Origin of the sequence: Massilia sp. AB1 (genome assembly GCF_018119385.1) — a bacterium.
Lineage (GTDB): Bacteria > Pseudomonadota > Gammaproteobacteria > Burkholderiales > Burkholderiaceae_D > Telluria.
On sequence record NZ_JAGKSG010000013.1, the window covers coordinates 1 to 113,301 of the forward strand.

Sequence of the window (113,301 nt, forward strand, 5' to 3'; positions counted from 1 at the left end):
GCTTTACAACCCCCCAGCTATCGGGGCGCCCCGGGGGGGGCCCCCCCCGCCCCCCCCGGCGCCCGCATCGATCATCTGCCGCGCCGTGCGCACCAGATGGCGGATCGAGGTCGTACCGAAACGCAGGTGGCTCGAGAGCCGCGAAGTCGCATCCTCGGCCGGGAAATCGCGCGCCCGGCCGTAATCGCTGATGCCCTCCAGAAACTCCTCGAACAACTGCTCCGCCCCTTCCATGCCTGCAGGCAACGGCGGCTCCCCATCCTCGAAGCCGATCTGCGCCAGTGAGGGCAGGGCGGACGGCCCTTCCGGCGGCGCAAACGCATGGGCGTGCAGATCGATGGGATAGGCCGCGAGCGTCTCCGGCATGGCCGCCAGCCGCTTGAGCCAGGCGTTCTTGTAGGGCGTGAATACCGAGAACGGCTGCCCCGCCAGGGTCAGCACTTCGTCCTTCTCGAATATCACCTGGTCCTTGAAGGCGAGCAGGCGCTGCGACTGCCGAGCCAGCTGTTCGGCCACCTGTGCGTCACGTTCCACGGCGCTGGGCTCATAATCGGTATTGATGTAGACGGTATCCACGCCCAGCTCGGCGGCAAGTCGCGGAACTTCCTCGACCGCGCGCCCGTGGCGCACGATCAGGTAGCTTCCCAGGCGGCGCAATTCCTGGTCGAGGCTGGCCAGGCTGGCATGGATGAAGCGCAGGCGGGCGTCATCGCGTGGCAGCCCTTGCAGGATGTCGGTGTCGTACACAAAGGCGCAAAACACGCGGCCGGAGCCAGCCAGTGCCTCATACAGGGCGGCCTGGTCGAATGCCCGGAGATCGCGGCGGAACCAGACCAACGAATTGCTTTCGTTCATCTTTATGTGCTCGGTCAAAACAAGGGTGAAAAGCCCGGGCCGGAAACAGCTAACGGGACCCGGCTGGAGACGCTTCAAGGGGTGTCCGGGCAATTCAGTGTAAACTAACGAAAAGCTTAATGTTGTAGTCTGGATACTGAGCGGTCGTTCAACCAGAGTGAGCCCTGTGAGAGTACGCGTATGAAAAAAAGTAAAGTTGTCAAAACTCTACCGATGCCCGGCATGCCGCCGGGACAGGACGATACGCAGCTCCGCCCCGGCCCTGCGCCTTCGGGGCTGAACCTGGCAAATCATTTCCTGATTGCCATGCCGTCGATCCAGGATCCCATTTTCGGCGGCACCGTCGTGTATGTCTGCGAGCACAACGAAAAAGGCGTGCTCGGCGTGGTCATCAACAAGCCCACCGACATGACGATGGACGTGCTGTTCGACCGCATCGACCTCAAGCTGGCCGAGGGCCTGCGCTCGAGCGTGACGGAAGAGCCGATCATGTTCGGCGGACCGGTCCAGGACGACCGCGGCTTCGTGCTGCATTCGCCGGGCGGACGCTACTCGTCCTCGCTCAATGTCACCGACGAAGTCGCCTTCACCACCTCGATCGACGTGCTGGAAGCCGTCGCCAGCGGGGCAGGGCCGAAGCGCATGCTGGTGTCCATCGGCTACGCCGGCTGGAGCCCGGGGCAGCTCGAGGAAGAAATTTCCCGCAACGGCTGGCTGACCGTGGGCGCCGACGCGCGCGTCCTGTTCGACCTGCCGATCGAGGAACGCTATACCGCCGCCATCAAACTGCTGGGAATCGACCCGCTCATGCTCGCCACCGAAGCCGGCCATGCGTAAGAATGGTTGACATCGATGGTTGATATCGTTTTTGGGTTCGACTTCGGCGTCAAGCGGATCGGCATTGCAATGGGAAATACACTGACGGGGCAGGCCCAGCCGCTGACCGTCATCAAGGCGGTCGACAACGCGACCCGCTTCCAGGTCATCGGTGACCTGATCGAACAATGGCGCCCGGCGCGCCTCGTCGTGGGCGAGCCGCGCCATCCGGACGGCGCCGAGCACGAGATGACCGCGCGCAGCCGGCGTTTCGCCAACCAGCTTCACGGCCGCTTCAACCTGCCCGTCGACCTGGTCGACGAGCGCTATTCCTCCGCCGTCATCCAAGCCAAGCGCGGCGAGGTCATCGACGCCAAGGCGGCCGCCATCATTTTGCAACAATACTTTGACGATCATGCCAACATCTAACCACGACCTCGACGCGGAAGCGCTCTACCGCGAGCTGCTGTCCCAGGTCCGGGCCGGCCTGGAAGGCGTAAGCGACGCCGCCATCGTCGGCATCCACTCCGGCGGCGCCTGGCTCGCCGAGCGCCTGGCGCGCGACCTCGACCTGACCAGCCGCCTGGGGTCGATCGACGTCTCGTTCTACCGCGACGACTACGCCAAGAAGGGCCTGCATCCGGACGTGAAGCCGACTCACATCCGCTTCCCGGTCGACGGCGCCACCGTCGTGCTGGTCGACGACGTGCTGCAGACCGGCCGCACCACGCGCGCCGCGATCAACGTGCTGTTCGACTACGGCCGCCCGGCCTGCATCAAGCTCGCGGCCCTGGCCGACCGCGGCGGACGCGAACTGCCGGTCGCCGCCGACTTCGTCGGCACCCGCGCCACGCTCGCGGCCAACCAGTCCCTGTGCCTGCAGCGTGATGCGTCCGGCCAGCTTTCGCTCACCATCGAAGAAGACAATGCTTAATCCGCAACTGAACAAACACGGCGAGCTGCAGCACCTGCTCACCATCGAGGGACTGAAGAAGTCGCACATCGACCACATCCTGGACACCGCATCGAGCTTCGTCGGCATCTCCGACCGCGAAGTGAAGAAGGTCCCGCTCATGCGCGGCAAGAGCGTGTTCAACCTGTTCTTCGAAAACTCGACCCGCACCCGCACCACCTTCGAGATCGCCTCCAAGCGCCTCTCGGCCGACGTCATCAACCTGAACATCCAGGCATCGTCGACCACCAAGGGCGAGTCGCTGCTCGACACCATCGACAACCTGTCTGCCATGCACGCCGACATGTTCGTGGTGCGCCATTCGCAGTCGGGCGCGCCCTACCTGATCGCCAAGCACCTGAACGAGAGCGGCCAGTCGCACGTGCACGTGGTGAACGCCGGCGACGGCCGCCACGCGCACCCGACCCAGGGCCTGCTCGACATGTACACGATCCGCCACTACAAGAAGGACTTCACCAACCTGCGCGTGGCCATCGTGGGCGACATCCTGCACAGCCGCGTGGCGCGCTCGGACATCCACGCGCTGACCACGCTGGGCGTGCCGGAAGTGCGCGCCATCGGCCCGCACACCCTGCTGCCGGGCGGCCTGGAGCAGATGGGCGTGCGCCTGTTCACCAATATGGACGAAGGCCTGAAGGACGTCGACGTCATCATCATGCTGCGCCTGCAGAACGAACGCATGAGCGGCGCGCTGCTGCCTTCGGCGCAGGAATACTTCAAGAGCTATGGCCTGACGCCGGAACGCCTGGCGCTGGCCAAGCCGGACGCCATCGTGATGCACCCGGGCCCGATGAACCGCGGCGTGGAGATCGATTCGGCGGTGGCCGACGGCAGCCAGGCGGTGATCCTCCCGCAGGTCACCTTCGGCATCGCGGTACGCATGGCAGTCATGAGCATTTTGGCAGGAACCCACGGATGAAACTTCATATCAAGAACGGGCGCCTGGTCGACCCGGCGAACGGCATCAACGAAACCAAGGATCTCTTCATTGCGGACGGCAAGATCGCCGGCGTCGGCGCGGCCCCCGCGGGCTTCAGCGCCGACCAGACGATCGATGCCAGCGGCCTGGTGGTCGCGCCCGGCCTGGTCGACCTGTCGGCCCGCCTGCGCGAGCCGGGCTACGAATACAAGGCCACCCTGGAATCGGAAATGCAGGCGGCCATGCAGGGCGGCGTGACCACCCTGGTGTGCCCGCCCGACACCGATCCGGTGCTGGACGAGCCCGGCCTGGTGGAGATGCTCAAGCATCGCGCGCGCATCCTGAACCAGGCCCACGTGCACCCGCTGGGCGCGCTGACCGTCGGCCTGAAAGGCCAGGCACTGACCGAAATGGCCGAGCTGACCGAAGCCGGCTGCATCGGCTTCGCCCAGGCCGAGGAACCGGTCCTCGACACCACTGTCCTGCTGCGCGCCATGCAGTACGCGAAAACCTTCGGCTATACCGTGTGGCTGCGCCCGCAGGACCCGCACATCGGCCGCGGCGGCGTGGCCCACAGCGGCCCGCTGGCCTCGCGCCTGGGCCTGTCGGGCGTGCCGGTGATGTCCGAGACCATCGCCCTGCACACCATCTTCGAACTGATGCGTTCCACCGGCGCCCGCGTGCACCTGTGCCGCATCTCGGCCGCCGCCAGCCTGGAACTGATCAAGGCCGCCAAGAAGGAAGGCTTGCCGGTCACCTGCGACGTCGGCGTGCACCACCTGCACATGACCGACGCCGACATCGGCTTCTTCGATTCCAACGCGCGCTTCACCCCGCCGCTGCGCGCCCAGCGCGACCGCGACGCGATCCAGGCGGGCCTGCTGGACGGCACCGTGGACGCGGTATGCTCCGACCACACCCCGGTCGACGACGACGAGAAGCTGCTGCCCTTCGGCGAAGCCTCGCCGGGCGCCACCGGCCTGGAATTGCTGCTGGCCCTGATGCTCAAGTGGGCGGACGGCCAGCGCGGCGCCGACGGCCTGGCGCGCGCGATCGGCAAGGTCACCCACGAGGCAGCGCGCATCGCCGGGCTGCCGGCGGGCACGCTGTCGGTGGGCGCCTCGGCCGACGTGGTGCTGTTCGACCCGGACCTGCGCTGGAAGGTCGAGCGCTCGGCGCTGGCGAGCCAGGGCAAGCACACGCCTTTCCTCGGTTATGAACTGGCTGGCCAGGTCAAGACCACCATCGTGCGCGGACAGGTCGCTTTCCAGCGCTGATCCGTCCATGACCGCGCGGACCTGGCGTCCGCGTGGTCCTTTTCATCGTTTCCCGTCTTGAAGATCCGCCTTGCCTGGCGCCTCGCGCGCGTCGTCGTCCACCTGCTCGAAGGCCTTGCCACATCCGCGCTGGTGTTTCCGCTGGCATCGAATGGCTTGCGCGAGCGCCTCACGCGCTCGTGGTCGCGCCGCTTACTGAGGCTGTGCCGCATCGACGTCGAGCAGGCGCCCGGCGCGCCGGTGCTGGAGCATGCGCTGATCGTGGCCAACCACGTGTCCTGGCTGGACATCTTCGTGATCAATGCGCTGCATCCCTGCCGCTTCGTGGCCAAGGCCGAGATCCGCGCCTGGCCGGTGCTGGGCTGGCTGGCGGCGGCCGCCGGCACGGTGTTCATCGCGCGCGGCAACCGGCGCGAGCTGCGCCACATCTTCAAGGGGCTGGTCGAGGTGCTGCACAAGGGACAGCGGGTGGCTTTCTTCCCTGAAGGGACCACATCGCGGCAGGGCGAAGTGCTGCCTTTCCATGCCAACCTGTTCGAGGCGGCCATCGACGCCAGGGTGGCGGTGCAGCCGTATGCGCTGGCGTATGTGAACGGGGAGGGGGCGTTTCACCCTTCGGTCGATTACGTGGGCGAGACGACCTTCGTGGACAGCATGTTCAAGGTGCTGGAAGGCCCGCCGATCCGCGCGCGCCTGGCCTGCCTGCCGCCCTTGGAGAGCGCAGGCGCGCACCGTCGCGAGCTGGCGCAGGCCGCGCAGGATGCCATTACCGCAGGTCTAAAAGCCGTCGTTCCGGCGGAGGCCGGAACCTAATAAGCCTGTTACCTCTTCCCACTGTGCTCCTGATACTCGGGGCAATCCACCTGCAGCAGCGCGCGATTATCCAGGCACACCGCGGTAAGCTTCCCGCCCCACACGCAGCCGCTGTCCAGCCCCACCAGGTTAGGCCTGAGCACCAGCCCCAGCGCCGACCAGTGCCCGAACACCACCGTCACGTTCGCCGTCTTGCGCTCGGGCAGGTCGAACCACGGAATCAGCCCCGAGCCTTCCGGCCCGTTCTCGCTTTCCTTGTGCTTGAAGTCCATGCTCCCATCCGGCTCGCACAGCCGCATGCGCGTCAGCGCATTGACGATGCAGCGCAGCCGCGCCATGCCGGTCAGGCTGTCGTCCCAGCGGTTCGGCTCGTTGCCGTACATCTCGCGCAGGAAGTCGATCCACCCGTCGCCGCGCAGCACGGCTTCCACTTCGCCCGCCAGCGCCATGGTCTGGGCGGCGTCCCACTGCGGCGCCACGCCGGCATGCACCAGCAGGTGAGCGTCGACGAACATCGCCAGCGGCCGGCGGCGCAGCCAGTCGATCAGCTCGTCGCGGTCGGGGGCGGCGAGGATGGCGTCGAGGGTGTCGGAACGGCTCACGCGCTGCGCGCCCACCGCCACCGCGATCAGGTGCAGGTCGTGGTTGCCGAGCAGGGCCTCGACCCGGCCGCCGCTGGATTCGGACAGCGCCTTCATGCGCCGCAGCGCGGTGAGGGAATCGGGGCCGCGGTTGATCAGGTCGCCCACGAACAGGATGCGCGCCTCGCCCTGGGCGTCTTCCTTGATATGTTCGAGCAGGAGCTGGGCTTCGTGGGCGCAACCCTGCAGGTCGCCAATGGCATAGGTTTTCATGTTCTTATTATCCAGGATCGGAGCGCCGGGTCCCGCCGCTAGTCGATGGTTGGGGGCGAGTTCACGTAGAATTGCCGGTAAACTTATTGCTTTGGCGGATACTAAATGATTTTAGTCACTGGCGGTGCGGGTTTTATCGGGGCAAATTTTGTCCTCGACTGGCTGGCCCAATCGGATGAGCCGGTCCTGAACCTGGACAAGCTGACCTATGCGGGCAACCTGGAAAACCTGGCCAGCCTGCAGGGCGACCCGCGCCACGTGTTCGTGCGCGGCGACATCGCGGACGGCGAGCTGGTGACGGCGCTGCTGCGCCAGCATCGCCCGCGCGCCATCCTTCACTTCGCGGCGGAGAGCCATGTCGACCGCTCGATCCATGCGCCGGGCCAGTTCGTGCAGACCAATGTGCAGGGCACCTACACCTTGCTGGAAGCCGCGCGCGCCCACCTGGCCACGCTGGATGCCGGCGAGCGCGAGGCCTTCCGCTTCCTGCACGTGTCCACCGACGAGGTCTACGGCACCCTGGCTCCCCAGGATCCGCCGTTCAGCGAAACCACGCCCTACGCGCCCAACAGCCCGTATGCGGCCTCGAAGGCGGCCTCGGACCACCTGGTGCGCGCCTGGCATCACACCTACGGCCTGCCGACCCTGACCACGAATTGCTCGAACAACTACGGTCCCTTCCAGTTCCCCGAAAAGCTGATTCCGCTGATGATCGCCAACGCCCTCGCGGGCAAGCCCTTGCCGGTGTACGGCGATGGCCAGCAGGTGCGCGACTGGCTGTACGTGGGCGACCACTGCGCGGCTATCCGGCGCGTGCTGGAAGCGGGGCGGCCGGGTGAGGTGTACAACGTCGGCGGGTCGAGCGAAATGGCCAACCTCGACGTGGTCGGCTCCCTGTGCGACATCCTCGACCGGCTGGTGCCCGCTGCCGGGAGCCGGCGCATGCAGATCAGCTTCGTGGCGGACCGCCCGGGACACGACCGGCGCTACGCCATCGACGCGCGCAAGATCGAGCGCGAACTGGGCTGGCGTCCGGCGCACAGCTTTGCCGCCGGCCTGGAAGACACCGTGCGCTGGTACCTGGCGCACCAGGACTGGGTCAGCCATGTCCAGAGCGGCGCCTACCTGGAGTGGGTCGAACGCAACTACGGCAAGCGGGGAGACGCATCATGAGAAGGGCACCGATGGCACGTGAGAAGCGGCGCGGGATCATCCTGGCGGGCGGTTCGGGCACCCGGCTGTTTCCGATGACGGTGGCGGTGTCCAAGCAGCTGCTGCCGGTCTACGACAAGCCGATGATCTATTACCCGATCACCACCTTGATGCTGGCGGGAATCCAGGACATCCTGATCATCTCCACCCCGCAAGACCTGCCGCGCTTCCAGCAGCTGCTGGGCGACGGCAGCCAGTGGGGCCTGAATTTTCAATACGCCGAGCAGCCTTCGCCCGAAGGCCTGGCCCAGGCCTACCTGATCGGCCGCCGCTTCGTGAACGGCGAACCTTCGGCCCTGATCCTGGGCGACAACCTGTATTACGGGAATGGCCTGGAGCAATCCCTGGCCACCGCCACCAATCGGACGGAAGGCGCCACCGTGTTCGCCTACCATGTGCAAGATCCGGAGCGCTATGGCGTGGTGGAATTCGACGCGGGATTCAAAGCGCTCTCGATCGAGGAAAAGCCGGCCCAGCCCAAGTCGAATTACGCCGTGACCGGGCTGTATTTCTACGACAGCGACGTGTGCGACATCGCCGCTTCGCTGCGGCCGTCCAGCCGCGGCGAGCTGGAGATCACCGACGTCAACCGCGCCTACCTCGATGCCGGCAAGCTGAAGGTCGCGCTGCTGGGCCGCGGCTTCGCCTGGCTCGATACCGGCACCTGCGATTCGCTGCTTGACGCATCCCAATTCATCGCCACCATCGAGCACCGCCAGGGCTTGAAGATCGGCGTGCCGGAAGAGGTGGCCTACCGGCGCGGCTACATCGATGCGGCGGCCCTGGAGCGGCTGGCCGGGCCGCTCACGAAGAGCGGCTACGGCCAGTACCTGCTGCGCGTGCTGGGCGACAAAGTCCCGCGATGAGAGCCTGGCCATGAAATGCACCCCGACCGCCATCGCGGGCGTGCTGCTGCTCGAACCACAGGTGTTCACGGACGAGCGGGGTTTCTTTTTCGAGAGCTACAACGCGCGCCGCTTCCGCGAGGCCAGCGGCTTCGAGCCGGTGTTTGTCCAGGACAACCATTCCAGGTCGCACCGCAACGTGCTGCGCGGCCTGCATTACCAGGTCGAGGTGCCGCAAGGCAAACTGGTGCGCGTGGTCCAGGGCACCGTGTTCGACGTGGTGGTCGACCTGCGCGCCGGCTCGCCCAGTTTCGGGCGCTGGATCGGCACCGAGCTGTCCGCCGACAACCGGCGCCAGCTGTGGGTGCCGCCGGGCTGCGCGCATGGCTTCCTGACCCTGAGCGAGGAGGCCGATTGCCTGTACAAGACCACCGAATACTGGTCGCCCGCGCACGAGCGCACCCTGCTGTGGAACGATGCGCGCCTCGCCATCGACTGGCCTTTGATGGGCGAGCCCATCCTGTCCGCCAAGGACCGCGAGGGCAGGCCCTTCGCCGAGGCCGAGGTGTTCCGGTGAAGATCCTGCTCACCGGCGCCGACGGACAGGTCGGCTACGAGCTGCTGCGCTGCCTGCAGGGCCTGGGCGAGATCGTCGCCTGCGACCGCAAGCGGCTGGACCTGGCCGACCTCGACCAGGTCCGCGACGCGATACGCAGCGTCCAGCCCGAGCTGATCGTCAACGCGGCCGCCTATACGGCCGTGGACCGCGCCGAGAGCGAGCCCGAGCTGGCCCTGCGCGTCAATGCCCAGGCGCCCGGCGTGATGGCCCTGCAGGCGCGCGAAGTGGGTGCGGCCCTGGTGCATTTCTCGACCGATTACGTGTTCGCCGGCGACAAGGACGAACCCTATACCGAGGGCGACCGCACAGGGCCGCTCAATGTCTACGGCGAAACCAAGTTGCTGGGGGAGCAGGCCATCGTGTCCTCTGGCGCGCCCTACCTGATCCTGCGCACCAGCTGGGTGTACGGCATGCGCGGGAACAATTTCCTGCGCACAATGCTGCGCCTGGCGGCCGAGCGCGAGGAGGTGCGGGTGGTGGACGACCAGGTCGGCGCGCCGACCTGGAGCCGCACCGTGGCCCAGACCGCGGCCCATATCCTGGTCCAGGCCCAGGTGGGCGGGCCCAAATGGTGGCGCGACAACCGCGGCACTTATCATCTGAGCGCCCAGGGCGAAACCAGCTGGGCGGGATTTGCCCAGGCGATCATGGAAGAAAGCGCGCAAGCCTGCCGCGTGGTGCCGATCGCGTCCAGCGATTATCCGACCCCTGCCAGGCGCCCGCGCAATTCGCGCCTGAACTGCGCCAAGCTGACTCACCGTTTCTGCCGCCTTCCCGACTGGCGCGATGCGCTTGCGCTCTGCATGCGCTAGCCAGGCATCGGCCCGGTTTGATCCATTGCCAAACGTCCGAGCACGATTAAGCGTTGTGCCGGGAATGGCCCGGCCATTCCGGTACAATGGCCTGGACTTTCCTCTTTGATAAGAGTGCCGTGGCTGTTCCAATCCTGCGTACAAAAGCAGGTGATTCCACGTTATTGCACCGGAAAACAATAATGTTCTCCTTTTTTGTCAGCTTCCTCTCTTGCGCGTTGCTGACCCTGCTGGTGATTAAGCTCGCCAATAAAAAGGGGATGGCGCTCGATGCCGATCTCGACGGCGTTCAAAAATTCCATGCCCACGAGGTGACGCGCATTGGCGGCGTGCCGATTTTTCTTGCGGTGACGCTTGCCTCCGCTTTTTCCATCGCGCGCGAACCCGGCATTGCGCCCTGGCTGATGGCATTGATCGCTTGTGGCGCCATTGCGCTTTCCGGCGGCATTGCGGAAGACTATACGGGGAAGGTGGCCCCATCGCGCCGGCTGCTGCTGACAATGCTGGCGGCGCTGCTCGCTTATTGGCTGCTCGATGCGCGCCTGGATCGCCTGGATATGCCCTGGGGTGTCGTAAGGCTGCAGGCGGCCTGGATCGTTTTACCGGTGACCATACTCGCGGTGGCGGGAATTGCGAATGCCGTCAATATTATTGACGGGTTTAATGGGCTGGCGAGCATGGTAAGCATTTGCATGCTCATGTCGCTTGCATATGTGGCATTTCAAATAGGGGATATGTTCGTCCTGGTGGCGGCCCTGATTGTGGCGGGCGCGACCGCGGGTTTCCTGATCTGGAATTATCCCATCGGGCTGATCTTCCTTGGCGATGGCGGCGCTTATTTCATTGGTTTCCTGCTGGGAGAGCTGGCCTTGCTGCTGGTGATGCGCAATCCCGAGGTGTCCACCTGGTATGCTGCCTTGCTGCTGATTTATCCCACTTTCGAAACCTTGTTTTCCGCTTACCGCAGAATGTTTGTGCGGGGGAAGTCGCCTGCCATGCCCGATGGAATCCACCTGCATAGCCTCATATTCCGGCGTATCGTGCGCTGGACAGTAGGCAGGCCGGAAGCACGCGCACTGATGAAACGCAATGCACGTACATCGCCTTATTTATGGCTTTTTTCGCTGATGGCGGTGATACCGGCTACCGTGTTCTGGGAAAATACGCTTATGCTAATGTGCTTCTGTGTGTTGTTTATAATCAGTTACCTCTGGTTGTATGCACGTATTGTTCGATTTAAGTCTCCGCGTTGGCTTTTTTTTCACAAGAGGGACTAGATTTTTGTAATTGGTGTTAGTATATTGCGACATTTGGTGAGATTTCACCGCGTGTATTTCAATCTTACGAACGAGGGAACGATGATGGATCTGTCGAATATGTCGGTTGGCGACTTGCGCAACCTGCAGGAGCAAATCAAGCAGGAGATGAAGAAGCGTGAAGTACAAGAAGTTCAAAAGGCACGCGAGCAGATCCTGGCCATTGCCCAAAGCGTCGGCGTTCCGCTGAAAGACCTGATCGCCAGCGGCGGCCGCGGCAGCAGCAAGGGCAATACCGTCGCCGTGCGATATCGTCACCCGGACAACGCATCGCAGCAATGGACCGGCCGCGGCCGCCAGCCGAAATGGGTCAAGGAATGGGTCGAAAGCGGCCAGTCGCTCGACAAGCTGCGTGTTTGATTGAAATCGCCGGCGGAAGCCGGCGATTTATTTTGTGCGGGGCTGCGGAATGAATATGCGGCTATGCATGGTAACTTGGGTTCCGGCCTGCGCCGGAACGACGTGCTGAAGACGCCGGGCAGTGTTAATACGCCAGTCCGCTGCCTCAATACGTCGTTCCGGCGCAGGCCGGAACAATGCCCCCAGCATTGTTCCGCCCAAGTTTATTAAAGGGCCACTCAACCTCTTTAGCACCGCACGCCGCGCACACCACGCCATCCCGCTTGCCGTTACAATAGCGGTCGTTTTGTCATTCCTCCAACACCGGCAGCTGCACGCTCCCCCCGTACTCCAAGGAAGAAAATGCTCGCACTCTCCAAAACGATCTTCAAGGCCTATGACATCCGCGGCGTCATCGGCAAGACGCTGGACGCCGGAGTTGCGCGCCATATCGGGCGCGCATTCGGTGCAGCCGCCCTGGCCAAGGGAGAGCGCAAGGTCGTGATCGGCCGCGACGGCCGCCTGTCCGGCCCCGAGCTGTCCGCCGCCCTGGCCGAAGGCCTGCGCGACGCCGGCGTGGACGTGATCGATCTGGGCATGGTCGCCACCCCGATGGTCTACTTCGGCACCAATGTGCTCGACACCCGCTCGGGCATCATGGTCACCGGCAGCCACAACCCGCCCGACTACAACGGTTTCAAGATGGTGCTGGCCGGCGAAGCGATCCACGGCGAAGCCATCCTGGCCCTGCACGACAGCATTGCAGCCTACGATGGCACGGTCGCCGAACAGCGCGGCGGCTACAGCACCCACGACATCCGCGCCGCCTACATCGAGCGCATCGTCGGCGATGTCAAGCTGGCGCGCCCGATCAAGATCGTGGTCGACTGCGGCAACGGCGTGGCCGGGGCCTTCGCGCCGGAACTGTTCCGCCGCATGGGCGCCGAAGTCATCGAACTGTTCTGCGAGGTGGATGGCACTTTCCCGAACCACCACCCGGATCCGGCGCACCCGGAAAACCTGCAGGACGTGATCAAGGCCCTGCAGGACACCGACGCCGAGCTGGGTCTGGCCTTCGACGGCGACGGCGACCGCCTCGGCATCGTCACCAAGGACGGCCAGATCATCTTCCCGGACCGCCAGATGATGCTGTTCGCGGCCGATGTCCTGTCGCGCAATCCGGGCGCCGAGATCCTCTACGACGTCAAGTGCACCCGCCACCTCGCCCCCTGGATCGAGCAGCACGGCGGCCGTCCGCTGATGTGGAAGACCGGCCACTCGCTGGTCAAGGCCAAGCTGAAGGAAACCGGCTCGCCGCTGGGCGGCGAGATGAGCGGCCACATCTTCTTCAAGGACCGCTGGTACGGCTTCGACGACGGCCTGTACGCCGGCGCGCGCATGCTCGAGATCCTGACCCGCGAAAGCGATCCCTCGAAGCTGCTGAACGGCCTGCCGATCGCCAGCAGCACCCCGGAACTGCACCTGCACCTGCAGGAAGGCGAGAACTTCTCCCTGATCGACTCCCTGCGCAAGCATGCCGTCTTCCCGGGCTCGGAGCGCGTCAATGACATCGACGGCCTGCGCGTCGAGTATCCGGACGGTTTCGGCCTGGCCCGTTCCTCGAACACGACCCCGGTCGTGGTGCTGCGCTTCGAAGCCGAGACGCCGCAAGCCCTGGAACGCATCCAGGCCGATTTCAAGCGCGTGATCCTGGCCGCCAAGCCGGACGCCCACCTCCCGTTCTGAGGAAGCCGGCTTGAAGATCCTGCTGGTGCGTGTGTCGTCGCTGGGCGACGTGCTGCACAACCTGCCGATGGTGGCCGACCTCCTGCGCCATGACCCAAGCGCCACCATCGACTGGGTGGTGGAAGAGGGCTATGTCAGCCTGGTCCGCCTCAACCCGCACGTGCGCAAGATCATTCCCTGGGCGCTGCGCCGCTGGCGCAAGGGCCTGGGCAAGCCGGAGACGCGCGCCGAGATCAAGGCCTTCTTCCGCAGCCTGCGCGAAGAAGAATACGACTATGTGTTCGACACCCAGGGCCTGCTCAAGACCGGCGTGATCATGGGCGCGGCGCGCACGCGCAAGGGCGGCAAGAAGGTCGGCCTGGCCAACGGCAGCGAAGGCTCGGGCTACGAAGGCATCTCGCGCATCTTCCATACCGACAGCATCCCGCTCGACCCGCGCACCCATGCGGTGGCGCGCGGCCGCCTGGTCGCGGGCGCCGCCCTCGGCTACGCGGTCGATTCGGCGCCGGACTTCGGCCTGCCGGCCCCGCAGGCGGCGCAGCGCCCGGCCTTCCTGCCGGCGGAAGATTACGCCGTGTTCTTCCACGGCACCGCGCGCGCCGCCAAGAAGTGGGCGGACGCGAACTGGATCGCCCTGGGCCATGCCCTGGCGCCGATGCCGGTGCTTTTGCCCTGGGGCTCCGAGCAGGAGCTGAAGGACGCGCAGGCGCTGGCCGCCCGGATCCCGAATGCGCGCGTGCTGCCGAAACTGTCGATGATGGATGCGGTGACCCTGGCCCAGCATGCGGCGCTGGCCGTCGGCGTGGATACGGGCCTGACCCACATCGCCGCCGCCTTCGTGCGGCCGACGGTCGAGATCTATTGCGATTCGCCCAAGTGGAAGACCGAGGGCAACTGGTCCGAGCGCATCGTCAACCTGGGCGACCTGGGCGCGCCGCCTTCGAGCGATGACGTGATCGCCGCCGCGCGCCGGCTGCTGGGCCAAGGATGAAACGGCCGCTGTATTCGGCGTTGTGGTGGCTGGCCCTGCCGGCCGTGCTGGGGCGGCTGTGGTGGCGCGGGCGCAAGGAGCCCGGCTACCGCGAGCACTGGGACGAGCGCCTCGGCCTGGCCAGCGGGACGCCTGACGGCCGCATGACGATCATGGTGCATGCGGTCTCGGTGGGCGAGACCCGCGCCGCCGAGCCGCTGGTCGAGGCGCTGCTGGCGCAGTATCCGGATTGCCGCATCCTGCTCACCCACATGACCCCGACCGGCCGCGCCACCGGCCGTTCGCTGTTCGGCCGCCATGGCGAGCGCGTGATCCAGTCCTACCTGCCTTACGACACCGGCTTGATGGTGGCGCGCTTCCTGCGCCGCTACCAGCCGCGCGCCTGCATCCTGATGGAGACCGAAGTCTGGCCGAATCTGATCCATGGCTGCGCCCAGGCGGGCGTGCCGGTGGTGCTGGCCAATGCGCGCCTGTCCGAGCGCTCGTTGCGGCGCGGCCAGAAGATGGGGGCCCTGATGACGGATGCGGCGCGCGCCATTACCCTGGTGGCGGCCCAGACCGAGGCCGACGCGCAGCGTATTTCCTCGCTCGGCGCGCCACAGGTGGCGATTACGGGCAGCATCAAGTTCGACGTGGTGCCCCCGGGCGCGGCCCTGGAAAAGGGCGCCTGGCTGCGCGGCCAGATCGGCCAGCGGCCGGTCTTCCTGTGCGCCAGCACGCGCGAGGGCGAGGAAACCCTGATCCTGGACGCCTGGACACGCCATGCCGGCAAGCCCGGGGACGCCCTCCTGATGATCGTACCGCGCCATCCGCAGCGTTTCGACGAGGTGGCGAAGCTGGTCGAAGCGCAGGGTTTGCGTCTGGTGCGCCGTTCCCAGTTGGAGCAGGGCGTGGGCGATGCCGAAGTGCTGCTGGGCGACTCGATGGGCGAGATGTTCGCGTATTACGCGGCCTGCGACTGCGCCTACATCGGCGGCAGCCTGCTGCCGCTGGGCGGCCAGAACCTGATCGAAGCTTGTGCGCTGGGCAAGCCGGTGCTGGTGGGCGAGCATACCTTCAACTTCGCCGACGCCACGGAAGATGCGGTGGCCAGCGGCGGCGCGCTGCGGGTGCCTGGCGCCGCGGCCCTGGCGGCGGAGGCGGCGCGCCTGCTGCGCGACGACGGCGCGCGCCAGGCGATGGGAGCGGCCGCCCTGGCGTTCGCAGGAAGGCACCGGGGCGCGACCCTGCGCACTGTTGAACTCCTGCGACAGATTATCGGATAGGTTTTGTTACCATTCCGAACTGAGCTCGGTTAAAACAAAAGGGGATGACCATGTTGTCAATTAAACACCCGAGACCGGTCAGCAGTGGCAAGCCCGTTGCCGCGTTCGTGCAGGAGCAGATGCAACAGCAGACGGACGAGCCGAAGGAGACAAACGTGACTGCTGGGCCGGACAAACACTCGGTTCCGCCGCTGGTGGCGGGGGCATTCCCGCTGGGCGAGCTGCATTTCTTCGTGCGCTACACGCTGGGCGAGTACACCAGCTTCATGTGGCAGCACGGCGGCTTCCTGATCCGCCGCCGGCGCATCCGCTGGCCGGCCAGCCTGTTCCTGCGACTGAAAAGCACCCTGAGCGCGGCGCTCAACTTCGTCATGCTCGGGCGCGGACGACGGACCTACGAATTCACCATCGACGAACACGGCATCGTTCGCGCCAGCGGGGGTGTGACCCTGATCGAGTGGGAAGACGTCAGTGCCGTGCGCACGTATTCGCGCGGGTTCATGATGGTGCTCAAGCGGGGGACCTTGCCGATTCCTTATCGCTGCCTGTCGGAGGCGCAGGCGGAGGTGATGCGCAGCCTGGCGGCGGCGCGGCATGAGTTGAGTGTTCGCTAAACGCTGGCTGGTCAGCTAATCATGCAAACTTGGGTCCCCGCCTGCGCGGGGATGACGGGTCGAGGTCGCAGACTGACGGCGATAAACCTGGTCGCTAGCTTAAAAAAGCCGTCATCCCCGCGAAGGCGGGGACCCAAGTTTAGCTGCGCAGCCCGAAACCTCTCACTCCGCAAACAACACCGGCATCTCATGCGACTGCTTCCTTAACGCCAGCCGCGCTCCGTCGTAATCCGGATAAATCTCCCCCACCGCCGCCCAGAACGCCGGGCTGTGGTTCATTTCGCGCAGGTGCGCCAGCTCGTGCGCCACGACGTAGTCGACCAGCGCGAGCGGATAGTGAATCAGCCGCCAGTTCAGGCGAATCGCCCCCTGCACCGTGCACGAGCCCCAGCGCGAACCCGCCGAGGACAGCGCGAACGCGCTATACGACACCCCCAGCAGCGGCGCATAGTGATCCAGGCGCTCCACGAACAGGCGCTTGGCCTCCGCCTGGAACCACAGCTTGATGCGCTCCTTCAGCTGCCACTCCGACAGCCCCGGCACCACGCCGATCCACAGTTCCCGATTGGCCGCGTCGTACTGGCAGTGGCTGCGCGAGGCTTCCTCCAGGCGCAGGGTGATCTCGCCGCCCAGGTAAGGCAGGCGTGCGCCGTCCTTCCATTCGATCGGCGGGCGTTGCTGGCGCTGTTCGCGGCGCTCGCCGCGTTCCAGCAGCTTGGTGACGATCCAGCGCTGCTTGGCGCGGATCGCGTTGTCGATGTCGATCTGGGTCACCCGGCGCGGCGCGGTCACGCGCAGGCCGTCGTCGTCGATCATGAAGCCGATCGAACGGCGCGAGGAACGGCGGAGCAGGTAGTCCACCGTATGGTGGCCAAGCACGATGCGCTTCAGGGGAAGATCAGAAGGGCCTACGGGAGGCGAGGGAAGATTGACGCGGGGCGGCGCGGGCGGCGCCTTGAACAGCGGCTGGCTGGGCGGCGCCGGCTTGTCGGCCGGCTTGAGCGCCGCGAAGAATTCCTGTGCAAAGAGTTCCAGCTGGTGCCCGTCGATCTTGGAGGAGGTCATGGTGTGCTGCGGTTTCGAATTCCTGATCTGGGCGCTGATATCGCTTAGCCACCTTTGTAGACGTGGGGCGAAATGACGCGCATTTCTGATTCTATCCAATTTTCGACCTCTTGCATCAGGCTGTCTGGAGTGTGGTTTTCCGGCGATATCGGCTTGCCAATCGAGACCGTGATCAGGCCGGGGCGCTTGATGAAGGAGTTCTTGGGCCAGCACTCGCCCGAATTATGCGCGATCGGCACAACCACGGTTTGGGCTTCCACAGCCAGGCGCGTACCACCGCTCTTGTACTTGCCTTTCTGTCCCACCGGGATGCGCGTCCCTTCCGGGAACATGATAATCCATTGGCCGTCCGCGAGGCGGCGGCGGCCGTGCTTGACCACCTGCGCGAAGGCGTTCTTGCCTTGCGAGCGGTCGATCGGAATCATGCGCAGCAGCGCCATCCCCCAGCCGAAGAAGGGGATGTACAGGATCTCCTTCTTGAAGACATAGACCAGGGGCCGCGTCAGGTTCGGCAGCAGGAAGATGGTCTCCCAGGCCGACTGGTGCTTCGACAGGATGATCGCCGGGCTGTCCGGCAGGTTCTCGTAGCCCTTGAACTGGTAGCGGATGCCGCAAATGACCTTTGCGCACCAGATGATGAAGACGTTCCAGCGCGAGGTGACCCAGAAGCGCTTGTTGTAGGGCAGGGGCGCGGCCAGGAAGCACACGCAGGCCCAGACGACGGTGGCCACGATCATCACGATCGTGAAGAGCAGGGAACGCAGGAACGGGATGAAGTTACGCAAGGGGTCTCCGGACGATATTCTTGTTATGGCGTTGCGGTGGCGTGAAGATTATTGAGGCGGGGCCTTGAGCAGGGCGTCGACCATCGCGGCCAGGTCGGGGAAGACCTGGGTGCCCGGCGGCAGGCCGCCGGTGGCGTTGGTCTTCTCGCCCTTGCCGGTCAGGACCAGGTAGGGCACGCAGCCCAGGATGAAACCGGCCTGCAGGTCGCGCAGCGAGTCGCCGACGGTCGGCACGCCTTTCAGGCTGAGCTTGTAGCGCTTGGCGATCTCCTCGAACATGCCGGCCTTGGGCTTGCGGCAATCGCAGTTGTCGACCGCCGCGTGCGGGCAGAAGAAGATGGCGTCGATGTCGGCGCCCACCAGCTGGGCGCTGGCATGCAGCTTCTGGTGGATCGCGTTCAGGGTCGTGATGTCGAACAGTTCGCGCGCGATGCCCGACTGGTTCGAGGCGATCACGACCCGGTAGCCCGCCTGGTTCAGGCGGGCGATCGCTTCCAGCGAACCGGGGATCGGAATCCACTCCGCCGGCGACTTGATGAAGTCGGGCGAATCGTGGTTGATGACCCCGTCCCGGTCGAGGATGATGAGCTTCATAACACTACCCTTACAGACTTACGCCGCGAGCTTCGAGATGTCGGCAACGCGGTTCATCATGCCGTGCAGCTGCGACAGCAGCGCGAGGCGGTTGTTGCGCAAGGCCAGGTCCTCGGCCATCACCATCACGTCGTTGAAGAAGGCGTCCACGTCGTCGCGCAGCTGGGCCAGGGTCTTCAGGGTGCCGGTGAAGTCGCCGCTCGCGAACGCCGCGTCCACGCTCGGACGGACACGCTGAATCGCGGCAGCCAGGTTCTTCTCGGCCTGCTCCTGCAGCAGCCCTTCCTGCACCTCGCCAATGGCGGCCTCGGTCTTCTTGAGGATGTTGGTGATGCGCTTGTTGGCGGCGGCCAGCGACTCGGCTTCCGGCAGGGCGGCGAAGGCCTGCACGGCTTCCAGGCGCTGCACCACGTCGTCGACGCGGTCCGGATTCTGGGCCAGCACGGCTTCCACTTCGTTCGGCGAGAAGCCGCGCTCGCGCAGCATGCCGCGCAGGCGGTCCAGCATGAACACCGTCACTTCGGCACGAGGATCCTTGAATGCGGCCTGGCCTTCGAACACGGCCGCGGCGTCGGCCAGCAGGTCCGAGATCGACAGCGGCAGGCGCTTCTCGACCAGCATGCGCATCACGCCCAGGGCGTGGCGGCGCAGCGCGAACGGATCCTTCTCGCCGGTCGGCTGCAGGCCGATGGCCCAGATGCCGACCAGGGTTTCCAGCTTGTCGGCCAGCGCGGCGGTGAGGCCGGTGTTGGTCGAGGGCAGGGCGTCGCCGGCGAAGCGCGGCTGGTAGTGCTCGGAGGCGGCCAGGGCCACTTCCTCGTGCTCGCCGTCGTGGCGCGCGTAATAGGTGCCCATGATGCCTTGCAGCTCGGGGAACTCGCCCACCATGTCGGTCAGCAGGTCGGCCTTGGCCAGGCGTGCGCCGCGTTCCGCCAGCGGCACGTCGTAGCCCAGGCGGCGCGCGATGCTGCTGGCCAGGATGGTGACGCGCTCGGTACGCTCGGCCTGGGTGCCCAGCTTGTTGTGGTAGACCACGCTGGCGAGGTGCGGCAGGCGCGACTCGAGGGTTTTCTTCTTATCTTGTTCGAAGAAGAACTTGGCGTCCGACAGGCGCGGGCGCACTACGCGCTCGTTGCCGCCGATGATGGCCGAAGGATCGTCGGTCTGCAGGTTCGACACGATCAGGAAGCGCGAGCGCAGCTTGCCATTGGCATCGGTCAGCGCGAAGTACTTCTGGTTGGTCTGCATGGTCAGGATCAGGCATTCCTGCGGCACCGCCAGGAATTCCTCCTCGAAGCGGCACTCGTAAACCACCGGCCATTCGACCAGCGCGGCCACTTCATCGAGCAGCGATTCCGGCATCAGGACCTGGTCGGCGCCTGCCTTGTCCAGCAGCTGACGGCGGATGCTTTCCTTGCGCGCTTCCGCGCTCGACAGCACCTTGCCTTCGCTTTCCAGCACGTTCGCGTAATTATCCGCGTGCGGGATGGCGATCTGGCCGCCGTGCGACAGGAAGCGGTGGCCCATGGTGTGGCGGCCGGCTTCGAGGCCGAGCAACGACAGCGGGAGCACTTGTTCGCCGTGCAGGGCGACCAGCAGGTGCACCGGGCGCACGAACTGCACGGTCGCGCCATCCGGGCGCTGGTAGCTCATCACCTTCGGGATCGGCAGCTTGGCGACGGTGTCGGCCAGCACGTCCTGGAGGGCGCCTGCCAGCGCGCTGCCGGCGGCGGTGTAGGTGTAGAAGAAGCTTTCCGCCTTGCCGTCCTGTGCGCGTTCCAGGTCCGACACCTGCAGGTCGGGGAAGCCCAGCGCGGCCAGCTTCTTGGCCAGCGGTGCGCTCGGATTGCCGTCCTTGTCCAGGGCGACGGATACCGGCAGGACTTTTTCGCGGATCGACTTGTCGGGCGAGGTGCCGCGCACATTGGTGATCGTGACCGCCAGGCGGCGCGGGGTGGCGTGGGTGGTGGCGACGCTGTCGGCTTCCAGGAAGTCGCGCGCCTTCAGGCCGTTGGTGATGCCGGCGGCAAAGGCCGCGCCCAGCTTGACGAGGGCCTTCGGCGGCAGTTCTTCGGTCTGGATTTCGACGAGGAGAGTCTGATTCATGGTCTGTTCTTGTCTGTTCAAGCTGCGGCTTTATCAGCGGCGGGCAGCATGGGGAAGCCGAGCTTCTCGCGCGAGTCGTAGTAGGCCTGGGCGACCAGGCGCGACAGGGTGCGCACGCGGCCGATGTAGGCGGCGCGTTCGGTCACCGAGATGGCGCCGCGCGCATCCAGCATGTTGAAGCTGTGCGAGGCCTTCATGATCTGCTCGTAGGCCGGCAGGGTCAGCTGCAGCTCGACCAGGCGCTTGGCCTCGGCTTCGTGGTTGGCGAAGGCCTGGAACAGCAGCTCGGTGTTCGCGTGCTCGAAGTTGTAGGTCGACTGCTCGACTTCGTTCTGGTGGAACACGTCGCCGTACGAAAGCGTCTTTTTGACCCCGTTCTCTTCCCACTCGGTCCACACCAGGTCGTAGACGTTCTCCACGCCCTGCAGGTACATGGCCAGGCGTTCGATGCCGTAGGTGATCTCGCCCAGCACCGGCTTGCAATCCAGGCCGCCGACTTGCTGGAAATAGGTGAACTGGGTGACTTCCATGCCGTTCAGCCAGACTTCCCAGCCCAGGCCCCAGGCGCCCAGGGTCGGGCTTTCCCAGTCGTCCTCGACGAAGCGCACGTCGTTCTTCTTCAGGTCCAGGCCCAGGGCCTCGAGCGAACCGAGATAGAGATCCAGGATGTTCTCAGGGGCCGGCTTGAGGACCACCTGGTACTGGTAGTAGTGCTGCAGGCGGTTCGGGTTCTCGCCGTAGCGGCCATCCTTCGGGCGGCGCGAAGGCTGCACATAGGCGGCGCGCCATGGTTCCGGGCCGATCGCACGCAGGAAGGTGCCGGTGTGGAAGGTGCCCGCGCCGACTTCCATGTCGTAGGGCTGGAGCAGGGCGCAGCCCTGCTTGTCCCAGTAGGACTGCAGGGTCAGGATGATTTGTTGGAATGTGAGCATCTTGGATGGGCGACGCGGGAATCTTGCCGCGCACAGGGTAAGTTTGCCAAATGACCAATTCTACTGAATTTTTCCCAGCCTCTGGGGCAGATTTAACTCAGCAGTTCGAATTGGAGAGGGTTGATTTATGCGCTTTGCTTACTGCGGTAGCGCCGCCCGGCGAACCAGGCGCCGAGGAGCGCCAGCGCGCCCAGGACCAGGAAGGCGGCATTGCCGAAGCGGACATAGGGCGTGAAGCCGGCCGTGCCGCGCAGCGTGGCGGTCAGCATGCCTTCTTCATAGAAGGGCAGCAGCTGGGTGATCGTGCCGCGTCCGTCGATGATCGCCGTGGCGCCGTCGTTGGTCGAGCGCAGCATCGGCCGCCCGGTTTCGAGGGTGCGCATGCGCGAGATCTGCAGGTGCTGCGGGATCGCCACCGACTGGCCGTACCAGGACAGGTTCGACACGTTCAGCAGCAGGGTCGCCGGGCGCGGCGCATTGCGCAGCTGGTAGGCGATCTCCTCGCCGAACACGTCTTCGTAGCAGATATTGGGCAGCACCAGCTGGTCCTTCACCGCGAACGGCGCCTGCAGCGCCTTGCCGCGCGTGGCGTCGTTCAGCGGCAGGTTCAGCATGTCGGTGAACCAGCGGAAGCCCGGCGGGATGAATTCGCCGAAGGGCACCAGGTGCGCCTTGTCGTAACGGTAGGGCTGCGGCTGCGGCGACAGGGCAACCACGCTGTTGGCGTATTGCTGCGGGCCGTCGAGCAGGGGCATGCCGAGCGCCAGCGTGCTGCCGGTGGCGGTCGAGAATTGCTGCAGCCCTTCCAGGTAGCCGTCGGGCAGCTGGTGCGGGAAGACGGGAATCGCGGTCTCCGGCGTGGCCACCAGGTCGGCCGGCGCCTGGGTGATCATGCCGCGGTACTTGTCCAGGATGCTGTTCAGGAAAGCCAGGTCGAACTTGCGGTCTTGCGGGATGTTCCCCTGCAGCAGGCGCACGGTGATCGGCTGGCCGGTTTCCTCGGTCCAGGCGACGGTGCGCAGGCCTGCGCCGGCCGCCAGCACCACCGCCAGCAGGCCGATGGCCGGCCAGCGTGCGCGCTGGGTCAGCATCACGATGCAGCCGGCGCACAGTGCCACCAGCACGCCGATGCCGTACACGCCGACCAGCGGCGCATAGCCAGCGAGCGGCGCGGTGTCGTGGGCGTAGCCGGAGGCCGCCCACGGGAAGCCCGTGAACACCCAGCCGCGCAGCCATTCGGACAGGCCCCAGGTCACCGGCAGCACCAGCAGCAGGAAGGCGCCGACCGGCAGCGACCAGCGGCGGCGCAGCCAGGTGGCCACGCCGGTGGCGAAGGCCCCGTACAAGCCCATGTACAGGCCGAGCAGGATCACGCCGATCGTCGCCAGGAAGATCGGCAGGTGCGCGAAGCGCGTCATGAAGACGTACAGCCAGTGCATGCCGGCCACCGACCAGCCGAAGCCGAAGGCCCAGCCGAGCAGGGTGGCGCGGCGCGTCGAGCTGCCCATGCCCACCTGGTAGAACAGCCAGGCCAGGGCCAGGAACTGCACCGGCCACCAGCCGTAGGGCTGGAAGGACAGCAGGGAGCTCAGGCCGGCCAGGGTGGCGACGGCCAGGCCGAGGGGCGAGGGACGATTGCCGCGCAGGGACGGATCAGGCGCCACCGTGGGCTTGGTACGGCGGCGCAGCATCAGTCGTGGTCGTCTTCAGGCAGCGGAAGCTTCTCGACCAGCAGCACGTGGATCTGGCGGGCGTCGGCGCGCAGGACCTCGAAACGCAGGTTCTCCAGGTCGAACACCTCGCCCTTGTGGGGCATGCGCCCGAGGTGGCTGGCGACCAGGCCGCCGATGGTGTCGACGTCGTCCTCGGGCAGGTCGGCGCCAATCTCTTCGTTGAATTGCTCGATCTCGGTCAGCGCCTTGACGCGCCAGCGCGGGCCCAGCTGGCCCTCCTTGATCGACAGGATGTTGTCTTCTTCCTCGTCGAAGTCGTATTCGTCCTCGATGTCGCCGACGATCTGCTCGAGCACGTCCTCGATGGTGATCAGGCCGGCCACGCCGGAGTACTCGTCGACCACGATGGCCATGTGGTTATGGTTGGCGCGGAAGTCGCGCAGCAGCACGTTCAGGCGCTTCGATTCCGGGATGAAGATGGCCGGGCGCAGCATGTCGCGCACGTCGAATGATTCTTCAGCGTAATAACGCAGCAGGTCCTTGGCCAGCAGGATGCCGACCACCTTGTCGCGCTCGCCTTCGATGGCGGGGAAGCGCGAGTGGGCGGTTTCCAGCACGGTCGGCAGCCATTCCTCGATCGGCTTGGTGATGTCGATCACGTCCATCTGGGAACGGGGCACCATGATGTCGCGCACGGACAGGTCGGAGACCTGGAACACGCCCTCGATCATGGACAGCGCGTCGGCGTCGATCAGGTTGCGTTCGTGGGCTTCGTGCAGGACTTCGAGGAGTTCTGCGCGATTTTCTGGCTCGGGGGAGATGAGTGCGGTCAGCCGTTCGAACAGCGACCGATGGGGTTTGGCGTCCGATCGGACGTCACTGGGATACTCGGGCATAGTTGGCGTGAAGCCGTTGTTACGATGGGCATAGGATACACCAAAAGCCCGATTGCCTGATTTTGATGCAGACGGAAACTGGCTCTTGTGGTCATGCATGGGTGCGCCACGGGGCCCGGGCTTGTCCTATAGTCGGGGTAGTCCCCTACAGGAGCCAGTCATGCCAGTGCTCAATATCAACGGCGCCACGACCACCCTGAATGTTCCCGACGACATGCCCCTGCTGTGGGCGCTGCGCGACGTGGCCGGCCTGACCGGCACCAAGTTCGGCTGCGGCGTCGCCCTGTGCGGAGCCTGCACGGTGCACGTGGACGGCCAGCCGGTGCGTTCCTGCGTCACTCCGGTCGGCAGCGTGGCCGGCAAGCAGATCGTCACCATCGAGGCCATCGGCAAGGATCCGGTCGGGGCGAAAGTCCAGGCGGCCTGGCGCGAAGTCGACGTGGTCCAGTGCGGCTACTGCCAGTCCGGCCAGATCATGGCGGCCACGGCCTTGCTCAAGGCCACGCCCAAGCCGGGCGATGCCGACATCGACAATGCGATGACGGGCAATATCTGCCGCTGTGGGACCTACAACCGCATCCGCAAGGCGATCAAAATCGCCGCGGCCAGCTGAGGAGGGCGTCATGGAAGGGCTCAAGCAAGCGATGACGGAACTGTCGCGTCCCCCGGCCGTGGATGGACTACCGGATTCCGAAGCGCGCCGGCGCTTCATGCGCCTGGGCGCGGCTTCCGGCGGCGGCCTGCTGCTCGGCTTCTCGCTGTTCGGCTGCAAGCGCCAGGAAGAGAACCGGCAGGAGAAACCGTCCGAGAGCGCCGTCGGCCAGGCCACCGACAGGGCCTCGGCCCAGCCGGCCGGGCTGGCCCAGGACGCCTTCATCCGCATCGGGCGCGACGGCATCGTCACCCTGATCGTGCACAAGGTCGAGATGGGGCAGGGCACCTTCACCGCCATGCCGATGCTGCTGGCCGAGGAGCTGGGCGCCGATTTGTCCAAGGTGAAGCTGGAGCAGGCGCCGGCCAACAACAAGCTGTACGCCGACCCGCTGCTGGGCGGCCAGGTGACGGGCGGCTCGACCTCGGTGCGCGGCGCATGGAAGCCGTTGCGCGAGGCCGGCGCCATGGTGCGCGGCGTGCTGGTGGCCGCTGCGGCCAAGCAGTGGAACGTGGACGCGGGCGAATGCGCGGTGGTCGCTGGCACGGTCACCCACGACGCTTCGGGACGCAGCGCCCATTTCGGCGAGCTGGTCGATGCGGCCGCGAAGATGGAGTTGCCCAAGAACCCGGCGCTCAAGGATGCCGCGCAGTTCACCCTGATCGGCAAGCCGCACAAGCGCCTCGATTCGCCCTCCAAGTGCGACGGCACGGCGCTGTTCGGCATCGATGCGCGCCTGCCCGGGATGCTGGTGGCGGCCGTGACAGCCTCGCCCGTGGTGGGCGGCAAGCTGGCCACGGTCGACGAGCAGAAGGCGCTCGCCGTCCCCGGCGTGCGCGAGATCCTGAGAATCGACAACGCGGTGGCCGTGGTGGGCGAGCACATGTGGGCCGCGCGCAAGGGACTGGAAGCGGCGGCGCCCACCTGGAACGACGGCGCAAACGGCAACGTGAGCACGGCCAGCATCGTGGCCGACATGATGAAGGTGTCGAGCGGCGAGGGCGCGGTCGCGCGCGACGTGGGCGGCGCGTTGCGCAAGCTGGACGACAAAGGCGGGCGGCGCATCGACGCGGTCTACGAGGTGCCCTTCCTGGCCCACGCCACCATGGAGCCGATGAACTGCACGGTGGACCTGAAGAACGACGGCTGCGACATCTGGTGCGGCACCCAGGTCCCGGTGCTGGCCCAGGCGGCGGCCGCCAAGCTCACCGGACTGGGCGAAGGGCAGGTGCGGGTGCATAACTTCTACCTGGGCGGCGGTTTCGGGCGCCGGCTCGAGGTCGACTACGTGGCCCAGGCCGTGGCCCTGGCCAAGACCGCCAAGAGCGGCAAGCCGCTCAAGTTCGTGTGGACCCGCGAGGAAGACATCCAGCACGACATGTACCGGCCCTATTACGTGGACCGGCTGTCCGCGCGCCTGGACGACAAGGGCCGGCCGCAAGCCTGGTTCCATCGGGTGACCGGTTCCTCGATCATGGCGCGCTTCGCGCCGCCGGCGGTCAAGGACGGCATCGACCCGGACGCGGTCGAGGGCGCGCGCGACCTGCCGTATGCGATTCCGGACCTGCGGGTCGAATACGTGCGCCACGAGCCGCCGATCCCGACCGCCTTCTGGCGCGGCGTGGGCCCGACCCACAACATCTTCGTGGTCGAGAGCTTCATCGACGAACTGGCGCATGCGGCCAAGCAGGATCCTGTCGCTTATCGCCGAGCGCTGCTGGAAAAGTCGCCGCGTACCCTGGGCGTGCTGAACCTGGCGGCCCAGAAGGCCGGATGGGGCCGGCCCCTGAAGCCGATCGCGGGAAGGCGCGTGGGACGCGGCATCTCCTGCCAGTTCGCCTTCGGCACCTACATGGCGCAGGTGTGCGAAGTCTCGGTGGGGCCGGACGGCGAAGTGAAGGTGCACCGCGTGGTGTGCGCGGTGGACTGCGGGCAGGCGGTGAATCCGGACACCATCACGGCGCAGATGGAAGGCGGCATCGTGTTCGGCCTGAGCGCGGCGCTGTGGGGAGAAATCACCCTGGACAAGGGCAGGGTGCAGCAGTCGAACTTCGGCGACTACCGGGTGATGCGGATGAACGAGTCGCCGACGGTGGAGGTGCACCTGGTGACCAGCCGCGACGATCCGGGCGGGATCGGCGAACCCGGGACCTCGGGAATCGCGCCGGCCCTGGCCAATGCGGTGTTCGCTGCGACCGGGCAGCGGATCAGGAAGCTGCCGATCGGCGGCCAGCTGAAAAAGGCGTGAACCGGTAAATGCCGGCGGCCCCGCCGCCGGCGCGTGGCATCAATCCGAGTACGGATCCGGGTAGCCCAGCGCTTCCATGATGTCGCGCTCGAGCTGTTCCATTTCCTCGGCTTCCTCGTCGTGCTCGTGGTCGAAGCCCTGCGCATGCAGCACCCCGTGCACCACCAGGTGGGCGACATGCTCCTCGACCGTCTTCTTCTGCTCGTCCGCCTCGCGCTGCAGCACGTCGGTGCACAGCACGATGTCGGCTTGCACCGGCTCCTCGTCGCCCAGCTCCTCGCCCTCGTTATAGGCGAAGGTCAGCACATTGGTGGCGTAGTCCTTGCCGCGGTATTCGCGGTTCAGGGCCTTGCCCTCTTCGGCGTCGACGAAGCGGATGGTCAGTTCGGCGGGACCGAGCAGCGAGGACTCGACCCAGCGCCGCAGGTCGGCTTCGGTGATCTCGCTTTCCAGGCGCGGATCGGCGAACTGGACTTCCAGTTCAAGAGGATGTTTTTTTTCTTGCATTTTTCACCGGGGCGGGTTTGGGAAGGGCGGCCAGTTCCTGGATCGAGGTGTTCTTTTCGTACGCATCGATAATACGCGCAACCAGCGGATGGCGCACCACGTCCGCGCTCGAGAAGTGGGTGAAGGCGATCCCGCGCACGTCCTTCAGCACGTGCATGGCGTCGACCAGGCCCGAGCGCTGGGTCTTGTGCAGGTCGACCTGGGTCACGTCGCCCGTGACCACGGCCTTGCTGCCGAAGCCGATACGGGTCAGGAACATCTTCATCTGCTCCACCGTCGTGTTCTGCGCCTCGTCCAGGATGACGAAGGCGTGGTTCAGGGTGCGGCCGCGCATGTAGGCCAGCGGGGCGATCTCGATCACCTGCTTCTCGAACAGCTTCTGGGTGCGGTCGAACCCGAGCAGGTCGTAGAGCGCGTCGTACAGCGGGCGCAGGTAGGGATCGACTTTCTGGGTCAGGTCGCCGGGCAGGAAGCCCAGGCGCTCGCCCGCTTCCACGGCCGGACGGGTCAGGATGATGCGCTTGACGGCGTCGCGTTCGAGCGCGTCGACGGCGCAGGCCACCGCCAGGTAGGTCTTGCCGGTGCCGGCCGGGCCGATGCCGAAGCTGATGTCGTGCTCGAGCACCGCGCGCAGGTACTGGATCTGGTGCGGGGTGCGGCCGCGCAGGTCGCTGCGGCGGGTCTTGAGGGTGGGGCTGGTGGTCTCGGGCGATTCCCCGGCCTCTTCTCCTTCCTCTTCGGTCTTGGCCTCGGCAGGCGCAGAGGATGTCGATGCGCCCTCGATCTTTGGCTTGAGCCCGGCGCGCTGCTCCACCAGCGCCAGCTGCACTTCCTCGATCGGCACGACCTTGTTGGCGACGGCGTAGAAACGCTCGAGCAGTTCGACCGCGCGCTCGGCATTGCTGCCGCTGACGATGAACTTCTCGCCGCGCCGGAAGATGGTCACGTCCAGGGCAGCCGAGATCTGGCGCAAATTCTCGTCAAGCGGGCCGCACAGGTGGGCGAGCCGCGTGTTGTCGAGCGGCTCGGGGATGAAGTACGAGGGCTGGGTGGCTTGTGTTTTCAACTGGCTTTGGCAATCGTATCAAGGTTAGCGACGAGTTCGCCGCGCAGGTAGTAGTCGTGACTGGCGACGATGCGCACGTCGACCAGCTGGCCGACCAGGCTGGCTCCGGCCTGGCCAGGCTCGAAGTTGACCACGCGGTTGCCGTCGGTGCGGCCGGCCAGGTGGCCGGCGTCGCGCTTGGCCGGTCCTTCGACCAGCACGCGCTGCACCGTGCCGACCATGGCCGCGCTGTGCTTGCGGGTGTTGGCGTCGATCAGGGCCTGCAGGCGCTGCAGGCGCGCCAGCTTGACCTCGTGCGGGGTGTCGTCCTCGAGGTTGGCGGCTGGGGTGCCCGGACGCTTGCTGAAGATGAAGCTGAAGCTGTTGTCGAAGCCGACGTCCTCCACCAGCTTCATCATGGCCTCGAAATCGGCATCGGTCTCGCCGGGGAAGCCGACGATGAAATCCGAGGAAATCGTGATGTCGGGCCGCACTGCGCGCACGCGGCGGATGATCGACTTGTATTCGAGCGCCGTGTAGCCGCGCTTCATGGCGCCGAGGATGCGGTCGGAACCATGCTGCACCGGCAAATACAGGTTGTTGGCCAGCTGCGGAATCTTCGCGTAGGCGTCGATCAGGCGCTGGTTGAATTCCTTCGGGTGGCTGGTGACGAAGCGCATGCGCTCGATGCCGGGAATCTCGGCGATGTATTCGAGCAGCAGGGCGAAGTCGGCAACCTCGCCGTTTTCCATCGTGCCGCGGAAGGCGTTCACGTTCTGGCCCAGCAGCATGATTTCCTTCACACCCTGGGCGGCGAGGCCGGCGACCTCGGTCAGCACGTCTTCGAAGGGGCGCGAGACTTCCTCGCCGCGGGTATAGGGCACCACGCAGTAACTGCAGTACTTGCTGCAGCCTTCCATGATCGAGACATAGGCGACCGGGCCGTCGACCTTGGCCGGCGGCAGGTGGTCGAATTTCTCGATCTCGGGGAAGGAGATGTCGACCTGGGCCGCGCCGGTCTGGCGGCGGTTCTGGATCAGCTGGGGCAGGCGGTGCAGGGTCTGCGGGCCGAAGACCACGTCGACGTGGGGCGCGCGCTTGACGATGGCTTCGCCTTCCTGCGAAGCCACGCAGCCGCCCACGCCGATCACGAGCTCGGGCTTGTTGCGCTTGAGCTCCTTCAGGCGGCCCAGGTCGGAAAAGACTTTTTCCTGGGCCTTCTCACGGATCGAGCAGGTATTGAACAGGATCACGTCGGCATCCTCGGGCGTGTCGGTGCGCACCAGTCCGTCGGACGAGCCGAGCACATCCACCATCTTGTCCGAGTCGTACTCGTTCATCTGGCAACCGAAGGTCTTGATAAATACTTTTTTCTGCATGGAATGCTGTCGTGAAAGGAGAGCTGCTGCTTTGGCAACCCGTGGGCCCAGTTTACCTTATATCGCCTGAAGCCCCGGAAAGCGGCGCGTGCGCACCCGCTTTTTTATGCCGCTAGGAATGATTTATTTCTTAACCTAAAGTTATTGCAAAGCTGCTCAGATTGTTAAATGTTGGCTGCCGAACAAAGTGCGTTTGCATGCAGCGATTAAAATTTGTTTCGAGATATTTCTTTTTGTAAATCAATGGCTTCCGTGCGAGTTCCCATTTACAAAATATGTGAAGGAAATCTCTTGCGTGCGCCACACTTTGGCCCCATGTGCTGAAATGCCTATGTGACAAGCTTTCCGCACGATAGCTTGATTTCTGACAATGACTCACATGCGCCGTTTCGATATCGGACCGACGTGTAACACTGATAATTTGTTCGAAAGACAAGTACGCATGTGGGGAGCAAGACGTGGGAGCGCATGCACTCCGGGTCGTTTCAAAGGGTTTTCCTTAAGGGGATTTTCAGACTTGCGCTGTGTAATCCCTGAAACGGTTCCGGGAACTTATGTTGACGAAAGATAGTCTTTAACAAAAGTTCGCAAGGGAACTATTTTAACCAAACTCGTGAGGTAAACATCATGGCACAACAGCATCATGCTCTGTCTTCGCAGGAAAGTTATAACCCGAACCACCTGCTGGACATCCTGCTCGGGAAAATGCAGCTGAAGAATGACGCCGCGCTGTCGCGCATGCTCGAGGTGGCCCCTCCGGTCATCAGCAAGATCCGCCACCACCGTCTGCCGGTCGGCGCCTCGCTCCTGATCCGCATGCACGAAGTCACCGGTATGAGCATCCGCGACCTGCGCGACCTGATGGGCGACCGCCGCACCAAATATCGCCTGTCGGACGCACAAGGCCGTCCGAAGCCAGAAGAGAAGGCAGCCCAGGCCGCCGCGGCCGCAGCTGCGCAACAACAGCAAGGCCAGCAACAGCAGGGCCAGGGCCAGCAGTCCAACGAAGCTACGTCGTCAGGCAGCGGCACCTCGTCGACCGGCAACTATGCGCACTGATGCCGGGGGCATGACAGCCGCGACTGTCATGCCTTCGGTGTCGCAAGGTAGCGGCGCCGCTGCCTGACCGGGCGGCGCCGCACCGTTTTTCAGTACTTTTTCTTCCGCTAATGTCCGCCCTGAGGCTTCAGGCCATCAGGATCGCGGCCATTTCTTCGAACTGCAGTTCCGTTTCGTGGAACACGTGCAGCCACGCTTCTTCCGACAGGCCAAGGGCCGCCCATGCCACGCTGGACACGGCCGGCGCCAGTTCATCCGGCTCGCCGGCCAGGTCGAGCGCATGCGCCACGGCGTTGGCCACGTGCACGATGGTGGCCAGGAATCCCGCGCCCGCTTGCTCGGGCGCGTGATGCCATTCGATGGCCTGGCGCATCGTGTCCGAGAAATTCCAGTGCTCCGCCAGGGCCACCCCGGCCGCCACGTGGTCGATGCCGATCACGGCGCGTTCGAGCGCCAGCAATTCGCCGTCGTCCAGGCTGCGGCGCGCCAGCACGGCCTGGTAGTGTTCCGGATAGCGGGTCACCAGCACCAGGCGCCCGATGTCGTGCAGCAGGCCGGCGGTGAAGGCATAGTCCTGGTTGAAGCGTACGCGCCGCGCCAGCACCCGTGCACAGGCCGCCGTCGCCACCGAATGGCGCCAGAAGGCCTTGTCGCTGAAGCCCGGGCAGCGCCCGGTCGGGAAGCAGCCGGTCATGGCCGCCGCCGTGATCAGGTTGCGCGTGGTCTGGAAGCCCAGGAAGGTCATCGCCTGCTGGATGGTGGTGACCTTGACCTGCAGCCCAAAGCTCGACGAGTTGGCCAGGCGCAGGGTCTTTGCCGTCAGGGCCTGGTCCAGGGCCACTTTTTTCGCCAGCACCGAGATGTCGAGGTCTTCCTGTTCGATGGCGCCGAGCAGCTCCATCACGACGGCGGGCAGCGAGGGCAGGTCTTCCAGGCCGTCGGCCAGGTCGCTCGGTTCCAGCATCATGGCGCCACCCCGCGCTGGAGGCGGTAGTCCTCGACGTAGCGGCGCAGCAGGCCGGTGGCCCAGTCGTCGTGGTTGTCGCGGTCGTTGTTGCGGAAGACGTGGTCCAGCCTGGCCTGGACGGCTGCCGGATCGGGCGCTTCGGCTTGTTCGGACCGCGCCACCGGCACGGTGTCGATACCGTGCCGCGCGAGCGAGGCGATGATGGCTTCGCTCAGGACCGCACCCTTGGCCAGCAGCACCAGGCCGTTCAGGTCCAGCAATTCATGCGACAGCACCATGCCGGGTGTCGCATGGTTCAGGGCGACCAGCTGATAGGCTTCGCTCATTGTCTTCTCCTGCCATTTCTTTCTATTAATTCCTCATCGATCTTAACATTGGGAACTAGCTTGTCGGCCGACCATCGCAAAGACTGTCGTGTTCTTGCCGCAAGTCGATACCCTCGTCGAATGAATAGGTCACCAGACCTATTAAAGTGGAAATGTTGTACTCTTTGCCACCGGCCGGATCGGTTCCGGCCGCACCAACGTAGAGGAGACGTATGAAACTGTATTTCGCCCCGGGCGCCTGCTCGCTCGCGCCGCACCTGGTCCTGCTGCAGCTTGGCCTGCCTTTCACCGCCGAGCGCGTCAGCCTGCGCACCAAGCTGACCAAGGACGGCGTCGATTACCGCAGCATCAATCCGAAGGGCCAGCTGCCGGCCCTGGAGCTGGACGACGGCAAGCTGCTGACCGAGAACGCCGCCGTGCTGCAATACATCGCCGACCAGGCGCCGGAGAGCGGCCTGGCGCCGGCCCCGGGCAGCTTCGCGCGCTACCAGCTGATGGAGTGGCTGAGCTACCTGTCGACCGAGGTGCACAAGCGCTTCTCGCCGATGTTCTCGCCAGGCTGCACCGACGAGATCCGCCAGGCCGCGTGGGTGAGCCTGGCCGCTCCGCTGACCTACCTGGCGGGCAAGGTCGACGGCGGGCGCTACCTGATGGGCGAGCAGTTCACCGTCGCCGACGCCTACCTGTTCGCGATCCTGAACTGGATCGGCTTCGCCAAGTTCACGATGAACGACTGGCCGACCCTGCAGGATTATCACGCCCGTGTGGCGGCCCTGCCGGCGGTGCAGGAGGCGATGAAGCGCGAAGGCCTGGCGTGAGCCTGGTGCGCCGCGCCTGGCCGTCACGGGGTACCATGCGCGCATGAATCGTTATATTGCTTTGCTGCGCGGCATTAACGTAGGCCGCGCAAAGCGCATCGCCATGGCCGACCTGTGCAGGATGTTCAGCGAGCTCGGCTATACCAGCGTGAAGAGTGTGCTCAACAGTGGCAACGTGGTCTTCGACGCCGGCGGCATGAAGACCGCGGACGCCGCCGTGGCCATCGAGGAAGCGCTGGTACTGCGCCTGGGGGTGGGGGCGAAAGTCTTCGTGCTCGACCATCTGGAACTGGCGGACATCGTCGCCGACAATCCGCTGCTGGATCAGGCTGCCGATCCGGCGCGTTTGTACACCTTCCTGCTGACGGGGGAGGAGCAGCGCGCGCTGGTGACGGAGCTGTGCGCACGCGAATGGGGTGTGGAATCGCTGGCCCTGGGCCGGCGTGCCGCCTATGTGTGGTGTCCGGAAGGAATGCTCGACAGCGCCGCTGCGACAGCGCTGGGCAAGCAACTGGGAGACGGGACCACGTCCCGCAACTGGAATACGATCATGCGGCTGCACGGCCTGTGCAGCAACGGCGCCTGCCTGTCCTAGTCAAGACGCACCCAGGACGCGCCCGCGTCCTGGTTTCCTCATGCATTCAAGCTTGGTGGACGTCCTCCTTCACTTGAACTTTTCGCTGCTATCCCGGCTTGCCCGGTAGCCGATCAGGATCAGCCCCACCAGCATCATCGCGAATACCTCGGGTTCGGGCAATTCCGACATATTCGCAGGCGGCATGACGATGGTATTGCGGCTGGTAACGGACAGGTTGCGTACCGGTTGGGCCTGCTGCCCTGCATTACTGGAAACAAGTTCGATGGCGGCCGCTTGCGCCGTGCTGCCCAGGCAGAGCGCGAGTGCCGCGGCGAGTGCATATCTTTTCATAAGCGTTCCTTTTCCTGACTGAATCCACGCACCACAGGTCGCGTCATGCGCCTTGCGGGCTTCGAATTCCGACATCAGGATAGCAAAATTCGCAGCAATGGCTGCGTTCAATTGGAACTGATGAGTTGCAGAAAGAAGTCATCAGTTTCGCGCCAGATGACTACACGTTGCCTACATGGCGGCGTCTATATCACGCAACAAAAATGGTTTTTGGAATTAATGAAAGGATGATAACGATTGGTCAGCTCTTCAATGTGATTTGTGCAATAACTCGTCAATTCTTTGGTATCTTCATAATAAATGCTATCAGTTGGATAAGATTTTTCGTTATCGAACTCATCATAATCGCGCCGATTAAAACTTTTTTCTCCACACGGTATACACCTCTGTTTTCTTTGGGGGTATAGTCTCCATATCCCTATTGCCTTCGGGCATCAAAGCAATACCAAACGAACACGTTTGGAGCAGGCGCCGCCGCGCATTTTGGCGATCAGCAATTCGCGATCGCAACGGTGGCCAGCCTAGGCCACCGCCGTCTCCACGAGCAGCATGCCGGAGCGGCAAGCAGTACCACAGCACCGACGCACCCACACACGTAGAGTACCGAGATGCCCAACTTTGCACGAATTCAGATTGCCTTCAAGAACATTTACGTCCGTATCGCGACCGCCATGCTGCTCGGCCTGGTCGTGGCGCTGGCAATCTATAAAGCCGATGTACCGCAAGACACCAGCCCCGTGATCCATTCGCAGAACATTGCCGAAATCACCCAGCTGGCCGAGCAGAAGGGCCGCCTCGAGTATTTGCTGATCGCCAAGCCGCTGTCGGACTCGCCGCGCTACGTCTATAAGTTCAAGGACGCGGCCCAGCTGCACGTGGTGAAGGTGCCCAGCACCTCGCACCTGTCGCTCGAGCGCGAAGTGCTGCTCAAGAATGCGATTCCGTACTCGATCGCCAAGGACGAGTTCCTGTCGACCCACAAGGCCGTCATGGACGAGGGCGAGACCGCGCTCGACAAGACCGGCAGCTTCCTCAAGCGCCACGCCTTCGACATCGCGGTGGTCGTGCTGGTCCTGTACCTGATCAAGTTCGGCATCCCGGGCATGGGCATGAGCGCTTCGGTCATCACCCCGGACAAGCTCAAGGGCAGCATGGACGACCTGATCGGCATGGACGACATCAAGCAGGAAGTCCTGCACCTGGAAGACATGATCCGCAACCGCGACGAATACCAGTCGCACAACATCGACAAGCCGTTCAACGTCATGCTGACCGGCCCGGCGGGCACCGGCAAGACCAAGCTGGTCGGCTACCTGGCCAAGCGCCTGAACATGCCGATGATCTCGGCCTCGGGCTCGGCGCTGGAATCGGGCTACGTCGGCGGCGGCTCCAAGGCCCTGAACGCCCTGTACCGCAAGGCTTGCGCCAAGGGCAAGTGCATCATCTTCCTGGATGAGGCGCAGAGCCTGTTCATGCCGCGCGGCCGCAGCGAAAAGAAGTGGGAAGACGACACCGCCAACACCATGCTGGGCCTGCTGGACGGCGTGAAGAGCGACAAGGGCCAGGGCGTGATCTGGGTCGTCGCCTCGAACTTCGACGATTCCTCGACCGAGATGGACGAAGCGATGCTGCGCCGCTTCTCGGTGAAGATCAATTTCCGCCTGCCGAACAAGCTGGAGCGCAAGGAATTGCTGCGCAGCTTCCTGGCGCGCAAGAAAGAGGGCCTGGTCGACTGGAGCGACCTCGACCTGGACCAGGTGGCCGAGATCACCCAGAACCTGAGCCCGGCGCTGCTGGAAACCGTGGTCGAGCGCGCCAGCATGATCTCGATCCAGGAAAAGGCGATCATCAACACCGACCTGCTGTTCCGTGCCTATGAGCGTGCGACCATCGGCCTGACCGACCGCGCCACGACCGCCGAGAAGACCCTGCAGCGCGAGCGTATCGCCCTGCACGAGCTGGGCCACTTCTTCATGCAGATCGACCCGTACCTGCGCCAGGGCATGAGTCTGGCCGAAGTGAAGGAAAAGTCGCACCTGCTGAAGATCAGCACCGAGGCGGTCTCGAAGATCGGCGCGCTGGGCTATGTGCTGCAGTCGGGCGAGGACATGTCGCTGCGCACCCTGGAAGAGCTGGAGCGCGACGTGGTCGGCCTGTACGGCGGTGTCGCGGCCGAAGAGCTGTTCTACGGCGCCCGCGGCATCTCGGTGGGCAGCCAGAACGACATCGAGAAGATCACCAAGATGCTGAACCTGATGGTCAACCGCCTGTCGATGTATTCGCGCTCGAAGATCGACTACAGCCAGCTGTCCAAGGAAACCACCGGCGAGCACACCCTGCGCCTGGTGGAACAGAAGGCCGACGAGCTGTACACCTATACCCTGGGCGCGATCCGCGACTACAAGCAGGTGATGGAATCGCTGAAGGGCACCCTGATGGAGCAGTACGTGCTGTCCAAGGACGCCGTGTTCGAGCTGCTGGAAGAGCGCAGCGAGCTGTTCATGGCCGCGCTGCACGGCCAGCGCCACGCCAACCTCAAGCTGTGCGCCGAAGAAGCGGCCGCCTGATTACCAGTTCCTTTGCGCGTTTCCGCGGCCCGCCCTGTGCAAGCAGGGCGGGTTTTTTTCTTTGGCGCCGGCTCCAGGCCGTTCAGTGCGCCGGACGCTCGCGCAGCGTGTCGACGACATGCCGGATCATGCTGCCCGCCAGCTCTTCCTCGCCCACGAACACCTTGCCGCCGGTATCCTCGCGCAGCAGTTCCGCCTCGTGTTCGTTATGGGTGCGCACCACGCACTGCACCGAGGGATTGAGCGCCTTTGCGATCTCGACCATCTTGCGCACGTGGAAGGTATCCGGCGTCGCGATCACCAGCATGGCCGCGCGCGCGATATGGGCCTGGATCAGCACGGCCGGCTCGGCCGCATTGCCGACCACCGCCGGAATCCCGCGCCCGCGCAGCTGCTCGACGATCTCGCGGTTCTGCTCGGCCACCACGAAGTGCACGCCGCGCGCGACCAGGTCGTCGGCGATGCGGCGGCCGACGCGGCCGAAGCCCACCAGCACCACCTGGCCGCTGAGCTTTTCGTGCGCCGTTTCCATCGGCAGTTCGGCCAGCGGGTCGCTCGAGCGCTCCAGCTTGCGCGCCAGGGGCGAATTGGAACGCAGCCAGTTGTCGAGCGGGGCGACCGCCTTGAACAGCAGCGGATTGACCGCGATCGAGATGATGGCGCCGGCCAGGATCAGGTTCTGTCCCAGCTGGGGCAGCAGATCGAGCTGCATGCCCAGGGCGGCCAGGATGAAGGAGAACTCGCCGATCTGGGCCAGGCTGGCCGAGACCGTGATCGCGGTATTCAGCGGATAGCGCAGCGCCAGCACCAGGATGAAGGCGGCCAGCGACTTGCCGAACAGAACGATGGCAACCACGGCCAGCACTTGCAGCGGGTACTCGACCAGCACCATCGGGTCGAACAGCATGCCGACCGAGACGAAGAACAGCACCGAGAACGCGTCGCGCAGCGGCAGCGATTCCTCGGCCGCGCGGTGGCTTAGCTCCGACTCGCGCAGCACCATGCCCGCGAAGAAGGCGCCCAGTGCGAAGGACACGCCGAACAGGTGCGAGGAGGCATAAGCGATACCGACCGCGGCCGCGATCACGGCCAAGGTGAACAGTTCGCGCGAATTGGTCTTGGCCACGCGCCACAGGAACCAGGGGAAGACCTTGCGGCCCACGATCAGCATGAAGGCGACGAAGGCGCCGACCTGGAGCAGGGTCTTGCCCAGCGCCGGCCACAGCTCGGCGCCGGCTTCGCCCTTGCCGCCCAGCGGACCGGCCAGCGCCGGCAGCATCACCAGCACCAGCACCGTCACAAGGTCCTCGACCACCAGCCAGCCGACGGCGATGCGCCCGTTCATCGAATCGAGGATGCCGCGCGACTCCAGCGCCCGCAGCAGCACCACGGTGCTGGCCACCGACAGGGCCAGGCCGAACACCAGGCCCGCGCCCAGGCTCCAGCCCCACCAATACGCCATGCCGATGCCCATGGCGGTGGCGACCCCGATCTGCAGCAGCGCGCCGGGCAGGGCGATGCCCTTGACCTCGAGCAGGTCGCGCATCGAGAAATGCAGGCCGACCCCGAACATCAGCAGCATCACACCAATTTCGGCAAGCTGGGAGGCGAGGGCGACGTCGGCGACGAAGCCCGGCGTGGCCGGGCCTATGAATACGCCGGCGGCAAGATAGCCGACCAGGGCCGGAAGCTTGAGGCGCACGGCCAGCATGCCGAAGAGCAAGCCGAAGCCGAGTGCGGCGGCAATGGTGGTGATCAGGCTGAGTTCATGATGCATCCGAGGGGGCTCCTTATCAGGTTGAGAACCCTGAGAGTATAAGCGACTGGCTCGGATGCGCTGTTTTTTAGAACATTGTTTAAGACACCGTCGCCAGGTCCAGGATCGCCTTTTGCATCGACTCGCGCACGGTTTCGTAGTGCTGCGGCTGGGCCTTGCGATCCAGCCTGAACAGCATCAGCCCCTGGATCTGCGCCACGATCAGGATCGAGCGCTGCATGGTTTCCTCGTCCGAGAGCGCCGGATTCAGCCCGTGGATCAGCCCGTAGATCGCCTTGCGCTCGCGCGCCATCATCTTGCCCATCAGGCTGGAGGCGAAGGGATGGCGCGAGGCCAGCGCCCAGATCTCGAAGAACACCGCATGCATGACCGGGTCGGTGATCTCTTCCAGGAACATGTCCACGGTGGTCTGGAAACGCTCGACCTGGGGCCGGCCGGTCATGCTGACCCCGATCGAATCCATCTTGGCCTGGAAGACATCCATGATGTACAGCAGCAGCGCCTCGACCAGCACATCCTTGCTGCCGTAATAATGCTGTACGTTGGACAGGCTCATGCCCGCTTCCTGCGCCACCCGCCGCATCGACAGCCCGGCATAGCCTTCTCCCGCCAGCAGGCGGCGGGCGGCAAGCAGGATGTCCTGGGCCCTTTCCAGGCCTTTTTCGGTGGTGCTGGACAGCTTGGCGCGCAGGGCGCCGTCGAGAGTATTCATGCTGGGATTATCGCATGGGACTCGCAAAAAACAGGTCGCCTGACCTATAATCAGCACATAATAGGTCGAGCGACCTAGTCTATAACAGGGAGACAAGGATGAGCCGGAAAGTATATGTGACGGGTGTGGGCATGATCCCCTTCGCCAAGCCGGGCGCCAGCAGCCCTTACCATGCGATGGGCTACCGCGCCGCGCGCGCCGCGCTGGACGATGCGGGCCTGGCCTATGACGAGGTGGAGCAGGCCTACGTCGGCTATGTCTACGGCGATTCGACCAGCGGCCAGAAAGCCCTGTACCAGCTCGGCATGACCGGCATCCCCATCGTCAACGTCAACAACAACTGCTCGACCGGCTCGACCGCGCTGTACCTGGCGCGCCAGGCCATCGAGAGCGGCGCCGCCGAGTGCGTGCTGGCGCTGGGCTTCGAGCAGATGAACCCGGGCGCCCTGGGCTCGGTCTTCACCGACCGCCCGACGCCGTTCGACGCCTTCGACGAGGTGACCGACCGCCTGGTCGGCAAGCCCGAGATCCCGTTGGCGCTGCGCTACTTCGGCGGCGCGGGCCTGGCCCACATGCGCAAGTACGGCACGCCGCTCGAGGCCTTCGCCCGCATCCGCGCCAAGGCCAGCCGCCATGCCGTGAACAACCCGCTGGCGCTGTTCCGCAAGGAAGTCAGCACCCAGGACGTGCTGGACGCGCCCGAGATCTGGCCGGGCGTGATGACCCGCCTGATGGCTTGCCCGCCGACCTGCGGCGCGGCCGCCGCGCTGCTGGTGTCGGAAGACTTCGCGCGCCGCCACAAGCTGCGCGCCGACGTCCACATCGCCGGCCAGGCGATGACCACCGACCGTCCCAGCACCTTCGAGGCCGACGACATGATGCGGGTGGTCGGCTACGACATGAGCCGCGCCGCCGCGCGCAAGGTCTACGAGCAGGCCGGCGTCGCACCGGAAGACCTGGACGTGGTCGAGCTGCACGACTGCTTCGCGCACAACGAACTGATCACCTACGAAGCCCTGGGCCTGTGCCCCGAAGGCGGCGCGGACAAATTCATCCGCGAAGGCGGCAACACCTACGGCGGCCAGGTGGTCACCAACCCGTCCGGCGGCCTGCTGTCCAAAGGGCACCCGCTGGGCGCCACCGGACTGGCGCAGTGCTTCGAGCTGACCCACCAGCTGCGCGGCAGCGCCGGCGCGCGCCAGGTCGAGGGCGCGCGCGTGGCCCTGCAGCACAACCTGGGCCTGGGCGGCGCCTGCGTCGTCACCCTCTACCGTAATTGAAGGGACGGGCATGGAACAGCTTTCCCCATGGATGAATGAAGAACTGCAGGCCTTCCGCGACGCCGTGCGGCGTTTCGTGGAGGGCGAGGTCGTGCCGCACCAGGACGCCTGGCGCAAGCAGCAGCACGTCGACCGCACGCTGTGGCGCAAGGCCGGCGAGATGGGCCTGCTGGCGGCCGATATCCCCGAAGAGTACGGCGGCGCGGGCGGCAGCTTCGCCCACATGGCGGTGGTGTTCGAGGAGCTGTCCTACGGCGGCGACACCGCCTTCGGCATCCACGTGCACGCCATCGTCGAGCACTACCTGCTCAACCAGGGCACCGAAGAACAGAAGCGACGTTATCTCCCGCGCCTGGCCGGCGGCGAGATGATCGCCGCCATCGCCATGTCGGAGCCGGGCGCGGGCTCGGACCTGAAGGGCATCCGCACGGTCGCGCGCAAGACCGCCGACGGCTACCGCGTCACCGGCTCCAAGACCTTCATCTCGAACGGCTACCTGGCCGACCTGGTGCTGGTGGTGGCCAAGACCGACCCGGCGGCCGGCGCCAAGGGCGTGTCGCTGATGCTGCTGGAGACCAGGGACAACGAGGGCTTCCGCGTCGGCCGCATCCTCGACAAGGTGGGGCAGAAAGGCCAGGACACCTGCGAGCTGTTCTTCGACGAGGCCTACGTCCCGCTGGAAAACGTGCTGGGCGGCGAGGAGGGCAGGGGCTTCGCCCAGCTGATGACCGAGCTGCCCTATGAGCGCACCATCCTGGGCGTGTGCGGCGTGGCCGCGATCGAGCGCGCGCTGCGGCTGACGATCGAGCACACGCGCGAGCGCAAGGCCTTCGGCCAGCTGCTCATCGAGATGCAGAACACCCGCTTCGTGCTGGCCGAGATCAAGACCGAGGCCACCATCGCGCGCGTGTTCATCGACCGCTGCATCGAAGACATGCTGGCCGGGCGCATGGACACGGTCCAGGCCTCGATGGCCAAGTGGTGGATCTCTGACCTGCAGTGCAAGGTGGTCGACCAGTGCGTGCAGCTGTTCGGCGGCTACGGCTACATGCTGGAGTACCCGATCGCCCAGATGTACGTGGACGCGCGCGTGCAGCGCATCTATGGCGGCGCGAACGAGATCATGAAAGAAATCATCGCCCGTTCGCTCTAAGGAGAAAAGGCATGCCCGGACCGCTGCAGGGAGTCAAAGTCATTGAAATGGTCGGGATCGGACCTTGTCCCTTCGCCGCCATGATGCTGGCCGACATGGGGGCGGAAGTCCTGCGCATCGAGCGCAAGAGCGCACCGGGCGACGGCAATCCCTACCCGACCTTGGGGACGAAATACGACGTGATGGCGCGCGGCCGGCGCACCCTGGCCCTGGACCTGAAGCAGGCCGCGGGCCGCGAGACCCTGCTGCAGCTGGCGGAACAGGCCGACGTGCTGCTGGAAGGCTTCCGTCCCGGCGTCATGGAGCGCCTGGGCCTGGGGCCGGACATCCTGCTGGGGCGTAACCCCGGGATGGTGATGGGCCGCGTCACCGGCTGGGGCCAGTACGGCCCGCTGGCCTATGCGGCGGGACACGACATCAACTACGTGGCGCTGTCCGGCATGCTGCACGCCATGGGACGCAAGGACGGGCCGCCGGCGCCGCCCCTGAACCTGGTGGGCGACTTCGGCGGCGGCGGCATGCTGCTGGCCTTCGGCGTGTTGTGCGCGGTGCTGGAAGCGCGCCAGTCGGGCCAGGGCCAGGTGGTCGACGCCGCCATGACCGATGGCGCGGCCCTGCTGGGCTCCATGGTCTATGGCCTGCGCGCCCACGAGATGTGGAGCGACCGGCGCGAAGCCAACCTGCTCGACGGCGGCGCGCCCTTCTACGATACCTATGCCTGCAGCGACGGCAAGTTCGTCGCCATCGGGGCGATCGAGCCGCAGTTCTATTCCCAGCTGCTGGTGCTGGCCGGCGTCGACGATCCCGCCTTCGAGAAGCAGTGGCGCGAGAGCCGCTGGCCGGAACTCAAGGAGAAATTCGCCGCCCTGTTCGCGACCAGGACGCGCGACGAATGGTGCAGCCTGCTGGAAGGCAGCGACGCCTGCTTCGCGCCGGTGCTCGACATGGCCGAGGCGCCGCGCCACCCGCACAATGCGGCGCGCGGCACCTTCGTGGAAGTCGACGGCGTGACCCAGCCGGCCCCGGCGCCGCGTTTCAGCCGCACGCCGGCCGCCGTGCCCGAAGCGGTCGTTCCCGCGGAGGATGGCGCCGCCATCCTGGCCGACTGGGGGCTGGGCCGGGCGGCAATCGAAGCGCTGCGCGAGGGGCAAGTCATATAGCATAGGCGGCGTCAGCTCAACAACAGTAGCGGATGCCGGCCATGCAAGCGACCACCAAGCAAGACGAACTGCGCCAGTCCAAGATGCTCGCCCTGGGATTTTTCCTGGGCGCGGCCGCGCTGTTCGTCCTGACCCTGTTCCTGCCGGCGAACTGGTGGACCGGCCTGCTGCGCGCGTTTTCCGAGGCCGCCATGGTGGGCGCCCTGGCCGACTGGTTCGCGGTGGTGGCGCTGTTCAAGCCGGTGCCGATTCCCTTCGTGTCGCGCCACACGGCCATCATCCCCAACAACAAGGCGCGCATCGCCGACAACCTGGCCGTGTTCGTGCGCGAGAAATTCCTCGACACCGACTCCATCGTCGGCCTGATCCAGCGCCACGATCCGGTGCGCAAGGTGGCCGAGTGGCTGGCCAAGCCGGCCAACACGGAACTGATGGGCGGCTACCTGGTGCGCGCCGCCACCTGGATGCTCGACTTCATCGAGGACGCGGCGGTGCAGGGCTTCATCAGCCGCGCCGTGCATTCCATGGTGCGCAGCGTCGATCTGTCGAAGTCCGCCGGCGCGATCCTGGAAAGCCTGACGCGCGGCCGGCGCCACCAGGAACTGCTCGACGAAGGCATCCGCCAGCTGGCGCGCCTGCTCGACAACCCCAAGACCCAGGCCACCATCTCGGACGGCATCGTCGAATGGCTGAAGGAGGAGTACGCCTTCATCGAGCGCATGCTGCCCTCGGACCTGATCGGCCGCAAGGGCGCCGACATCGCGGTGCGGCTGGCGGCCGGCATCCTGGGCAAGGTCGCGGCCGACCCCCAGCATCCGCTGCGCCAGCGCTTCGACGACTACGTGGCGGAGTTCATCGAACGCCTCAAGGACGATCCGGACTTCCTCGACAAGGCCGAGGAGATCAAGCGCTACCTGCTGGAAGACGAAAAGCTCAACGGCTATCTGAAGGAGTTGTGGGACGAGCTGAAGGACTGGCTCAAGCGCGACCTGCACAGCGAGGATTCCAGCCTGCGGCGGCGCGTCGTGGCCATGGGCGCCTGGGTCGGCAAGGTGCTGAGCGAAGACCCGCAGCTGCGCCAGTCGCTGCACGAGAACCTGGAATCGGCCGCGCGCGGCGCGGCGCCCGAATTCGCGGGCTATCTGACCCGGCACATCGCCGACACCGTCAAGAACTGGCCGGACGAAGAGATGTCGCAGCAGATCGAACTCAATATCGGCAAGGACCTGCAGTACATCCGCATCAACGGCACCATCGTGGGCGGGCTGATCGGCGTGACGCTCTACCTGCTGTCCCAATTGCCGGCCCTGTTGGGATAAGATGAATTCAAACCACTCCTGGAGCGCATCATGGAACAGCTGGCATTGAACGCCTGGCTTGCGGCCCATCCCGAGGTCGAGCAGATTCCGGGGCGCGACCTGTTCATCGTCGCGCGCTACATGGTGCCGCTGGACGCCAACCTGGCCCAGGGCTGCCTGGTGGCCGCCGGCGTGCCCGCCGTGCTGGCCGACGCCCACCTGATGCAGACCGACTTGCTGCTGGCGCCGGCGCTGGGCGGGGTGAGGGTGCTGGTGCCGGCCGAACACCTCCAGCAGGCGCACGCGGTGCTGGCGGGGCTGGCGCGCGGTGATTATGCGTTGGACGACGACTGCACTTACGGCTGAGCAGATCGGCCGTATAAGTGGGATGGCGCACAAAAAAGAGGCAACGGGCGCGCTAAGCTGGGCTCATCGTTCGTATGAAAGGAGAGCCATCATGCCTCAAGGTGATAAATCGTCGTACACCGACAAGCAGAAGCGCCAGGTCAAGCACATCGAGGAAGGCTACGAGAAGAAGGGCGTCGGCAAGAAGGAAGCCGAGCGCCGTGCCTGGGCCACCGAGAACAAGGTCTCGGGCGGCGGCAAGAAGCACTGACCTGCATTTCCCTCGTGGACGGCCTGCCGTCCACGCGCCTCAGTCCGCCGCCAGCGGGCACACCAGCCGTAGCCTCTCCAGCAATCCCGTCTTCAAGGCCTGCAGTTCGGCGATCCGCAGATCGATCGCGACCACTTTTTCTTCCAGCAGCCTCGCAACCGCTTGATCGGGCTTGTCCGCCTCCCACAGCGCAGGCAGGTTCTCGCCGATCTCCGCCAGGCTGAAGCCCAGCTTCTGCGCCATCCGGATATACCCGACCAGCTGCGCCGTCTCCGGTGCATACTGCCGGTAGCCGTTGCCGCCGCGCCCCGCGCGGATCAGTCCGCGCTTCTCGTAGAAACGCAAGGTGTCGCAGCTGACGCCGGTCGCCCCGGCAAGCTCCCCGATCTTCATCACACTTCTCCCATCACTGCTTGACCCTGAAGTGTACTCCAGGCTTTACGCTGCGGCTTTCAGTCAAAGGAGATCTCCATGCTGTCACTGTCCCTGGCCTTGCCCCGCTACCTGCGCATCGTCCGCCTGAGCGCCTGGTACGACCTGATCGTCACCGCAGGCTTCGCCACACCCTGGACCTTCGCCCTGATCCACCAGGGCCTGTCGCTGCTGGCGCAGCGGTCCGGCATGCCCGGCAGTTTTCCTTCGTTCGAGCCCGCCCACATGCTGATGGCCAACCTGCTCGGCTCGGTGGTCGTGGTGTGGTCGCTGGTGCGTTTGCGCGATACGCAGCCCGTCTACGGCCGCTACGACGCGCTCGGCCGCTTCCTGTTCGCCGCCTGGCAGCTCTATGCGGTCGCGCAGGGCGCAAGCTGGCTGATCCTCGGATTCACGGCGGTCGAGCTGGCCTTCGGCGCCGCCCAGCTGCTGCCGGTGCGGAACCAACTGCCGCGTTTTCATGTCGATCCCATTCCTAACAAGAGATAAGAATCGGAGGTCGTCATGGCAACAACTGCTGAAGGTGGTGCAGGGGAGGCTGAAGAGCGGCGCCTCTGTTCCTTGCATGCGTTGCCGAAGCGGATCCTGCCACTACGTGCTGCGGGTATGGATGGTTCACAGCGACCGCCGCGACCAGACCTCGGTCATGATGTGGTGACGGGCCCGCAAAAACAAAAAAGCCGTTGATCGCGGGATCAACGGCTTCCTGTCGAACTGGTGGTGATAGGTGGACTTGAACCACCGACCCCAGCATTATGAGTGCTGTGCTCTAACCAGCTGAGCTATATCACCAAAATCATGAAAGCAAAAATGGCTCGACTCGAGGAGTCAAGCCATTCGCTTGGAATTCTGTGGTGGTGATAGGTGGACTTGAACCACCGACCCCAGCATTATGAGTGCTGTGCTCTAACCAGCTGAGCTATATCACCGCAACGGCAGGCATTATCGCGGCTGCCTCTTACCCTGTCAAGCTTGGATCTTGTGCCGTCGTGCAAAAAAGCGTCGCATCAGGCACGAGGGACCCAGCATACCCGAAATTCAGGGAAGCAGGAGCTCGACTTCCAGGTCCGCGCTGCCCTTGCCGGCGTAGCCGAGCCGCATCGCCGCCGCATAGGACAAGTCGATGATGCGGTCGTGCAGGAAGGGACCGCGGTCGTTCAGGCGCACCACCACGCTCTTGCCGTTCTCCAGGTTGGTAACGCGGGCGTAGGAGGGCAGCGGCAGGGTCGGATGCGCGGCGGTCAGCTGCAGCATGTCGTAGGGCTCGCCGATCGATCCCTTCTTGCCGTGGTAGCGCGTCCCGTACCAGGAACCCTTGCCGCGCTGCTTGAAGGGCGCCAGCTCGGTCATCGGCGTGAACTTCTTGCCAAGCACCTCGTAGGGCCGCTTGGCCCACTTATTGATGGGTTCGCGTTTCGGCACCGGTTCGGGGAGGGCGTCGACCATCTCCTGGGTGATGCCTTTCATGGGGCCGTCGTTCAGGTAATACTTGGACGGGACGGCGCCTGGAATGGTTTTCGACGGTGCAACGGTCGGGGTGCTGGAACAGGCTGCGAGCAGGGCGGAGATTGCGGCGATGAAGCCATAGCGGAAAAATGAAGTCGTCATGCGGGAGGGCGGTGGCGCGCCACCGTATTGCTGATCAGCGGGAATGCTAACGGACTGATACACATTACCACAGGAAATTTACATTTGGAAAAAACCTGTGGCGTGGATTCCACGCCGGCAAACGCCATGGACTTGCTATTTTTGCAAATTCGCCAGGTGGGCCAGCATCGCCGGCGCCGGGTCCGGCCCCAGGCAGTCGAGCACGATCCGCTGCGGCATCGCGCGCAGCCAGGTGAGCTGGCGCTTGGCCAGCTGGCGCGTGGCGACGATGCCCGCTTCGCGCAAGCCAGCACGGTCGACGCGGCCGTCGAGGTATTCCCAGGCCTGGCGGTAGCCGACGCAGCGCATCGAGGGCAGGGATGGGTTCAGGTCGCCGCGGGCGCGCAGGCGCTTCACTTCTTCCACCAGGCCGGCATCGTCGCTCGCGCCCAGCATCTGGTCGAAGCGCAGCGCGATGCGCTGGTGCAGGACGCTGCGGTCCGAGGGTTCCAGGGCGAAGGACAGCAGCTCGAAAGGCAGCTCGGGCTTGGCGCGGCGCGCCAGCAGTTCCGACATCGGCTTGCCGCTCAGCTCGATGATTTCCAGCGCGCGGTTGATGCGCTGGGCGTCGTTCGGCGCCAGGCGGTCGGCCGTGGCCGGGTCCAGGGTGCGCAGCCTGGCGTGCATCCCGGGCCAGCCGATGCGCGCGGCTTCTTCCTCGATGGCGGCGCGCACCTGCGGGTCGGCGGTCGGCAGGTCGTCCAGGCCGTCGGTCAGGCCCTTGAAGTACATCATGGTGCCGCCCACCAGCAGCGGCAACCTGCCGCGCGCCTGGATCTCGGCCACCAGGCGGATGGTGTCGGCGCTGAACTGCGCCACCGAATACGACTCGAGCGGATCGAGGATGTCGATCAGGTGGTGCGGCGCGCTGGCCAGTTCTACCGGCGTCGGCTTGGCGGTGCCGATGTCCATCTCGCGGTAGATCAGGGCCGAGTCGACCGAGATGATCTCCACCGGGTGTTCGCGCGCGATCGCCAGCGCCGCCGCCGTTTTGCCGGACGCGGTCGGGCCCATGATGGCCACCGCCATCGGTTTCTTCATCGTCGCCATCATTGACCGCGCAGGAAAAGCTTGTCGAGAGCGGCGATCTCGAGCTGGACCCAGGTCGGGCGGCCGTGGTTGCACTGGTCGGCGCGCTCGGTGCTTTCCATCTGGCGCAGCAGCGCGTTCATCTCGGGCGTGGACAGGATGCGGTTGGCGCGCACCGCCGTGTGGCAGGCGAGGGTGCCCAGCAGTTCGTTGCGGCGCTCGACCAGCACGCGCGAGCCGCCGAATTCGCGCACGTCGCGCAGCACGTCGCGCGCCAGGGTCTGGGCGTCGGCGTTCTTCAGCAGCGAGGGCACCGAGCGTACCGCCAGGGTGGTGGGCGAGAGCGCGGCGATGTCGAAGCCGAGCGCCTTGAGCGTGTCCTGGTGGTCCTGGGCGGTCGCCACTTCCACCGCATCGGCGTAGAAGGTCACGGGGATCAGGAGCGACTGCACCTGCATTTCTTCCTGGCCGTCCAGACGCGCGTCCAGCGCATGCTTGAGCTGCTCGTAGAGGATGCGCTCGTGCGCCGCGTGCATGTCGACCAGCACCAGGCCCTTGGTGTTCTGGGCCAGGATGTAGATGCCGTGCAGCTGGGCCAGTGCGAAGCCGAGCGGGAAGTCCTCGTTCGACAGCGGGCGGTCCGAGGCCGACAGCGGCACATTCGCGGGCGAAGGCGCCGGGGCCTCCGGACGCGAGGATTCGTTCGCGGCGAACAGCGCGCCGTAGGCGGCGGTGCTTTGCGCTACGCCCGCGCGCGGCTCGTCCCAGCGGCTGCCGGCCGGGAAGGGAGAGGGCGAGAAGGTCGGGGACAGCTGGGCGCCGAACGAGGTCTGCTCGTGCGGGCGCGGCTGCCAGACCGGCGTGCCGGTCGGCCTGATCTCGGCCGCGCTGATCGGCGCCGGCGCGCTGCCGTGCGCGGTGGCCGAGGTCTGGGCCAGGGTGCGCTGCACCGCGTGGAACACGAACTGGTGCACGGCGCGGCTGTCGCGGAAGCGCACTTCGATCTTGGACGGGTGGACGTTGACGTCCACCAGCGCCGGGTCGAGTTCGAGCGCCAGCACATAGGACGGGAAGCGGTCGCCGTGCAGCACGTCCTGGTAGGCCGCGCGTACCGCGTGCACCAGCAGCTTGTCGCGCACGAAGCGCCCGTTCACATAGAAGAACTGGCCGTCGGCGCGCGCCTTGGAGGCCGTCGGCAGGCCGACGTAGCCGTGCAGGCGCAGCGGGCCGGCCGATTCGTCCAGCGCCAGGCGCGCTTCGGCGAAATCGCCGCCGAGGATCTGGGCGCTGCGTTTGGCCGGTTCGCTCACGTTCCAGTGGTCGATGGTGCGGCCGTTGTGCGTCAGGCTGAAGGACACGTCCGGCCGCGCCAGCGCGATGCGGCGTACGACTTCGGCGCAGTGGGCGTATTCGGTCTGTTCCGACTTGAGGAACTTGCGCCGCGCGGGCGTATTGAAGTACAGGTCCTGGACGTCGATGGTGGTGCCGAAGGCGCCGGACGAGGGTGCCACGGTGCCGTGGTGCGAACCGACGATTTCGTAGGCGTGGGGCGAGCCGGCGGTGCGCGAGGTGATGCGCACGGCGGACACCGCCGCGATCGAGGCCAGGGCCTCGCCGCGGAAGCCCAGGGTGGACACGTTCTCGAGATCGGTCAGCGAGGCGATCTTCGAGGTGGCGTGGCGCGACAGGGCGAGCGGCAATTCCTCGGGCGGGATGCCGCGGCCGTTGTCGGTGATCGCGATGCGCTTGACGCCGCCTTCCTCCAGGCGCACGGTGATCTGGGTCGAGCCCGCATCGAGCGCGTTTTCCAGCAGTTCCTTGACCACGGCCGATGGCCGCTCGACCACTTCGCCGGCGGCGATCTGGGAGATGAGCTGGTCGGGGAGTTGCTGGATGGGACGGTAGGTGAGGACGGGCGCGTTCATGCCGGGATTATATCGCGGCGGGGTTGAGGCGGATCAGGCTCGGCGGGAATTCGGAAGCGATTGTGGTCTGCTTGCAAACTTGGGTTCCCGCCTTCGCGGGAATGACGTTTTGAGGGGGCAGGCCACAACAGCTGTTATGGAACGCTACTTCAGCACGTCATTCCCGCGAAGGCGGGAACCCAAGTTTTCGTGCAGACCGCTTACTTCTGCTCCCTCACCGGAATCGGCGCATTGCACAAATCAATCCGCCCCGCCGGCACCTTGGTCCACGGACCACCCCGATTGCGCTGCGCCTCCACGACAGCCTGGAAGGCCGCGCTATCCGTCCGCATCACCTCGAACTTGCTGCGCTCCGCCTCCGGCACATCCGCCGCCATGCGCACGCTGGCGATCGGCGTACGCTGCTCGGCCTTTTCATAGAAGCCCGCCGCCGCCGTCCCGCGCGGCATGACGGTCAGGAGCGGCATGCCGTGCACGACGCGTCCGACCACGGTGATGTTGCGGTCCAGGTGGCGCGGCGCATGGCCGATGACGGTGTACAGCTGCGAGCCGTTGCCGGTATCGGCGCCGTTGTCGCGCGCCACGCCCACCATGCCGTAGCAGTGCGGCAGCCAGGTCTCGCCCGTGGCCGGGTCGCGCGCCACCGGGAAGCCGTTCGCGTGGCCGACCTGCGGCGCATACACGTCCGGCTCCTTGAGGCGGGTAAAGCCGCTGGTGCCCTTGATCGGCACCGTGAACTCGGCCTTCACCGTCTTGGCCGCCTTGAAAGGCTTCGGATTTTCCTCGTCCGGGTCGCCCCACTGCACCACGAAGCCGTCCTGGGCGCGCATGATCCACAGGCCGTCGAAGTAGCGCTCGCGCACCAGGGCGCGGATGTTGGCCGCCGTATTCGGCGCGAAGGCCGGGGCCAGTTCGATGATCACGCGGCCGGCCGGCAGCTCGATGTACATCGTGTTCTCGGGATCGAGCGGGCGCCATTCGGATGGCTTGGACGCCTTGACCACGTCCGCCACCGAGGGCTTGGGCGGCAGCTCCTTGGCCGCCTTGGGTGCCGCTGCGAAGGCGCTGGACGAGGCCAGCAGGGCCAGGCCAAGGGAAGTGGACAGCGTAGTGCGAAGGGTGGTCAAGCTCATGATGCGTGGTCTCCTCGTTGCGGCCGCGCCGCCTTGTTGTCGGGTATCGCGGGATTGTAATCCGGAATGCTGTCAAAGCATCAAGTCTGTTGTTTGAGTAGTCCCGGAAACAGGGCGCCGGGCCTCCTTTTCAGAGGGCGACTAATGGTATGATGTAAAGCTACCCTCTAGGAAAATTATGGATCTGATGCAACTCTTCGACATGGTCCTGCATGTCGATAAGACGCTGGGCACCTTGCTGGCCCAGTACGGCACTTACGTCTACATGGTGCTGTTCGCCATCGTGTTCTGCGAGACGGGCCTGGTGGTCCTGTTCTTCTTCCCCGGGGATACCCTGCTGTTCATCGCCGGCGCCTTCTGCGCCACCGGCCAGATGAACTATCCGCTCCTGATGGGCCTGCTGGTGCTGGCGGCCGTGACGGGCAATACCCTGAATTACTACATCGGCGAGGCCGTCGGCCACCGCATGTTTACCCACAATTACCGCTGGATCAACAAGGATGCGCTGACCCGCACCCACGAGTTCTTCGAAAAGCACGGCGGCAAGACCATCGTCCTGGCCCGCTTCGTGCCGGTGGTGCGCACCTTCGCGCCCTTCGTGGCGGGCGTGTCCGACATGACGAGCGCGCGCTTCCAGGTGTACAACATCTCCGGCGCGCTGCTGTGGGTGGCCAGCCTGGTCACCGGCGGCTATTTCTTTGGCAACATCCCGATCATCCGCGACCACCTGACCGAGATCGTGCTGGTGGGCGTGAGCGCCGCCATCGTGCCGCTCGCGATCGGCGGGCTGGTCAAGTTCAGCCGGCGCATGCTCAGCCGCTAATTGCCATCCTGACCAAGGCCGCAGATTCTGCGGCCTTGTTGCTTCAGCGCACTCAAGTTTTGGCGCCTTCGAGCCGATAAGCATGGGGTAAGCCCACTCATCTGGAACCTCATGCGCAACCTCATCGCACTGTTCGCCCTCAGCCTGGTCACGGCGACGGCAAGCGCGAACGATCCCGCTCCCAAGACCGACAAGGCGGCCAAGCCGGAGCTCGCCAAGGCTTCGATTAAGCCCAACCTGAAGGCTTCCGCAGTTTCTGCCCCGCCGGCCCCTGCGGCCGCCCAGAAGTCCGAGGAAGAGGCCGAGGTCGACCTGTCGGTCCGCATCGCCGAGAAGCTGGCCGAGCTGCGCGCCAAGCAGGAAGCGCGCGCCCAGGCCGCGGCCCGCGCCCGCAAGGCGGCGGACGCCAGGCGCAAGCAGGAAGCCCTGGCCGCCGCCGCGGCCGCGGCCAAGGAGCACGCGCCCAAGAACGGCACCCACTGGAGCTACGACGGAGAATTCGGCCCGGCCAACTGGGCCAATATCAATTCAAACTGGGCCAAGTGCTCGACCGGCAACCGCCAGTCGCCGATCGACCTGCGCGACGGCATGAAGGTCGACTTGGAACAGATCGCCTTCGACTACCACCCGAGCTCGTTCAACGAGATCGACAACGGCCACACCATCCAGGTCAACGTCGGCGGCGGCAACTTCCTCACGGTCGGCAACACGACCTATGAACTGCAGGGCTTCCACTTCCACCGCCCGTCGGAAGAGCGCATCAACGGCAAGGGCACGGAGATGGTGGTGCACCTGGTGCACAAGAGCTACGACGGCAAGCTGGCCGTGCTGGCGGTGCTGCTCGAACGCGGCACGGCCAATCCGATGATCCAGACCGTGTGGAACAACCTGCCGCTGGAAAAGCAGACCACGGTGTCGCCGTCGATCGTGCTGGACGTGAACGAGATCCTGCCGGCGAAGCGTGAATACTTCACCTACATGGGTTCGCTGACCACGCCGCCGTGCACCGAGGACGTGCTGTGGCTGGTGATGAAGCAGCCGATGACGGCCTCGCCTCAGCAGATGGCCTTGTTCTCGCGCTTGTATCCGCTGAATTCGCGGCCGGTCCAGGCGAGTAATGGACGGATGATCAAGGAATCGATGTAAGGAAAAGCCCGGCGATGCCGGGTTTTTTGTTTCGGCCATCAGCTCATGCCCCGTCGTACGCGCCACTGGCGCCTACGACTCCCGGCGAAGGCCGGGACCCAAGTTCGTTGCGTACCACTTTCTTCACACGCAGCGGCAACGCGCGCAAACTTGGATTCCGGCCTTCGCCGGAATGACGTTCATAAGCTAACTTAGTTTGTTTACTGCACCGTCAGCGCCACATCATCGATCAGGAAAGTCGTCTGCAGCATCGACCCTTCCGTCCCGCTGAAGTGGATCTGCACCGTCTGCCCCTTGTAGGCCGATAAGTCGAAGCTCTTCTGCGCGTAGCTGCTCCCCTTGTTCAGGTTCGAGTAGGTCGCCAGCGTGGCCAGCACCGTGCCGCTGCTGTTGCGCACCTGGGCCTGCAGCTTGTCGTAGGCGGTCGTGGTGGTGGTCTCCGCCGATTGCACCTGTAGCCAGAACGACAGGCTGGCGCTGGTCGCGGTCGACGGGATCGTCACCTGCTGGGTCAGCGTATCGGTGCGCGCCGTGCCGTAGCCATTGAGCTTGGCCTTGTAGCTGCCGGTGCGCGCCGGCGTGGAGGTGCTGTTGTTGATCACGCCGCTAGTGGCGGTCCACGACGCGGCGCCCGATTCGAAGCCCGGATTGGCGAGCAATTGGGTCGAGGTCGAGCTTCCCTGCGTGACCCAGATCGGCGCCGACCACAGGATATTGCCGTCGCTTTGCGTGAGCTTGGCGTAGTAGAAGTGTTCGCCGTTGCTCGGGGTGATCGTGGTGTTGGCGCTGCTCGAGAGCTGGGTGACGGTGCCGTTGCGCTTGGGGACGCCTTCGAAGATCGCGACCGAGGACACGGTCTTGCCCGAGGTATTGGCGAAGTTGGCCACCAGGTTCAGCGTGCCGCTGTTGGTGAAGCGCTCGCCCATCACCCGGCCGTTCGCGGTCAGCACCAGCTGCGAGGTCTTGTCCATGGTCGCGAACACGCGCCGCGCCTTGAGCGCTTCGACGAAGCTGGCGTTGGTGAGCGCGGTGCCGGTCGGGATCAGGACGCCGGTGCGGTTGGTGTAGGAGGCGCCCCAGTTCGCGCAGTGGTTGTCCTGGTTGGTCGAGAAGGCCACGTGGAAGCCCGCTTCGAGCGCCTTCTTGCACGCGCTCTCGTAGGTGCTGCGGCTGGTTTCGGTCTCGGTGGTGTTGGTCGAAAAGGCCGAAGTGTTCATCACTTCGCACAGCACCATCGCCTGGTCGCCGTCCGCCGTGTACCCGAGCGGCACGCCGTTGACGATGAACTGGCCGGTGGTCTCCGGATGGTTGAACTGGCCGATCCAGCCGCGGTTCTTCATCAGGGTGTAGAGCGCGGCATAGTCGGTCTTGGCGGTGTAGGTGTCGCCCAGCAGCTGGTTGCTGCTGTTGTATTCCCAGTTGGCCAGCTCGAGGCTGTTCAGGATGTTGAGGTGGCCGCCGTTGCTGATCACGCCCCATTCCAAGCCATACACACCCAGGAAGCTCGGATTGGCCGCGTTGAAGTCCGACGCTGCCTTCAGGCCCGCCTGGTACAGCGCCTTGGCGGTCTCCGGGCTGGCCGAGGTGGCGGTCGAGGACGAGCCGTCGTACATGTGGTTGTGCTCGGAGGCCATCAGGATGTCGAGGCCCTTGCCTTTCGCATAGGCGAAGGCGTCGGTCGGGCCGAAGGCGCCGTTCTGCGGGCTCTGCGAGCTGGTGCAGGACGAGAGCGCGCCGCCGCCGTCGCTGTGGTTGGTCTGGCTGTGCAGGTTCGCGTAGTAGACGGTGTAGGGCAGGGAGCCGGTGGCCGGGACCGATGCAGGGGAGACGGTGGAGGGCGCCGGTTTGGCTGGCGCCGTGGCGCTCGAGCTGGTCGGCAGCGCCTGGAAGGCCGGCATCGGTACGGCGCCCGGATCGCCGACGGCGATGTCCCAGGCCTGTTCGATGCGGTGGCCGTCTTCGGCGTTGAGCAGGCTGTCGATCTCCTCGCCGGACAGGGAGGCCTTGCGGCGCGCCTGCGCGTCGTTGGCCACGGCGACCAGGCGCACTTGGTAGACGCCGTCGCGCAGGGCCGGGTCGCCGGCGCGGCCGGTCCAGTGCACCTTGACGTCGACCGGCTTGCTGCTCAGGCGCTCGCTGCCGTGCCAGCGCTCGATGACGCGCTGGGCCGGATCGACCAGCTCGAGGCGCCAGGCGATGTCCTGGGCCTGCTCGACGAAGGGATAGCTGAATTTCAGTTCGAAGGTGCGGCCTTCGTGCGCGGCGGCGGCCTTGAACGGTGCGTGCAGGGTCGCTTCGAATTCGCGGTGATCGGCTTCGGAGGCGAAGCCTGGAGTGCTGATGCCGAGTGCCAGGATCAGTGGTAACAACTTCGTGCTGCGGTGCATGGTATGTCTCCCCTTCTTTAGTTATGGAAACAGCAAATTTGTCAGGTTTGCATGACGTACATATGACTATCAAGCGTGTTTCAAGGGAGAATTAGTCACTGTTGTAAATACGAGAAGTCGATGGGCGGAGGGCAGAATAAAAAACGCCCGATGCGGAGATCGGGCGTTTAAATGCAGTGTTCGGCTGCGCGAAGAACTTGGGTTCCGGCCGAGGGGGACGCCGAGTCCCGGAACGACGGGCTTGGCGTTGAGGGCTAACGGATGTGGTAGTGGCCTTTCCAGGCCGCGCCCGGTGCCAGCGTGTGTGGATCGAGCAGAGCCGGCTCGATGCACACGAAGCGTCGGTACTCCTCGTCTTCCATATCGGCCAGCGCGGCGGCGTCCGCCGCGCCCGGATTCCATACCACCGCGTCCGTAAAGCCTTCCTGCTCCAGCGTCACAGTCCGCGCGCCGGTGGCCATCGTGATCGCGCCAGGGATGGCTTGATAGACCTGATCCAGTTTGTCTTCGATCGCCAGCGTCTGCGCCGCCACGCCGTCGATGCGCACCTCGCGCAGCTCCGGCACCAGGTGATAGGTATGCAGCGCCGCCGCGAACGGGAAGGGCGACTCGCCCGTATTGCGCACCGTGAGCGTCATCGTCAGCTCATTGCCTTGCACGGCCACGCGCAGCGCCAGCGCGAAGCGGTGCGGCCAGGCGGTGGCGAGCTTCTCCGGCAGGTCGGCCTCGTTCAGGCCAAATACCGCCCAGCCCTGGCCGCTGTCTTCCAGGCGCCAGGTGCTGACGCGCGCAAAGCCGTGCCGCATGCCGCTGCCGCGCTCGGCGAATTGCGGGAAGATCACCGGCACGCCGCCGCGGATCGCCTTGGTCCCGTCCAGCGCCGACTTGGCGCTGCAGAACATGCGTTCCGCGCCGTCCGCGCCCTTCCACGAAATCAGGTGCGCGCCGTACAGGGTGACGATGGCCTCGGCCCCATCGTCCGATGCGATGCGGATCGCGGGCAGCTGCCCGAAGGTGGTCTGGTGCATGTCAGGTCTGGCGGCTCTTGGCCATCGGTGGGTTGTCGGCGAAATAGCGGCGGATGCCCTTGGTGATGGCGTCGGCCAGCTTGTCCTGGTAGCCGTCGTCGTTCAGCTTCGCTTCTTCTTCCGGGTTCGAGATGAATGCCGTCTCGACCAGGATCGACGGGATGTCCGGGGCTTTGAGCACGGCGAAGCCGGCCTGCTCGACGGCCGCCTTGTGCAGGCGGTTGATGCCGCCGATCTCGCCCAGCACGGCCTTGCCGAGCTTGAGGCTGTCGTTGATCTGGGCCGTGGTCGAGAGGTCGAACAGCACGCTGGCCAGCTGCTTGTCGGCGGTGGCGTAGCTGGCGCCGCCGATCAGGTCGGCCTTGTTCTGGTCGTTCGCCAGCCAGCGCGCCGCGCTCGAGCTGGCGCCTTTTTCCGACAGCACGAACACCGAGGAGCCGCGCGCCGTCGGCGACACGAAGGCGTCCGCGTGGATCGAGACGAACAGGTCGGCGTCGACCTTGCGCGCCTTTTGCACGCGGGTGCCGAGCGGGACGAAATAATCGCCGTCGCGGGTCAGCATCACGCGCGTGTTGGGCAGCTGTTCCAGCCTGGCCTTGAGGCGCTTGGCCACCGCCAGCACGATGTCCTTCTCGCGGCTGCCGCGCGCGCCGATCGCGCCCGGGTCCTCGCCGCCGTGGCCCGGATCGAGCGCGATGGTGACCATGCGCGTGACCTTCTGGGCCGGGCCCTTGGGCACCGTTTTCGTGGGCGAGGGCGGCGGCTGCACCGCTTGCGCGGGAGGCGTGCCGTTCAGGCCGGACAGCTCGGCTTCCATGCGCGCGATCGCGTCCGGCACCGGGTTCTGCTGCGCGGGCGGCGTCACGGGCGCAGGCGTCGGGATCTGCACCGGCGGCGTGCCGGCGACCGGCTCGCCCAGCGCCTGGTTGCCCGGCGTGCTCGGCGCAGGCACCGTGTTCCATTCGCCCTTTTCGATCATGGCCGCGATCGGGTCGACCGGCTTGAGCGGATACAGGTCGAAGATCAGGCGGTGCTGGTAGCCGGCCACCGGGGCCAGGGTCAGCACTTCCGGCTTGACCTCTTCCTTCAGGTCGAACACCAGGCGCACCACGTTCGGGCGGTTCTGGCCGACGCGCACCTGCTTGATGTAGGGATCGTTCGGCTCGATCTTGGCGACCAGGCTCTTGAGGGTGCTGTTCAGGCCCAGGCCCTCGATGTCGACCACCAGGCGCGGCGGATCGGGCACCATGAAGTGCTCGGTCTTGAGATTGGTGTCGTTTTCCAGGGTCACCCGGGTGTAGTCGGGCGCGGGCCAGACGCGCACCGCCAGGATCTGGGCGGCGCTGGCGGGCAGCGGAGAGATCACGGACAGCAGCAGCGTACCCCCGGCCTTGAGCAGGGTGCGGCGGCGCGGCGATCCGGGAATCAGGGCGGGGGTACGAAGGCGAGACGGTCGAGGCATAGCAGACCCAAGTCGGACAACGCCTGCAATTCTACCTCACGGCCGAGACCGCTGACGTTGAGCAATACCTTGACGTCGGGTGGCGGCAACACCGGATCGCCTTTTTCCGGCCATTCGACGATGCAGATGTTGTGTCCGTCGAAGTCCTCGCGGAAGCCCGCGTCCAGGAATTCCTCGGGACTCGACATGCGGTACAGGTCGTAGTGGATGATGTTGACAGGCTGGCCATCCAGGCTCACCCGGTAGGGTTCCGACAGCGTATAGGTCGGGCTCTTGACCGTGCCCCTGTGGCCGGCGGCCTGGATCAGGGCGCGGGTGAGGGCGGTCTTGCCGGCTCCCAGGTCGCCGTGCAGGTAGATCACCAGTCCGGGACGCAGCGCACGGGCCAGCGCCGCGCCCAGGGCGGCCGTTGCCGATTCGTCGGCCAGGTAAGCTTTGAAGGACTGCATCGAATAAAATAGCTTGTTTGTGCGGTGTTGAGCCGCGTTGTTGTCGATCCCGCCATGCCGAATTCCACTCCCAACCTCGCCGACCTCGCGCGCACCATCAAGCAATGGGGCGCTGAGCTGGGCTTTGCCGACGTGCGCATCGCCGACGTCGACCTGGCGCACCTAGAAGCCGGCCTGCAGGCCTGGCTGGACGCGGGCTGCCATGGCGAGATGGATTATATGGCAAGCCATGGCATGAAGCGTGCGCGTCCGGCCGAACTGGTGCCGGGCACGGTGCGCGCCATCGTCGCACGCATGGATTATCTGCCGCAGCAGCGCGACGAAGACTGGCGCGCCCAGGAGCGCCTGCGCCAGCAGGATCCGGGCGCCGCCGTGGTCTCGGTATATGCACGCGGCCGCGACTACCACAAGGTGCTGCGCAACCGCCTGCAGCAGCTGGCCGAGAAGGTGAAGGCGGCCGTGGGCGAGCTCGGCTACCGCGTGTTCACCGATTCCGCCCCGGTGATGGAATTGCCGCTGGCGGAAAAAGCCGGCCTGGGCTGGCGCGGCAAGCACACCCTGCTGCTGTCGCGCGAGGCCGGTTCCACCTTCTTCATCGGCGAGATCCTGGTCGACCTGCCGCTGCCGGTCGACCCGCCCACCGGCGCCCATTGCGGCCAGTGCCAGGCCTGCATCGACGTGTGCCCGACCCAGGCCATCCTCGGTCCCGGCAAGCTGGACGCGCGGCGCTGCATTTCCTACCTGACCATCGAGCTCAAGGGCAGCATTCCCGAAGAGCTGCGCCCCCTGATCGGCAACCGCATCTACGGCTGCGACGATTGCCAGCTGGCCTGTCCGTGGAACAAGTTTGCCCAGCGCGCGCAGCTGCCGGATTTCGACGAGCGCAATGGCCTCGGCGAATCAAGCATGGTGGAATTGTTCGGATGGGAAGAAGAGGAATTCAACCGCCGCATGGAAGGCAGCCCGATCCGCCGGATCGGCCACGAGCGCTGGCTGCGCAACCTCGCGGTGGGGCTGGGCAATGCGGCCGGACAGCGCCGGGGCGACCCCGCCATCGTGGCGGCCCTGCAGGCGCGCGCCGCACACCCGTCCGACCTGGTGCGCGAACACGTTAGCTGGGCCCTGGCGCGCCACACCTCCTGAACATCAGACTTCGATGCGCTTGGCGCGCAGCGCCGACCAGTCGCCGTCGATCGAGATCATCGCCACGCCCGTGATGCCGTTTTCCTTGGCATAGTCGTTGATCGAGTCGCGGTTGATGTCGGTGGCCTTGGAGGCAGTCTGCTTGAGGTAGGCGATCCACAGCGAGCCCTTGTCGCCCAGCTTTTCTTTCGCCTGGGGCAGGTAGTGTTCGAGGTCCTTGCGGTTCATGCAGAACATCAGGACCACGTCGAAGGGGCCGTCGCCCTCCTTGACCAGCTCGGCAGGCATCTGCGACACCACCCCTGGATTGACTTGGCCGTTGAGGATGAGCATCGACTTCGCCGTCCTCAGGAACATCTTGTCTGCCACTGTCTTTTCGTTCATGGACTGTCCCCAAAAAAGAAGCGCAGCCCGGTCCAGCCCGCGCGCCACGTTCAGATTTATTTTACAAGGCTTCCCCGAAATTTAGAGACGCTTGTTGTGCGGGAAGAATGCTTGGCTTATTTCAGCAAGCCGGCCAGCTCGACCGCGGTCTTGACCTGCATCTTGTCGAAGATGTGGGCGCGGTGCACCTCGACCGTGCGCATGCTGATGCCGAGCTTGTCGGCGACCACCTTGTTCATCATGCCGGCCAGGATCAGGTCCAGCACTTCGCGCTCGCGCGCCGACAGGGTGGCCAGGCGCGCCTGCACCTGGGCCGAGGCGGCGGCCTTGCGCGAGGCCGCCATGGCTTCCTCGACGCGGTCCATCAGCATGTTGTCGTTGAAGGGTTTTTCGAAGAAATCGAAGGCGCCGCGCTTGAGCGAGTCGACCGCCATCGGCACGTCGCCGTGGCCGGTCAGGAAGATCACGGGCAGGCGCGGCAGCAGGCCGCGCTGGATCAGCTGGTCGAACACGGCGATGCCGTTCATGTCCGGCATGCGCACGTCGAGCAGCACGCAGTCGCCTTCGTCGCCGGGCTGCTGCATCTGGTCGAGGAATTCCTGGCCGCCCGCGTAGCCGCGCGCTTCCAGGCCGCGCGATTGCGCCAGCCAGGCGAGGGCGTCACGAATGACCTCTTCGTCATCGACGATGTGCAGCATGCTGTGCGTCTCCGTTTTGTTGTTGGTCGGGATTTTAGCCCAGCGCCGGGGCCGCCGCTTGCGCGGGCAGCGAGAACGTGAAAATCGTGCCGCCTGCCGGGTTCGGCGCATGGGTCAAGGTGCCGCCGTGGAATTCGATCGCCGTGCGGCAGATCGACAAGCCCATGCCCATGCCTTCCGCCTTGGTCGAGTGGAAGGGCGAGAACAGGCGCTCGGCCACTTCGGGCGCGATGCCGTGGCCGCGGTCGATCACCGACACCGACACCTGGCCGCGCCCGTGGGCGCCCTGGATGCGCAGCACCCGGTCTTCGGGCGGCGTGTCCTGCATGGCTTCGATGGCGTTGCGGGTCAGGTTCAGCAGCACCTGTTCGAGCAGGATGCGGTCGGCCAGTACCGGCGGCAGGTCGGGCGGCAGCTCCACGCGCAGCACCACGGCCGCCTGGCGCGCCTGCAGGTCGATCAGGGCGCGCACGCCGTCGACCACGCTGCGGATGCTCACCGTCTCGCGCAGCGGCTCGCGCTTCTTCACGAATTCGTGCACGCTGCGGATGATCTGGCCGGCGCGCTGGGCCTGCTGGCGCGCCTGCTCCAGCGCGCGCTTCAGCAGGCCGGGCTGGACCTCGCCGCCGTCGGCGCGTTCCAGCATGTTGAGCGCGCCCGCCGTGTAGCTGGAGATCGCCGCCAGTGGCTGGTTCAGCTCGTGCGCCAGCATCGACGAGATCTCGCCCATGGTCGCCAGGCGCGCGCTGGCCTGCAGCTTTTCCTCCTGCTGGCGGTTGAGTTCTTCGACGCGCTTGCGGTCGGTGATGTCGAGGACTGAGCTCATCCAGCCGGTCTGCTTGCCGTAGACGTCCACCAGCGGCGCCTCGAACACCAGTACCGGCACCCGCGCCCCGTCCGAGCGCTGGTAGACGGTCTCGAACTGGGGCGTGATGGTCCCGGCCAGGACGCCGCGGAAGCGTTCCTCGTAGTCGCCCATGGCTTCCGGCGCCCAGTAGGGCATGGGCGGCTTCTTGCCCACCAGGGCTTCCTCGGGCAGGCCGACGATCTGGCAGAAGGCGCGGTTGACGTAGGTGACCCGCCCCTCCAGGTCGCGCGCGCGCAGGCCGGTGAGCAGGGAATTCTCCATCGCGGTGCGGAAGGCCATCTGCTGGCGCAGCGCGGCTTCGGCCGCCAGGGTGCGCGAGATGTGGCGCCACAGGGCGACCAGGCTCAGCACCAGGCCCAGGGCCAGCACGATCACCGAGCCCACCAGCAGGTTCGGCAGCAGCTTGGGCGCGCCCTTGACGCTGTCGGTCGACAGGGCCACCAGCGCGCCCGGCAGGTCGAGGTCGCGCCGGTGGGTGTAGACGCCGCGTCCCGGCCCGCCGGCGGCGCGCTGGGCCACCACATGGTCGTCGCGGTCGAGCAGGCTCAGGGCATTGTCCTGGGCGAACCACCAGGGCACGGTTTCGTTCAGCAGCACCTCCAGGCTGTAGGTGGCCACCAGGCTGCCCGCGTACTGGCCCTGGCGGTACAGCGGCAGGTAGAAGTCGATCAGGCCGTGCGTCGAAGGCGTGGCGCCATAGGGTTCGCTGTAGCGGCCGCGCCGGGTGGCGTGCGCCATCTCGGCGGCCTGCCGGGTCGCTTCCGGCAGGCCGGCCGCCGGCATGTCGGCGCCGTGGCTCGCCATCAGCTTGCCGGCCTCGTCCAGCCAGGCCACGCGCACCAGTTCGGGACCGTTCTTGAACATCTGCGCGAAACGCGCCCGCAGCACCGGCGTGGGAGGGGGCGCCACCACCAGGTCGGCGCCGAGGGCGGCCAGGGCTTCTTCGCTGCGCGCCAGCTCGAAGCGCAGGGTCTGCTCCACCCACAGGGTGTCGGCGATCAGCTGCTCCTGGCGCTCGTTGCTTTCCATCTGGCGCGCCTGCCAGGGCAGCCAGATCAGCACCGCGAGGAACAGCAGCACCAGCAGCACCGGCACCAGCCAGCGCAGCGGGCGCGAGCGCTGTTCCGGGGAGGGCTGCGCGAACGGATTTTTCATGCCTTGCCTTGTACTTGGTTACACTGTCGGGCTATTGTGGAAGTCCACGATGGCGGGTCGGGGAGAACGGCTCCAGACTGGCCCACTCGTCATATTAACGTTTCACCAGGAAGAACCGAACCGCCATGCAGATCAAAGCCCTGGTCGGGGCGCTTGCCGCAGCGATGAGCTTCATTGTCAGCTCCAGTGCATGTGCGCAGGGACCGATCGTCATCAAGTTCAGCCACGTGGTCGCGCCCGATACGCCCAAGGGGCAGGCGGCCGAGCGCTTCAAGCAGCTCGCCGAGCAGATGACCAAGGGCCGGGTGCGGGTCGAAGTCTACCCGAACAGCCAGCTCTATAAAGACCGCGAGGAGCTCGAAGCCCTGCAGCTGGGCGCGGTGCAGATGCTGGCCCCCTCGCTGGCCAAGTTCTCGCCCCTGGGCATCAAGGAATTCGAAGCCTTCGACCTGCCTTACATCTTCCCCTCGAAGGCGGCACTGTACGCCGTGACCGAAGGACCGGTCGGCAAGGACTTGCTGCGCAAGCTGGAGCCCAAGGGCATCGTCGGCCTGGCCTACTGGGACAATGGCTTCAAGGTCATGTCGGCCAATAAGCCGCTGCTGGCGCCGGGCGACTTCCGCGGCCTGCGCATGCGCATCCAGGCCTCCAAGGTGCTGGACGCGCAGATGCGCGCGCTCGGGGCCCGGCCCCAGGTGCTGGCCTTCTCGGAAACCGCGCCCGCGCTGCGCGACGGGGTGGTGGAGGGCACCGAGAACACGCCCTCCAATATGTACACCCAGAAGATGCACGAGAGCCAGAAGCACCTGACCGTGTCCAACCACGGCTACCTGGGCTATGCGGTGATCGTCAACAAGAAGTTCTGGGACGGCCTGCCCTCGGACGTACGCACCACCCTCGAGCGCGCCATGCGCGACGCCACCGCCTATGAAAAGACGATCGCCCAGCGCACCAACGACGCCGCGCTGGAATCGATCCGCCGCGCCGGCACCACCACCATCCACACGCTGAACGCCCAGCAGCAGATGGAATGGCGGCGCGCCATGATGCCGGTCTACAACCAGATGGAGACCCGGATCGGCAAGGACATCGTGCGCGCCATCGGCCGCGAAGTGAAGCGCTGAAGGGGGTTTACCCGGGCGCGGGTTGTCTTATGCGAATTCTTTATAACTAAAATAAATTTTTTGACAGTGTGGTCAAAAAGATACGCTTGAGGCAAACACTTGCGATATGATGGGGACTTCTCGCACTGACATGGTGCGAATGCAGCACAGAACACACGAATTTGGGGAGCACATACAAAAGCACGGTAATTCATACCGGAGTAATTCGAGGAGACACCACGTTTGACAGAAGCTGTTAGCACCGCTAAACAGCCGGAACGTGACCCGAATTGAACGCACCTGAGGGTGCGTTTTTTTTTCGTCTGTCATACTGCCTGCATACCCTATCCATCATCCTTTCCACCAGTTAAGATTGCACTACGCGGTAGCCTTTTCCGCGCACCACACGAAGCAATCATGAAGACAGAACAGGGAAGCGAATTGTTCCACGCCATCGTGGCCACGCCCTTTGGCGCGATGGGCATCCGCACGCAGGACGAGCGGGTGCGCGAGCTGGTCTACCTGCCGCCGCACTACGCCGAAAAAGACCCCGACAACGCCGTCGCCGGGCAGGCCGCGCAGCAGATCGCGCGCTACCTGGCCGACCCCGACTTCCGTTTCGAGCTGCCGCTGTTCGAGGCCGGCACCGAGTTCCAGCGCAAGGTCTGGGAAGCGATCGGCGCCATCCCGCGCGGCAGCGTGCGCACCTACGGCCAGCTGGCCAAGCTGATCGGCTCGGCGCCGCGCGCCGTGGGCCAGGCTTGCGGCGCCAACTGGTTCCCCCTGATCATTCCCTGCCACCGCGTCACCGCGTCCGGCGGGCTGGGCGGCTTTTCCAACCAGGACGACGAAAACGGTTTCCACCTGTCCGTGAAGCGCTGGCTGCTGCGCCACGAAGGCGCCACCGCATCCCCATGGCAACAGCAGTCAATCTGGCCCTGATCGACGAGTTCTGCGACACGCTCTGGCTGGAGCAGGGACTGGCGAAGAACTCCCTCGACGCCTACCGGCGCGACCTGCGCCTGTTCGCCGGCTGGCTCGAAGCCAAGCGTGCGCAGCGCGACAGCCTGCTGGCGGTCCAGCCGGAAGACCTGGCCGCGTATTTCGCCGACCGCCATGCCGAATCGCGCCCGAGCTCGGCCAATCGCCGGCTGTCGGTGCTCAAGCGCTTCTACCAGCTGGCCCTGCGCCAGCAAAAGATCCAGCAGGACCCCTGCCTCAAGATGGCATCGGCGCGCCAGCCGACCCGCTTCGTGCACACGCTGACCGAAAGCCAGGTCGAAGCCTTGCTGGCCGCGCCGGACGTGAATACGCCGCTGGGCCTGCGCGAACGCACCATGCTGGAACTGATGTACGCCAGCGGCCTGCGGGTATCGGAACTGGTGGCGCTCAAGCTGGTGGAAGTGAGCATGAACGACGGCGTGCTGCGCATCACCGGCAAGGGCAGCAAGACCCGCCTGGTGCCTTTTGGCCAGGAAGCGCGCGGCTGGCTGGAGCGCTACCTGAAGGACGCGCGCGGCATCATCCTCAATGGCCAGGTCGACGACGCACTGTTCGTGACCGGCCGCGGCGGCCCGATGACGCGCCAGATGTTCTGGATCCTGATCAAGAAGCACGCACAGAAGGCGGGCATCCAGGCCCCGCTGTCGCCGCACACCCTGCGCCACGCCTTCGCCACCCACCTGCTCAACCACGGCGCCGACCTGCGCGTGGTGCAGCTGCTGCTGGGGCACGCCGACATCTCGACCACCCAGATCTACACCCACGTCGCGCGCGAACGCCTCAAGCACCTGCATGCCCAGCACCACCCCCGTGGTTAGTGCAAGCCGCGCCGGCGGGACTAGTCCATAATGGCCGGGCAGCACCCAATCTTCTTTGTACAGGCGAGGTGAAAATGACTCGGAACAATTTCAGTTACGAAAAGCGTCAGCGGGAACTCGAAAAGAAGCGCAAGGCCGAGGAAAAGGCCAAGCGCAAACTGGAGGCTAAAAACGCCCCTGCCGAGCCGGAAGGCGGCGCCACGGAGGCTTCGGAGCAGCCTGGGTTGGATACGGACGCGCCGCAAGAACTGTCCTGAGCCATGCGGGAAAACCGCGTTGCGCCGGCTTGGCAAGCCGGCGCCTGTCGCGGATAAAGGGAGGCGGGCCGTCCGCAAGTGTTCCGGCCCGCGGTGTTCGGTGGCGCGTAGGCTCGATCCGCATCGGGATCGAGCTCAGTGCGCATGGTTGAACTATAAAGATTGCGGTTTGCGTCATCCAGCGGGATGCGACGAGCCGACGTCTGGGCGGCATGAAATGCGTTAGCCGGGGATGAAATGCGTGCCGCCTGCCTGGTTTGCGGGCACGCGAACCGTCAATCCGCCGCCGTCCTGAACTCGCCGCGCGACGGATAGAGGCGCAGGCGCGCCAGCACCTGGCCGTGGTCCGAGGCTTCGGGCAGGCCCAGGTTCAGGTGGTCGTTCAGGTAGACCACGTTGCTCACTTCGCCAATCGCTTCCGGCAGGGCGTGGTTGAACTCGGGCGAAACCAGGATGTGGTCGATGGTGGAGTGGCGCCGGTCGTGCAGGATAGAAAAGCCGACGTCGCGGCCGTTGTCCTGCTGGCGCTGCACGCGGAAGGCGTCGTACATGCGGTCCGCCGGCGGCGTACCTTCGCCCAGCACGATCTCGGTGGTGACCGAATCGGCCACGTCGTTGAAGTCGCCCATCACGATGCGCGGGCGGCGCCGGGCGTGGGCCATGTCGGTGAGCAGCACTCGCAGGGCGGTGGCCTCGGTGCCGCGCCTTATCAGCGAGCGCAGGCAGGCGAGGGCGTACAGGTGCGGGTCGTCGCCGCTGTCGCTGGAGCGGTAGTCGGGACGGCGCGACTTGAGGTGCACCACGATCACGTCCACGACCACGCCGGGCGCGAGCTCGATGGCCGCGTGCAAAGGAGCGCGCGTGAAGCGGTCCGGGTCGCGGCTGCCGGGCGGCATGGCGACATTGTCAGGAAACATGCTCAGGGCCCGGCCCGGTTCGGCCAGCGGCAGGCGCGACACCAGGGCCACGCTGGGCGTCAGGCGCGAAGCGCTGGGATCGGGATCGAAGCCGACGTGGGCGGCATCGCGGTAGCGCCGGGTGCGCGCCAGCACTTCCTTCAGCACGGACTGGGAAAAGATTTCCTGGAAGCCGATCACGTCGGCATCGAGCAGGTCGACCTGGTGCGCGGTCCAGGCGAGCTTGGCCTCGTATTCCTCTGGCGTGAACGGCGCGAGATTGTCGTACAGGTGCGCGCCGGGCGGGGCCAGGTTGAATGTGTTGAAGGTGGCAAAGCGAATTTCTTCCTGCATAATAGAAACCCCTTTATGTTCGTCTTTAGCGTACCACGCATGGCCAAGAAAGAGCACGTGTCAGAGACACCCGCCACACAATTCCTGCGCAAACACCAGGTCGCTTTTTCCGAGCATCCCTACGAGTACGAAGAACATGGCGGCACCGCCGTGTCCTCGCGCGCGCTGGGCGTGCCGGAGCACGACGTGGTCAAGACCCTGGTGATGCAGGACGAGGCGGCCAAGCCGCTGATCGTCCTGATGCATGGCGACTGCAAGGTCTCGACCAAGAACCTGGCGCGCGCCATCCCCTGCAAGTCGGTCGAACCCTGCAAGCCGGACGTGGCCCAGCGCCATTCGGGCTACATGGTGGGCGGCACCTCGCCCTTCGGCATCCGCAAGGCGATGCCGGTCTTCGTCGAGGAGAGCATCCTGGCCCTGGACAAGATATACATCAATGGCGGACGGCGCGGCTACCTGGTCGGCATCGATCCGCGCGTGCTGGTGGACGTGCTGAAAGCACGGCCGGTGCAATGCGCCCTGGCCGAGTGACTATCCCCGAAGCATGGTGTATATTCACGGGCCGGTTTTGCTGGCTTATTAAAAAAGAGACAAGATGAACCCAACGATTGCCACCATCATCGCCACGATTGCCGCCTACCTGATCGGCTCGATTTCCTTCGCCGTGGTCGTGAGCCACGCCTTTGGCCTGGCCGACCCGCGCACCTACGGCTCCAAGAACCCGGGCGCCACCAACGTCCTGCGCAGCGGCAGCAAGAAGGCCGCCATCGCCACCTTGGTGGGCGACTGCCTCAAGGGCTGGCTGGCCGTCTGGCTGGCCGTGCATTTCGGCCCGCAGTACGGACTGGAAGAGGGAAGCATCGCCCTGGTGGCGCTGGCCGTCTTCATCGGCCACCTGTGGCCGGTGTTTTTCAAGTTCGTGGGCGGCAAGGGCGTCGCGACCGCGCTCGGCGTGCTGCTCGGCATTAACCCGTGGCTGGGCCTGGCGACCGCGGCCACCTGGCTGATCGTGGCCTATGCCTTCCGCTATTCCTCGCTGGCGGCGCTGATCGCCTCGGTGTTCGCGCCCTTCTACTACGGCCTGCTGTTCGGCGCCGACGAGATCCTGTTCGCCGTGTTCATCATGAGCGGGCTGCTGCTGTGGCGCCACAGCGCGAACATCGCCAATCTGCTGGCCGGCAAGGAGTCCAGGATCGGCAGCAAGGCGGCGGGCGCCAAGAAGAAATAAGGCCCCGCGCGCCCGAAATCCGGCCAGGCGTTACCATATCCGTTTGGCGGCACGCCCGTGCCGCAACGGACAAGAAAGGTGGTGCGCTGTGACCAAGCAACTCAGGATCGATTTTGTATCGGACGTCTCGTGCCCATGGTGCGCGATCGGTCTGAAGTCGCTGGACACGGCGCTGGGCCGCGTCGGCGCCGAGGTCCAGGCGGACCTGCATTTCCAGCCCTTCGAGCTGAACCCCGACATGGGCCCGGACGGACAGGACATCGTCGAGCACATCACCGAGAAGTACGGCGCCACGGCCGAGCAGCAGGCCCAGACCCGCGAGGCGATCCGCCAGCGCGGCGCTGACGTCGGCTTCGTGTTCGACATGGAGCGGCGCGGCCGCATCTACAACACCTTCGACGCTCACCGCCTGCTGTCCTGGGCGGAGCAGGAAGGGCGCCAGCGCGAGCTCAAGGAAGCGCTGTTCAGCGCTTACTTCACCCATTGCGAGGATCCCAGCAACCACGAGGTGCTGCTGCGCGCGGTGGGGCATGCGGGGCTGGACCGCGAAGTGGCGGCGCGCATCCTGAACTCGAACGAATTCGCGGAGGAGGTGCGTGAGCGCGAGCAGTTCTTCCAGCGGGCGGGGATCCGGTCGGTGCCGGCGATTATCATCAACCAGAAGCACCTGATCTCGGGCGGGCAGCCGCCGGAGGTGTTCGAGAGGGCGTTGAGGGAGATTGCGGCTAAAGAGTAATTGAGGTGGTGCGCCTCAAGCCAGCTCCAGCACCACCGGCTGATGATCCGACGCCGCCGTCTCCGACAGCACATCCAGCACCTTCACCCGCTCCGCCAGATCCTCGGTCACGAAGAAATAGTCATAGCACTCAGGCCGCTCCGGCCACGGATACCCGTGCAGCCCGGCGGTCGGTGCGCGCGCTGTGTCGCCGTGGACGATGCGCCAGGCGTCGCGCAGCGCCAGCTCGCCCTGTGCGGGCGCGGCCAGCATGGCCTCGTAATCGGGTGACGCGGGCGCGAAATTGAAGTCGCCGCACAGGATCGCCGACCCGGGCCGGAAGCCCAGCTGGAAGGGCGCATCCAGGTTCGGATCCGGCTGGAAGATGCGCGCGCGGGCACAGGCTTCCGCATGCAGCTCGCGCACGCGCGCAACCTGCGCCATGCGCTGGCGCGCCGAATAGTATTCCAGGTGGGTGGTCATCAGGCGCAGCTTGCCGCCGGGCGCGTCGATCACGGTTTCCAGCAGGCCGCGCGGCATGCCGGCCGGGCTTTCGGGATCGGCCGGCCAGGGCAGCAGGTGGCGATGCACCTGCGAGATGCGGTATTTCGAGAGGATCAGGTTGCCGAACAGGCGGGGAACGTTGTTCTTGTAGATCTCGCTGGGAGCGTGCTCCATCAGGTGGTAGCCGCCGAAGGCGCCGCCCAGCTGCTTGAACTGGTTCGCGGTCGCGCTGCCTTCCAGCTCCGGGTGGTTCGCCGCCACCTCCTGCAGGCAGACCACATCCGGATTGAGGCGGCGCAGCACGTCGATGATCGCATGAATGCGGATCCTTCCGTCCTTGCCACAACCCCAATGAATATTCCAGCTCACCACGCGCATCACTCACCTCCGTAAAACTTGACCGTCGGATATTGCCACCGTTTGGCGGTCGACGGTCACACCGTAGGATCGATGTCAAGCTTGCAAGTTCAGGCGAAACCCTAGAATTTATGCGGCTTCCAGCTCGTCCAGGGGCCAGCGCGGACGCACGTTGAAGGCGTAATCGCGCTGCGCCAGGTCCGGATTGCGTTCCAGGCGCATGGCGCCCGCGAAGGCGATCATGGCGCCGTTATCGGTGCAGAACTCCAGTTCAGGATAATAGACCTTGAACTTGCGTTTTACAGCAGCCGCGTCCAGCGAGGCGCGCAGCTGGCGGTTGGCGCCCACGCCGCCGGCGATCACCAGGCGCTTCAGGCCCGTGTGGCGCAGCGCGTTCACGCACTTGGCGGTGAGGACGTCGACGATCGCGTCGACGAAGCCGCGCGCGATATTCGCCTTGTCCTGCTCGCAGATATTGGCCACCACCTTTTCCTCGTGGTTCTTCACCACCGTGAGCACGGCCGTCTTCAGGCCCGAGAAGCTGAAGTTGAAGTCCTTCGAGTGCAGCATCGGGCGCGGCAGGGTGTAGGCGTCGGGATCGCCGAATTCCGCCAGGCGCGAGATCGCCGGGCCGCCGGGATAGCCCAGGCCGAGCAGCTTGGCCGACTTGTCGAAGGCTTCGCCGGCCGCGTCGTCCAGGGTCTCGCCCAGCAGGGTGTAGCGGCCGACGCCGTCCACGCGCATCAGCTGGGTGTGGCCGCCCGAGACCAGCAGGGCGATGAAGGGGAACTCCGGACGCTCCGTCGCCAGCAGCGGCGACAGCAAATGGCCTTCGAGGTGGTGCACGCCCAGCACCGGCTTGTCGAGCGCCAGCGCCAGCGAGCAGGCCACCGAGGAACCGACCAGCAGCGCGCCGGCCAGGCCGGGACCCTGGGTGTAGGCGACGGCATCGATGGCGGACATCGGAATGCCGGCGCGCCTGATCGTTTCCTCCAGCAGCGGCAGGGCGCGGCGGATGTGGTCGCGCGAAGCCAGTTCCGGCACCACGCCGCCATACTCCTCGTGCATGGCGACCTGCGAATGCAGGGCATGGGACAGCAGCCCGCGCTCGGTGTCATACAGAGCCAGGCCGGTTTCATCGCAGGAGGATTCGACGCCGAGTACGATCATGGGAAAAAGCCGGTGAGAAAGATGCAGAAGGCGGGATTTTACCGTAGGGTGGACCGGGACGCGTAGTCGGCTCCGCCGTCCACGCGGTGATAGTTAGCAGTGGAACGCGTGGACGGGAGACCCGTCCACCCTACGGGCGCTGCAGCAGCTCGGCATGCGCGCTGCGCAGCATCGCTTCCGTCTCTTCCCAGCCGATGCAGCCGTCGGTCACCGAGCAGCCGTACTTCAGCTGCGACAGGTCTTCCGGAATCGGCTGGCTGCCCGACACGATGTTCGACTCGATCATCACGCCCACCAGCGACTGGTTGCCATGGCGGATCTGCTGGATCACGTCCGACATCACCAGCGGCTGCAGTTCCGGCTTCTTGTAGCTGTTCGCGTGCGAGCAGTCCACCACCAGGTTGGCCGGCAGCCCGGCTTTCTTGAGCGCCTGCTCGGCGATCGCCACCGACACCGAATCGTAATTCGGACGGCCGCCGCCGCCGCGCAGCACCACGTGGCCGTAGGCGTTGCCGCTGGTGCGCACGATCGACACCGTGCCCTGGTCGTTGATGCCGAGGAAGGCGTGCGGATTGGCCGAGGACAGCACGGCGTTGACCGCGATGCTGACGTCGCCGTCGGTGCCGTTCTTGAAGCCGACCGGGGTCGACAGGCCGGAAGACATCTCGCGGTGGGTCTGGGATTCGGTGGTGCGCGCGCCGATCGCGGTCCAGGCGATCAGGTCGCCCAGGTATTGCGGCGAGATCGGGTCCAGCGCCTCGGTCGCGGTCGGCAGGCCGAGCTCGCACACGTCCAGCAGGAAGCGGCGCGCGCGCTCCATGCCCTCGTCAACGCGGAAGGAGTCATCCATGAACGGATCGTTGATATAGCCCTTCCAGCCGGTGGTCGTACGCGGCTTCTCGAAATACACGCGCATCACCAGCACCATGGTGTCCGCGACCTCGGTCTGCAGCGTCTTCAGGCGGCGCGCATAGTCCAGGCCGGCTTCCGGATCGTGGATCGAGCAGGGGCCGACCACGACGAACAGGCGGTGGTCCTTGCGGTCGAGAATATTGCGCAGCGTCTCGCGGCCCTGCATCACGGTGGTGAAGGCGCGGTCGGTCAGCGGCAGCTTGGCGTGCAGCTCGACCGGGGTGGGCATCCGCGCGAAGGAGCTGACGTTGGTGTTTTCGATATCGGGCGTGATGATCATGGTGCTAATCAATGTTTTCTTTAGGGAGTTGACCAGTGTAGACGCAAATTGCTGCACTTGCACACCCGCGCGCAAAATTCGCCGGCGGGCCAAAGGGGAGGGCGCCTGCAGCCGGTCCGCAATCCCGTGTATCCTTTTGCCATGAACACGGACATCGAGAGCTTTGCCGCCGCCCCCTTCATCAAGGAAATCGGCCGCGGCGTGAAGGGTGCGCGCAGCATGTCGCGCGAGGACGCGGGCCGCCTCTACGGCGCCATGCTGGACGGCCGGGTCTCGGACCTGGAACTGGGCGCGATCCTGCTGGCCATGCGCATCAAGGGCGAATCGGTGGAGGAGCTGGCCGGCTTCATGGACGCCGCCGAAGCCTCGTTCGCGCCGCTGTCGGCGCCCGCGGGCCCCTTCGCCCCGGTCCTGATTCCCAGCTATAACGGTGCGCGCAAGCTGGCCAACCTGACGCCGCTGCTGGCCCTGCTGCTGGCGCGCGAAGGCGTGCCGGTGCTGGTGCACGGCGTGCGCCTCGACCCGGGGCGGGTGACGACGGCCGAGATCCTGGCCGAGCTCGGCCTGGCGGAAGCCGGTTCGACGGCCGACATGCAGGATGCCTTCGCGGCGGGCCGGCCGGCCTTCCTGCCGATCGAGCGCCTGGCGCCGAAGCTGGCGCACATGCTTTCGCTGCGCCGCATCCTCGGCGTGCGCAACTCGACCCATACCCTGGTCAAGATCCTGCAGCCTTTCGAGGGGCCGGCGCTGCGCCTGGTTTCCTACACCCACCCCGAGTACCTGGAGACGCTGGGGGAGTACTTCACCGGCGCCGCGCCGGCGGAGCGCGGCGACGCCTTCCTGATGCGCGGGACCGAGGGCGAGACGGTGGCCAATCCGCACCGGGCCCAGCAGATCGACTGGTTCCACGCCGGCAGCCGCACGGTCCTGGTCGAACGCGACGCGCCCGCCGACGAGCTGGCCGAGGTGCCGGACACCCGTGATGCGGCCGCGACCGCCGCCTGGATCGCGCGCGCGCTGGCGGGGGAAGTGCCGGTGCCGCGTCCTATCCTGGCCCAGGTGGCCCAGTGCGTACAGGTGGCGCGCGCGCTGCGGGCCTGATCGCGGCGGGCCGGTTCGCCCTCCATCCTTCAGTTTTGCCTGTTCTTCACTGTTCGCAGCCGGGCCACCCTGGCTGCGTTCGTGTTTAGCGTTGGCTCTAAACAACGTGTTGGACTAGGCAATTTAGAGTCAGGGATCTAAAACCCGGGACGCATTTTCCCTGTCCCGAAGCCTAATTTTTCCCATAAATTTCGGTTATGTTCTGCTAAGTTTAGGTAATTGATGGCCAAATGTTGTATGCTCAAGTAATTAATTAACAATTAATTTTCATAAGAGCAATGGTATTTGAGTAAGTTTGTTGTAAGGAAAGTGATTTTCCTCAAGAAAGCGGCTATTATTTTTGCGCAACATAGCAAAACGATACTGAGCGGCAATATCTGCTGTTATTGAGAAGATATTGCTGGACGGCGTCGTTAGAAAAACGTTCGGCTTTACGCCGGTCCGCCAATTTCTGAAGGATGACCAGAATGACCAAGCAACTCCGCATCACCTCGAACCGTTTCGCTTTCGCCGCCCTGGCGCTGGCTGCCGCCGTTGCCGCCGGCAGCGTGCACGCCGCCGTCGCGACCGCCTCCTCGACCAGCACCGTGATCGCCCCGATCCAGATCTCCAAGGTCACCGACCTGTCCTTCGGCAGCTTCGCACCGGGCGCGACCCCGGGCACGGTCACCATCAGCCCGAACAGCAGCCGCGCCGTCAGCGGCGGCGTGGTGGCTGCAGGCGGCACCAGCACCGCGGCGCAGTTCAACGTGACCGGTGAAACCGGCCTGAACTATTCGATCACCCTGGGCGGCTCGGCCACCCTGGCATCGGGTTCGGACACCATGGCCTTCACCTCGATCAGCGACCTGAGCGCCAGCGCAGCCACTTCGGGTAACGTGACGAGCGGCACCCTGAGCTCCGGCGCGCAGTCGATCTACGTCGGCGGCGTGCTGACCGTTGCCGCCAACCAGGCGGCCGGCACCTACACCGGCAGCGTGACCGCCACCGTCGAGTACAACTAAGCGGCAAGCGGCGTCGGAGCCCGACCGTGTCTGCACGCCGCATGTTTTCCTGCCGTTTGCTCCTTCCGGCGCTGCTGCTCATGCTGTCCCTGGCGCCATCCGGCGCCAGCGCGCAGCAGGTCATGATCTCGAACACCCGCAGCCTGGACTTCGGGCGCTTCGTGGCCGGCAGCGGCGGCACCGTGGTGATCGGCCCCACCGGCCTGCGTTCCCGCACCGGCGCCGTCGTCCTGCTCAATTCCCCGTCCGCCAGCCAGGCGAACTTCACTGTCTCCAAGAGCAGCAACGGCGGCGGCAACAAGGCCGTGATCATTTCGCTGCCCGGCAATGGACAAATCAGGCTTAACAGCGGCAGCAACAGCATGGCCGTGAACAGCTTTACCAGCTCGCCAAGCGGAATGCTTCCCTCTGTACCGGTCAGCGGCACGCCGCTGGCGGTCGGGGCCACCCTCACGGTGGCGCCGAACCAGGCGCCGGGGGTGTACAGCGGTTCGTTTTCGGTGATCGTTAATTTCCAGTAGACCCGTCAAGTAGGACCATATGATGTTTCGCCTGCAGTTTCCCGCCTTTTTCATGCGCCTGATCGGCGCCTTGTCCTTGCTGACCCTGTGCGCTCCCGCACACGCCGAGCTGATGCTGCACCCGACCCGCATCGTATTCGAGCAGAACCAGCGCGCCGCCCAGATCGAGCTGATCAACAATGGAACCAAGCCGGCCAGCTACCGCATCGCACTAGTCAACCGCCGCATGACCGAGGCCGGCCAGTTCGAACCGGCCGACACCCCGGCGCCGGGCGAGCATTTCGCCGACAGCATGCTGCGCTACTCGCCGCGCCAGATCACCCTGCAGCCGGGCACCGCCCAGACCGTGCGCGTCATGCTGCGCAAGCCGGCCGACCTGGCCGAGGGCGAATACCGTTCGCACCTGCTGTTCGACAAGCTGCCGGATGCGGAAGGCGAGAGCAGCATCGAGCAGCGCGGCCAGAACAGCGGTATCGGCGTGGTCATGAACGCCCTGGTGGGCGCGTCGGTGCCGGTGATCGTGCGCCACGGGAAAGTGGACGCCAGCATCAAGCTGGCCGGCCTCGCCCTGCAATACGACGCCACCCGCCGGCCCCTGCTGACCATGCGCCTCGAGCGCGAGGGCAGCGGCTCGGTCTACGGCGACGTGAGCGTCAGCTTCACGCCGCGCGGCGGCAAGACCACCACGGTGGGCCAGGTGGGCGGCATCGCCGTCTACACCCCCAACCGCGTGCGCCAGGCCGCGCTGCCGCTGCAGCTGCCGGCCGGCCTGAACCTGTCCGGCGGCACCCTCGAGGCCGTGTTCCGCGAACGTCCGGAAGCGGGCGGCAAGCCGCTGGCCCAGGCCAGCCTGGCGCTGCCGTGATCCGCCCGGCGAAGCTTCACTAGCCACGCACGTTCATGCGGGTCGTCCGGACGGCTTGTCTGCTCGCAGGCATGGCGCTGCTGCCTGCGCTGCTGTCCGCCTATGCGCCGCCGGCCGCGGCCGCGCCCTTGCGCGCGCCGGAAGCCAATCTGGTCCTGCTGGAAGTCCGGCTCGGCAACCAGCTGCTGTCCGACGCCGTGACCGGCTACGAGATCGGGCGCGACGTCTACCTGCCGCTGGGCGAAATGGCGCGCCTGCTGACCCTGGCCATCCGCGTGACGCCGGGCGAGGGGCGCGCCAGCGGCTATATCCTGAACGAGGAACGGGCCTTCAGCCTCGACGTGCCGGGGCGCGTGGCCGACATCGCCGGCCGCCACGAAGAGCTCGACCGCGCGCAATTCAAGCTGCTCTCCGACGACATCTACGTGGCCAGCAAGCTGATGGCGCGCTGGCTGCCGGTCGACCTCGACCTGGACATGTCCAGCCTGGCGCTCAAGGTGAAGCCGCGCGAGCAGCTGCCGATCCAGGCGCGCCTGGCGCGGCGCGAGCGCGGCAGCCTGCCTGGCATGCCGGGCGGCTATGCCGACCCCGGCTATCCACGCCTGTCCACGCCTTACCGCCTGGTCGACACCCCCTTCATCGACCAGACCATCGGACTGGCGACCACCAGCGTGGGCGGACGGCGCCAGACCGAAGCCGCCTACACGGCCTACCTGACCACCGACCTGGCGGGCATGGAAGCCGCGCTGTACGCGAGCCGCAACCGCCACGACCCCGACGCCGGGCTGCGCCTGACCCTGGGGCGCCACGATCCCGACGCCGGCCTGCTTGGCCCCTTGCGGGCGCGCACCGCCTTGTTCGGCAGCGTGCCGGTGCCGGGCGTGGCGAATGTCTCCGCCAGCAGCCCCACCGGCAATGGCGCCGTCCTCAGCAACCGTCCGCTCAACCAGCCCACCAGCTTCGACCGCCACACCTTGCAGGGCGCGCTGCCGCCGGGCTGGGACGTCGAGCTGTACTACAACGATGCGCTGGTCGGCTTCCAGCAGTCGCGCGGCGACGGCAAGTACAGCTTCGAGGACCAGCCGCTTGCCTACGGTCCCAACGAGTTCCGCCTGGTGTTCCATGGCCCGCTGGGGCAGCTGCGCGTGGAGCGCCAGAGCTTCCTGCTGGAGCAGTCGGCCGTGCCGCGCGGCGCGCTGTACTACGACCTGGCCGCGCACCGCGACCGCTTCGGCCACCAGCGCGCGCTGGCGCAGTTCGAGTGGGGCGCCAGCGACTGGCTCAACGCCACCGGCGGCTGGCAGCGCCTGGCCTTGCCGGACGGCGTGCAGCGCGGCTACGCCAACCTGGGCTTGCGCAGCTACTGGAAGGGCATGATCGCCACCGTCGATGCGGTCCATGGCGACGACGGCGGCAAGCTGGCCCAGCTCGGCCTCAAGACGCGCCTGGGCCAGGTATCCCTGTCGGCCAGCCGGGCGACCCTGGACCGCTTCAGCAGCGAGTTCTTTTCGCCCAGCGCCGACCCGGTGAAGACCAGGGACGAGCTGCGCGCCGAAGGCGTGGTCGCGCCCGGCGGATCCAGTTTCTACCCGCTGGCGCTGCAAGTGCGCCACGACCGGCTGGCCTCGGGCACCCGCAATATCGACCTGCAGGGACGGATCGCGGCCTACCGCGACGGCATCGCCCTCAGCAACACCCTGCGCTGGCAGTCGCTGGGCGGCCACGACATGGCGGACGGCCTGTTCCAGGTGAGCCGCCGGGTGGCCGGCATCGGCCTCACGGGGCAGCTGCAATACCTGATCGCGCCGGACGCGGGGCTGGGGAGCGCCGCGCTCACCGCCGACTACTACCTGAACGACGGCTACATGCTGAACCTGGGCCTGACGCGTGCGTTCCACGAGCGCGAGACGCGCCTGGCCGGCGCGCTCAACAAGAGCCTGGGCACCTATGGGCTGGGCGTGAACGCCTTCTACACGAACCGGCGCGATTACGGCCTGGGCGTGCAGTTCTTCATGGCCATGGGCTGGGAGCCGCGCGCCATGCGCATGACGATGGATGCGCAGCCGATGGCGAACATGGGCGCGGCTTCGGTGCGCGTCTTCCTCGACAAGAACCTGGACGGCGTGATGGACGAGGCCGACGAGCCGATCGGCGGTGCGGGCATCACGGTCAACGGCGCCAGCTACCTGGCGCGCACCAACGCGGCCGGGCTGGCCACCCTGGCGCGCCTGCCGGCGCACCAGCACACCGACATCGCGGTCGACCCGAACTCGCTGGACGACCCGCAATGGCAGCCGCGCACGCCGGGCGTGCGCATCGTGCCGCGCCCGGGCAAGGTCAGCAGCATCGACTTCCCCGTGGGCGTGACCGGGGAGGTGGATGGCACCACCTACCTCTACGCCAACGGCGCGCGGCGCGCGATCGGGGACCTGCGGCTGGAAGTGGTCGACAGCCGCCGCAAGGTGGTGGCGAGCGCGGTCAGCGCGGCGGATGGGTATTACGTGATCACGGGGATTTTCCCGGGAGAGTACTTCCTGCGGGTGCAGCCGGAGCAGCTCAAGCGGCTGGGGCTGACGGATACGGGGATGCACGTCATTACCATCGGGAAGGAGGGGACCGTGCTCAATGGGAGGGATCTGGATGTGCGGGCGGAGGATGGGGCGTGAGTTTTCGTGCGAACCGATAACCGCACCACCTTCCGCACCCCCACCTGAACCGTATACAATGGCCGGTTTGGCGAATCGCACCCCACCCCAAGCATGGCAAAACAATACGACGTAGCAGTAATCGGCGCAGGCGCCGCCGGCATGATGTGCGCGGCGGTCGCCGGCCAGCAGGGCAAGCGCGTGGTGCTGCTCGACCACGCCGCCAAACTGGCCGAGAAGATCCGCATCTCCGGTGGCGGCCGCTGCAATTTCACCAACATCAACGCCGGCCCGGCGAACTTCCTGTCCCAGAACCCGCACTTCTGCCGCAGCGCGCTGTCGCGCTACACCGCGCAGGATTTCCTGGCCCTGGTGAAGAAGCACCGCATCGCTTATCACGAGAAGCACAAGGGCCAGCTGTTCTGCGACGACTCGTCCGAACGCATCATCGCCATGCTGCGCGCCGAATGCGAAGCCGGCGCCGTCCACCTGCGCATGCCCTGCAAGATCGCCGGCGTGCAAAAGACCGAAACCGGCTTCACGGTCGCCACGGACGGCGGCGAGCTGGAAGTGGCTAGCGTGGTGGTCGCCACCGGCGGCCTGTCGATTCCGAAGATCGGCGCCACCGACCTGGGCTATCGCCTCGCCACCCAGTTCGGCCTGAACGTGATCGAGACCCGCCCCGGCCTGGTGCCGCTGACCTTCGACGGTCCTAGCTGGGAGCCCTTCGCCCCGCTGGCCGGCATCGCCCTCGAAGTCGACGTCAGCACTGGCAGCGGCAAAGGGAAGGGCGCCCTCCGCGGCCAGTTCCGCGAAGACCTGCTGTTCACCCATCGCGGCCTGTCGGGCCCGGCGATCCTGCAGATCTCCAGCTACTGGCAGCCCGGCACGCCGATCGTGCTCGACCTGCTGCCCGATATGGACGTGGCCGAGACCCTCATCGGCGCCAAGAAGACGGAAAAGAAGCAGCTGGGCAATGTGCTGGCCCAATGGCTGCCGGCGCGCCTGGCCGACGGCCTGCTGGCCGGGAACGGCTTCGACCCGGGGGCGCGCCTGGCCGATATGCCGGACGCCAGGCTGCGCAAGCTGGGCGACGCCATCAACCGCTGGGCCATCGTGCCGACCGGCTCGGAAGGCTACAGGAAGGCCGAGGTGACCCTGGGCGGCGTCGACACGCGCGAGCTGTCGCAGCAGACCATGATGGCGAACAAGGTGCCGGGCTTGTACTTCATCGGCGAGGCGATGGACGTGACCGGCTGGCTGGGCGGCTACAACTTCCAGTGGGCCTGGGCCTCGGGCGTCGCGGCCGGCCTGGCGCTGGCTTCCCAATGACGTGGTAATTCAGGCACAAGTTGATAAAAGCTTTTACTGATACGGAAAAGCTGCTAGAATTTCGTTCTTCCCTAAATCCAACGGTTTGATTTTTACATGACCACTATCCGCCTTAAAGAAAACGAGCCGTTCGAAGTCGCTATGCGTCGCTTCAAGCGCACTATCGAAAAGACCGGTCTGTTGACGGAACTGCGCGCTCGCGAGTTCTACGAAAAGCCGACTGCTGAGCGCAAGCGCAAGCTGGCAGCTGCCGTGAAGCGCCACTACAAGCGCATCCGCAGCCAGCAACTGCCGAAGAAACTGTACTAAGACCGTCCAGTGGCCTGGACCCGGTGACGGCGAGACCTGTCCCGGCGAGTCGCTGACGTCAGCAAGCCCGCTCCGGTTGTCACCGCGGCGGGTTTTGTCGTTTATACCCATCGAACAGAATACGGAGAATCCATGAGCCTGAAAGCACAACTGACCGACGACATGAAAGCAGCCATGCGCGCCAAGGAAAGCGCCCGCCTGGCCACCGTTCGCCTGATCATCGCCGAGATCAAGCGCAAGGAAGTCGACGAGCAGATCGAGCTGAACGACGACCAGGTCGTGGCCGTGATCGAGAAGATGGTCAAGCAGCGCAAGGATTCCATCTCGCAATTCGAAGCGGGCGGCCGTGCCGACCTGGCCGAGATCGAGAAGAGCGAGCTGGCTATCCTGTCGGCCTACATGCCGGCCGGCCTGTCGGACGAGGAAGTCGCCGCCGAAGTCGCCGCCGCGGTGGCCGCTACCGGCGCCGCCGGTCCGCAGGACATGGGCAAGGTGATGGGCGTGCTCAAGCCGAAGCTGGCTGGCCGCGCGGACATGACCGTGGTGTCGGGTTTGGTCAAGAAGGCATTGACCGGCGCCTAAAAGGCCTGCGCGCGTAATAGTATTTAGTTAGCAGCGAAACCGGCGAAGGCCGGAACCCAAGTTGCATGAGCTATCGAAACGCTTAACTTAGGTTCCGGCCTTCGCCGGAACGACGAGGATGCGCTAACTCGTTGGCAACACGCCCGAGCGTGCTCCGAGCAGGCCCACACCGGCCTGCATCTTGTTGCATGTCAACTTGCGGCGAGCGCTGCGGTATAGTCTGAGGCTAGACAAACACTGAGTAACTAAGTGATTCCGCAATCTTTCATTACCGATTTGCTCAACCGTGTCGACATCGTCGACGTGGTCGGCCGCTACGTCCAGCTCAAGAAGGGCGGGGCCAACTACATGGGCCTGTGCCCATTCCATAACGAAAAATCCCCCAGCTTCACCGTCAGCCCCACCAAGCAGTTCTATCACTGCTTCGGCTGCGGCGCCCACGGCACCGCGATCGGCTTCCTGATCGAATACTCGGGCCTGGGCTTCGTCGACGCCGTCAAGGACCTGGCCCAGAACGTGGGCATGGTCGTCCCGGACGCCGACGACAAGATCCCGCCGGCCCAGCGCGCCGCCCAGCAAGCCCAGTCGCTGGCCATGACCGACGCGCTCAACCAGGCCTGCAGCTACTACCGCGCCCAGCTGCGCGAAGCGCCGCACGCCATCGCCTATTTAAAGAGCCGCGGCCTGACCGGCGAGATCGCCGCCCGCTTCGGCATGGGCTACGCGCCCGGCGGCTGGGACAATCTGCGCTCCGTCTTCCCCGACTACGACGCCCAGGCCCTGGTCGAATCCGGCCTGGTGATCGACAAGGTGGACGAAGAGGGCAACCGCCACAAGCGCTACGACCGTTTCCGCGAGCGCGTGATGTTCCCGATCCGGAACACCAAGGGCCAGGTGATCGGCTTCGGCGGCCGCGTGCTCGACGGCGGCGAACCGAAATACCTGAACTCGCCGGAAACCCCGCTGTTCCAGAAAGGCCTGGAGCTCTACGGCTTGTTCGAGGCGCGCCAGGCGATCCGCGACGCCGGCTACGTGCTGGTGACCGAGGGCTACATGGACGTGGTGGCGCTGGCCCAGCTCGGTTTCCCGCAGGCCGTGGCCACGCTCGGCACCGCCTGCACCAGCACCCACGTGCAAAAGCTGCTGCGCCAGACCGACAACGTCATCTTCAGCTTCGACGGCGACAAGGCCGGCCGCCGCGCCGCCCGCCGCGCGCTGGACGCCTGCCTGCCGCAAGTGTCCGACGACAAGACCATCAAGTTCCTGTTCCTGCCGCAAGAGCACGACCCGGACAGCTTCGTGCGCGAGCGCGGCGCCGAAGCCTTCGAGCAGGAAATCCACGACGCCATGCCGCTGTCGCAGTTTCTGCTGCGCGAAGTGACTCAGGAGCACGACCTCGACACGCCCGAGGGCCGGGCCCACGCCCAGTTCGAGGCCAAGCCGCTGCTGCAGGCCATGAGCCCGTCGGCGCTGCGCCTGCAAATCGTGCGCGGCCTGGCCAGCATGACCCAGTCGACGCCGGCGGAACTCGAAAGCCTGTTCGAGTTGTCCAAGCCAGTGTCGGTCGCGCGCCGTGCGCCGCCGCGCCAGGGCCGCCCGGTGCCGGTGGGGCTGGAGCGCCAGATATTGCGCATCTTGGTTTCCCATCCGCACCTGGCCCTGCTGCTGGACGAGGCGGCCCTGGCTTCCTTCGACCATTTCGGAGAAGAATCGGCCGAGCGCATGCGCCACTTGGTGCTCACGGCCCAGGCGCTGGGCGAGGGCGGCACTTTTGCGGCGCTGTCGCAGCTGTTGACGGAGGAAACCACCGAGTACGACCAGATGATCGCCGAGATCGGCGCGGAGCCGGAATCGGAAGTCGATGCGGACCGCATATGGCTGCTCAGCGCTGTGCGCCAAATCAAGATGGATGCGTTAAAACAGGAACTTAACCAGTTGTTTTCTTCTGGCTTGACCCCAGATCAGGTAAGTACTCGCTATCGCGAGATTACAGCTCAGCAGGACGTCCTGGCCCGTGAAGCGGCCGCTGACATGTCCCCTCGATGAGCCTGGGCAAGCCCCAGTGTTCGCAACTGGAAAAAAGAGGGGTGCGTGCTATAATAAAACGCTAACTATTGCAACTGTTGAAACCATTTTTGGTTCAATCGCGGCGTGGTGTTTCAGTTAGCGAGGCAACGGAAGATTGCCTGCAGGGTGATGTAAGGTAACAAAACTTTATCTTTAACCATCGTAAAGTTAGTGTCGTTGTGACATCGAAAGCGCCTGTGCCAACTAAGAAACCCGAGACCAAAGTGGCTGCGAAAACCACGAGAGCATCCGCCGCCAAGGTGGAAAAATCGCAAGACAAGGCTGAGGTTCGTACGGCGAACCCGGCGCCTGTCAGTCAGACGACCGATGCGGCCGCCCTGGCCGCGATCGATACGTCCGGCTACGTCCTGCCGTCCGTCAAGGTGCCGGGACGCCGTGGCCGCAAGCCCAAAGAATTCACGCCCGAGAACGACGAGATCGCCGCACTGAACGCGGTCGAGCGCGCCGAACTGAAGGCCGCGGACAAGGCCAAGGCCAAGGACCGCAAGGCCAAGGAAAAAGCGCTGCTCAAGGACGCCTTCTCGTCCGACACCGAAGCCAGCGAGGAGGAGCTCGAGCTGCGCCGCAACAAGCTCAAGGCCCTGATCAAGTCGGGCAAGGAGCGCGGCTTCCTCACGTACTCCGAGATCAACGACCACCTGCCGGACAACATTGTCGATCCGGAAGCGATCGAAGGCATCATCGGCACCTTCAACGACATGGGCATTGCCGTCTACGAGCACGCCCCTGACGCCGAGACCCTGCTGCTGTCCGACAATGTCGCCACCGTCACGAGCGATGATGAAGCCGAGGCTGCCGCCGAAGCCGCGCTGTCGACCGTCGACTCCGACTTCGGTCGTACCACCGACCCGGTGCGCATGTACATGCGCGAGATGGGTTCGGTCGAACTGCTGACCCGCGAAGGCGAGATTGAGATCGCCAAGCGCATTGAAGACGGCCTGAAGGACATGATCCAGGCCATCTCCGCCTGCCCGGTCACCATCGCCGAGATCATCGACGCCGCCAGCAAGATCGAGAAGGACGAGATCAAGATCGACGAGATCGTCGACGGCATGGTCGACCCGGACGAAGACGAGCAAACCTCGCCGACCGCCGTCGCCCCGACCTCGACCGATGACGAGGACGAAGACGAAGAGGACGAAGAGGAAGAGGAAGAAGAGGAAGAGGAAGCATCGGGCGCATCCGGCGCGGCCGGCTACTCGGCCGAGCAGCTGGAAGCCCTGAAAGTGTCCGCCCTCGGGAAGTTCGACCAGATTGCCCAGCAATTCGACAAGATGCGCAAGGCTTTCGAGAAGGACGGCTACAACTCCAAGGCCTACGTCAAGGCGCAGGAAGCGATCTCCAACGAACTGCTGGGCATCCGCTTCACCGCCAAGGTCGTCGAAAAGCTGTGCGACACCCTGCGCGGCCAGGTCGACGAAGTGCGCCACATCGAGAAGCAGATCCTGGACGTGGCCGTGAACCGCTGCGGCATGCCGCGCGCTCACTTCATCAAGGTCTTCCCGGGCAACGAAACCAACCTGGAATGGGTGGATGGCGAAGTCAACGCCGGCCACGCCTACAGCGCGATCCTGGGCCGCAACATCCCGACCATCAAGGAACTGCAGCAGCGCCTGATCGACCTGCAAGCGCGCGTCGTGCTGCCGCTGCCGGACCTGCGCAACATCAACCGCCAGATGGCGGCCGGTGAAATGAAGGCGCGCAAGGCCAAGCGCGAGATGACCGAGGCCAACCTGCGCCTGGTGATCTCGATCGCCAAGAAGTACACCAACCGCGGCCTGCAATTCCTCGACCTGATCCAGGAAGGCAATATCGGCCTGATGAAGGCGGTGGACAAGTTCGAATACCGCCGCGGCTACAAGTTCTCGACCTATGCGACGTGGTGGATCCGCCAGGCCATCACCCGTTCGATCGCGGACCAGGCGCGCACGATCCGTATTCCGGTGCACATGATCGAAACGATCAACAAGATGAACCGGATCTCGCGCCAGATCCTGCAGGAGACCGGCGCCGAGCCCGATCCGGCGACCCTCGCGATCAAGATGGAAATGCCGGAAGACAAAATCCGGAAGATCATGAAGATCGCGAAAGAGCCGATTTCGATGGAAACGCCGATCGGCGACGACGACGATTCGCATCTGGGCGACTTCATCGAGGACAACAACACGCTGGCGCCGTCGGATGCGGCCCTGCATGCCTCGATGCGCGGCGTGGTGAAGGATGTGCTGGACTCGCTGACCCCGCGCGAAGCCAAGGTGCTGCGCATGCGCTTCGGTATCGAGATGTCGACCGACCACACCCTGGAAGAGGTGGGCAAGCAGTTCGACGTGACCCGCGAGCGTATTCGCCAGATCGAGGCGAAGGCGCTGCGCAAGCTGCGTCACCCGTCGCGTTCTGACAAGCTGAAGAGCTTCCTGGAGGGTAGCAACTGATTAGAGCAGCTAGACCTTGACGGACCTGCGCTAAAAGCAATATGCTCTCGCCACTTCGCTCATCCGGTTCCGCACCGGTGAGCCGGTGGCGAGTTCTTCTCCACTGTCCCGATTTCTGGGCCTCTAGCTCATGCCTGGTTAGAGCAGCGGACTCATAATCCGTTGGTGCCCGGTTCGACTCCGGGGAGGCCTACCAAGAAAAACAAAAGCTTACGCGAATTTTCCGCGTAAGCTTTTTCCCTTTCTGGTCCATTTCTGGTCCATGGAGTTTTTTTACCTCTTCCAAACCTCTGCTGCCAATGGCAGCTCGTTTAGCTCGCCACGTGCTTCACGCCAGCTGGGGTAATGCTCATCAAGGATTGCGATAAAGCGATCATTGTGGGTTGGCTCAATCAAATGGGCCATTTCATGCACGACGACGTACTCTAGCAAATCCTTCGGCTTTTTCACCAGTTCCGTATTGAGGCGGATGTTTCTCTCTGCGTGATTGCAACTGCCCCATTTGGTTTTCATCCGTTGTAGGAAGTAGCCGGAAACGCTGACCTTGAGCTTTCTTTCCCACTTTTGAATAAGGTGTGGCACGACCTCATGCAGCAGAGACTTGTGCCACTCATGCATCACCTCCGCGCGCTTTTCTGCGCTGCTGCCTGGACGAACAATCAGGGTGAACCGCTTGTTGCTGACGATAACGGTGGGCTTTACATCCTGGTAGCCCACCGTCATCAGGTAGCGCCGCCCCCAAACGTGGTGGCTCTCACGCTCAACGTATTGGCGTGGCGTTTCCCGTGCCTGGCATTCCAGCTTTTTCTGCTGGTCACGAATCCAGACCAACTTGGAGATCGCGTAGGCACGGGCTACTTCTAGGCGAGTGCTGGTTGGGGCGGCAAGGGTCACACGTCCATCAGGCGGATGAACGGTGAGGTGGACATTCTTGATGTCCTTCCTAATTACCGCGATCGAAATCTCGCCCAGTTGGATCGTCTCGTTCATCAGTACCCCGGTTGGTTCTTGATGATCTCAAAAATAGCCTGCGTCGCCATCCGATCCCGCAACATGATGGGGAACAGGGCGTTAAGTACTTGCTTCTCACGCGTGTCATCACCTTTCCAGCCTGCCGGTGCCTGCTCTCGCATCGCCTGATCGAGTTCGAGCGCGAGCTTCGCCTTGCCATCGTCGTTAGTCGGGCAAACGAAAGTTGCGGCCGGAATGCTCGCCAGATTGTTGAATAGCGCGATGGCCTCCGGGTGTCCGTTGAGCACGTGCGGATGGCTGCCCGTATTCTTTGCCACCATCTTTTTCACCAACTCTTCGGCCTTCTGGAGAAATTTCTCGTAGGCAGCGGTGTCGTCGCGCTTTTGCTTGATCAGGTCTTCGAGCAGCTTGGAGATCTCGTCGTAAAACTTCGGATCAGTCAGTTGGTCCCGAATGATCGTCTTGCGGACGTTGTTGATGATGCCTTCAGAAATCGCATTTCTCGACAGCTTGCCCTTCTGGTTGAGCTTCTTGGCAATGGCGTCGTGAATGCCGGTTTCGATAATCAGTTCGGTCAGAGAGAGCGAGCTGAGATTTCCCAAATCGTCAGCTGGGTCTGCTTGGATGTAAGTGTTTATGAGGTGGCGCATATCCGCCTCATAAGGCTTGATGTCCAGCTCTTCGCCTGAATGCTTCTTGATCGCCGTGCGGGTGTCGGCGTAGAACTCGATCTCTGTTTCGAGTGCAGCAATATCGGCCGCTGAATACCCTGCGTCTTCAAGGTTCTGGGCAATTGCTGCATAGGCTCGCAGGAATGCGGCTGCCGACTTATAAAACGAGATGCGCAGCGGTTCGGTGTTCAGTAACGCTTCTGGATCGTTGGCATCACCGCAGAAATAGTGGAGGTACTGCTCCATCTCGCGGGGCATGGCCACCGGCTCACACAAGTAGCGCAGTGCTTCCCGGGAAGCATCGAGCTGCGCCTTGCCTTCCTTCAGCCAGTCTTTCACGGCTACGTTTCCGTCATCGCCACCTTCGTCAATGTCCAGCTCGTCCGAGGTGTAAACGGCGATGGAGTCCTGCACCTTCTCGAACAGCTCTTTGTAGTCGACGATGTGGCCATAGTCCTTGTCGTCGCCGTCGAGCCGGTTTGTGCGGCAGATAGCCTGGAACAGGTTGTGATCGCGCAGATCGTTGTCGAGGTAGATGTAGGTGCAGGAAGGCGCATCAAAACCGGTCAGCAATTTGCTCACCACGATTAGCAGCTTCAGATTGGCAGGCTCCTCGATGAAGCGCTGCTTGGTCTTGTCCTCGTAGTCCTTAGTGGTCTGATCTTTCTGCAGGACGTGCTGGGTGTAGGTGTCGAACTTGTAGCGCTCGTCGCTGTCCTTGGGCTCGCGCGAAATCGCGTTGTGATTGGGCTCGTAGGACGTAATGATTCCGCAGTACTTACCGAACGACGTGTTCTGGAACAAACGGAAGTAGTGGCAGGCGTCGTAGATGGAGGCTGCCACCAGAATAGCCGTTCCCCGGTCATTGTTCAGACGCGGCTGGACACCGAAGTCGTGGATGATGTCGGCAATGATGCGCTGCTTGCGCTCACCAGCACTCATTAGCTCTTCCATCGTTACCCAACGTTTGCGCAGAACCGACCGCTGGAAGTTGTTCAGCCCCTTGGTCTTCTGGTCGAACCAAGCATCGATGGCCTTTTTTGAAGTCAGTCGCTGCGGCACATCACGCGCTTCGTATTTCAGGTCGAGCACCACCTTGTCAGCCACCGCTTCGTCAAACTTGTAAGTATGGATGTAAGTGCCGAAAACCTCGCGGGTGGTTTGCTTGTCTTTGCGCAGCAGAGGCGTGCCGGTGAAACCGATGAAGATGGCGTTCTCCAACCACCGTTTCATCTGCTTGTTCATGTCGCCGCCTTGCGTGCGATGACATTCATCGACGAAGACGTAGATACGGCCGGCAACCTTGGGAGGCTCTCCTTTCAGGTCAGTCGTATCAAACTTGTGGATCAGCGCGCACATCAGCCGCGGCGTGGCCGCCCCTAGCTTTTCAACCAGTTCCGCGCGAGAGGTGATGCGCGGCGATGCCGCATCTTCGCCAATCACGCCTGCATTGCGCATCACACCCACGATTTGCTTGTCCAGCTCATCGCGGTCAGTAATGACCAGGACACGGGCGTGCGGGTCATACTCCAGCAGCCACTTGGCAATCAGCACCATCAGAATGCTCTTGCCGCTGCCTTGGGTGTGCCAGATCACACCACCTTCCTGCTGCTTCACCCGCTCCTGGGCCGCTTTCACGCCGTGGTATTGATGGACGCGAGGTACCTTCTTCTGCCCGCCATCAAAGATGATGAAGTTGCGGATCAGATCCAGCAGGCGCACCTTGTCAAACATTTGCGCCAGCGGCTGATCCAGCAGAGCACCTTCAGCAAGTGGCCCTGATGTGGTGGTGCCTTTATCTTTGCGTTCCTTCCACTCCACAAAGAACTTCTCAGGGGTGCCAGTGGTACCGTAGCGCAAACCCTGCGAGTCGCTGCCCGCCAGCACCAACTGCACCGTGCTGAAGAAGCCCTTGTTGAAAATCTCTTCTTGATTGGTGATGAGCTGGCGAACACCGTCGGCCACCTCCACCGAGCTGCGTTTCAACTCAATGACGGCAATGGCGATGCCATTGATGTAAACCACCAGATCTGGCCGACGCTCATAGCCGCCCCGCAAGGTGACTTCTTCGGCGAGGCCAAAGTCGTTGTTGCTGGGCGTTGCCCAATCGATGAGGTGTACGGTCTCATGCGCCTGCCCGGCTGCAGTCTGCACCGGCACGCCATAGCGCAGCAGTTGGTAGGTGCGCAGATTGGCTTGATACAGGGTGATGCCGGTTGAGTCGGCGGCGGTCAGGAGCTTTTGTAGCGCAGCAGAAATGTGTGTATCGGAATAGCCACGCCTCCCGAGGTTGCTGCGTAGCAAGTCAGCTTCGATAGGTCGGTTTTTGTCGCGTTTACTCCACTCGCCCAAGTGATCGTAGCCAAGGCAGTCAGAGCGACTCACATCTGTAAACAGGGCTGCAACGCGGTTTTGCGTCTTGCGCTCAGAGCGGGCTTGTTCAGACATGGCTTTCCTCCTTGGTATTCAGACGCGTTTTGCCCGTGAGCAGCTCCTGCATCATGGCTTGTTTGATGTTGCGGGTTTTGTCTCGGCGGGCTTCGAAGGTTGAGATCTCGGCATCCATTTCGGCGATGGCTCGCGTGATAGCCGACTGCTCTTCTTTTGTTGGAGGCGCCAGCAACTTCAAAGGCCTGGATCGCCACGACTATCGTAGACACTCCTGAGCCATAATGTCGGGCACAAGGAGAAAATATGAGCGGGAAGCGGTACACAGAGGAATTCAAGATTGCAGCTGTCAAGCAAGTGGCGCAGGGCGGTCACGCGGCGGGCGAAGTGGCAGCACGGCTCGGGATAAGCATCCACAGCCTGTACGCCTGGACGAAGCGCTATAGCGTACCCGAGGCGGAGCGCAAGGTTGCCGATAGCCAGTCCGACGAGATGCGGCGCCTGAGGGCCGAGCTCAAGCGCGTCACCGAGGAGCGTGACATCTTGAAAAAGGCCGCGGTGTACTTTGCCAAGACGTCCGGGTAAGGTACACCTTAATTGCTCAGTTACAGGACCAGTTCCCGGTACGCCGGCTGTGCAAAGTGCTCGAGGTGCATCCGAGCGGCTTCTATGCTTGGCGCCTGAACCCTGAAAGCAAGCGAGCCAGAGAAGACAAGCGCCTACTCGTGCCGATCAAGGAATCGTGGCTGGAAAGCGGCAGCGTGTACGGCTATCGCAAGGTCAGCGACGATCTGCGCGAGCTCGGTGAACAATGCGGTATCAATCGCGTCCACCGTCTTATGAGATCGGCCGGAATTCGTTCGCAAACCGGCTACGCCAAGCGGAAATATAAACGTGGCGGTGCCCCTTCGCTGGTAGCGCCTAATCATCTGCAGCGCCAGTTCGACGTGCAGGAACCCAACCGCGTTTGGGTGACCGATATTACGTACATTCGCACTTACGAAGGCTGGCTTTATCTGGCCGTTGTACTGGACCTGTTTTCGCGTCAGGTGGTTGGCTGGTCGATGAGTTCACGCATCGATCGCGAGCTGGCGATGAATGCGCTCTTGATGGCGGTCTGGCGGCGTCAGCCCAAGAATACGGTAATGGTGCATTCCGATCAGGGCAGTCAGTTCAGCAGCTACGACTGGCGCGACTTCCTGGACCAGCACAATCTGCAGCAAAGCATGAGTCGACGTGGGAACTGCCACGATAACGCCGTGGCCGAAAGCTTCTTCCAGCTCTTAAAAAGGGAACGGATCCGACGCAAAACCTACGGTACCCGGAATGAAGCAAAGCAGGATGTCTTCGATTACATCGAGATGTTTTACAATCCGAAGCGCCGGCACAGCTTCAGCAATGACTTGTCGCCGGTCGAGTATGAAAAGCAGTATTTCAAGCGGCTCGCGAGTGTCTAGGAAACTCGTGGCGATTCAGGTTGTACATTGCAGCGAGCCGTTTAAATTTTTAATTGTGGCAGCGCTAGCCGATGATGCCAGGTGCATGGGACCGTGCCCGCAGCTGCTCGCTGGCGTCTCGTTGTGGAAAGCTTCAAGACCACGAGATGGAGCCTCTGTACTTCAACAACTAAGCGATTCATCGGTGACTAACTGTGCTTTAACTACGATCGCCTGCGAAGCGCTTGCCACCCAAGAGCCCTATGCAAGCGCCGGGGCGAACCAGTTGGCACTTATTGCAGCGGACGGGATTACGCATCGAGGACATCTAAGATTTCGGCTTGCATGTGTTGGAGCGCATGAAGAACGTCTTTCTCCTTTAGCAGTGCTTTGATATCGGCTTCGAAGCGCACCAATAATTCAGAGAGTCCTGGACTGGACGCGGCCTCGTCATGAATCAGTTCCATGTAGATGTCGATAATTTCATCTGTGATCGTCGATAGGTCTGCTTGTGCGTCAATCATCGTATCGACGTGCGATGCCAGAATATCCGACAGTAAACCTGCGTTCGAGATTGTTGAGCAAACGAGTCCTTCACTACTCACTTCATAACCGATGACGTCTCCGCGGTGCGGACCGATCAAGTCAAGCGTGCGCCGCGAAGCCTTTTCGGCAATCTTATCCATGATGACTGACTCAATGGCTTCGACGTAGATGTTGCCCAATGCGTAGTCATCGCCAAAGGAGTCATATTTCGACGCATACGAGGTCAGAAATATCTGCCAATGCCTAGGCAAGAGCTCGATTTCGGAAGAAACGAGACTGCGGACGGTCGAATCCCAGTTGTCAGACAGGGAGCCTAATCCCATAACGTTGTCATCAAAGGGGCCTTCTTGAAGTACCCAACAGTACTCATCCCACATATGGCGTGCTGCAACATCACCGAACATGCCGACCGGCGATCGCGATTGCAGCTGGTTTATCGCAACTTGGACAATCCTGTCTACTTCCGGTTGGGATGCGGAATCTACGGCAGACAAAAGCTGCGAAATGCAATTTGGATCGATCTCGGTGCGATCGTTTTTCATACTTATTCGCTTTTAGTGGAAGGACTTAAGTTGTGTAATACAAAAAGCAAGACATGAGACTGCAAGTCGACATTTGCTAGTAGACTTTTACATCATATCCTAATGCTCGCAAAGCTTTACTTGTCCGACCGTTACGCGGCGGAGCAACCTCAGGGCGAACCCATCCCACTAATTCGGCCATCGTGTTCAAGCCATAATGCGGCAACCGGTATTGTTTGTCGCGTGCGGCTATGTAGAGTCGTTGCCACGTATCGTCCTCCTTTCCACCATATAGAATAAAATTCAGTACTTCCAAGACGCTCCATCCCTTTTCATTCCTTTGCCGGAGTAGCCAGTTAGCGTACAGGAGGATACGCTCTTCGCGGTTCATGTTCCGGACTCCAGGTTTTCCTAGCGTCTCCAGCTTCATTTTGATAACGTGATCCCGCGTAGCGTGCGTTCTGATGCAAACGCCAGCCAACTCGGCTTCGCTCAAATGTAGGATATTTTCGGGACTAAGGTGATGGTGAATGAATGGTGCGTTGGAGTACAGCATCTCGTCCTCTTTTGACGGCGCTGCGGGCGTGTCCTGCCACCAGCGCATTGCGGCATCTACAGCAGCTCTAGGATTGCTGTAGTTGCGTCGGAAGTAATCCTCATAGGGCTTTGAATTGCCTTCGCCGACGTGGTTGTAATAATAGGCATGCAGAAACTGATCGATCTGCCATCCGAGTGGGATATCCTCTGCGATCCAGCATGGCCGGTGCTGCGCAAGACGTTCACCGATTTGCGCGAGATGTGTCAAAGTCGCGTGCCATTCTGTCTTGAACGCCTCACGGCGCCTGTCGAACGCCTTACGTTTTTCATAGAATACCAGCCCACCCCAAACTGGTGTCTTCCGCAATTCCTTGCCAAGGGCCCATGCTTTCCCGCGCTTAGCCTCGATTTTTTCCATCTCTTCGATCAGTTTTGTGCTGAGCGGAATGGCGACCTTCAGGTTACGTAGCTCGTCAAAGAACCCGTCAAGTTCAACGTCCATGCCGTTTGATTGCAAATCCTCTTCGCTGAGAAATACGCCGGCCTCAATGTTGGTGAACCAAGCGCGATCAGTGAGATTGGCTGACCCAATGTAGGCACCGTACCCCTTCCACCAGATCACCTTACTGTGTAGGCAGTCAGGGATGAATTTGCAAAAAATGTTATCCCGCTCATGCCGCAGCAAGCGCTTCAATAGAGGAATGGCGACAGGCACAGTGTGGTCGTAGCGCATCCAAAGATCGAGACGAAAGCGGTACTTAAGGCAATTACCGATGAAATCATCTTTTTCGTTGGTCGAGTTACCTCCATAGGCAATGGCAGCAAGCACTCCATCAACATCGTCTTCGGGACCCGGAAGGACGTCGGCAAGGTGGCATCCGTTGAGAACATTTGCAACGAATTTCATGTGGCTCCTATTGAGTTGGGAACGCGACTATTGCTTTATTTGCAGTTTAGGAAGAACGATAACTGGGAATCGGCAACGTGCCGGAGGTCATTAAGCTTAGGAGTGAGTGACCTGAAGGGGCAGGCAAGCTGTATCCCTTTTTAATATAGATTGCTCGTCTTTTATCTCCCACAGCAAGATCTATACCGTGCTATTAGTTGCGATACATGGGTAATCGTATTGCGCTGAGCCGTTGGTACTCAACCTCGCCCCGGGAACTTGTTTTGTTAGCGTGCTGGCGGCTGGGAGGTTGTTGCAAATCTAATCGGCATCAGTGTTTCTTTCATGACGTCATTAGCTGCGCCGGTCGGGGCGCTACCGTAGAGCTCGTCGTAAAGATTGGGCCGTGCAAGCTGCGCCAGAAAAGCCTCGCTCGCCCGCACATCTCCGTAGTACATCAGCAGATGTCCGTACATTACCGGAAGCACTTCGGTGATGTACCGCATGGTTGTTTCGCCATCTTTTAGAAAACCCAAAACGGTTCCGAGTTGGTCGCCGAACATTAATGAGCGCGGCCGATACTCTCGTCCCGTTCCGGACAGGCTCAGCCCCGTCCCGATTGTGATTACTGCTAAGTATTCGCCAAACTCATGCCAGTCAGCCAGCAGCCCCAAAAATGCGTCGACAGTCTGCGGAAGCGCCTGTCTGTCCCGATAGTACGACAACACCAGTTCGTGCAGCCGAGCTTCAACCTCGAGCGGCTCGAGCAGGTACAGTACGAAGTGATCTTCTCCCTTAGGCGCAGTTAGCAAGCTCGACAGATTCGATTGGCCCTTACTCGGTTTGACCCGATGTCGGTTCTGTAAAAAATGTACATGCTCGTGCGCGAGGATGGCCGCGATTCGGTGGTCATCATCGCCTGCTTTTCCAAGCACCGTTACCTGCTGATCGTCGCCGGTAAGAGGCACAAAGTAGGCAAGCCCCCGCTTGCGTGATTTTTCGAACCTGCGCAATGCCATCATGATGGTCAAGCGGACAACGAACCGAGGAGCAATGTAGGGGTGAGGCAGAGGTTGTGCCGGAAGAGCCGCTTTGAGATCATCAGTACATCTTGACAAGCTGACTAAAACCGGAAGCAGTTCGGTGGCTACCAACGAACGATCCAACTCGAATGCGCCAAGTACCTCAGCGCTGCGGCGCCAGTAGTTGAGCCAACGACCTGGGCCACGGACCTGTACGACAACGAACTCAAGGTTTGCCTCTTGGCATCGCAGCGGAGCGGGAGGGTAGGTGCCGAAATCTTGGCGCAGCTGTTCTTTTGACGACCGGGCGTAACGCCGATATACACCAAACATAACCACTTTCATTTCGGTAATCTTGCAGCATACTGCGCAACGTTTTTCCTTGCAAGGCCCGGCGCAACCATCGCAGCGATCCTCTTAACGACTGCTCAAGTTTAAATTCGTTCAGTGCGGCCACAAGCAGGCCGTTCAATTTGCATGACCGGTGAAAAATCGTTATTCTGAAAGAAATTGCAGACTGTTAATTACAGGATAGCCGTGACCATTCAACGTGTTGTATGCCCCCCTTTGAGTGAACTTGATACGCTTCGCCAGCCACTGACGGAAGGGGAGCGCATCGTCCTTGACTATTTCTTAGCTTCCTTACCGAGCTCGTGGGAAATTTACATCCAGCCTCATTTGAACGGCTTACGTCCCGATTTCATTCTGCTTCACCCTGAGCGTGGGATCGCCGTATATGAAGTAAAGGATTGGAACCTGGATGCGATGGACTACTTTGTCGAGCAAGAGTATCACCGGCCCCCACGTCTGATGGCGCGCCGGGATGGCCGCACATTTTCAATTGAAGAACATAATCCGGTTGCAAAAATCGCCTTGTACAAAGAAGAAATATTTTCTTTGTATTGCCCCCGACTCTCTTCAAAATCCGGGCTCGGCGCCATTGTCGCCGGCGTCATCTTCCCATTTGCGACTGAGGCCCGGGTGAGGCAGCTGATGCTGCCGATTCAGAAACACTATAGACAAGACGAGTTTAAGTCGTTATATCCGATCATTGGTCGGGAAACGCTCGCCACTATCAAGGATGCTACAGTCAAAAAAACCTTGCGCAGTTTGTATACCGTCGACGAGCGCATGAACGGCGATATCGCCGCCGACTTGCGGCACTGGCTGGTAGAAGCAGACGCCGCAGCCGAACAGCGCCGACCACTGATGAATGACCTGTCGTCTTCACAGAAACGGTTGGTGACGACGAGGACGGCGACCGGGTATCGCCGTGTGCGCGGCGCGGCCGGAAGCGGCAAGACGTTCGTACTGGCTGGGCGCGCGGCCATGCTTGCTGCGGAAGGGAAAAGCGTACTCGTCATCACGTTCAACATTACTCTGATTAACTACATCCTAGACATGTCGGTGCGGTTCACCCAATCAGGGAAGGTGCGCAAGCAGATTGTCGCACTCAACTTTCATTCCTGGTGCAGACGGATTGCCGCTGGCACCGGTAACAATGAACAGTACGACGAGTTGTGGACGCAGGGTTTGCCTGTTGAAACGGTGCTGCGCGAATGCTTGCCCGAGTCCACACAGCAATGGCTAGCAGGGCTACGCGAATCAGAAAAATGGGACGCCATCCTGCTCGATGAAGGCCAGGATTTCCAGCTTTCGTGGTGGATCACGCTGCGCAAGGCTCTCAAGCAGGATGGGGAGGCGCTGCTGTGCGCAGACCGGACTCAGAACATATATGGCATCGCTCCCTGGACAGAGGAGGAGATGAGCCATGCAGGCTTTCGCGGTCCGTGGGGCACGATGGAAGAGTCCTTTCGTCTTTCTCCGACCATGTGCCGCTTGGCCAGACTATTTATTGACGAGTTCTTAGGGGACGCCGAAGTCCAGGTGCCTGAGCCTCTCCAGGGGACAATCGAATACAAGACGATCCTAAAATGGTGGCAGGTTCCACAGGGTGCGGCGGCGCGGTACTGCGTCGCTGCCATGGAGCGCATGATCGTCGACTCCGATCCTCCGATCGCCTTCGCCGACCTTACCTGCGTTGTTGAAAACGAGCGAACCGGGCTCGAAATCGTAGCGTTGCTTAAAGAGAAACGCATCGCCGCCGTGCATACCTTTGGCCAGGGGGAGTCGGCGCTTGAAAAGTATTACGATGGCAAGCGCAAGAAGCAGGCTTTCTTCAAGGGAGACGCACGGGTAAAAGTCACAACGCTGCATAGTTATAAGGGCTGGGAGTCGAAAACGCTAGTCGTCCACATCGGCAATGCCAAAACACCTGCGTCTCTTGCCCTTGCCTATGCAGGCATTACGCGGCTCAAGAAAGACGATTTCGGGTGCTATTTAACTGTGGTGTGCGAAGCGGGCGAATTAGCCGAATATGGGCGCAGCTGGCCGGTTCACCAGAGCTTTCCCGACGACGAGATCGTAACGCAATAAGACGTTAAAAAGATCAACGCTCGGCGTCAGCACAGGTTTCCCAAAGCTGCTCTCTCCTCGAAGAGATTTCTCCTGAAGATGCCTCAGCCAGTTCGTTACAAGGCCCGGTGACAGCCAAAGGGGCAGGCGTCCGATGTCCTAAGATCCTAAGCTGGTCGCGTTCTTCACCCAAGCAGTTCTACTGGCGGGCTTGAAGATTTTTGGATAATTACCGGCACGCACAAACCTTTTTTAAGCTAGAGTAGTGTCTGTTTGGAAACAACCTTTACCTTCTACGGGATGAGCATGAAGCGTGTCGCCTTCGCCCTGGTTTTGCTTGCCAGCGGCTATATGATTTCCCATCTGTCGCGGCCCACGGTGCCACCACTATCCCCAACGGTCCTGACAGAGCTACCCGTTACCAGCGGTCCTGACGGAAAGTACAAGGATTTTTTAGAAACTGGTAAACGTGCATTGCAAGAGCAGAGCAAGTTTATGGCTGCTTCAGTTACAAGAAAAGATACGCTCATTCGATCTATCACGAAGGATATGCTTGTATTTTCGGCCGGCACTACAGTAGTTATCCATTACGTAGCCGAATACTCATTTGGTTTCGATCTCAGGCCAGGAAACTTTGACATTAAAAGCAAAGCGGCCGGTATTGAGCTGCACCTTTCTAAGCCAATTCTAATCGGGCAGCCTGGTATCAAGTCGCAGAGCTTCGAGGTGCCTAATTCGAGTGTCTTCATCAGTGCCAAATCAAATGTTTTAGGTTTATATCAGGGTTTGCCAAAACTCGTTCTCAATAATGGTAAGGTGCTTAGCGGAGAAGAAGCAATTGTTGCGTTATGCGAAAAAAAATTGATTGCTTTCCTAAGCGATTTCCTTGCAAAGCAACCAGGTATTAAGATCGTTCCCGCCATTAAAGTGACTTATAAATAACGAAGAAGTATCGCGGCGTACAAAAGAAGAGACAACAAATGACAATTCCATACATGGCAGTGCAAGGTGGCGGTTTTGCTCTCACTGTTATAGGGAAGGCCATCATGGCCCTCTACGGCGTAGCATCAAACATCAATACCTTCGTCGACGAACACATAGAAGCGATGAGGAACTCTGACAACGCGACGGTTGCGCAAAGTGGACGGGTCCTGGAAGGCGCAAAGTATGGTTTCGGAATCGGATATATCGTGCCAGTCGCAATTATTGCGGTTGGCCAACTTCTGCTTGGGAACCACCTCGCAGCCATAGGAACCGTTGCGAGCGCCGCAGTGCTCGCAAATCCAGTTGCCATGACATGCGCTGCAATCGGTGCCATCTACTACGGTTGGAATGCATTATCGGCTACCGAGCAGTCCGCTCTCCTTCAGCGTTTACATGTAGATCTCGAAGTAGGTGTCGAACTCATCAAAGCCATTATCAGCTTTGTCATTGCCAAAACGAAGGAGCTACTAAGCTCAGAAAATTTTAAGGAGCTCAAGCAGTTCATCAGCGAGGCAGCAGCAACATTTGGCAAAACGCTTGGCGACGTAACCCGCGCCATTAAGGATCATGTAGTTGGCGCTGTCGACACGGTCGTGCGAACTACAGTAGAGGCTGGGCAAACGATGGCAAGTGCTGTCGACTCTATCAAGCAATCCACGTCAGCTGCCGGCGAATCCGTTATTAGTACGCTACGGAAGCTACCTCCCAAGCGCTAGGTCGCGCATGCCACCAGGTATGTCCCGTACAGCTGAGAACCAGGCGGGCTGATTCTTTGCCACCGGCCCTTTCAAGTCGATCTTTTAGGTTTAGTAAGCGTGTTTATCTACCGAAGAATGACAAGATCAAATACTAAGCCAATAATTTTAAGAAGCGGTCACGCCGCTATTATGCGCAGCTAAGCGCTTTTTTAAGGGGATGCTAGGTGAAGTCGCCGAAAGAGTTACGAACTGAGATTCAAACGTTGCGCTGGAGCGTTGATTCGCTTCGAGACGCCCTCCTGCGTAAGGTTCCTGGCGTTAAAGAGCCGGGGTGGGGCATACGCAAAGAATGCGAAAAGGCCGCCGATGCATTGGACTCGCTCCTCAAAGGCCAAGTGATTCCAGACTGGTACAAGGTTGCGGTTGTAGGTCGATTTAAGGCAGGGAAATCATCGTTCGTCAACGAATTGCTAGGGGCACGTCTCGCTGGAGAGGACACTAGTCCTGAGACAGCGGCGGTGACGACATTTCGACATGGACCTACGGTCAAGGCAGTTATACGCTTTGTCGGAGCGGAGGCATGGCAAGAACTCCGTAAACTTCATCAAGAAGACCCAAAGCATGTCGACGCTCACCGCATGAAAATGTGGAGCAGTTTTGATGGGAAAGCTCGCAAGAACTCGGATGGCGAGATTCTCGAGACCTTTGATCTTTCAGCGCTCGAAAGATCATATGTGAAGCCAGGGGGAAACAGTTTAGAGATTATTCTGGACAAGCCCGGCGACAAGGCATCTGAGAACAACTTCAGGCGCAAGTTAAAAGATTTTACCTCCGGAACTCGTCCTCATCATTGCCTGGTGGAGGGCATCGAAATATCCTCCCCATCTCCTCTTCTTGAAGAAGGGGTCCTCTTGGTAGACACACCCGGGCTGGACGATACAGAGCGATTTCGCGTGACCTTGACTGAAAAAGCTGTCGAGGACGTCGATGCCGTGCTTTTCTTGACACAGTCTGGGGTCGCATACGGGCAATCAGAAAAAGACTTCATGTTGACTTTGCTCCGTCGGGGCACGGTAAAACAACTCATTTTTGTCATCACACAGGTCGACAAAACTTATGACCAGCATTTATCCGCGGCCAATGACAACGACGAAGATCCAGAGTCTTTGGCTCAACGTATAAGGCGAGAGGAGCGCCGAATTCGTGCTGAGATCGAAGCGACGCTCAACGAGCTTGGAAGCGAAGACTCTCCCGCCCTGCGCAGGTATCGAGAGCAGCTCGGAGTTGTAGGTTTAGTTTTCACGTCAGCTAGAAAGCACCGGGACTGGAAGGATGGAAAAGACGTAACACATCGAATTCTTCCTGAAGATCCGGGTGGAATTGGGCATATAAAGTTGCAGCTGCTTCAACTATTGTCGACAGAGTCGCGACTAGCTCATGTCTCTCACAACATTGCTTCAGGGGCTAAGTCCACCCTGGACGACTTGCTGGGCACAATTGCCAATCGCCGCGCCGCTCTGAATGGGATTAGGGACGGGGAGGTAGCCGAGCAAAGGCTCGCCACGTTTCGTGTGGAGTTTGAGGCTGTTAGGGAAAGGTTTCAAGCAGCAGCAGAGTCCGACGTCAGCATCCTCCGAAAGAATCTTGAGGCCGCGAATAAAAGGAACAATCACCTTATCGAAACGATAGGGCTGATTGCCGATCGGGAGCTTGGTGACTTTGAGACGAATGACGTCGGTAAGCACTGGAAGACCCGCCGCTCAGGTTATTGGGGATACATGCACAACCTGCAAGGGCGAGTAGCGAACAAGATTTTCCCAAGAGTGCAGGAGTTACTATCAGACATGACGGGTCACTTCGCGTCTTTTGTCGAGCATTTCGAAAAGCATCTCTCAGCGCTTTCTTCATCGAGTGGAGAGCTGGCGGAGAAGCTCGAGCTTGGAGCCAGCCTGCCCTTTGATCTTACTAAAACGCTGGTTGGCTCTTTGGACAAGTCCCTCAGCGTCGCGAACGACCTTATCGCAACGGAAGAGCAGCGGATCATCTCCTTTTTAGATGACTTCGTGTCAGATGAAGTATCCGAAAAAATATCCGCAGCGAGAGAAAAGGTCGCCGATGTGTTTGGTAAGGGGACTACCTATCACCAATCAAACGAAGTAAGGGTCTTCTATGCAGAAGTGCGACGCTTGCTTCAGGAAGCGCTGTCGAGCCACCTTGGAGAGCGCGCGGCTGCTTTCGCCGAATTCCTTGCGGTCGAAGCTGACGGCGTTCCTAGAAATGCTATGGCCGAAGTCGACGCGACACTGGCCGGCGCGGAGCAGGACATCAAAGCCGCCGCGACGGCCAAGATAGGAGGCGAGCGTGAAACCTTTGAGCTCCAGTGCGAAATGATGGTTAGCTCGATCCAGCCTGTCATGGCCGCTTGCGCGCCTCTGCTGGAAGTTGCCGAAATGGCGGGTTCGGAAGCTGATTTTGTTGCGACAATTCCCACGATCTTGGAAGCCCAGCCCGATTTGCATCAGGTCGAGCCCAGCGAAGTGGAGTGGGTCGAATCGACTCAAAAGGAAGCGACAGAAATTTTGGATCGATTCAGGCTCAGCGATGGCGAAAGTGGGTGGCCGCTGGAGAAAGTGTTCAGTTCAAAGCTGTTGTCCGGTTGCGTGCGAATTGCTCTGATCGATCCTTACCTCGCCGCGCCACACCAGGTTCGCAATCTGAAGGAGTTTCTTCTGATCACGGCGGAGGCCTCTAAACCAAAAGAGATCGTTGTGGTGACGTCAGGGACGTGGAACGACGGAAATGGTGCGAACGTCCGCATCATGGAGCAGGTTGGGAACGATCTATTCCGCTCCTACGGAACGGTCCTTACAATAAAAATAGACCCGACAATTCATGATCGCTATGTGATTTGCGACCATGGCTTACTTTATAAATTGGGTAGAGGACTCGACATCTACAAGCCGGCTGTCGGGCTGGCATCGCACCGGCCCGCTAGTCGCCGTGTCCGCCGGACAGATATCGACGTATTTGCTACGGAGGCCTTCAAATCACGTTCCGACCCGTCAAGCCTCCGTCAACAGCCCGTCGAGCTAGCGGACGGCTGACGGCTGAGTCTGATGGATCGGCTTTTGAACGTCCGAAAATTACGTGTTTTGCATGACTGAACATTTAGCGCATATGGGTGAGGAGCTCACCCATATGCGCGCTTCCTTGGGAGACTAATAAGACAAATGGATCGTCTGCTTCAAATCGGATTTCGGGACATAGGCCGCTGGACGTTGGCAGGCGATGGCCTACAGTTACAACTTGACACACTACCGACGCACCGTCGGGCGTTATACGCGTTCGCGACGGAATCGACGTTACTGTATGTTGGCAAGACGGTGGGAACGTTACCAGGGCGGCTACAGGCCTATGTTTCGCCCCATCAGAGTCAGCGGACCAACGTGCGAAATCGTGCTGCTCTGCTCGATCTACTGCGCGCAGAGACGAAAGTTCGCATTCTCGGCTGGATTGACCCCGGATTGCACCGCGTCGGCCCGTTTGATCTGAACATGGCAGCGGGTCTGGAAGACAGCATTATTGCTCTGCTAGCGCCCCCATGGAACGGTGCTCGGATGTTAGAAACGCGCAGGGCAGCATCTCCCATCCAACCTCAGGTCCTTATCGAGGTGCCGTCAGAAAACTTGTCGATATCGTCTGCTTCAGATGGGGGAGCACAGCTTTTAGCGGCGGCAACTGCGAAGAAACTTGCTGTACCGCTAACCTCAATCCCGAACACAACTCAATCAAGCGCGCACGGAAGCGTCACCGGCTCTACCTTCACAGTACGACTGGGGAAAACCTACTACGAGCGCGGCTTCTTTAACGTCCCAGTTGCCTTCTCCGAGCTATTTGGTTCCCATGGCGCGACCGTAGATCTGTATTGCGGCACGGAGCGCGCGCTCGTGCGCGCGATCCTCGACAGGAAGGCCAATCAGCAAAGTGGAACCCCACGCATCTATGGCAAGATTGAGCTGGGCTATTGGTTTCAGCGTCGCTTCAAGCTCGACGATGTGCTCAAGGTAACGGTACTGAGCCCGACGGCAGCTGTTCTTATGTGAGCGAAGGCTAGCAGGACATTGGTGTCGTTTGGTTGCCCTTTATCCCCCAACATGTAATGTACACCCAGCATATAGGTCATCCAGGGCGTGGGCTGGTGTTATCTGTTGATCAATGCTATTGAATTCATTTCGGCCGACCCGCTAAAAGATGTTGTAGTTAGCTGAGGCGCTGTACGGTCGTTGTCCGGTCTTTCGCGGTCATCTGGTCCAGTTCTGGTCCACATTAAGGGCTAGTGTTGTAAACTTTCCTTACTGTTCGATCATGGCTAAGTTGTTGATTTCAAAGGAGGAAGGTGTTGGCTGGTGCTGCACGTCGACGTTGTGCTACACGGGCTCATAATCCGTTGGTGCCCGGTTCGACTCCGGGGAGGCCTACCAATTCATTGTGCTGAATTAAGGGCGCCGCTCGCCGTGCTTGAGGCGCTCTGTGCACCTTTTTTGTGCTCGGCAAGCGGCGCGCTCATTGGCTTGCGGTGTTCAGCGGGGCACCGATGACCGCGGCGTTCCGCACCCTCTTCACTGGCGCCAAATTCCCGCCACACGATTCCCCGACGACTTCGCCTCAGGTTGCACCTCCTTGTGGCGTTGGTGCTCCGCCGCGTAAAACCCAGCCGATTGTGTAACGTCAATTGACCAGATCCATCGACCATTAGACTGGTCAATAGGTCCGGCAAGCATGGACGTTTCCATAGGGAGCAGCATGGGCACGAGCAAGGGCACGCCTCGCATGCGTTTTCATCATCGACAGGTTTTCAAGCGCCCGGTTCGAGAAAGCGGTGCCGTGGCAGTCATGGCGATCGGCGCCATCATCATCATCTGCGGTTTCTGCAGCCTGGCCCTGGACCTTTCCCGCGTCTATAACCGCAAGATGGAATTGCAGAGTGCAGCCGATGCCGCCGCAATCAGCGCCGCAATCGAACTCGACGGCACAAAGTCGGGCCTGACAAAGGCGGCGCAGAAGGCGGCCGCCTTGTTCGCGATCCCCGTCGTCTACGGCGGTCCCGGCTACGGCTATGTTCCTGAGGCGATGGACTGGACGGACGACGCCATCAAGTTCGCTGCCTCGCCGGACGGGCCCTGGCTGTCGGCCGGCGAAGCGGCCTCGAAAAGCGTTCCCAACGGTCTCCTCTACGTCCAGATCGATACCAGTCAGCTCGATGCGTCTTACGGACAAGTGCACACGCTGTTCCTGCCTGTTGTCGCCGGAGACGCGGTCATCGCGTCGACAGGCGCACGCGCCGTCGCCGGCCCGACAGCCGTCGCCGTGGTGCCTTTTGGCATCTGTGCGATGCACGAGGATGAAAAGCGCAACCGTAACGGCGAGCTGGAGGAGTTCGGATTCCGGCGCGGCGTGAGCTACGATCTGATGCAGCTGAACCCGGAGGCCACGGGCACAGGGCAGAGCTTCCTGATTCATCCCTACACCGGTCCCGGCGCCACGCCTAGCTTGCCCGACGATTTCGATACGGTCGCCCCTTCCGTTTGTACCGGAATGATGGGGATTGCACGGGTTACGGGAGGACGGATTTCCGTGTCGTCCCCATTTCCCCTCAGCGACTACTACCAGCAATTCAATTCGCGCTTCGATTCCTATACGGCGCCGTGCAGTCCCGATACTGCCCCGCCTGACAGAAACGTGAAGCCGTATAAATTCAATGATGGCAGCGTCTCCTGGATGGACACGGCCCCGAAAGAGCAGGCATCGGTTGTGTACGCGGATCTGGCCAACAGCAAGCGCTGGACGGTGGCTGGGCCTTATCCGTCGCCAGCCGGCACCGCGGCAGAAGATTACGGGCCGCTGTGGTCCTACGCCAAGGCAGTCAGATATGCGGATCCGATGCCCTCTGGCGGCTACGTCGCTTTCACGACGTCGAGCTGGAAGGATTTATATACCCCGGGACAGCCCAAGGCGAAAAACGGCTATCCGGCATCGACGCCTTATCAGAACGGCGGCCCCTCGTATGCCACGGCGCCCAGCCGCGCCGGCGTGCGGGACAGGCGCGTGTTGAATGTGCCTTTGCTCTCCTGCCCGGTGTCCGGCAGCAGCGCGACCGTCAAGGGGATCGGCAGGTTTTTCATGACCGTACTGGCGGACGATACCCATTTATACGCCGAGTTCGCCGGACTGGCGGAAGAACAGACTTTGCGCGCCCGAGTGAGGTTATACCCATGAAGCGATCGTTCAGGCGATGTTTCCGGCGGACGGAACAGGGAAGTGTCGCCGTCGAAACGGCCATCGTCCTGCCGGTACTGATCTTGTTCCTTGCCGTCCCATTTTTTCTGGCCCGCATCTTCTGGTACTACAGCGTGGCGGAAAAGGCGGCGCACGACGGCGCCCGTTTCCTGACCCAGGCCAGCCGGATGGAAATCCAGGCGTCCACGGGCGGCGCGGAACCCGGCGTCGCGGCCCTTGCAAGAGCCATCGCCAATGCTGAACTCGATGAAATCAGGCCCGGACTCGTCGGCGCAGCGGCCGCCGCCCAGTGCGATGGCGTCCCCTGCGACGGACTGAGCATTCCAAGTATGGTGCGGGTCGTGGTGCGGATACGCGTGCGCGACGAGATTTTCGGCTTCATCACCGACCCACTCTTTGGAGAAGACGGACTGCTCCTGACGGCAGACGTCACGATGCGCTATGCGGGCAACTAAACCACCTGTCAGGCTGCGGCCGGGCCGCGGAAAACAGCAAGGCGTTGCTGCCGTGGAGTTTTCGCTCATTGCCCTTGTCTTCTTCCTGCTGTTCTTCGGCATCGTCGAAGTGGCGCGCGCGATGTACGTCATCAATACTCTGCAGGAAGTGACCCGCCGCGCAGCCGCGCTGGCCACCAACACCGACTTCAGCAATGCGGCGGCGATGCAGCGGGTACGGGAACGCGCCATTTTCCGCGACTCGCCGGGATTCCTGACCCTCGCGGAACCGGTGACCGACGGGCACATCGTGATCGACTATATGTGGATTCAGCGGACCGGGACGAGCATGACCATGAAGCCGATTCCCTCGGGCTCCTTGCCTGCCAGCCCGGCCGCCAACTTTGCAAACTGCCTGGGGGATCCGTACAGCGATCGCTGCATCCGCCTGGTGCGCGTCCGCGTGTGCCAGACCGCCGGCGCCGACGACTGCGAGCCGGTGGTCTACCGCACGCTGGTGTCGCTGCTGCCGTTTTCATTCGGATTGCCGGCATCGATGACGATCGTCACTGCCGAGACCTTGGGGATGCCTGCCGGCGTTCCGTGCGCATGCCCGTGATGGGCCTGCGGGATGGCCTTGCGCAAGCCTGGCCATCCCTTGGCTACATGATGCTCATATCGCCGGGTCGCTCTCGGCAAGCGCGGGACGCGGGCGGCGCTTGGCCAGCAGGTCGAAGCGGTCCAGGTTCATGACCTTGCTCCAGGCGGACACGAAGTCGCGCACGAATTTTTCCTTCGCATCGTCGCTTGCGTAGACCTCGGCCAGCGCCCGCAGTTGCGAATGCGCGCCGAAGACGAGGTCCGCGGCCGTCGCCGTCCACTTCGGCGCTCCCGTCGCCCGGTCGCTGCCCTCATAGATGTTCTTGTCCGACGCCGACGGCCGCCACGCCGTGCCGCTGTCGAGCAGGTTGACGAAGAAGTCGTTGGTCAGGACGCCTGGCCGCCCGGTGAACACCCCATGCTTCGATCCTCCATGGTTCGCACCCAGGGCACGCATGCCGCCCACGAGTACCGTCATCTGGGGCGCAGTCAGCTTGAGCAGGTTGGCCCGGTCCAGCAGGCGGGTTTCGGGCGACAGGGGATCGTCGGCCCGGAAATAGTTGCGGAACCCGTCGCCCAGCGGTTCGAGCACGTCGAAGATGTTCACATCGGTCTGCTCCTGCGAGGCATCGGTGCGCCCCGGCGTGAACGGGACCGTCATCTCCACGCCGGCTTGCCTGGCCGCTTCCTCGACCGCGGCGCACCCGGCAAGGACGATAAGGTCGGCCATCGACACCTTCTTGCCGCCGGACTGGGACGCATTGAAGTCGCGCTGCACCTGTTCGAGCGCCGCCAGCACCTTCGTCAGCCGCGCCGGCTCGTTGGATTCCCAATCCTTCTGCGGAGTCAGGCGGATCCGCGCGCCGTTCGCGCCGCCGCGCTTGTCGGTGCCGCGGAAGCTGGCCGCGGCGCCCCATGCAGTGGACACCAGATCCGCAATGCTCAGGCCGGTGCCGAGGATCGTGCGCTTGAGCGCGGCGACATCCTGCTCGTCGGCCAGCGCGTGGTCGACCGGCGGCACCGGGTCCTGCCACAGCTGCGGTTCAGGCACCCAGGGCCCCAGGTAGCGCGAGAGCGGCCCCATGTCCCGGTGCAGCAGCTTGAACCAGGCTTTGGCAAAGGCATCCGCGAGCTGGTCCGGATTCTCGAAGAAGCGCCTGGCAATCGGTGCGTAGACCGGATCCTCGCGCATCGACAAGTCGGTCGTCAGCATCATCGGCGCGTGCCGCCTGGCCTGGTCGTGGGCGTCCGGCACCGTTCCCTTCGCCTCGGGATTTTTCGGCGTCCATTGCTTCGCACCGGCAGGACTGGTCGTCAGTTCCCATTCGTACTTGAACAGGTTTTCCAGGAAGCCGTTGTCCCACTTGACCGGATTGTTGGTCCAGGCGCCTTCGAGGCCGCTGGTGACCGTGTGCGGGCCCTTGCCGGTGCCGAAGCGGTTGTGCCAGCCGAGCCCCTGCTGCTCGATCGGCGCACCCTCGGGTTCGGCGCCGACATTGCCGACCGCCGGGGCCGCACCGTGGGTCTTGCCGAAGGTATGGCCGCCGACGATGAGCGCCACCGTTTCCTCGTCGTTCATCGCCATGCGCGCAAAGGTTTCGCGGATGTCGCGGGCGGCGGCCAGGGGATCGGGCTTGCCGCCGGGGCCTTCGGGATTCACGTAGATCAGGCCCATCTGCACGTTGGCGAGCGGTTTGGCGAGTTCCCTTTCTCCGCTGTAACGCTCGTCTCCCAGCCAGGTGTCTTCGGGGCCCCAGAAAATGTCCTCCGGCTCCCAGACATCCGGCCGGCCGAAGCCGAAGCCCATGGTCTTGAAGCCCATCGATTCCATCGCTACATTGCCGGCCAAGACCACCAGGTCGGCCCAGGAAATCGCCTGTCCATATTTCTTCTTGAGGGGCCAGAGCAGCCGGCGCGCCTTGTCGAGGTTGGCGTTGTCCGGCCAGCTGTTGAGCGGGGCGAAACGCTGCTGGCCTTCGCCGCCGCCGCCGCGGCCATCGGCGATGCGGTAGGTGCCGGCGGCGTGCCAGCTCATGCGGATGAACAGGGGGCCATAGTGGCCATAGTCGGCCGGCCACCAGTCCTGCGAGGTGGTCATGAGGGCGATGAGGTCCTGCCTCAGCGCCTCGACGTCGAGGCGCTTGAACTGCTCGGCATAGTCGAAATCTTCCTCGAGCGGGCAGGACAGGTGGGAATGGGTGTGCAGCACCGACAGGTCGAGCTGGTTCGGCCACCAGTCCTTGTTGCGTCGCGGGCGGCCGGCTTTCGGTGTCGGGGAGGGAATGGCTGGGTTCTCGCTTTCACTGACACTTCGCGTGTTTTCCTTGTCGGACATAACGGTCTCCATCGGCTAGCGACTGCGTTGTAGATGTTTTGTCAAAAGCAGGTCTAGCCTAGGCCAGCATCGGTCGCGGCACAATCAAATTCTATTAATGAAGCCGATAGCATCAGCCATCCCGGGCCGCTTCTTCCCTGTCATCGGCTGCCGGTTCCGGCTATGCTGAAATTCGTCGCCAGGAGGGACAGCATGGACACCAATGCCGGCAGAAACATCGTCGCAATCGACGCCATTCCATTGCGAATTCCGTTTTCGGCAGGCGGGCGTCCCGATGCCGGACCATGGGGCGGGCGAGGGATGAAGGCGGTCGATGCGCTGATCGTCAAGGTGACGACCGAGCAGGGCCTGACCGGATGGGGAGAGAGCTTCGGCTTGACCGCCGTCCCGGCCGTGAAGGCGGCCATCGACCACCTCGTCGCACCGCTGTGCATCGGCCAGGATGCCGCGCTGATCGGCCAGCTGATGCATCGGCTGCAGGTGGCGTTCCATCTGTTCGGGCGCAGCGGACCCATCATGTTCGGCCTGTCGGCGGTCGATATTGCGTTGTGGGATATTGCCGGTAAGGCGGCGGGGCAACCGGTCCATCAGCTGCTCGGAGGCGCCGGGGCCGGCAGCTTGCCCTGTTATGCGAGCCTGATCCGCTACTCGGATCCCGAGCTGGTCAGGCAGAACGTCCGGCGCGCGCTGGATGAGGGCTACCGCCACATCAAGCTGCACGAAGTCCGCGTCGATTGCGTGCGGGCCGCACGCGAGGAAGCCGGAGAGGAAGTGAACATCGCGCTCGACGTGAATTGCCCATGGGATGTGCGCGAAGCACTGGACATGGCGGATCGGCTTCGCCACTACAAGCTTCACTGGCTGGAAGAACCGGTATGGCCGCCCGAAGACTACGATGGCCTGGCACGGGTGCGGAAAGAGGGCGGCATTCCGGTCGCCGCCGGCGAGAACGCATCGACCCTGATGGAGTTCCAACATTTGCTGCAGGCTCAAGCCGTCGATTTCGTTCAGCCGAGTCCGGCAAAAATGGGGGGCATCACCGAGTTGCGCAAGGTATTCGCCCTGGCCAGCGCCCACCATGCCACCGTCATGGTGCACACGTTTTATGATGGCCCGGGCCTGCTCGCCAGCGTCCATTCCAGCGCCGCGCTCGGCAACCGGCATGCACTGGTCGAGTGGCGCTACTTCGACCTGGAAGCGCAGTTGTACGGCGCCGCGGGCATCCCCGTGCAGGGCGCGCTGGCCGTCCCCCCGGGCCCGGGGCTCGGGCTCGAACCGGATGCGGATGTGATTCGCGATTACCGGGTCGCGATATAGCAGGGCGTTGCAGGCGGACTTAGCGATGTTCCGTCACGCCGACCTGCCGGCACATGTCCAGCACTGGGCAGGTCGAGCAGCGCGGCCGGTTCCCGGTGCAGATATGCTTCCCGAAAGGCACCAGCAAGCGGTTGATGTCGATCCAGAATTGCTCGGGCAGTAATGCTTCTAGCGCCAGCAGGGTTTTCTCGGGTGTCGACGCCTTCACATAGCCCCAGCGCCCGGTCACCCGGTGCACATGGATGTCGACGCTGATCACCGGGATGCCGCAGGCGACACCCAGCACCAGGTTGGCGCACTTGGGGCCGACACCGGCAAAGGACAGCAGCACCTCGCGTTCGCCGGGCAATACGCCGCCGAACGCCTCTTCCACCTGGCGCGCGATCACCAGGATCTGCTTGGCCTTGCGCTCATGGAAGGTGCTGGGATTGATCAAGCCGTCCAGCTCTTCCCAGGAGAATGCGGCGATGGCCGCCGGCGTGCGCGCTCGTGCGAACAGCGTGCGCGAGACCGGCAAGGTCACCTCGTCATAGGTGCGGATCGAGATGATGCAAGCCAGTAACTGCTCGAACACCGAGGTATAGCCTTCCTCGGCCAGCTGGAAGAGGGCGGCCTTCGGCCAGGGCTGCACGGCCTGCTCGATGCGCCCGAGCGCCACGCCGATATCGAATGGCTGCTTGTCCATGCGCCTGCCTCCGGTCATCGTGACGGTCCGCCGAGCATACCCAAGGCGGCGATGGCCTTCTGTCCCCGGCCGCACAGGACGAAAAAAAAGCCCGCATCGAGCGGGCTAGGGAAAACGGAAAGAAATTCAAGCCTTGCGACGGCGAGCGATGCCGGCGCCGGCCAGGCCGATACCGATCAGCACCAGGATGCCCGGCTCAGGCACATCGGCGCTCTTTTCGGTGTATGACAGGAAGACGCGGTCGCCGCTGTACATCGACACAATATCGTTGCCCGTCAAGTTGTACGACCAGCCCGAGGTGAGGGAGCCGTTGTAAACGTGGAAGGACAGCCCCTTCGACAGCTCGCCCTCGGCCTTGCCGAACTCCACCTGCACGCCATTGCGCAGGAAGATGTCGGCGCTGTACAGTTCGGTGATCTTGTTGGTGGTGAAGCCCCAGGACCCGTAACCCTCAGTACGGTAGAAATTCAGTCCATTCGACCAGTTATCCAGCTTGGCGCCGTTGTTGTCGGAGGTATGGTCGGCGTAGGTGATCTTGGTCACCGCAGCATAGCTGCCCGCGCCGAGAATGTCGTACTGGCCCGCGGCGCTTGCAAAACCCATCATCAGGTGCGTGCCTTGGCAGGCATCCAGCACGTTGGCGATCGCACTCGACGCATTGACCGCCGAACGGTGGCATTCCTTCCAGCCCCAGCCTGTAACGGTGGCGGCGCTAACGCCGGCTTGGATGCCAGTAGGAACGACGCCGGCCTGTGCCGTCATCGGCAGGGCAAGGCTAGCCAGCAGGGAGAGGGTGGTGACGAACTTGAAGTTGCTCATGGGAATCCCTAATTGTTATTGAGGTAATTGAGGATTCCATTTAGCAATTTGCATGCCAAACAAATAAGTAGTTGATTCTTATAAATACAGCATGCTAAGCGCCAGCAGAGTGTAAAGAAAGTCGACACCACGGGGGCCATCAACTGATCCCGCGCTCCAGGCCGCCCTGGCGGTCGAGCACGTACTGATCCAGGTCACGCGCCAGGAACAGGGGACCGTCATAGGCCGTGCGCGCCTCGGCCTCGATGGCCGACACCGACAGCGGGCCGTCGCCTTCCTGGTAGCGCGGACTGAAGTGGGTGAGCACGAGATTCCCGACCGCCGCCTGGGCCGCGAAGCGCGCCACCTTCAGCGCCGAGCTGTGCTGCGGTCCCAGCCCCACCTTGTCCAGGATCTCCTGGGTGTAGGTCGCCTCGTGTACGAGCACATCGGCCCCATGCGCCTGCGCGGCCAGCAGCTCGGGCGTGTCGTTGTCGCCGGCGATGACGACAGTGCGCGGCCGTCGCCCCGGCAGCAGGTAGTCTTCGGCGGCGAGCCGGCGGCCGTCCGCCAGCGCGACGTCGCGGCCCTGCTGGAGTTCGCCCCACAGCGGCGAAGCCGGAACGCCGTCCGCCTTCAGCCGTTCAAGGTCGAGCTTGCGTTCCACCCGCGCCTCGGTGAAGCCGTAGGCATAGGAGGGCAGGCGGTGCGACAGGGGCGCGGCGCTGACCCTGAACTCCGGCAGCACGGCGGCATCGGGCAGCTCTTCCGGAAGCAGGTAGGAGACCGGATAGGGCAGCCGCAGCTGGGTCGATTCCATGATGCATTCGAGCATGGGACGCAGGGGCGCCGGCCCCACCAGCACCAGCGGCTCGGTCCGGTTGAGCATGCCGGCGCTGGCCAGCAGCCCCGGCAAGCCGTAGCAATGGTCGCCATGCAAATGTGTGATGAACACCGCCTGCAGGTGCACCAGCGACAGCGGTGCGCGCAGCAGGCGGTGCTGGGTGCCTTCGGCGCAATCGACCAGTACCCATGGGCGCGCGCCGCGCATGCGCAGCGCCACCGCCGACATATTGCGCTGCCGGGTCGGCGTGCCCGAGGAAGTGCCGAGAAACAGGAGCTCCATAGCTAGTCTGCCCACTATGTCATGACGATCCATTATCCGGAAAAGATGGGCGTCCCGGCGCGAGCCCGCTCAGCAAAGCCGCCGCCCCGGTTCAGGCGGCGCCCTCGGGACCTTCCATCCACGCGTTGAGCTCGGAATAGCGGGCGGGACCCGCCGGCGGGGCGTCGAGCGTGCCCGTGGCCAGGAAGTGCTCGGTGACTCCCTTGACATAGCCGAACATGCCTTCGGCGATGGCCGAGCCGGCGCTCAGGCGGCGCACGCCCAGTTCGCGCAGCTGCGCGAGCGGGGGCAGGCCGGGGACGGCCATCACGTTCAGCGGCAGCGAGGTCCCGGCCACGATGGCGGCGATCTCGCCCGGGTCGCGCAGGCCGGGCACGAACAGGCCGCTGGCGCCGGCTTCCTGGTAGCGCGCGGCGCGTTCGAGCACGGCCGCCACCCGCCCGCCTTCGGGCGCCAGGCCGCGCAGGTAGACGTCGCAGCGCGCGTTGATGAACAGGCTCACGGCGCGCTTCTGGGCGGCGCGGCGGATGGCGGCGAGCTTCTCGCACATCAATTCGGGCGTGCCGGCGCCGTCCTCGATGTTGATCCCGACCACGCCCACCACCATCAGTTCGTCGGCCACGCGCGCCGCCTCGTCCGGGTCGTCGCTGTAGCCGTCTTCCATGTCGACCGTCAGCGGCAGGGGATTGGTGGCGGCGATGCGCGAGGCGGTTTCCACCAGCAGGTGCGGCGGCAGCTTGCCGCCGTCGGGGTAGCCGTGGGACCAGGCGAGGGCGGCGCTGCTGGTCGCCAGCGCCGGCGCGCCGGCCCGGGCGGCAATGCGGGCGCTCCCCGGGTCCCAGCAGTTCGCCAGCAACAGCAGGCCTTGTTCGTGCAGTTCGATAAATTGGCGATCCAGGCTGTCGGACATCGTGTTCTCCTTGTTGGTGTTCATTCCCTGCATGATGCCATGATTGCAAGGCCCTGATTGGAGGAGAGCGAACTCCCTGTTCCCGGCGCGGTCACAGAAAACGAGAAGGCCGCCATCGGGGCGGCCAGGCTCATGACTGACAACAGGAGGCATCATGAGAATCAAGCCAGGGTTCGCCGCTGCCGCGGCGTGGCTGTGCGCGGCCGGCGCGCAGGCAGGTGTGTGTGAACAGATGGGCTCGTCGTCGATACCGACGGTGGTGGTCAGTCCGCAGGATACCGGGCAGATGGAAGGAAGATTCGCCCTGTCCAACGGCCAGCGCGTCGAACTGCGCAGCATGAGCCAGGGGCTGGTCGCCGACTTCGGGCGCTCCAGGCCGGTGCGGCTGCAGGAAGTCGAGCGCAACGAATTCCGTTCTCTCGACGGCTCGGTGCGCCTGCGTTTCCTGCCCGACCCGGACAAGGATCGCATCGTGCTCAGCTATCCTGTCGACCGGAACGGCCGCTTCGTGAAGGTGTGCTGAGGTTCAGGCCCCGCCGGACGGTTCCCGGGGCGCAGGCGGGGCCTGGCGCAAGGTGGGCAGGTAGCGCCACATGTAGGTGCTGACGGCGATGCCGGTCGCCAGCAGCAGCGCCTGCAGCCCCAGGTGGTCGATGCGGCGCATCGCGCCGAGCAGGGACAGCCACAGCAGCGCCGTGGCGACGATCTTGGCCTTGCGCGGAATGCCGCG

The 113,301-nt window shown here is 63.6% G+C and carries 105 protein-coding genes and 4 tRNA genes (1 of these 109 only partly in view); 62 read left to right on the forward strand and 47 right to left on the reverse strand.

Translation table 11 applies throughout. The annotated features are described in order from the left end of the window. Positions 1-3: 3 nt before the first annotated feature. Positions 4-855, reverse strand: coding sequence for a deoxyribodipyrimidine photo-lyase (locus J8847_RS09755; RefSeq protein ID WP_211524507.1), 852 nt, complete (start codon positions 853-855; stop codon positions 4-6). A gap of 222 nt (positions 856-1,077) precedes the next feature. On the opposite strand from J8847_RS09755, the gene J8847_RS09760 reads away from it, so the two are divergent. Genes J8847_RS09760 through J8847_RS09785 form a run of 6 tightly spaced genes read left to right on the forward strand, consistent with a single transcriptional unit; the run spans position 1,078 to position 5,653 of the window. After that, complete coding sequence (locus J8847_RS09760; RefSeq protein WP_211524508.1) at positions 1,078-1,692, forward strand: YqgE/AlgH family protein; 615 nt, start codon at positions 1,078-1,080, stop codon at positions 1,690-1,692. Between the two features lie 15 nt (positions 1,693-1,707). Then, complete coding sequence (ruvX, locus tag J8847_RS09765) at positions 1,708-2,100, forward strand: Holliday junction resolvase RuvX (protein ID WP_211524509.1); 393 nt, start codon at positions 1,708-1,710, stop codon at positions 2,098-2,100. Further along, positions 2,087-2,605 (forward strand): bifunctional pyr operon transcriptional regulator/uracil phosphoribosyltransferase PyrR, encoded by a 519-nt coding sequence (gene pyrR / locus J8847_RS09770; protein WP_211524510.1) that lies wholly within the window; start codon positions 2,087-2,089, stop codon positions 2,603-2,605. Before ruvX ends, pyrR begins: the two co-directional genes overlap by 14 nt. Then, positions 2,598-3,563, forward strand: coding sequence for an aspartate carbamoyltransferase catalytic subunit (locus tag J8847_RS09775; RefSeq protein WP_211524511.1), 966 nt, complete (start codon positions 2,598-2,600; stop codon positions 3,561-3,563). Before pyrR ends, J8847_RS09775 begins: the two co-directional genes overlap by 8 nt. Then, a complete protein-coding gene (locus tag J8847_RS09780; protein WP_211524512.1) occupies positions 3,560-4,840 on the forward strand; it encodes a dihydroorotase in 1,281 nt (426 codons plus the stop codon). The genes J8847_RS09775 and J8847_RS09780 overlap by 4 nt, the downstream gene beginning before the upstream one ends. A gap of 57 nt (positions 4,841-4,897) precedes the next feature. Then, positions 4,898-5,653, forward strand: coding sequence for a 1-acyl-sn-glycerol-3-phosphate acyltransferase (locus J8847_RS09785; RefSeq protein ID WP_211524513.1), 756 nt, complete (start codon positions 4,898-4,900; stop codon positions 5,651-5,653). 8 nt (positions 5,654-5,661) lie between these two features. Here J8847_RS09785 and J8847_RS09790 read toward each other — a convergent pair whose 3' ends face one another. Further along, positions 5,662-6,507, reverse strand: a complete 846-nt coding sequence (locus J8847_RS09790; protein ID WP_211524514.1) for a symmetrical bis(5'-nucleosyl)-tetraphosphatase — start codon at positions 6,505-6,507, stop codon at positions 5,662-5,664. A 105-nt stretch (positions 6,508-6,612) separates the two neighbouring features. Here J8847_RS09790 and rfbB point away from each other — a divergent pair, with 105 nt between their 5' ends. From rfbB to J8847_RS09840, 10 genes are all read left to right on the forward strand, one after another. Continuing rightward, entirely contained in the window at positions 6,613-7,680 is a 1,068-nt protein-coding gene (gene rfbB / locus J8847_RS09795) for a dTDP-glucose 4,6-dehydratase (RefSeq protein ID WP_211524515.1), read from the forward strand. 11 nt (positions 7,681-7,691) lie between these two features. After that, entirely contained in the window at positions 7,692-8,585 is an 894-nt protein-coding gene (rfbA, locus tag J8847_RS09800; protein ID WP_211524516.1) for a glucose-1-phosphate thymidylyltransferase RfbA, read from the forward strand. Between the two features lie 10 nt (positions 8,586-8,595). Continuing rightward, positions 8,596-9,141, forward strand: a complete 546-nt coding sequence (rfbC, locus tag J8847_RS09805) for a dTDP-4-dehydrorhamnose 3,5-epimerase (protein ID WP_211524517.1) — start codon at positions 8,596-8,598, stop codon at positions 9,139-9,141. Next, positions 9,138-9,995, forward strand: a complete 858-nt coding sequence (rfbD, locus tag J8847_RS09810) for a dTDP-4-dehydrorhamnose reductase (protein WP_211524518.1) — start codon at positions 9,138-9,140, stop codon at positions 9,993-9,995. The genes rfbC and rfbD overlap by 4 nt, the downstream gene beginning before the upstream one ends. A gap of 182 nt (positions 9,996-10,177) precedes the next feature. Continuing rightward, a complete protein-coding gene (locus J8847_RS09815) occupies positions 10,178-11,272 on the forward strand; it encodes a glycosyltransferase (protein WP_211524606.1) in 1,095 nt (364 codons plus the stop codon). Positions 11,273-11,356: 84 nt separating this feature from the next. Beyond that, complete coding sequence (locus J8847_RS09820) at positions 11,357-11,671, forward strand: H-NS family nucleoid-associated regulatory protein (RefSeq protein ID WP_211524607.1); 315 nt, start codon at positions 11,357-11,359, stop codon at positions 11,669-11,671. 342 nt (positions 11,672-12,013) lie between these two features. Continuing rightward, positions 12,014-13,396 (forward strand): phosphomannomutase/phosphoglucomutase, encoded by a 1,383-nt coding sequence (locus J8847_RS09825; RefSeq protein WP_211524519.1) that lies wholly within the window; start codon positions 12,014-12,016, stop codon positions 13,394-13,396. A gap of 10 nt (positions 13,397-13,406) precedes the next feature. Further along, a complete protein-coding gene (gene waaC / locus J8847_RS09830; RefSeq protein WP_211524520.1) occupies positions 13,407-14,387 on the forward strand; it encodes a lipopolysaccharide heptosyltransferase I in 981 nt (326 codons plus the stop codon). Beyond that, positions 14,384-15,652 carry a lipid IV(A) 3-deoxy-D-manno-octulosonic acid transferase gene (gene waaA, locus J8847_RS09835; protein ID WP_211524521.1) on the forward strand — a complete coding sequence of 423 codons (1,269 nt, stop codon included), beginning with the start codon at positions 14,384-14,386 and terminating at the stop codon, positions 15,650-15,652. The genes waaC and waaA overlap by 4 nt, the downstream gene beginning before the upstream one ends. Positions 15,653-15,771: 119 nt before the next feature. After that, positions 15,772-16,266 (forward strand): YcxB family protein, encoded by a 495-nt coding sequence (locus J8847_RS09840; protein WP_229512669.1) that lies wholly within the window; start codon positions 15,772-15,774, stop codon positions 16,264-16,266. A 162-nt stretch (positions 16,267-16,428) separates the two neighbouring features. Here the strand turns inward: J8847_RS09840 and J8847_RS09845 are convergent, their stop codons facing one another. The 7 genes from J8847_RS09845 to J8847_RS09875 form a co-directional block, all read right to left on the reverse strand. Beyond that, positions 16,429-17,331 (reverse strand): M48 family metallopeptidase, encoded by a 903-nt coding sequence (locus J8847_RS09845; protein ID WP_211524523.1) that lies wholly within the window; start codon positions 17,329-17,331, stop codon positions 16,429-16,431. A gap of 44 nt (positions 17,332-17,375) precedes the next feature. Next, the gene (locus tag J8847_RS09850) at positions 17,376-18,116 is read right to left on the reverse strand and encodes a 1-acyl-sn-glycerol-3-phosphate acyltransferase (RefSeq protein ID WP_211524524.1); all 741 of its coding nucleotides are present in this window, start codon (positions 18,114-18,116) and stop codon (positions 17,376-17,378) included. A 48-nt stretch (positions 18,117-18,164) separates the two neighbouring features. Further along, entirely contained in the window at positions 18,165-18,710 is a 546-nt protein-coding gene (gene gmhB / locus J8847_RS09855; protein WP_211524525.1) for a D-glycero-beta-D-manno-heptose 1,7-bisphosphate 7-phosphatase, read from the reverse strand. A gap of 18 nt (positions 18,711-18,728) precedes the next feature. Next, positions 18,729-20,816, reverse strand: coding sequence for a glycine--tRNA ligase subunit beta (gene glyS, locus J8847_RS09860; protein ID WP_211524526.1), 2,088 nt, complete (start codon positions 20,814-20,816; stop codon positions 18,729-18,731). 17 nt (positions 20,817-20,833) lie between these two features. Continuing rightward, positions 20,834-21,748: a glycine--tRNA ligase subunit alpha gene (glyQ, locus tag J8847_RS09865; protein WP_211524527.1), complete on the reverse strand. Its 915-nt coding sequence runs from the start codon at positions 21,746-21,748 to the stop codon at positions 20,834-20,836. Between the two features lie 125 nt (positions 21,749-21,873). Next, complete coding sequence (gene lnt, locus J8847_RS09870) at positions 21,874-23,439, reverse strand: apolipoprotein N-acyltransferase (RefSeq protein ID WP_211524528.1); 1,566 nt, start codon at positions 23,437-23,439, stop codon at positions 21,874-21,876. After that, positions 23,439-24,317: an HlyC/CorC family transporter gene (locus J8847_RS09875; protein WP_211524529.1), complete on the reverse strand. Its 879-nt coding sequence runs from the start codon at positions 24,315-24,317 to the stop codon at positions 23,439-23,441. The genes lnt and J8847_RS09875 overlap by 1 nt, the downstream gene beginning before the upstream one ends. 160 nt (positions 24,318-24,477) lie before the next feature. On the opposite strand from J8847_RS09875, the gene J8847_RS09880 reads away from it, so the two are divergent. Then, positions 24,478-24,930, forward strand: coding sequence for a (2Fe-2S)-binding protein (locus tag J8847_RS09880; protein ID WP_211524530.1), 453 nt, complete (start codon positions 24,478-24,480; stop codon positions 24,928-24,930). Between the two features lie 31 nt (positions 24,931-24,961). Beyond that, positions 24,962-27,217: a xanthine dehydrogenase family protein molybdopterin-binding subunit gene (locus J8847_RS09885; protein WP_211524608.1), complete on the forward strand. Its 2,256-nt coding sequence runs from the start codon at positions 24,962-24,964 to the stop codon at positions 27,215-27,217. Between the two features lie 39 nt (positions 27,218-27,256). Here the strand turns inward: J8847_RS09885 and ybeY are convergent, their stop codons facing one another. Genes ybeY through miaB form a run of 3 tightly spaced genes read right to left on the reverse strand, consistent with a single transcriptional unit; the run spans position 27,257 to position 30,148 of the window. Next, positions 27,257-27,724 (reverse strand): rRNA maturation RNase YbeY, encoded by a 468-nt coding sequence (gene ybeY / locus J8847_RS09890; RefSeq protein ID WP_211524531.1) that lies wholly within the window; start codon positions 27,722-27,724, stop codon positions 27,257-27,259. Next, positions 27,699-28,790: a PhoH family protein gene (locus J8847_RS09895; RefSeq protein ID WP_211524532.1), complete on the reverse strand. Its 1,092-nt coding sequence runs from the start codon at positions 28,788-28,790 to the stop codon at positions 27,699-27,701. Before J8847_RS09895 ends, ybeY begins: the two co-directional genes overlap by 26 nt. After that, a complete protein-coding gene (gene miaB, locus J8847_RS09900; RefSeq protein WP_211524533.1) occupies positions 28,787-30,148 on the reverse strand; it encodes a tRNA (N6-isopentenyl adenosine(37)-C2)-methylthiotransferase MiaB in 1,362 nt (453 codons plus the stop codon). The genes J8847_RS09895 and miaB overlap by 4 nt, the downstream gene beginning before the upstream one ends. A 627-nt stretch (positions 30,149-30,775) precedes the next feature. On the opposite strand from miaB, the gene J8847_RS09905 reads away from it, so the two are divergent. Then, complete coding sequence (locus J8847_RS09905; RefSeq protein WP_211524534.1) at positions 30,776-31,207, forward strand: hypothetical protein; 432 nt, start codon at positions 30,776-30,778, stop codon at positions 31,205-31,207. Positions 31,208-31,334: 127 nt separating this feature from the next. On the opposite strand, the gene J8847_RS09910 is transcribed toward J8847_RS09905, so the two are convergent. Both J8847_RS09910 and J8847_RS09915 read right to left on the reverse strand, forming a co-directional pair. Next, a complete protein-coding gene (locus J8847_RS09910) occupies positions 31,335-32,174 on the reverse strand; it encodes an HDOD domain-containing protein (protein ID WP_373999871.1) in 840 nt (279 codons plus the stop codon). Beyond that, positions 32,171-32,500, reverse strand: coding sequence for a hypothetical protein (locus J8847_RS09915; RefSeq protein WP_211524535.1), 330 nt, complete (start codon positions 32,498-32,500; stop codon positions 32,171-32,173). The genes J8847_RS09910 and J8847_RS09915 overlap by 4 nt, the downstream gene beginning before the upstream one ends. Before the next feature lie 212 nt (positions 32,501-32,712). Here J8847_RS09915 and gstA point away from each other — a divergent pair, with 212 nt between their 5' ends. Continuing rightward, a complete protein-coding gene (gene gstA, locus J8847_RS09920; protein WP_211524536.1) occupies positions 32,713-33,318 on the forward strand; it encodes a glutathione transferase GstA in 606 nt (201 codons plus the stop codon). A 43-nt stretch (positions 33,319-33,361) separates the two neighbouring features. Next, positions 33,362-33,913, forward strand: coding sequence for a DUF1697 domain-containing protein (locus J8847_RS09925; RefSeq protein WP_211524537.1), 552 nt, complete (start codon positions 33,362-33,364; stop codon positions 33,911-33,913). 69 nt (positions 33,914-33,982) lie between these two features. On the opposite strand, the gene J8847_RS09930 is transcribed toward J8847_RS09925, so the two are convergent. Then, positions 33,983-34,357, reverse strand: coding sequence for a hypothetical protein (locus J8847_RS09930; RefSeq protein ID WP_229429685.1), 375 nt, complete (start codon positions 34,355-34,357; stop codon positions 33,983-33,985). Positions 34,358-34,854: 497 nt separating this feature from the next. Here J8847_RS09930 and J8847_RS09935 point away from each other — a divergent pair, with 497 nt between their 5' ends. Continuing rightward, on the forward strand, positions 34,855-36,813 hold the full coding sequence (locus J8847_RS09935) for an AAA family ATPase (protein WP_211524538.1): 1,959 nt from the start codon (positions 34,855-34,857) through the stop codon (positions 36,811-36,813). A gap of 82 nt (positions 36,814-36,895) precedes the next feature. Here the strand turns inward: J8847_RS09935 and ybaL are convergent, their stop codons facing one another. Both ybaL and J8847_RS09945 read right to left on the reverse strand, forming a co-directional pair. Further along, positions 36,896-38,590, reverse strand: a complete 1,695-nt coding sequence (gene ybaL, locus J8847_RS09940) for a YbaL family putative K(+) efflux transporter (protein WP_211524539.1) — start codon at positions 38,588-38,590, stop codon at positions 36,896-36,898. A 79-nt stretch (positions 38,591-38,669) separates the two neighbouring features. Beyond that, a complete protein-coding gene (locus tag J8847_RS09945; protein WP_211524540.1) occupies positions 38,670-39,302 on the reverse strand; it encodes a TetR/AcrR family transcriptional regulator in 633 nt (210 codons plus the stop codon). 98 nt (positions 39,303-39,400) lie between these two features. Between J8847_RS09945 and J8847_RS09950 the strand changes: the two genes are divergently transcribed. From J8847_RS09950 to J8847_RS09975, 6 genes are all read left to right on the forward strand, one after another. Then, a complete protein-coding gene (locus J8847_RS09950; protein WP_211524541.1) occupies positions 39,401-40,582 on the forward strand; it encodes a lipid-transfer protein in 1,182 nt (393 codons plus the stop codon). Positions 40,583-40,592: 10 nt separating this feature from the next. Beyond that, complete coding sequence (locus tag J8847_RS09955; RefSeq protein WP_229512671.1) at positions 40,593-41,735, forward strand: acyl-CoA dehydrogenase family protein; 1,143 nt, start codon at positions 40,593-40,595, stop codon at positions 41,733-41,735. 11 nt (positions 41,736-41,746) lie between these two features. After that, complete coding sequence (locus J8847_RS09960) at positions 41,747-42,895, forward strand: CaiB/BaiF CoA-transferase family protein (protein ID WP_211524542.1); 1,149 nt, start codon at positions 41,747-41,749, stop codon at positions 42,893-42,895. A gap of 41 nt (positions 42,896-42,936) precedes the next feature. After that, positions 42,937-44,214 (forward strand): DUF445 domain-containing protein, encoded by a 1,278-nt coding sequence (locus J8847_RS09965; RefSeq protein ID WP_211524543.1) that lies wholly within the window; start codon positions 42,937-42,939, stop codon positions 44,212-44,214. A 30-nt stretch (positions 44,215-44,244) separates the two neighbouring features. Then, entirely contained in the window at positions 44,245-44,559 is a 315-nt protein-coding gene (locus tag J8847_RS09970; protein ID WP_211524544.1) for a putative signal transducing protein, read from the forward strand. A 91-nt stretch (positions 44,560-44,650) separates the two neighbouring features. Continuing rightward, a complete protein-coding gene (locus J8847_RS09975) occupies positions 44,651-44,809 on the forward strand; it encodes a hypothetical protein (protein WP_211524545.1) in 159 nt (52 codons plus the stop codon). A gap of 39 nt (positions 44,810-44,848) precedes the next feature. Here the strand turns inward: J8847_RS09975 and J8847_RS09980 are convergent, their stop codons facing one another. Beyond that, complete coding sequence (locus J8847_RS09980) at positions 44,849-45,202, reverse strand: MerR family transcriptional regulator (protein WP_211524546.1); 354 nt, start codon at positions 45,200-45,202, stop codon at positions 44,849-44,851. Between the two features lie 78 nt (positions 45,203-45,280). Between J8847_RS09980 and J8847_RS09985 the strand changes: the two genes are divergently transcribed. Then, the gene (locus J8847_RS09985) at positions 45,281-45,730 is read left to right on the forward strand and encodes a hypothetical protein (RefSeq protein WP_211524547.1); all 450 of its coding nucleotides are present in this window, start codon (positions 45,281-45,283) and stop codon (positions 45,728-45,730) included. Between the two features lie 226 nt (positions 45,731-45,956). Here the strand turns inward: J8847_RS09985 and J8847_RS09990 are convergent. The 6 genes from J8847_RS09990 to J8847_RS10015 all read right to left on the reverse strand — a co-directional run bounded on the left by J8847_RS09990 (position 45,957) and on the right by J8847_RS10015 (position 50,975). Beyond that, positions 45,957-46,033, reverse strand: a tRNA-Met gene (locus J8847_RS09990). 60 nt (positions 46,034-46,093) lie between these two features. Then, positions 46,094-46,170 (reverse strand) — tRNA-Met (locus J8847_RS09995). Positions 46,171-46,279: 109 nt separating this feature from the next. Then, positions 46,280-46,849, reverse strand: coding sequence for a septal ring lytic transglycosylase RlpA family protein (locus tag J8847_RS10000; RefSeq protein WP_211524548.1), 570 nt, complete (start codon positions 46,847-46,849; stop codon positions 46,280-46,282). Between the two features lie 135 nt (positions 46,850-46,984). Continuing rightward, entirely contained in the window at positions 46,985-47,938 is a 954-nt protein-coding gene (gene miaA / locus J8847_RS10005; protein WP_229512675.1) for a tRNA (adenosine(37)-N6)-dimethylallyltransferase MiaA, read from the reverse strand. After that, positions 47,938-49,842, reverse strand: a complete 1,905-nt coding sequence (gene mutL / locus J8847_RS10010; RefSeq protein ID WP_211524550.1) for a DNA mismatch repair endonuclease MutL — start codon at positions 49,840-49,842, stop codon at positions 47,938-47,940. Before mutL ends, miaA begins: the two co-directional genes overlap by 1 nt. Positions 49,843-50,042: 200 nt before the next feature. Beyond that, on the reverse strand, positions 50,043-50,975 hold the full coding sequence (locus tag J8847_RS10015; RefSeq protein WP_211524551.1) for a peptidylprolyl isomerase: 933 nt from the start codon (positions 50,973-50,975) through the stop codon (positions 50,043-50,045). Between the two features lie 178 nt (positions 50,976-51,153). Between J8847_RS10015 and J8847_RS10020 the strand changes: the two genes are divergently transcribed. Further along, positions 51,154-51,798: a VTT domain-containing protein gene (locus J8847_RS10020; RefSeq protein ID WP_211524552.1), complete on the forward strand. Its 645-nt coding sequence runs from the start codon at positions 51,154-51,156 to the stop codon at positions 51,796-51,798. A 111-nt stretch (positions 51,799-51,909) separates the two neighbouring features. Next, positions 51,910-52,944, forward strand: coding sequence for a carbonic anhydrase (locus J8847_RS10025; protein ID WP_211524553.1), 1,035 nt, complete (start codon positions 51,910-51,912; stop codon positions 52,942-52,944). 200 nt (positions 52,945-53,144) lie between these two features. Here the strand turns inward: J8847_RS10025 and J8847_RS10030 are convergent, their stop codons facing one another. The 4 genes from J8847_RS10030 to tsaE form a co-directional block, all read right to left on the reverse strand. Further along, on the reverse strand, positions 53,145-55,331 hold the full coding sequence (locus J8847_RS10030) for a CehA/McbA family metallohydrolase (RefSeq protein ID WP_211524554.1): 2,187 nt from the start codon (positions 55,329-55,331) through the stop codon (positions 53,145-53,147). 254 nt (positions 55,332-55,585) lie between these two features. Next, positions 55,586-56,359 (reverse strand): D-hexose-6-phosphate mutarotase, encoded by a 774-nt coding sequence (locus tag J8847_RS10035; protein WP_211524555.1) that lies wholly within the window; start codon positions 56,357-56,359, stop codon positions 55,586-55,588. A gap of 1 nt (position 56,360) precedes the next feature. Beyond that, positions 56,361-57,821 (reverse strand): N-acetylmuramoyl-L-alanine amidase, encoded by a 1,461-nt coding sequence (locus J8847_RS10040; RefSeq protein ID WP_211524556.1) that lies wholly within the window; start codon positions 57,819-57,821, stop codon positions 56,361-56,363. Next, the gene (gene tsaE / locus J8847_RS10045) at positions 57,785-58,270 is read right to left on the reverse strand and encodes a tRNA (adenosine(37)-N6)-threonylcarbamoyltransferase complex ATPase subunit type 1 TsaE (protein WP_211524557.1); all 486 of its coding nucleotides are present in this window, start codon (positions 58,268-58,270) and stop codon (positions 57,785-57,787) included. The genes J8847_RS10040 and tsaE overlap by 37 nt, the downstream gene beginning before the upstream one ends. 54 nt (positions 58,271-58,324) lie before the next feature. On the opposite strand from tsaE, the gene queG reads away from it, so the two are divergent. Further along, a complete protein-coding gene (gene queG / locus J8847_RS10050; protein ID WP_211524558.1) occupies positions 58,325-59,413 on the forward strand; it encodes a tRNA epoxyqueuosine(34) reductase QueG in 1,089 nt (362 codons plus the stop codon). Between the two features lie 3 nt (positions 59,414-59,416). On the opposite strand, the gene J8847_RS10055 is transcribed toward queG, so the two are convergent. The 3 genes from J8847_RS10055 to J8847_RS10065 form a co-directional block, all read right to left on the reverse strand. After that, entirely contained in the window at positions 59,417-59,797 is a 381-nt protein-coding gene (locus J8847_RS10055) for a DUF3052 family protein (RefSeq protein ID WP_211524559.1), read from the reverse strand. Between the two features lie 116 nt (positions 59,798-59,913). Then, positions 59,914-60,495, reverse strand: a complete 582-nt coding sequence (locus tag J8847_RS10060) for a response regulator transcription factor (RefSeq protein ID WP_211524560.1) — start codon at positions 60,493-60,495, stop codon at positions 59,914-59,916. A gap of 34 nt (positions 60,496-60,529) precedes the next feature. Further along, positions 60,530-62,518: a PAS domain-containing sensor histidine kinase gene (locus J8847_RS10065; protein ID WP_211524561.1), complete on the reverse strand. Its 1,989-nt coding sequence runs from the start codon at positions 62,516-62,518 to the stop codon at positions 60,530-60,532. A gap of 125 nt (positions 62,519-62,643) precedes the next feature. Here J8847_RS10065 and J8847_RS10070 point away from each other — a divergent pair, with 125 nt between their 5' ends. The 4 genes from J8847_RS10070 (at position 62,644) to J8847_RS10085 (ending at position 65,698) form a co-directional block, all read left to right on the forward strand. Continuing rightward, positions 62,644-63,642: a TRAP transporter substrate-binding protein gene (locus J8847_RS10070; protein ID WP_211524562.1), complete on the forward strand. Its 999-nt coding sequence runs from the start codon at positions 62,644-62,646 to the stop codon at positions 63,640-63,642. Between the two features lie 396 nt (positions 63,643-64,038). Next, entirely contained in the window at positions 64,039-64,563 is a 525-nt protein-coding gene (locus J8847_RS10075) for a methylated-DNA--[protein]-cysteine S-methyltransferase (protein WP_211524563.1), read from the forward strand. Next, positions 64,536-65,441, forward strand: coding sequence for a site-specific tyrosine recombinase XerD (xerD, locus tag J8847_RS10080; RefSeq protein WP_211524564.1), 906 nt, complete (start codon positions 64,536-64,538; stop codon positions 65,439-65,441). Before J8847_RS10075 ends, xerD begins: the two co-directional genes overlap by 28 nt. A 74-nt stretch (positions 65,442-65,515) precedes the next feature. Next, positions 65,516-65,698: a hypothetical protein gene (locus tag J8847_RS10085; protein WP_211524565.1), complete on the forward strand. Its 183-nt coding sequence runs from the start codon at positions 65,516-65,518 to the stop codon at positions 65,696-65,698. A gap of 275 nt (positions 65,699-65,973) precedes the next feature. On the opposite strand, the gene J8847_RS10090 is transcribed toward J8847_RS10085, so the two are convergent. Next, positions 65,974-66,948, reverse strand: a complete 975-nt coding sequence (locus J8847_RS10090) for an endonuclease/exonuclease/phosphatase family protein (protein WP_211524566.1) — start codon at positions 66,946-66,948, stop codon at positions 65,974-65,976. A gap of 39 nt (positions 66,949-66,987) precedes the next feature. Between J8847_RS10090 and ybaK the strand changes: the two genes are divergently transcribed. The 3 genes from ybaK to J8847_RS10105 all read left to right on the forward strand — a co-directional run bounded on the left by ybaK (position 66,988) and on the right by J8847_RS10105 (position 68,912). Next, entirely contained in the window at positions 66,988-67,479 is a 492-nt protein-coding gene (gene ybaK / locus J8847_RS10095; protein WP_211524612.1) for a Cys-tRNA(Pro) deacylase, read from the forward strand. Between the two features lie 64 nt (positions 67,480-67,543). After that, positions 67,544-68,176 (forward strand): glycerol-3-phosphate 1-O-acyltransferase PlsY, encoded by a 633-nt coding sequence (plsY, locus tag J8847_RS10100; RefSeq protein WP_229429687.1) that lies wholly within the window; start codon positions 67,544-67,546, stop codon positions 68,174-68,176. Between the two features lie 88 nt (positions 68,177-68,264). Further along, positions 68,265-68,912 carry a DsbA family oxidoreductase gene (locus J8847_RS10105; RefSeq protein WP_211524567.1) on the forward strand — a complete coding sequence of 216 codons (648 nt, stop codon included), beginning with the start codon at positions 68,265-68,267 and terminating at the stop codon, positions 68,910-68,912. A gap of 15 nt (positions 68,913-68,927) precedes the next feature. On the opposite strand, the gene J8847_RS10110 is transcribed toward J8847_RS10105, so the two are convergent. The 3 genes from J8847_RS10110 to J8847_RS10120 all read right to left on the reverse strand — a co-directional run bounded on the left by J8847_RS10110 (position 68,928) and on the right by J8847_RS10120 (position 72,114). Next, the gene (locus J8847_RS10110) at positions 68,928-69,773 is read right to left on the reverse strand and encodes an endonuclease/exonuclease/phosphatase family protein (protein ID WP_211524568.1); all 846 of its coding nucleotides are present in this window, start codon (positions 69,771-69,773) and stop codon (positions 68,928-68,930) included. 108 nt (positions 69,774-69,881) lie between these two features. Next, positions 69,882-70,922 carry a tRNA (adenosine(37)-N6)-threonylcarbamoyltransferase complex transferase subunit TsaD gene (tsaD, locus tag J8847_RS10115; RefSeq protein WP_211524569.1) on the reverse strand — a complete coding sequence of 347 codons (1,041 nt, stop codon included), beginning with the start codon at positions 70,920-70,922 and terminating at the stop codon, positions 69,882-69,884. Between the two features lie 130 nt (positions 70,923-71,052). Then, on the reverse strand, positions 71,053-72,114 hold the full coding sequence (locus tag J8847_RS10120; protein ID WP_211524570.1) for a 3-deoxy-7-phosphoheptulonate synthase: 1,062 nt from the start codon (positions 72,112-72,114) through the stop codon (positions 71,053-71,055). A gap of 141 nt (positions 72,115-72,255) precedes the next feature. On the opposite strand from J8847_RS10120, the gene ybiB reads away from it, so the two are divergent. The 11 genes from ybiB to J8847_RS10175 all read left to right on the forward strand — a co-directional run bounded on the left by ybiB (position 72,256) and on the right by J8847_RS10175 (position 85,189). Next, positions 72,256-73,215 carry a DNA-binding protein YbiB gene (gene ybiB, locus J8847_RS10125; protein ID WP_211524571.1) on the forward strand — a complete coding sequence of 320 codons (960 nt, stop codon included), beginning with the start codon at positions 72,256-72,258 and terminating at the stop codon, positions 73,213-73,215. Positions 73,216-73,682: 467 nt separating this feature from the next. Then, complete coding sequence (locus J8847_RS10130) at positions 73,683-74,219, forward strand: DUF4402 domain-containing protein (RefSeq protein ID WP_211524572.1); 537 nt, start codon at positions 73,683-73,685, stop codon at positions 74,217-74,219. A 26-nt stretch (positions 74,220-74,245) separates the two neighbouring features. Further along, a complete protein-coding gene (locus J8847_RS10135) occupies positions 74,246-74,740 on the forward strand; it encodes a DUF4402 domain-containing protein (protein ID WP_211524573.1) in 495 nt (164 codons plus the stop codon). Positions 74,741-74,759: 19 nt separating this feature from the next. After that, on the forward strand, positions 74,760-75,605 hold the full coding sequence (locus J8847_RS10140) for a molecular chaperone (protein ID WP_211524574.1): 846 nt from the start codon (positions 74,760-74,762) through the stop codon (positions 75,603-75,605). A 71-nt stretch (positions 75,606-75,676) separates the two neighbouring features. Then, the gene (locus J8847_RS10145; RefSeq protein ID WP_211524575.1) at positions 75,677-78,271 is read left to right on the forward strand and encodes a carboxypeptidase-like regulatory domain-containing protein; all 2,595 of its coding nucleotides are present in this window, start codon (positions 75,677-75,679) and stop codon (positions 78,269-78,271) included. A gap of 93 nt (positions 78,272-78,364) precedes the next feature. Beyond that, complete coding sequence (locus tag J8847_RS10150; RefSeq protein ID WP_211524576.1) at positions 78,365-79,582, forward strand: NAD(P)/FAD-dependent oxidoreductase; 1,218 nt, start codon at positions 78,365-78,367, stop codon at positions 79,580-79,582. A gap of 96 nt (positions 79,583-79,678) precedes the next feature. Beyond that, positions 79,679-79,891: a 30S ribosomal protein S21 gene (rpsU, locus tag J8847_RS10155; RefSeq protein WP_005665410.1), complete on the forward strand. Its 213-nt coding sequence runs from the start codon at positions 79,679-79,681 to the stop codon at positions 79,889-79,891. Positions 79,892-80,023: 132 nt separating this feature from the next. Further along, the gene (locus J8847_RS10160; RefSeq protein WP_211524577.1) at positions 80,024-80,473 is read left to right on the forward strand and encodes a GatB/YqeY domain-containing protein; all 450 of its coding nucleotides are present in this window, start codon (positions 80,024-80,026) and stop codon (positions 80,471-80,473) included. Positions 80,474-80,722: 249 nt separating this feature from the next. Next, positions 80,723-82,519 carry a DNA primase gene (gene dnaG / locus J8847_RS10165; RefSeq protein WP_211524578.1) on the forward strand — a complete coding sequence of 599 codons (1,797 nt, stop codon included), beginning with the start codon at positions 80,723-80,725 and terminating at the stop codon, positions 82,517-82,519. Between the two features lie 218 nt (positions 82,520-82,737). After that, positions 82,738-84,993, forward strand: a complete 2,256-nt coding sequence (rpoD, locus tag J8847_RS10170; protein WP_211524579.1) for an RNA polymerase sigma factor RpoD — start codon at positions 82,738-82,740, stop codon at positions 84,991-84,993. A gap of 117 nt (positions 84,994-85,110) precedes the next feature. Then, positions 85,111-85,189, forward strand: a tRNA-Ile gene (locus tag J8847_RS10175). Positions 85,190-85,266: 77 nt separating this feature from the next. Here the strand turns inward: J8847_RS10175 and J8847_RS10180 are convergent. The 3 genes from J8847_RS10180 to J8847_RS10190 are packed head-to-tail and all read right to left on the reverse strand — an operon-like array spanning position 85,267 to position 89,265. Further along, the gene (locus J8847_RS10180) at positions 85,267-85,983 is read right to left on the reverse strand and encodes a M48 family metallopeptidase (protein ID WP_211524580.1); all 717 of its coding nucleotides are present in this window, start codon (positions 85,981-85,983) and stop codon (positions 85,267-85,269) included. Further along, the gene (locus J8847_RS10185; RefSeq protein ID WP_211524581.1) at positions 85,983-89,084 is read right to left on the reverse strand and encodes a type I restriction endonuclease subunit R; all 3,102 of its coding nucleotides are present in this window, start codon (positions 89,082-89,084) and stop codon (positions 85,983-85,985) included. The genes J8847_RS10180 and J8847_RS10185 overlap by 1 nt, the downstream gene beginning before the upstream one ends. Next, the gene (locus J8847_RS10190; RefSeq protein WP_211524582.1) at positions 89,077-89,265 is read right to left on the reverse strand and encodes a hypothetical protein; all 189 of its coding nucleotides are present in this window, start codon (positions 89,263-89,265) and stop codon (positions 89,077-89,079) included. Before J8847_RS10190 ends, J8847_RS10185 begins: the two co-directional genes overlap by 8 nt. Positions 89,266-89,330: 65 nt before the next feature. Here J8847_RS10190 and J8847_RS10195 point away from each other — a divergent pair. Next, positions 89,331-90,481 (forward strand): IS3 family transposase gene (locus J8847_RS10195; protein ID WP_211524583.1). Its coding sequence is split into 2 segments (ribosomal slippage): positions 89,331-89,571 and positions 89,571-90,481, totalling 1,152 coding nucleotides; the frame shifts between segments, so codons are not numbered across the junction. 290 nt (positions 90,482-90,771) lie between these two features. Here the strand turns inward: J8847_RS10195 and J8847_RS10200 are convergent. The 3 genes from J8847_RS10200 to J8847_RS10210 all read right to left on the reverse strand — a co-directional run bounded on the left by J8847_RS10200 (position 90,772) and on the right by J8847_RS10210 (position 94,317). Next, positions 90,772-91,548 (reverse strand): hypothetical protein, encoded by a 777-nt coding sequence (locus tag J8847_RS10200; protein ID WP_211524584.1) that lies wholly within the window; start codon positions 91,546-91,548, stop codon positions 90,772-90,774. Between the two features lie 76 nt (positions 91,549-91,624). Further along, positions 91,625-92,971, reverse strand: a complete 1,347-nt coding sequence (locus tag J8847_RS10205; protein WP_211524585.1) for a phospholipase D family protein — start codon at positions 92,969-92,971, stop codon at positions 91,625-91,627. 266 nt (positions 92,972-93,237) lie between these two features. Next, entirely contained in the window at positions 93,238-94,317 is a 1,080-nt protein-coding gene (locus J8847_RS10210; RefSeq protein WP_211524586.1) for a hypothetical protein, read from the reverse strand. A gap of 192 nt (positions 94,318-94,509) precedes the next feature. On the opposite strand from J8847_RS10210, the gene J8847_RS10215 reads away from it, so the two are divergent. From J8847_RS10215 to J8847_RS10255, 9 genes are all read left to right on the forward strand, one after another. After that, the gene (locus tag J8847_RS10215; RefSeq protein WP_211524587.1) at positions 94,510-96,408 is read left to right on the forward strand and encodes an NERD domain-containing protein/DEAD/DEAH box helicase; all 1,899 of its coding nucleotides are present in this window, start codon (positions 94,510-94,512) and stop codon (positions 96,406-96,408) included. A gap of 285 nt (positions 96,409-96,693) precedes the next feature. Continuing rightward, a complete protein-coding gene (locus J8847_RS10220; RefSeq protein ID WP_211524588.1) occupies positions 96,694-97,329 on the forward strand; it encodes a hypothetical protein in 636 nt (211 codons plus the stop codon). A 38-nt stretch (positions 97,330-97,367) separates the two neighbouring features. After that, positions 97,368-98,087, forward strand: coding sequence for a hypothetical protein (locus J8847_RS10225; protein WP_211524589.1), 720 nt, complete (start codon positions 97,368-97,370; stop codon positions 98,085-98,087). A gap of 206 nt (positions 98,088-98,293) precedes the next feature. Next, entirely contained in the window at positions 98,294-101,173 is a 2,880-nt protein-coding gene (locus J8847_RS10230) for a dynamin family protein (RefSeq protein WP_211524590.1), read from the forward strand. Positions 101,174-101,299: 126 nt separating this feature from the next. Next, on the forward strand, positions 101,300-102,172 hold the full coding sequence (locus J8847_RS10235) for a hypothetical protein (protein ID WP_211524591.1): 873 nt from the start codon (positions 101,300-101,302) through the stop codon (positions 102,170-102,172). Positions 102,173-102,459: 287 nt separating this feature from the next. Beyond that, positions 102,460-102,550, forward strand: a tRNA-Ser gene (locus J8847_RS10240). A gap of 322 nt (positions 102,551-102,872) precedes the next feature. Beyond that, positions 102,873-104,345 carry a pilus assembly protein TadG-related protein gene (locus J8847_RS10245; RefSeq protein WP_211524592.1) on the forward strand — a complete coding sequence of 491 codons (1,473 nt, stop codon included), beginning with the start codon at positions 102,873-102,875 and terminating at the stop codon, positions 104,343-104,345. Continuing rightward, positions 104,342-104,821 (forward strand): TadE/TadG family type IV pilus assembly protein, encoded by a 480-nt coding sequence (locus tag J8847_RS10250; protein ID WP_211524593.1) that lies wholly within the window; start codon positions 104,342-104,344, stop codon positions 104,819-104,821. Before J8847_RS10245 ends, J8847_RS10250 begins: the two co-directional genes overlap by 4 nt. 52 nt (positions 104,822-104,873) lie before the next feature. Further along, a complete protein-coding gene (locus tag J8847_RS10255) occupies positions 104,874-105,419 on the forward strand; it encodes a TadE/TadG family type IV pilus assembly protein (RefSeq protein WP_373999872.1) in 546 nt (181 codons plus the stop codon). A 54-nt stretch (positions 105,420-105,473) separates the two neighbouring features. Here J8847_RS10255 and katG read toward each other — a convergent pair whose 3' ends face one another. Then, positions 105,474-107,735 (reverse strand): catalase/peroxidase HPI, encoded by a 2,262-nt coding sequence (gene katG / locus J8847_RS10260; RefSeq protein ID WP_211524595.1) that lies wholly within the window; start codon positions 107,733-107,735, stop codon positions 105,474-105,476. Between the two features lie 192 nt (positions 107,736-107,927). Between katG and J8847_RS10265 the strand changes: the two genes are divergently transcribed. After that, the gene (locus J8847_RS10265) at positions 107,928-109,052 is read left to right on the forward strand and encodes a mandelate racemase/muconate lactonizing enzyme family protein (protein ID WP_211524596.1); all 1,125 of its coding nucleotides are present in this window, start codon (positions 107,928-107,930) and stop codon (positions 109,050-109,052) included. Between the two features lie 19 nt (positions 109,053-109,071). On the opposite strand, the gene nth is transcribed toward J8847_RS10265, so the two are convergent. From nth to J8847_RS10285, 4 genes are all read right to left on the reverse strand, one after another. Then, positions 109,072-109,737: an endonuclease III gene (nth, locus tag J8847_RS10270; protein WP_211524597.1), complete on the reverse strand. Its 666-nt coding sequence runs from the start codon at positions 109,735-109,737 to the stop codon at positions 109,072-109,074. A gap of 126 nt (positions 109,738-109,863) precedes the next feature. Further along, positions 109,864-110,556 (reverse strand): PEP-CTERM sorting domain-containing protein, encoded by a 693-nt coding sequence (locus tag J8847_RS10275; protein ID WP_211524598.1) that lies wholly within the window; start codon positions 110,554-110,556, stop codon positions 109,864-109,866. Positions 110,557-110,695: 139 nt separating this feature from the next. Next, positions 110,696-111,661: an MBL fold metallo-hydrolase gene (locus J8847_RS10280; protein ID WP_211524599.1), complete on the reverse strand. Its 966-nt coding sequence runs from the start codon at positions 111,659-111,661 to the stop codon at positions 110,696-110,698. 91 nt (positions 111,662-111,752) lie between these two features. Then, positions 111,753-112,595, reverse strand: coding sequence for an isocitrate lyase/phosphoenolpyruvate mutase family protein (locus J8847_RS10285; RefSeq protein WP_211524600.1), 843 nt, complete (start codon positions 112,593-112,595; stop codon positions 111,753-111,755). Positions 112,596-112,725: 130 nt separating this feature from the next. On the opposite strand from J8847_RS10285, the gene J8847_RS10290 reads away from it, so the two are divergent. Beyond that, a complete protein-coding gene (locus J8847_RS10290) occupies positions 112,726-113,094 on the forward strand; it encodes a hypothetical protein (protein WP_211524601.1) in 369 nt (122 codons plus the stop codon). A 3-nt stretch (positions 113,095-113,097) separates the two neighbouring features. On the opposite strand, the gene J8847_RS10295 is transcribed toward J8847_RS10290, so the two are convergent. Beyond that, positions 113,098-113,301 carry the 3' portion of a YbaN family protein gene (locus tag J8847_RS10295; protein ID WP_211524602.1) on the reverse strand. Its footprint extends 195 nt past the window's final position, so the window shows 204 of its 399 coding nt (coding positions 196-399); its start codon lies off the right edge, out of view — the gene reads right to left on this strand; its stop codon occupies positions 113,098-113,100.

Coding starts and splice junctions, on each gene's coding strand:
- J8847_RS09755 (WP_211524507.1), bottom strand. CDS start 855: ATGAACGAAAGCAATTCGTTGGTCTGGTTCCGCCGCGATCTCCGGGCA.
- J8847_RS09760 (WP_211524508.1), top strand. CDS start 1,078: ATGCCGCCGGGACAGGACGATACGCAGCTCCGCCCCGGCCCTGCGCCT.
- ruvX (WP_211524509.1), top strand. CDS start 1,708: ATGGTTGATATCGTTTTTGGGTTCGACTTCGGCGTCAAGCGGATCGGC.
- pyrR (WP_211524510.1), top strand. CDS start 2,087: ATGCCAACATCTAACCACGACCTCGACGCGGAAGCGCTCTACCGCGAG.
- J8847_RS09775 (WP_211524511.1), top strand. CDS start 2,598: ATGCTTAATCCGCAACTGAACAAACACGGCGAGCTGCAGCACCTGCTC.
- J8847_RS09780 (WP_211524512.1), top strand. CDS start 3,560: ATGAAACTTCATATCAAGAACGGGCGCCTGGTCGACCCGGCGAACGGC.
- J8847_RS09790 (WP_211524514.1), bottom strand. CDS start 6,507: ATGAAAACCTATGCCATTGGCGACCTGCAGGGTTGCGCCCACGAAGCC.
- rfbB (WP_211524515.1), top strand. CDS start 6,613: ATGATTTTAGTCACTGGCGGTGCGGGTTTTATCGGGGCAAATTTTGTC.
- rfbA (WP_211524516.1), top strand. CDS start 7,692: ATGGCACGTGAGAAGCGGCGCGGGATCATCCTGGCGGGCGGTTCGGGC.
- rfbC (WP_211524517.1), top strand. CDS start 8,596: ATGAAATGCACCCCGACCGCCATCGCGGGCGTGCTGCTGCTCGAACCA.
- J8847_RS09815 (WP_211524606.1), top strand. CDS start 10,178: ATGTTCTCCTTTTTTGTCAGCTTCCTCTCTTGCGCGTTGCTGACCCTG.
- J8847_RS09820 (WP_211524607.1), top strand. CDS start 11,357: ATGGATCTGTCGAATATGTCGGTTGGCGACTTGCGCAACCTGCAGGAG.
- J8847_RS09825 (WP_211524519.1), top strand. CDS start 12,014: ATGCTCGCACTCTCCAAAACGATCTTCAAGGCCTATGACATCCGCGGC.
- waaA (WP_211524521.1), top strand. CDS start 14,384: ATGAAACGGCCGCTGTATTCGGCGTTGTGGTGGCTGGCCCTGCCGGCC.
- J8847_RS09840 (WP_229512669.1), top strand. CDS start 15,772: ATGCAACAGCAGACGGACGAGCCGAAGGAGACAAACGTGACTGCTGGG.
- J8847_RS09845 (WP_211524523.1), bottom strand. CDS start 17,331: ATGACCTCCTCCAAGATCGACGGGCACCAGCTGGAACTCTTTGCACAG.
- gmhB (WP_211524525.1), bottom strand. CDS start 18,710: ATGAAGCTCATCATCCTCGACCGGGACGGGGTCATCAACCACGATTCG.
- glyS (WP_211524526.1), bottom strand. CDS start 20,816: ATGAATCAGACTCTCCTCGTCGAAATCCAGACCGAAGAACTGCCGCCG.
- glyQ (WP_211524527.1), bottom strand. CDS start 21,748: ATGCTCACATTCCAACAAATCATCCTGACCCTGCAGTCCTACTGGGAC.
- lnt (WP_211524528.1), bottom strand. CDS start 23,439: ATGCTGCGCCGCCGTACCAAGCCCACGGTGGCGCCTGATCCGTCCCTG.
- J8847_RS09875 (WP_211524529.1), bottom strand. CDS start 24,317: ATGCCCGAGTATCCCAGTGACGTCCGATCGGACGCCAAACCCCATCGG.
- J8847_RS09880 (WP_211524530.1), top strand. CDS start 24,478: ATGCCAGTGCTCAATATCAACGGCGCCACGACCACCCTGAATGTTCCC.
- J8847_RS09885 (WP_211524608.1), top strand. CDS start 24,962: ATGACGGAACTGTCGCGTCCCCCGGCCGTGGATGGACTACCGGATTCC.
- ybeY (WP_211524531.1), bottom strand. CDS start 27,724: ATGCAAGAAAAAAAACATCCTCTTGAACTGGAAGTCCAGTTCGCCGAT.
- miaB (WP_211524533.1), bottom strand. CDS start 30,148: ATGCAGAAAAAAGTATTTATCAAGACCTTCGGTTGCCAGATGAACGAG.
- J8847_RS09905 (WP_211524534.1), top strand. CDS start 30,776: ATGGCACAACAGCATCATGCTCTGTCTTCGCAGGAAAGTTATAACCCG.
- J8847_RS09910 (WP_373999871.1), bottom strand. CDS start 32,174: ATGATGCTGGAACCGAGCGACCTGGCCGACGGCCTGGAAGACCTGCCC.
- J8847_RS09915 (WP_211524535.1), bottom strand. CDS start 32,500: ATGAGCGAAGCCTATCAGCTGGTCGCCCTGAACCATGCGACACCCGGC.
- gstA (WP_211524536.1), top strand. CDS start 32,713: ATGAAACTGTATTTCGCCCCGGGCGCCTGCTCGCTCGCGCCGCACCTG.
- J8847_RS09925 (WP_211524537.1), top strand. CDS start 33,362: ATGAATCGTTATATTGCTTTGCTGCGCGGCATTAACGTAGGCCGCGCA.
- J8847_RS09935 (WP_211524538.1), top strand. CDS start 34,855: ATGCCCAACTTTGCACGAATTCAGATTGCCTTCAAGAACATTTACGTC.
- ybaL (WP_211524539.1), bottom strand. CDS start 38,590: ATGCATCATGAACTCAGCCTGATCACCACCATTGCCGCCGCACTCGGC.
- J8847_RS09945 (WP_211524540.1), bottom strand. CDS start 39,302: ATGAATACTCTCGACGGCGCCCTGCGCGCCAAGCTGTCCAGCACCACC.
- J8847_RS09950 (WP_211524541.1), top strand. CDS start 39,401: ATGAGCCGGAAAGTATATGTGACGGGTGTGGGCATGATCCCCTTCGCC.
- J8847_RS09955 (WP_229512671.1), top strand. CDS start 40,593: ATGGAACAGCTTTCCCCATGGATGAATGAAGAACTGCAGGCCTTCCGC.
- J8847_RS09960 (WP_211524542.1), top strand. CDS start 41,747: ATGCCCGGACCGCTGCAGGGAGTCAAAGTCATTGAAATGGTCGGGATC.
- J8847_RS09965 (WP_211524543.1), top strand. CDS start 42,937: ATGCAAGCGACCACCAAGCAAGACGAACTGCGCCAGTCCAAGATGCTC.
- J8847_RS09970 (WP_211524544.1), top strand. CDS start 44,245: ATGGAACAGCTGGCATTGAACGCCTGGCTTGCGGCCCATCCCGAGGTC.
- J8847_RS09975 (WP_211524545.1), top strand. CDS start 44,651: ATGCCTCAAGGTGATAAATCGTCGTACACCGACAAGCAGAAGCGCCAG.
- J8847_RS09980 (WP_211524546.1), bottom strand. CDS start 45,202: ATGAAGATCGGGGAGCTTGCCGGGGCGACCGGCGTCAGCTGCGACACC.
- J8847_RS09985 (WP_211524547.1), top strand. CDS start 45,281: ATGCTGTCACTGTCCCTGGCCTTGCCCCGCTACCTGCGCATCGTCCGC.
- J8847_RS10000 (WP_211524548.1), bottom strand. CDS start 46,849: ATGACGACTTCATTTTTCCGCTATGGCTTCATCGCCGCAATCTCCGCC.
- miaA (WP_229512675.1), bottom strand. CDS start 47,938: ATGGCGACGATGAAGAAACCGATGGCGGTGGCCATCATGGGCCCGACC.
- mutL (WP_211524550.1), bottom strand. CDS start 49,842: ATGAACGCGCCCGTCCTCACCTACCGTCCCATCCAGCAACTCCCCGAC.
- J8847_RS10015 (WP_211524551.1), bottom strand. CDS start 50,975: ATGAGCTTGACCACCCTTCGCACTACGCTGTCCACTTCCCTTGGCCTG.
- J8847_RS10020 (WP_211524552.1), top strand. CDS start 51,154: ATGGATCTGATGCAACTCTTCGACATGGTCCTGCATGTCGATAAGACG.
- J8847_RS10025 (WP_211524553.1), top strand. CDS start 51,910: ATGCGCAACCTCATCGCACTGTTCGCCCTCAGCCTGGTCACGGCGACG.
- J8847_RS10030 (WP_211524554.1), bottom strand. CDS start 55,331: ATGCACCGCAGCACGAAGTTGTTACCACTGATCCTGGCACTCGGCATC.
- J8847_RS10035 (WP_211524555.1), bottom strand. CDS start 56,359: ATGCACCAGACCACCTTCGGGCAGCTGCCCGCGATCCGCATCGCATCG.
- J8847_RS10040 (WP_211524556.1), bottom strand. CDS start 57,821: ATGCCTCGACCGTCTCGCCTTCGTACCCCCGCCCTGATTCCCGGATCG.
- tsaE (WP_211524557.1), bottom strand. CDS start 58,270: ATGCAGTCCTTCAAAGCTTACCTGGCCGACGAATCGGCAACGGCCGCC.
- queG (WP_211524558.1), top strand. CDS start 58,325: ATGCCGAATTCCACTCCCAACCTCGCCGACCTCGCGCGCACCATCAAG.
- J8847_RS10055 (WP_211524559.1), bottom strand. CDS start 59,797: ATGAACGAAAAGACAGTGGCAGACAAGATGTTCCTGAGGACGGCGAAG.
- J8847_RS10060 (WP_211524560.1), bottom strand. CDS start 60,495: ATGCTGCACATCGTCGATGACGAAGAGGTCATTCGTGACGCCCTCGCC.
- J8847_RS10065 (WP_211524561.1), bottom strand. CDS start 62,518: ATGAAAAATCCGTTCGCGCAGCCCTCCCCGGAACAGCGCTCGCGCCCG.
- J8847_RS10070 (WP_211524562.1), top strand. CDS start 62,644: ATGCAGATCAAAGCCCTGGTCGGGGCGCTTGCCGCAGCGATGAGCTTC.
- J8847_RS10075 (WP_211524563.1), top strand. CDS start 64,039: ATGAAGACAGAACAGGGAAGCGAATTGTTCCACGCCATCGTGGCCACG.
- xerD (WP_211524564.1), top strand. CDS start 64,536: ATGGCAACAGCAGTCAATCTGGCCCTGATCGACGAGTTCTGCGACACG.
- J8847_RS10085 (WP_211524565.1), top strand. CDS start 65,516: ATGACTCGGAACAATTTCAGTTACGAAAAGCGTCAGCGGGAACTCGAA.
- J8847_RS10090 (WP_211524566.1), bottom strand. CDS start 66,948: ATGCAGGAAGAAATTCGCTTTGCCACCTTCAACACATTCAACCTGGCC.
- ybaK (WP_211524612.1), top strand. CDS start 66,988: ATGGCCAAGAAAGAGCACGTGTCAGAGACACCCGCCACACAATTCCTG.
- plsY (WP_229429687.1), top strand. CDS start 67,544: ATGAACCCAACGATTGCCACCATCATCGCCACGATTGCCGCCTACCTG.
- J8847_RS10110 (WP_211524568.1), bottom strand. CDS start 69,773: ATGCGCGTGGTGAGCTGGAATATTCATTGGGGTTGTGGCAAGGACGGA.
- tsaD (WP_211524569.1), bottom strand. CDS start 70,922: ATGATCGTACTCGGCGTCGAATCCTCCTGCGATGAAACCGGCCTGGCT.
- J8847_RS10120 (WP_211524570.1), bottom strand. CDS start 72,114: ATGATCATCACGCCCGATATCGAAAACACCAACGTCAGCTCCTTCGCG.
- ybiB (WP_211524571.1), top strand. CDS start 72,256: ATGAACACGGACATCGAGAGCTTTGCCGCCGCCCCCTTCATCAAGGAA.
- J8847_RS10130 (WP_211524572.1), top strand. CDS start 73,683: ATGACCAAGCAACTCCGCATCACCTCGAACCGTTTCGCTTTCGCCGCC.
- J8847_RS10140 (WP_211524574.1), top strand. CDS start 74,760: ATGATGTTTCGCCTGCAGTTTCCCGCCTTTTTCATGCGCCTGATCGGC.
- J8847_RS10145 (WP_211524575.1), top strand. CDS start 75,677: ATGGCGCTGCTGCCTGCGCTGCTGTCCGCCTATGCGCCGCCGGCCGCG.
- J8847_RS10150 (WP_211524576.1), top strand. CDS start 78,365: ATGGCAAAACAATACGACGTAGCAGTAATCGGCGCAGGCGCCGCCGGC.
- rpsU (WP_005665410.1), top strand. CDS start 79,679: ATGACCACTATCCGCCTTAAAGAAAACGAGCCGTTCGAAGTCGCTATG.
- J8847_RS10160 (WP_211524577.1), top strand. CDS start 80,024: ATGAGCCTGAAAGCACAACTGACCGACGACATGAAAGCAGCCATGCGC.
- J8847_RS10180 (WP_211524580.1), bottom strand. CDS start 85,983: ATGAACGAGACGATCCAACTGGGCGAGATTTCGATCGCGGTAATTAGG.
- J8847_RS10185 (WP_211524581.1), bottom strand. CDS start 89,084: ATGTCTGAACAAGCCCGCTCTGAGCGCAAGACGCAAAACCGCGTTGCA.
- J8847_RS10200 (WP_211524584.1), bottom strand. CDS start 91,548: ATGAAAAACGATCGCACCGAGATCGATCCAAATTGCATTTCGCAGCTT.
- J8847_RS10205 (WP_211524585.1), bottom strand. CDS start 92,971: ATGAAATTCGTTGCAAATGTTCTCAACGGATGCCACCTTGCCGACGTC.
- J8847_RS10210 (WP_211524586.1), bottom strand. CDS start 94,317: ATGAAAGTGGTTATGTTTGGTGTATATCGGCGTTACGCCCGGTCGTCA.
- J8847_RS10220 (WP_211524588.1), top strand. CDS start 96,694: ATGAAGCGTGTCGCCTTCGCCCTGGTTTTGCTTGCCAGCGGCTATATG.
- J8847_RS10225 (WP_211524589.1), top strand. CDS start 97,368: ATGACAATTCCATACATGGCAGTGCAAGGTGGCGGTTTTGCTCTCACT.
- J8847_RS10235 (WP_211524591.1), top strand. CDS start 101,300: ATGGATCGTCTGCTTCAAATCGGATTTCGGGACATAGGCCGCTGGACG.
- J8847_RS10245 (WP_211524592.1), top strand. CDS start 102,873: ATGGGCACGAGCAAGGGCACGCCTCGCATGCGTTTTCATCATCGACAG.
- J8847_RS10250 (WP_211524593.1), top strand. CDS start 104,342: ATGAAGCGATCGTTCAGGCGATGTTTCCGGCGGACGGAACAGGGAAGT.
- katG (WP_211524595.1), bottom strand. CDS start 107,735: ATGTCCGACAAGGAAAACACGCGAAGTGTCAGTGAAAGCGAGAACCCA.
- J8847_RS10265 (WP_211524596.1), top strand. CDS start 107,928: ATGGACACCAATGCCGGCAGAAACATCGTCGCAATCGACGCCATTCCA.
- nth (WP_211524597.1), bottom strand. CDS start 109,737: ATGGACAAGCAGCCATTCGATATCGGCGTGGCGCTCGGGCGCATCGAG.
- J8847_RS10275 (WP_211524598.1), bottom strand. CDS start 110,556: ATGAGCAACTTCAAGTTCGTCACCACCCTCTCCCTGCTGGCTAGCCTT.
- J8847_RS10280 (WP_211524599.1), bottom strand. CDS start 111,661: ATGGAGCTCCTGTTTCTCGGCACTTCCTCGGGCACGCCGACCCGGCAG.
- J8847_RS10285 (WP_211524600.1), bottom strand. CDS start 112,595: ATGAACACCAACAAGGAGAACACGATGTCCGACAGCCTGGATCGCCAA.
- J8847_RS10290 (WP_211524601.1), top strand. CDS start 112,726: ATGAGAATCAAGCCAGGGTTCGCCGCTGCCGCGGCGTGGCTGTGCGCG.